The organism is Streptomyces sp. NPDC013157, assembly GCF_042899865.1.
GTDB lineage: Bacteria > Actinomycetota > Actinomycetes > Streptomycetales > Streptomycetaceae > Streptomyces.
The window spans coordinates 201,812-315,210 of the sequence record NZ_JBIBAK010000007.1; the positions used below are offsets into that span (position 1 = coordinate 201,812).

Below are 113,399 nucleotides of genomic sequence, written 5' to 3' on the forward strand. Positions count from 1 at the left end.
GGTATCCTTGACCGCGGGGGGTGGGCCCACCGGGTGCGTCCGGGGGGGGGGGGGGGGGGGGGGGGGGGGGGGGGGGCCCGCGGGGGGGGGGGCGCGCGCCCCCGGGGGGGGGGGGGCCACCGGCGTCTCGGCGGTCGCCGACGCCCTGCGCAAGAACCCGGTGTACGTCGACCCGGCCGCCGCCGCCCAGCTCTCCACGGCCGACGCCGACGCGCTGGCCCGGCAGATCAAGGACGCGGACAAGCCCCTGTTCGTCGCCGTCCTGCCCGCCGGCTACCCCACCAAGAACCTCTTCACGGACCTGCGCACCGCCACCGGCATCACCGGCCTCTACGCCGTCCGCCTCGGCGACCGCTTCGACGCCCGCGCCGACTCCTCGGTGCTGCCCCGGACGGCCGTCCAGAACCTGGTCACCAGCGTCCAGGGCGAGAGCGCGAAGACCCAGCTGACCGACTTCACCGACCGTGCCCTGACCAACATGGGCGGCAAGGCCCCCGCCGGCTGGGGCGGCGGCAGCACGGGCGGCTCGGGCGTCTCCGGTACGGCGCTGATCGCGATCGGAGCCGTGGTCGTGGCCGGCGGGGCGGGCGCGTACGCGCTGGTCCGCCGCAACCGCCGGCGCCACGAGAAGGAGCGGCGGGCCGCCCTGGACCGGCTCCGGGTGGTCGTGGACGAGGACATCACCGCGTTCGGCGAGGAACTGGACCGCCTCGACTTCCACCCGGCCGAGCCACGCGCCGACGACGCGATGCGCGCCGACTACGAGCGCGCGCTGAACGCCTACGACCAGGCGAAGTCCGCGATGGCCGACGCCCGCAGGCCCGAGGACGTCCGGGCGGTCACCCAGGCGCTGGAGGACGGCCGCTTCTCGCTCGCCCAGCTGGCCGCCCGCCGCGAGGGCCGCCCGCTCCCGGAGCGCCGCCCGCCCTGCTTCTTCGACCCCCGGCACGGCCCCTCGGTCACCGACGCCACCTGGACCCCGGCCGGCGGCGCGCCCCGCGAGGTCCCGGTCTGCGCGGCCGACGCCACCCGCCTGGCCGACGGCCGCGATCCCGCGGTCCGCGAGGTCGACACCGACTACGGCCGCCGCCCCTACTGGGACGCGGGCCCGGCCTACGGCCCCTGGGCGGGCGGCTACTTCGGCGGCGGCATCCTCCCCGGCCTCCTCATCGGCACCGCCCTGGGCGGCTGGATGTCCACCCCCGCCTACGCGGCCGACTACGGCACCGGATACGGCGACTTCGGCGGCTTCGACACCGTCGGCTACCAGGGCGGCGACGTCTCGGGCGCGGACTTCGACCCCGGGGACTTCGGCGACTTCGGGGGCGGCGGCGGGGACTTCGGCGGCGGGGGCGGCGACAGCGGGGACTTCGGCGGCGGTTTCTGACCTAGTCCGCCTGCCCCAGCCGCTCCATCACGGCGGCGGCGAGCATCAGCACCCCGCGCTCGGTCTCGCTCAGCGACCCGAGGGCCCCCGCCAGCCAGGCGTCCCGCTGCGCCATGTCGTCCTCCAGCGCCTGCCGCCCCGCCCCGGTCAGGCTCAGCACCGACTGCCGCCGGTCCGACGGGTCCGGCGCCCGCCCGACCAGCCCCTCCGCCTCCAGCTCCGCGAAGACCCGGGTCAGCGACTGCGGCCGCTGCCGCTCGGCCGCCGCGACCTCGCCGGGCGTGGACGGCCCGTGCCGGTACAGATGGCCGAGCACCGACAGCTGATTGGGACTGAGGCTCCCCTCCCCGCGCTCCTGCCGCAGCCGACGGTTGAACCGGAGGACGGCACGACGGATACGGGCGGCTTCGGTGAGGTGGTCCATGGCAGCAGATCGTACGCTAACGCTTACTATTAACTGCGGGATGTGCCCGGTATTCTCAGCTCGTGACCGTCAAACTCATACGCAACGCGTACGAAGCCGGGCTGACGATGACGGCCGTGCTGCTCTCCTGGGGAGCCGCGCTGGCACTGGAGGGAACGGCGGGGCTGCACACCGACGTGCTGGTCCTCGCGGTCGCCCTCACCCTGACCCTCGCCTCGACCCAGCGCACCGCCGACACCCGCCGACGGCTGATCTCACTGGTGCTGCTGCCCGCGACGGCCGCCGTCTCGATCTTCGTCGGCCGCCTGCTCGCCTCCCACTACGCGGCGGGCGCGGCCGTCTACACGGCCGGGATGGCGCTGGCCATCTGGATCCGCCGCTACGGCCCGGCCGCCACCAAGGCCGGCACACTGATCGCCCTCCCGCTGGTCGCCCTGCTCGTGGTCCCCGGCCCCGCGCTGCCACCAGAGGCACAGAGCGGACTGGTGACCTGGGGCTGGTCGGCGCTGATCGGGGCCATGGTGTGCGGCTCGGTCTGGCTGGTGCAGTCCCTGGGCGACCGCTTCGGCCCCTGGCGCCCGGACCCGACCCCCGACCCGCCCTCACGCCGTTCCCGCCTCAACCCGCGCCCCAGCACCCGCATGGCACTCCAGATGGCGGCCGGGATCGCCACCGCCTTCGTCCTCGGTCACCTGCTCTTCGACGACCACTGGCCCTGGGTCGTGCTGACGGCCTACGTCGCCGCGAGCGGCAACCGTGGCCGGACCGATGTACTGCGCAAGGGAATCGAGCGGCTGGCCGGCGCCTGCGCGGGCACGCTCCTGGCGGCGGGCGTGGCGGCCGTCGGCGCCACCGGCCACACCGCGGTGGTCCTCATGTTCGCGACCCTCGCCGTCGCTCTCTGGCTGCGCCCCCTCAGCTACGCCTACTGGGCGGCCGGTATGACCTGTGCCCTCTCCCTCCTCCTCGGCTACTTCGGCCAGGACGCCGCGTCCCTGCTGCCCACCCGCCTGGAGGGCATCGCGGTGGGCGCGGTCCTGTCGGTGGTGTCGGCGTGGTGGCTGCTGCCGGTACCGAAGCGCCGCGAGCCAAGCGCGGCGCGGCCGGCGTTGACCTAGTGGTGCCGGGCCGCTCATCGCTTTTGACCTTGCCATCTCCCGGCCCGAACTCCCCTTGCTGGACCGGGGCTTGGCCGAACAGGGCGGGGACTTTCGGGGGCATGCCGATCGATGTCGGCCAGGACAACGGAGTGCTCCTGTCCCTGGGCGAGGCCGATGGGGATCAGGTCATGGGGCTGGGGCATCTGGAGCGACTGCGTCACGTCACCGCGCTGCTGGCCGGACGCGGAGTCGACATGTCCGCCGTCCGGCTCGCCTGCTGCAGCGGAGCCGGGTTCACCGATGACCTCCGGGCCGCGGGCGATCGGGGAGAGGCGGTGCTGGTCGACCTGGCGCGGCTCTACGAAGGTGAGTGAGCCCGGTGACCGGCCTAGACTTGGGGGCCTGGGAGGGGGACCCCACTCCAGGAGGACGCCATGGTGCGGCAGACCAGGCTGGACGGGGAGTCCGAGGAGTATCTCGGTGCCCGTGAGGAGCTGCGGGTGGCCGAGGTCGAGCTGATGCGGCGCCGGGAGGAGGTCGCGGCGCTGCGGCGGGCGCTCCCGCCGGGGCCGGCCGTCGACGACTACGTCTTCCTCGAAGGGCCCGGCGACCTCGACGCGGGTGACACCCCGGTGCGCGAGGTCGCGTTGAAGGAGCTGTTCTCCGGGCCCGAACGGCCGCTGGTCGTCTACCACTTCATGTACGGCAAGCTGCAGACCGGCCCCTGCCCGATGTGCACGATGTGGATCGACGGCTACAACGGCATCGCCCACCACGTGGCCCGCAACGCCGACTTCGTCATCGCCGCGGCCGCCGACCCGGCCGTCCTCCGGAGCTACGCCCGTGACCGCGGCTGGCACCGGTTGCGGCTGCTCAGCTGTGGTGACAGCACGTTCAAGTACGACCTGGGGAGCGAGGACGAGGACGGCGCGCAGGACTCCACGGTCTCCGTCTTCACCCGCGACGGCGACGGCACGGTCCGGCTCACCTACTCCGCCCATCCGCGCATGGCCGACGACATCCGGGAGCGCGGCATCGACCTGCTGACGCCCGTCTGGCACCTGCTCGACCTGACTCCACAGGGGCGAGGGGACTGGTACCCGTCCGTCGACTATTAGGACGGTTCCCGACCTACTCCCTCCCTACGGTGTCGCCATGACCGCACGCGACGCCGCCGAGACGTCCCACGCCCTGACCTTCTCCTCCACCGCCGGCCTGGACGCCTGGCTCGCCGCCCACCCCGCCCCGCACCCCGGCCTCTGGGTGAAGGTCGCCAAGAAGGGCTCGGGCCTGGTCTCCGTCACCTGGACCGAGGTCAACGACGTCGCCCTCTGCCACGGCTGGATCACGGGGCAGCGCAAGGCACTCGACGCGACGTACTTCCTGCAGAAGATCACCCCGCGCAGGCCGGGCAGCCTCTGGTCCATGGTCAATGTGCGCCGGGTGGCGGAGCTGACCGCCGCCGACCGCATGCGTCCCGCGGGTCTCGCGGAGGTGGCCGCCGCCCGGGCGGACGGGCGGTGGGACGCGGCGTACGAGCCGCAGAGCGAAGCCCGTGTCCCCGAGGACCTGGCGGCGGCGCTGGAGCGGAACCCCGAAGCCGGGACGGCCTTCGACGCCCTGGGGCGGACGGACAGGTACCAGGTGATCTTCGGGCTGCTCACGGCCCGCACACCCCAGGGCCGGGCGGCCAGGCTGGCGGCCGCCCTGACCAGGCTGTCCTCCCGGCCACGGACATGACCGAGCGCCCGGCCTCCGCGCGGGGACGTGGAGGGCGGGCGCTCAGCGGGCGTGGTCGGGGCCGGCGGTCCGGCGCCGCGGGCTCACGCGTTCTTGATCGCCGAGATGTCGAAGTTCAGCTTGATCTTGTCGGAGACGAGGACGCCGCCGGTCTCCAGCGCCGCGTTCCAGGTGACGCCCCAGTCGGAGCGCTTGATCTCGGCCTTGCCCTCGAAGCCGACACGCTCGTTGCCGAACGGGTCCTTGGCGGCGCCGTTGAACTCCAGGTCGATGGTGACCGGCCGGGTGACGCCGAGGATCGTGAGGTCGCCGGTGATGCGGTAGTCCTCGCCGCCGAGGGCCTCCGCCTCGGTGGAGCGGAAGGTCATCGTCGGGAACTCGTCGATCTTGAAGAAGTCGGCCGACTTCAGGTGACCGTCGCGGTCGGGGCTGCCGGTGGTGATGCTGTCCATCTTGATGTCGAGGGAGGCCGTGGACTTGGACGGGTCCGTGCCGTCCAGGTGCAGCGTGCCCTCGAACTCCTGGAAGCTGCCCTTGACGTTGGTGACCATCGCGTGGCGGGCCACGAAGCCGAGGGTGCTGTGCGCCGGGTCGATCGTGTAATCGCCGGTCAGCGCGGCCGTGTCGGCGCTCGTGCCGGCGGCGGTGGTCTCGTCGTTCTTGCGGCCGAAGATGCCCATGAGGTGCTCCTTGAGGGGACGGGTCGCGACTTCGAAGCGGTTGTCTGAGGAAGGCGCGACCTTGATGTTTAACGTTCAACGAACTCAACGAAAGACACCGTAGACCCATTCCCTTCAACGTTCAACATCATCGACCCGTGTGTCGCGGTCATTACTCACCGTAACGTCGCGTGGCTCGTTGTCGCGACGGGACCCGCTGGGGGGCGCTAGGCTCTGTGTGGGTGAACCGCCGTCCGGAGGTCAGTGTTACTCCGCGGGTGGTATGGACCGCCGGTGAATGTGAGGCGCATCTCAGCTCCGCGTTTGTGGCACCCCTACAACGGCGAAGCCCCCTGAGCAGTCGGAACGGCTGCATGCGGTTCTGGTTCTGTTCAGTGGTTCCAGGAAAACGCGTCGGAGACTGTACGGAGTCGACGTCTCGCATTCCTTGGTGTCCTTCGTAAGGTCGCTACATGACCGTTTTGGAAGAGACGACGGGCGAGCCCACCGGTGAACCGACGGACGCGCGCGGGCGGGTCGCCGAGCTGCACGAGATCCGTGCGGCCGCGGTGGCGGGCCCCAGCGAGAAGGCGACCGAGGCGCAGCGCGCCAAGGGCAAGCTGACGGCCCGGGAGCGCATCGAGCTGCTCCTGGACCCGGGTTCCTTCCAGGAGGTCGAGCAGCTGCGCCGGCACCGCGCGGTCGGCTTCGGCCTGGAGGCCAAGAAGCCGTACACCGACGGTGTCATCACCGGCTGGGGCACGGTCGAGGGCCGTACGGTCTTCGTCTACGCCCATGACTTCCGGATCTTCGGCGGCGCGCTGGGCGAGGCCCACGCCACCAAGATCCACAAGATCATGGACATGGCCATCGCGGCCGGCGCCCCGCTGGTCTCGCTGAACGACGGCGCCGGCGCCCGTATCCAGGAGGGCGTCTCCGCCCTCGCCGGCTACGGCGGCATCTTCCAGCGCAACACCAAGGCCTCCGGCGTCATCCCGCAGATCAGCGTGATGCTCGGACCGTGCGCGGGCGGCGCGGCCTACTCGCCCGCCCTCACCGACTTCGTCTTCATGGTCCGCGAGACCTCGCAGATGTTCATCACCGGCCCGGACGTCGTCAAGGCGGTCACCGGCGAGGAGATCACCCAGAACGGGCTCGGCGGCGCCGACGTCCACGCGGAGACCTCCGGCGTCTGCCACTTCGCGTACGACGACGAGGAGACCTGCATCGCGGAGGTCCGCTACCTCCTCTCGCTCCTCCCGCAGAACAACCGTGAGAACCCGCCGCGCGTCGAGTCCACGGACCCCGTCGACCGCCGCAGCGACGCCCTCCTCGACCTCGTCCCGGCCGACGGCAACCGGCCGTACGACATGGCCAAGGTCATCGAGGAGATCGTCGACGACGGCGAGTACCTGGAGGTCCACGAGCGCTGGGCGCGGAACATCATCTGCGCGCTGGCCCGGATCGACGGCCAGGTGGTCGGCATCATCGCCAACCAACCGCAGGTCCTCGCGGGCGTCCTGGACATCGAGGCGAGTGAAAAAGCTGCGCGCTTTGTTCAGATGTGTGACGCTTTCAATGTTCCGATCGTCACATTCCTGGACGTACCGGGCTTCCTCCCCGGTGTGGACCAGGAGCACGGCGGGATCATCCGCCACGGCGCGAAGCTCCTCTACGCCTACTGCAACGCGACCGTGCCCCGGATCTCCCTGATCCTGCGCAAGGCGTACGGAGGTGCCTACATCGTCATGGACTCCCAGTCGATCGGTGCCGACCTGACGTACGCCTGGCCGACGAACGAGATCGCGGTCATGGGCGCCGAGGGTGCGGCCAACGTGATCTTCCGCCGGCAGATCGCCTCCGCCGAGGACCCCGAGGCCATGCGGCAGAAGATGGTCAAGGAGTACAAGGCCGAGCTCATGCACCCCTACTACGCGGCCGAGCGCGGCCTGGTCGACGACGTCATCGACCCGGCCGAGACCCGCGAGGTGCTCGCCAAGTCGCTGGCGATGCTGCACACCAAGCACGCCGACCTGCCGTCCCGTAAGCACGGCAACCCCCCGCAGTAATCCTGCGGAAACCTCTCTCACGGAGACTGACGCCCATGAACGTGCCTGACATCCGCGTCGAGAAGGGCAACGCCGACCCGGAGGAAGTCGCCGCCATAACGGCGGTCCTCCTGGCCCGCGCGGCCGCCCGGCCGACCGCCGACACCGAGCAGACCCACCGCGGCCGCGCCAAGGCGGGCTGGCGCCGCCTGGACCGCGAGAACGGCTTCCGCGCCCCGCACAGCTGGCACTGAAGCCCCAGCAGTCGGTACGACGACCGTCGGCCCCGCCGCCCGAAAGGGCGGCGGGGCCGACGGCGTGTGCGGCCGTCAGGTCCCTGGCGTCAGCAGTTGCCGCCGCCGTTGTCGCAGGCGGTCTGGGCGACCGCCTGCACCAGGGCCTGTTCCGCCTGCTCCAGCCACCACGGTGTCTCGTTCTGCAGGTCCACTGCCTGGCCGAACGCCTCGTCCATCCAGTTGGGCTCCAGCCCGTCGTCACTGGCGCTGCAGTCAGAGACCCGTTCGTTGTCGCTCTGGGCAGCGCTGCTGAGCGCCTGGGCGAAAGCGCTCGTCGAGTCGTAGAACGACTGCTCCATCCTGCTGAAGGCGTCGTCCACGCGCTGGTCGGTGGGGGCGGGCGCGGGGCTCACGCCCTGGTTCTGCAGCTCCGTCGCCCAGCGCTGGGCGTTGTTGCTGATCCAGTTCTTCATGAACTCCTTGAACGCCTCCTCGCTCGTGGTCGCCAGCCAGCACTGTTCCGCGGTGTAGCCGCCGATCTGCGCACCGCCGGAAGTCCCGGACCCTCCGGGGCAGTTGACCGACCCGGTGCCGCCGAGACCGACGGTGCCGGTGCCGGGGTTCACGACCGTGCCGGTGCCGGTGCCCGGCTGGCAGACGACGGCGTCGGCGACGGAGCTGATCTTCGTCTGGGCGGCGCGGTGGCCGGCGAGCTCGGGCAGGGCGCCGGAAGCCCTGAGGCCGAAGCCGGTGCCGGCGATCGCGGTGGCGGTGAGAAGGGCGGCGGTGACGCGCAGGGAGGGGCGCCTGGACAGGAAGGACGGGCGCCGGGACAGGAAGTCGAACACGGTTTCTCCTTGGGGTGTCAGTACCAGTGGTGGGTCTGCCAGAAGGCCCAGGCGGCGCAGGCGCTGCCGTAGCGGGCGGTGACGTAGGAGCGCATCCAGCGCAGCTGGGTGGTGGGATCCGTGCGCCAGTCACCGCCGTAGCGGGCCATCTTCGAACCGGGCACGGCCTGCGCGAGGCCGTAGGCGCCGGACGTGGGATTGGCGGCGGTGGTACGCCAGCCGGACTCGCGGGTGATGATCTCGGCGGCGCAGCCGTACTGGCCGCCGAAGACGGCGGCCGCGGCGCGGCGGGCGGAGCCGCCCGTGGGTGCCGTGGCGGCGGCCGGTCGCGCGGTGGTGCGGGCGGCCGGCGTGCCGGCCGGAGCGTGGACGCGGACGTACGCGTCGACGGTGGCCGCGGCCGGCAGGGGCGCGTACCGGACCCGGGTGCCGGTGTGCGCGGCCTCGATGACCCGGCCGTCGCCCGCGTACAGCTGGACGTGGCCGAAGGAGGAGGTGAAGACCAGGTCTCCGGGCCGGAGCCGGGCCCGGCTCGTGCGGGAGCCGGTGCGGGCCTGGGCTGCGGCCGTGCGCGGCAGCCGGACACCGGCCTCCGCCCAGGCGGCCTGGACCAGCCCCGAGCAGTCGTAACCGCCGGCCCCGGTGCCGCCCCAGCGGTACGGGACGCCGAGCCGGCCGCGGGCGAACGCCACTGCGAGGCTGCCTGCCGGGGCCGGGGCCGGGTTGGTGTGCGGCTTCGGGCGGTGGCTGCTGTCGGCTCCCGCCGCGGGGAGCGTCAGGCGGTCGCCGGCCCGGATCAGGGTGGAGGTGCCCAGATGGTTGGCCCGCTGCAGGGCGGCGACCGTGGTGCCGTACCGGTGGGCCACGCCCCAGAGGGTGTCTCCGGGGCGCAACAGGACGGTGCGGGCGGTGCGTCGGGTGGGGGAGTGCCGTTGCGCGGGAGGACGTGGTGCATGTCCGGCGGCGCCATGTCCGGCGGCGCCATGTCCGGCGGCGCCATGGGCGGCGGTCGGCGCGTGCGTGCCGTGTGCGCTCCGCGTGGCGGTGCCGTACGCGGTGGTGGAGGCGCCGGTCAGGGAGAGGACGAGGGCCAGCAGGACGGCGAGGACGGGGACGCGGGTCAGACGGGCGGTGGTCATGGCGAGGCTCCCGGAGGGCGGGGGGAAGGGGGGCGATGACTCCACTTGACGGCTCGCCGAATTGACGCACCAGCAGTTTTTGTTGACCGATTGGCGGCGAACGGGACCCGGCCCGGCAGCCCGTGTTCAAAGTCAACTGGTCAACAAACAAAGCTGGTTGAGCGGCGAGCTCATGCGTGGACTGGAGGCAGGAAACCGAGACGAAGAGAGGCCCTCATGCAGAGCTCGCATCTGCCGCCCGCCTTCCGCAGGGCCGTCACGTACGGCGCCGGAGCCCTGGCGGCGGTCCTGACCGGAGCGGCGCTCTACGCGCTGCCGGAACCCGCAGGCGCCCCGCAGGCGGCCCGGATCGCCGACACGGCCGCCTCAGCGATCCCGTCCGCCGACTCGCCGACACCGTCCGCCGGCCCCGCGAGCCCGTCCGCCGGTTCCGCCTCCGGCTCCGGCTCCGGCACGGTCTCGGCGGCCTGCGGCGCATCGTCGGCGCCGACGGCGGGGACACCCTCGGCCAGCCCTCTGACCAGCCCGGACATCGAACCGGCCACACCCTCCGACGCCGCCTCCACCACGCCCTCCGCCTCTGCCCCCGCCTCCGCAACCCCCTCAGTCCCCCCGTCCGTTACGCCCACGGCCGCCCCCTCCTTCCGCGGCGTCTACGCCTTCAGCGGCGGCAACACCTCCGACCTCGCCACCGACCCGGACGTGGCCGGGCGGTCGCTGGTCTACTACTGGGCCCAACTGGAGCCGCAGCAGGGCCAGTACTGCTGGAACCTCATCGACCAGGACATGAAGCCCTGGGTGGCCGCGGGCAAGAAGGTCGTCCTGCGGGTCTCCGCGGCCGGCTGGGCGAAGTGGGACACCGCCGCGGACTCCGCGCACGGCACGCCTGCCTGGGTCTACGCCCAGGGCGTGAAGTCGGTGACCGAGCAGGACGGCGCGGTCATGCCGGAGTACTGGAACCAGACCTTCGAGAGCGACCTGGACACGTTTCTGGCCGCCTTCGCCGCCCGCTACGACGGCAACGCCGCCGTCTCCGCCGTGGACATCTCCATCGGCGTCGGCGGGGAGAGCAAGGCGGACAGCGAGAAGAACCCGGACCTGCTCCCGCTGTGGCAGTCCATCGGCTACACCGACGAACTGTGGTGGGGGTACGCCCAGCACACCATCGCCACCTACACGAACGTCTTCCACCGCACCCCGCTGGCCCTGATGCCGGACAGGACGTTCATCGGGGGCACCGACGGATACGACGAGAGCAGGATCGTCGACTACGCGGTGGCCAAGGGCATCTGGCTCCAGGACAACGGCGTCGTCCCGGGCCGCACCCTGTCCGCGCCGTGGGGCCGGACCCCCGTCATCGCCGAGATGCGCGGCGCCACCGGCGACACCGGCGACGACCTGGCCGCCGACCTGCGGGCCGCCGTGGCCGAACACCCCGTCCTCATCCTCGTGTTCACCAGCGACATCACCGACGCCAACCGCGCCGTCCTGCATCAGGTCGCCGCGACCGCCGGTACCGGCGGCTGACCGCTCGTCATGGCCGGATCACGACGGCTACGACACCGGTCGAGCACTAATATGACCGGGCGGTGGTACCCGTGGGGCTGAGGGGCGGAGCGATGGGCAGACGGGAAGCTCCGGTTCCGGACGGTCCCCTGAAGGACTTCGCCGAGGGACTGCGGGAGCTGCGGGCGCAGGCGCCCGGCTCGCCCACCTACCGGGAACTGGCCGCCCGCGCCCGTTACTCGTCCTCCGCCCTGTCGGACGCCGCGTCCGGACGCAGGCTGCCCTCGTGGGAGGTCACCGCGGCGTTCGTGACCGCCTGCGGCGGTGACGTGCGGCGCTGGCAGGAGCGCTGGCGGGAACTGGATGTGCGGCTGCGCCGCCACGACCCGGCGCTCCTGACGGGCACCGCAGCGACAGACGCCGGGACGACGGACACCGCAGCGACGGACGCCGGGACGACGGACACCGGCACGGCGGACCCCGAGGGAGCCCGACCGGAGGACTCGGCACCACTCCCCGCGTCTGATCCGCCCATGGCCCCCCTCTCCCCCTCCGACCCCGTGAAGGCCGGTCCGTACCGGCTGCTGGGGCGGCTGGGGGCCGGTTCGATGGGGGTGGTGTATCTGGGGGTGTCCCGGGCCGGGCGGCCGGTCGCCGTGAAGGTGGTGCGGGCGGACCTCGCCGAGGACCCGCACTTTCGGGAGCGGTTCGCCGCGGAGGTGGCGGCGGCCCGCCGGGTGTCGGGACCGTACACCGCTGCCGTGCTGGAGGCCGACACCGCGGCCGAACGGCCCTGGCTGGCCACCGAGTACCTGCCCGGCCCGACCGTGGCGGAGGCCGTGGAGTCCGCGGGCCCCCTGCCCGCCGCGGTCGTGCTGGGCCTGGCCGCAGGCATCGCCGAGGCCCTGGCCGCCATCCACGACGCAGGCGTACTGCACCGCGACCTGACACCCGGCAACGTCGTCCTGGACGACGACGGCCCCAAGGTCGTCGACTTCGGGGTGGCCCGTGCCGCGGACGCCGCCCGGCTGACCCGGCCCGGGGTCCGCGTGGGCACGGTGCCGTTCATGGCGCCCGAGCAGGCCGACGGGCGGGAGGTCACCGCGGCCTCGGACGTCTTCGCCCTGGGCTGTGTGCTCGCCTACGCGGCCACCGGGGTCCCGCCGTTCGGCGACGGCACCAGCGGTGAGGTGCTGTACCGCATCGCGCACGCCGATCCCGACCCCGCCGCCCTCGACTGCGGGGACGACCGGCTGCGGCAGCTCGTCGGGCGCTGCCTGGACAAGGATCCCGGACGCCGCCCGACGCCCGAGGAGATCATCGCGCTGTGCGGGGCGGACCGTCCGGACGAGCTGGCCTGGCTGCCCACGGCCGCCGCCTCCCGGCTGGCCGCCCGGCGCAAGGAGGTCGACGGCACCCTCGCCAGGGCTGCCACCCGCCGTACCGTGGTCCGCGTCCGGCTCACCGCCGTACCGCTCGTCCTCGCCACGGGCATCGCCGTCGCCGTGGCCCTGACCGTCGGCCGCTCCGGGACCTCCAAGCTCACTCTCACCCCACCGGACACCGGCGCTCCCACGGCTTCGGTCTCGGCCCCGGTGACGGCCGCCGTGAGCCCGTCCGGCACCCCGTCTCCCGGTGTCCGGCACTCGGCCACTCCCGGCCGCTCGGCCTCCGGGGCCGCCCCCTCGGGCCAGGGCGCCGCCGCTACCCGGACACCGGCGCCCTCCCCGAGCGCCCCCGGCGGCGCCGGCCAGACCCCGAAGGTCACCTGGACCGGCTACGCGGGCACCGACTGCGCCTCCGCCGACGCGGCGAGGACCAGCTTCAACGCCAAGGACGGAGCGTGGAAGGAGACCACGGGCGGCGCCTATCTCGACGGCTGCGGCGCCGCCCGGTACATCAACCTCTACGACGACCACGACGACGGCTGGAACGCCAACGCCGACTGGGTCTTCACCCCCGGCACCAAGGTCGACGCGTGCAGCTTCCGCATCCACGTGGCGACGGGGACCTGGGCCACCGCGGCCCACTACAAGGTCTACGACGTGGACAGCACCGTCGAGGGGCAGGCCGACTACAGGTACGCCTTCACCGTCGACCAGCACACCTACGACGCGGGCGGCTGGTACACCACCCGCAGCTTCCCCTTCCACACCGGCACCATCGACCTGACCCTGACCAATACGGGCCCCACGAGAGGCCGCGGAGTGGTCGCCGACATGGTGACGGCGAGCTGCTCCTGAAAACACCGAGGGCCCCTTCCGAGAAGGGGCCCCGAAGCGCCCCGTAAGGGGCGCGGGGAACTGCGCGATCAACCACGGTCCACCCGCGGTCGGCATACGACCCGCCGCGGCAGCCCAGTGGCCGAACCTACCGAAGCCGAGCCATCAGAGCGTGCTCCACGAGAGTGATCAGCGCCGACTTCGCATCGGCACGGTGCCTCGCGTCCGTCGTGATGATCGGCGTGTCCGGCCCGATCTGCAGCGCCTCGCGGACCTCTTCCGGGTTGTACGGCTGGTTGCCGTCGAAGCCGTTGAGGGCGATGACGAACGGCAGGCCCGAGTTCTCGAAGTAGTCGACCGCGGGGAAGCAGTCGGCGAGGCGCCGGGTGTCGACCAGGACGATCGCGCCGATGGCGCCGCGCACCAGGTCGTCCCACATGAACCAGAAGCGGTCCTGACCCGGGGTGCCGAACAGGTACAGGATCAGGTCCTGGTCCAGGGTGATGCGGCCGAAGTCCATGGCGACCGTCGTGGTCGTCTTGTCCCCGGTGTGGGTGAGGTCGTCGATGCCGGCAGACGCGGACGTCATCACGGCCTCTGTGCGCAGCGGGTTGATCTCCGAGACGGCGCCGACGAACGTGGTCTTGCCCACGCCGAAGCCGCCCGCCACCACGATCTTCGCGGAGGTGGTGGAGCGGGAAGGACCGCCGCTAGAGCTTGCGAAGTCCACTGAGCACCCTTTCGAGCAGTGTCACGTCTGGCTGGCCACCGGCGTTCTCGTCGCCGCCGGGCTGATGGATGGCGACCAGGCCCGCCTCCGCCAAGTCGGCGACGAGGATCCTGGCCACGCCGAGAGGGATCGACAGCAGGGCCGAGACCTCGGCCACCGACTTGATCTCCCGGCAGAGGTTGCAGATCCGCTGATGCTCGGGCAGCTGGCCCTGCATCTGGTGCGGCTGCGCGGTGGTGTGCACCAGCGCCTCGATGGCGAGCTGGTACCGCGGGCGGGTCCGGCCGCCGGTCATGGCGTACGGACGCACCAGGGGGTTGCTGGACCCCGAGGCCGGCGCCGGCTCGGGGCGGCGCTGCGGCTGCACCGGCTGGATACGCGGCGCCGGCGGCTGGTCGTACGGCGAGGGACCGGGGCCCTGCGGGGCGTACGGCTGCCGGTGGCTCGGCGTGGAGGGGAAGTTGTACCGGTTCCCGGCACCGTCGCCCTGGCCCTGCGCAGGCCCGTACGACCAGTTGCCGTTATTAGAACCGCCTGGGGGTGTTGCCACTTTCTCTCCTCCTCCGACCGTGCCGGGCACCCAACCTTGTGGAGCCGCGTCCCGAAACCTTACGGCCCCGGGACGCGAAAACGCACCGTCTGACTATTAGTTGAGAAGGCTTCCCTGGAGTTCCGCACGCAGATCCGGGGTAAGAACCGTGCCCGCACGGTCCACCAAAAGGGCCATCTCGTACCCAATCAGGCCGATGTCGGCCTCCGGGTGGGCGAGGACCGCGAGCGAGGAACCATCGGAAACGGACATGATGAAGAGGAATCCCCGCTCCATCTCCACAACCGTCTGGTTCACGCTGCCGCCCTCGAAGATCCGGGACGCGCCTGCCGTCAGAGACGTCAGACCGGAGGCGACGGCCGCGAGCTGGTCGGCGCGGTCGCGGGGGAAGCCTTCGGACATTGCCAGAAGGAGTCCGTCGGCGGAGACCACCACCGTGTGGGACACCCCCGGGGTGTTGTCCACGAAGTTGGTGATCAACCAGTTCAGGTTCTGTGCCGCCTGGCTCATCGGGCTCACACTAACGCTCCTGGTTGTAGGTGCTGTCAGGACCGAAGCCCTGGCCGTTCGTTTCACTGCCCGCGTTGCGTCCGCGCTGGACGCCTCGACGCAGGTTGCTCAGCCTGCCCCGGACGTCCTCCGGGGCGCGGGAGACCTGTGGGCCTCCCTGGGGGGTGCTCGCGGCGGCTCCCTCGACCAGGTTGGCCTTGGGTACCCGCCTCGGCAGGCCGGAGGAGGTGACCCCGCCCGCCTTGGGCTTGCGCAGCGCCGAGGCCTGCTGCCAGCGCTCGTCGTTCTGCGAACGCCAGGAGTTGTCGCCGGCCGGCTCGGGAGCCGAGGCCGCCGGTGCCGGAGCCTGCTGCATGGGACCCACGCCGTTCGGGCCGCCCGTGCCGCCGCCGACGGAGCCCCGGCGGGGCAGTCCGGCGTCGGTCAGCTGGTGGCCGTTGGAGGGGGCCGTTCCCGGACGGTCGAAGCCTACGTGGTTCCGCTCGTCCACGTCACCGGCCTGCACCGATTCCGCTTCCGGAGCGTACTGGGCCGGGTAGCCGTTCGTGTAAGCGTCCTGCTGCGGCCAGTCGTCCTGGTAGGGCTGCTCGCCGAAGGCCGGGAAGGCCTCCGCGGCGGCGGCCTGCGCGGCCGCGGGCTCCTCCTGGGCCTGCTCCGGATATGCGGGTTCCGGGTAGCCGCCGTTGACGGAGAACGCGTCGGGGGAGAACGAGTCGTTCTGCGGCAGGCCGCCGTTCGGCGCGTAGTACTGCTCGTCGTACGTGCCCTGTGGCTGCTCCTGGTACGCCGGCTGCCCGTCGTAGCCCGTGGGCGGCTCCTGGAAGCCCGTACCGTTCGCGTCGTAGCCCTGCCGGCCGCTGTCGAACTCGTCGGTGTACGCCGGGATCTCGGCCGTCTCCTGGGGCGCCTGCGGGGCCTGTGCGGCCTGCGGGGGCTGCGCCTGGGCCTCCAGGGCCGCACGGCGCTCCTCGCGCATCAGCGAGCGGCCCACGGGGTCGAGGTCGCGGATGTCGTCGGGGACCTCGATGTAGCGGCTGTCGTCGAAGCCGAGCTCGGCCGCCGTACGCATCGGCTGGAGCTGCGGCTGGTTGAAGTTCTCGGCCTGGAACTGCTGCTCCGGGATGATCTGCGAGACCGTGAACTCGTCCCGCTCCAGAGGCTGTTCGCCGCCACCGCCGTGCGTGATCGCGTCCGGCAGCATGACCAGCGAGGTGGTGCCGGCCTGCTCGCCGGAGGGGCGCAGCTGGACCCGGATGCCGTGCCGGTCGGAGAGGCGGCCGACCACGAAGAGGCCCATGCGCTGGGATATCGCGGCGTCCACGGTCGGCGGGTTGGCCAGCTTGTGGTTGATGTCCGCGAAGTCCTCGGCGGTGAGGCCGATGCCCTTGTCGTGGATCTCGATCATGATGCGGCCGTCGGGGAGACGGGTCGCGGTGACACGGACCTTGGTCTGCGGAGAGGAGAACGTGGTGGCGTTCTCCAGGAGCTCGGCGAGCAGGTGCACGAGGTCGGTGACCGCGCGGCCGTGGATCTCGGCCTCCGGGACGCCGGAGAGCTCGATGCGCTCGTACTGCTCCACCTCGGACGAGGCGGCGCGCAGGACGTCGACCAGCGGGACCGGCTGGTCCCAGCGGCGGCCGGGCTCCTCGCCGGCGAGGACCAGGAGGTTCTCGCCGTTGCGGCGCATACGGGTCGCGAGGTGGTCCAGCTTGAAGAGGTTCTCCAGCTGGTCCGGGTCGGCCTCGTTGTTCTCCAGGTCGGTGATCAGGGTCAGCTGGCCCTCGATCAGCGACTGGTTGCGGCGCGAGAGGTTGGTGAAGATCGCGTTGATGTTGCCCCGCAGCAGGGCCTGCTCGGCGGCGAGCCGCACGGCCTCGCGGTGGACCTGGTCGAAGGCGCGGGCGACTTCGCCGATCTCGTCGGTCGAGGTGATCGGGATCGGTGCCACCCGGGTGTCGACCCGGCCCGGGTCGGTGCGGGAGAGCTGGTCGACCAGCATCGGCAGGCGCTGCTCGGCGATGCCGAAGGCGGCGTTGCGCAGCTGGCGCATCGAGCGGGACATCTGGCGGGCCACCATGCCGGCCAGGATGAACGCGGCGAGCAGCGCGACCATGACCGCGGCACCGGTGATGAAGGCGTCCGTCTTCGCGTTGTCGGCGATGTCGGAGGCCTCGCTCACCGCCTTGTCGGCCATGTCCGACTCGATCGTGCGGTAGGCGTTGTACTTGAGGGTGTTGACCGTCCACCAGTTGTCGGCGGTGATGCCCTGGGTGGCCAGCGCCTGCCGGGTGGAGGCGTCGGTGTTCTGCAGGGTCGCCAGCGCCGAGACCATCGTGTTGGAGCCGGACGGCGGGGCCACGTAGTTCGGGTCCTTGGCCTTGGCCTGCTGGACCAGCGCCGCGCCGTCGGTCTTGATCTTCTTCTCGAGGTCGGTCAGCTTCTGCGCGTCGGCCTCGGTACCACCGCCGACGTACTCCTCCACGGCGATGCCTTCGAGGTAGGCGTAGGAGGAGAGGGCGACCCGCTGGGTGGCCAGGTTGCCGGCGTCCGGGCCGGGCTTGACCAGCAGGTGCATGCCGATCGACCGCTCCAGCGACAGGGCCGCCTTGGTGAGCGAGATGGCGTAGACGGTACGGCCGTAGGAAGTGATGTTTCCGGTGCCCAGACCGAGCTCGTTGGCGAACTCCATCAGCGGGTGGGCTATCTGGGTGTAGCCCTCTTCGGTCTTCACGCCGCTGAGCTTGGTGGTGTACGCGGCCGCGCGCAGGTTCGTGAGCTGCGGCTCGGCCTCGCGGAACAGCTTCAGACGGCGTTCCAGGCCCGGCTTCTGCGGCATGTTCTGTACAGCCGCGTCGAAGGCGTCGGCGGCCTTGTCGGTCGCCGAGCGCGCCGCCGTGACGGTGGCCTTGTCCTTGTTCAGGAGCAGGGGCGCCGCGCTGGTGTCACGCTCGTTGTAGAGGGCGTCGCCGTAGGTCAGGGCCGCACGGACCAGGCGCGCGGTGTTCTCCGCGTCGCGGGCGTCCTGCCAGGTGTCGATGGAGCTCTTCACCTGGAAGCCGCCCATCACCAGGCCGACGGCCACGGGTATGAGCAGGATCGCGTTCAGCCTGGTCGGCACTCGCCAGTTCCGCGGGGAGAAACGGCCGCCGCTCTTCGCGGATGCGGCCGGTGGTTCCGCGGCTGGCACAGGGGTGGGCGCCGCAGCGCGCGGCGGCGGGGTGAAGTTGCCCCGTGCCGACGGCTCGGGACCGTTCTTGCTTCGCCTCACTCGACCAACAACCTCTCGGCGGCGGGCACCTGTCGTCGTGCCGCAGTCTCTCAGAGCCCGGTGTGTCTCAGACCACTACTCAGTACGTCTTTGACTAATGGGCAGTTCAGGCATTCCAGCACGGGGGCCGGTGCACTTCCAAACAGTCCATCGGGGCAGAGCGCACGGATGTAAGCCCCAGATAAAACGGTCATAAAGAGCGAGCCCCGCCAAAAGGCGGGGCCATTGTGAGCGCAGCGGCACCGCGCGACCGCGACGCGTGGCGATACCACTGGATTCCTCTGCCGAAACGTTATGAACAGCGGAGCCGACCGTGTCAAAGGCCACAGTCGGCTCCGGTTTCCTTACGGCAACTGCCGTACATGACGTCGGACTTGGGTACGGCGCCGCGGCTACCGCAGACGCGCCATGAGGGCGTGCTCCACCAGCGTGATCAGCGCGCTCTTCGCATCGGCGCGGTGCCGGGCGTCGGTCGTGATGATCGGCGCGTCCGGTCCGATCTGCAGTGCCTCACGCACCTCTTCGGGTGTGTAGGGCTGGTGTCCGTCGAAGCCGTTGAGGGCTATGACGAACGGCAGACCGCTGTTCTCGAAGTAGTCCACGGCCGGAAAGCAGTCGGCCAGACGCCGGGTGTCCACGAGCACCACCGCGCCGATCGCACCGCGCACCAGGTCGTCCCACATGAACCAGAAGCGGTCCTGACCGGGTGTGCCGAACAGGTACAGGATCAGGTCCTGGTCGAGCGTGATACGGCCGAAGTCCATGGCCACCGTGGTGGTGGTCTTGTCCCCGGTGTGCGTCAGGTCGTCGATGCCCGCCGAGGCGGACGTCATCACGGCCTCCGTACGCAGCGGGTTGATCTCGGAGACCGCTCCCACGAACGTGGTCTTGCCGACGCCGAAGCCGCCCGCCACCACGATCTTCGCGGAGGTGGTGGCCCGACCTCCGTCAGAGCTTGCGAAGTCCACTGAGCACCCTTTCGAGCAGCGTCACGTCAGGTGCGCCGCCGTTGTTCTCGTCGCCGCCCGGCTGGTGGATGGCGACCAGGCCGGCCTCGGCGAGGTCGGCCACCAGGATCCGGGCCACGCCGAGCGGCATGGCGAGCAGCGCCGAGACCTCGGCCACCGACTTCACCTCGCGGCACAGGTGGCAGATGCGCTGGTGCTCCGGGAGCAGCCCCATGAGCGCTGCCGGGTCGGCCGTCGTGCTGATCAGCGCCTCGATGGCGAGCTGGTAGCGCGGCCGGGTCCGGCCGCCGGTCATCGCGTAAGGACGTACCAGCGGCTGGTCGCCCTCGTCCCCGTACGGCTCCGCGTACGGATCATGAGAGGCGGTGGGCGGGGTCATCGTTCCTCCGGGCGGGACAGCAAGTCGGTCGGGCTAGCCGTCGGACGTGGCCGGTGGGGGGATTGTGGCGGCCGGACGGTGATTTGGTGAGGCGGGTTGGATCCGGGCGGTCAGTGGAGCAGACTGCCTTGCAGTTCGGCACGCAGGTCGGGCGTGAGCACGGCGCCCGCGCGGTCGACCAGGAGCGCCATCTCGTAGCCGACGAGACCGATGTCGCACTCCGGGTGGGCCAGCACCGCGAGGGACGAGCCGTCGGAGATGGACATCAGGAAGAGAAAGCCGCGTTCCATCTCGACGACCGTCTGCGCCACGTTGCCGCCCTCGAAGATCCGGGAGGCCCCGGCCGTCAGCGAGGTGAGCCCGGACGCGACGGCCGCCAGCTGGTCGGCCCGGTCGCGTGGGAAGCCTTCGGACATCGCCAGAAGGAGGCCGTCGGCGGACACGACGACGGTGTGGGACACACCTGGGGTGTTGTCCACGAAGTTGGTGATCAACCAGTTCAGGTTCTGTGCCGCCTGGCTCATCGGACTCAACTAACGCTCCTGCTGGTGAGTGGGGCTCGGGAAGGTGCCGGTCTGAGGGCCGGTGCCGGCCTGTCGACCCTGTGCGATACCCCGACGGAGATTGGTCAGCCGGCCGCGAACGTCATCAGGCGAACGCGAGACCTGCGGACCCGCTTGGTGCTGTTGCTGCTGTGCCGTGCCCGGGACGAGGTTCGCCCGGGGGACCCGGCGCGGCAGACCGGAGGTGGTGACACCGCCCGCCGCCGGCTGCCGTACACGCTCCGCCTGCCGGACGAGGTCGTCGTTCGGGGAGGTGCGCCAGGCTGCCTGGGCGGGACGCTGGGGGGCCGCGGCGGCGGGCGCCGGCGGCTGTGCGGGCACCGGCGGGACCGGCGGGACCGGTGCCGAGCCGTTGCCGTTGCTCTGGGGACGCTGCTGTTCCTGCTGGCCGCCGTGGAACCAGTTGGTCTCCAGCGTGTCGTACAGCGGGGTACGACCGTCACCGGGACCGGTGGCTGGCGGCAGCGCCTCCGGCTCCTGGCGGACCGGCGGCGCGGGCGGGCGCTGCGGCGCACCGTAGTCGAGGCCGCGGCCGTTGGTCCCCGGACGCTCGAACTGGCCCGTGCCGTACTGGCCGTTGCCGTTCTGGCCGTTGCCCGGGTAGCCGTTCTGCCGGCCGGGCAGGGAGTGCTGCCCGGTGGAGCCGCCGTCGTAGGACGGCGTGGCGAACTGACCGGTGGAGCCGTTGTCGAAGGCCTGCGGGGCTGCGAACTGCCCGGTGTTCTGGGAGCCGTTCTGCGGCGCGGCCGGCGTGCCGAAGACGTCGGAGCGCACGAACTGGCCGAAGTCCTGCTGACCGTTGACGTTCGGGCGCGGGAACGAGCCGGTGTCGTGCTGACCGTTGACGTTCGGGCGCGGGAACGAGCCGGTGTCCTGCGGGCCGGTGGTGCCCGGCCGCGGGAAGGACCCCGTGTTCTGAGAGCCGTTCGGCGCATTGAACTCCGGGCGCGGGAACTCGCCGGTCGACGGAGCCTGCGGGATCGCCGGCATCTGCGAGGTGGCGCCGAGGTCCTGCCGGTCGTCGATGCGGGGCATCGGCGCGGTGTGGGTGGGGTCCTGCTCGTCGTGGCCGCGCGGGGTGTCCAGCGAGGCACGGGAGAGCGGCGGCTGGGCGTTGTCGTCGCTCCAGCTGGGCCGGCCCGCGGGCGGGTTGGCCCCGGGCAGTTCGGCCCGCGGACCGCCGCGCGGCGGCAGCTGGGGCTGACGGCCCTGGTCGGAGGAGTTCGCGGAGCGCTGCGGCGGGACCGGGGCGCGGTTGCCGAAGGCGTCCTGACCGCCGAGGGAGTCCTGCGGGTTGCCGAACGCGTCCTGGCCGCCGAAGGCACCGGCACCCGTGTTCGGCCGGCCCTGCGAGCCGCGTCCGCCGCCCTGCGCACCGGGACGGCCGCCGTTCGGGCCCGAGCCGGGCAGCGCGGCCCGGGGACCCTGGCCGGCGCCGACCTGGCCGCGCGGACCCGCGCCGGCGCCGAGCAGTCCGCCACCGGAGGGAGCGCCGGAACCGAGGGCACCACCGCGTCCGCCGGCCGCGGCGGCACCGCCGCCGAGCGCCGGGGCGGGAGCACCCGCGCCGAGCGAACCACCGGCACCGCCCTGGCCGTTGCCGCGACGGGCGGCGGCCGCACCGGCCGCGGCCTGCGCGGCCGCCGGGCCGCCGGACGGAGCCGGGGCACCGGGCTTGCCGGGAGCGGGCTTCTTGCCGCCCTGGGCGACGTCGACCGGGAGCATGACCAGCGCGGTCGTACCACCGGAGTCGGACGGGCGCAGCTGGATGCGGATGCCGTGCCGCTGCGACAGACGACCGACCACGAAGAGGCCCATGCGGCGGGAGACGGAGACGTCCACGGTGGGCGGCGAGGCGAGCCGCTCGTTGATCGCCGCGAGGTCCTCGGGGGAGAGGCCGATACCGGTGTCGTGGATCTCGATCAGGACGCGGCCGTCGGGCAGCGCGTGACCGGTGACCTTGACCTTGGTCTGCGGCGAGGAGAACGAGGTGGCGTTCTCGAGCAGCTCGGCGAGCAGGTGCACGAGGTCGTTGACCACGCGGCCGGCCACTTCGGTGGTCGGCACGGCGGCCAGCTCGATGCGCTCGTACTGCTCCACCTCGGACGCGGCGGCGCGGAGCACGTCGACCAGCGGGACCGGGCGGGTCCAGCGGCGGCCGGGCTCTTCACCGGCGAGAACCAGAAGGTTTTCACCGTTACGGCGCATACGCGTCGCGAGGTGGTCGAGCTTGAAGAGGGAGGACAGCTGGTCCGGGTCGGCCTCGCGGGACTCCAGTTCGGAGATGAGCGAGAGCTGACGCTGGATGAGGCCCTGGGAGCGGCGCGAGAGGTTGGTGAACATCGCGTTGACGTTGCCCCGCAGGAGGGCCTGCTCGGCGGCGAGGCGGACCGCCTCGCGGTGCACGTCGTCGAAGGCCGCGGCCACCTGGCCGATCTCGTCCCGGGAGTGCACACCGACCGACTCCACGGACGTGTCGACGTCCTGCGGGTCGGACTCGGAGAGCTGCTTGACCAGCTCGGGCAGGCGGTCCTGGGCGACCTTGGTGGCGGTCTCCTGGAGGCGGCGCAGCGAGCGGATCATGGAGCGGGCCACGATGAAGGCGCCGACCAGCGACACACCGAGGACGAGCAGGATCAGCGCACCGGAGATGATCGCCGACTGCTCGGAGGAGGCACGCAGCTCGCGGGCCTTCTGCTCCATGTCCTCGAGCAGCGTGTGCTCGATCTTCTTCATCTGGTCGATCTTGGTCGAGCTGTCGTCGACCCAGTCGAGGTACGAGCGCTTGCTGAGCTCGTTCAGACCGTTCTGGGCGCCGAGCGCACGCTTGGCGTAGGTGTCGGCGGCCTCGATCGTCGGGTTGTTGCCGTCGATCGGGCTGAGCAGGTCGGCCGCGTTGCCGGCGTAGATCTTCCGGAAGATCGTCAGCTCGGAGGTCTCGCTCTCCTGGGCGGACTCGCCGTACAGGCGGTCGTTCTCGGAGAGGTCGCCGGAGCCCGAGCCGTTGTCGGGCAGGGCCGCGGCGATGACGGCGCGCTGCACGGACGCGTACTCCTTGGCGGTGGAGAACGCCGCCAGGGCGCGGGTGCGCTGGATCATCTCCGGGTTGCTGGAGGCCTGCGCCATGTCCTGGGAGAGGTCGATCAGCTGGGTGATCAGCCGGTGGTAGGCCTCGACCGTCTGGGTCGAGTTCTCCTTCTGCTGATAGGCGTCCTTGCGGATCTTCGCCAGGTCGTCCAGCTGGCCGGCCAGACCGACGAGGCTGTCGCGGACGCCCTGCAGCTGACCGTTCTTGCTCGCGGTGTCGATTTCCTCGGAGGCGTTGAGGAAGTTCTCGCGGGCGCGGTCGGTCTGGTCCTCGTACCCCTTGACCGCGACGCTCGTGAGCGACCCGCCGTGCGCGAGCGGACCGGCGGTCTTGTCGCGCTCGGTCTGCAGCGCGGTGGCCAGCTCGGTCGCCTGCGTGGTCATGTCCGTCAGCAGCTGCATGTTGTCGAGCTGCTGGATGTCGTCGAGCGAGTCGTTGATGCGCACCGCGCCCAGCGTCGTCGCCGCCACCACGGGGAGCGCGAGCAGCGACACCAGGCGCGTGGAGATACGCCAGTTGCGCAGGGCTATGCGCGAGCCCGGGTTGGACGGACCCTGCGCGGGCTTGACCGTCGGAGTCGGAGCTGCGGCCGGCTGGGGGCCCGAAGACGCCGACACGGCGGGGCGCCCGGAGCGCTCACCGCCGTCACCGCCACCGCCGGCCGGGGCCGGGCCCGGGTTCTGGGCGTGCTGGGGCGAGGAACCGCGGTCGGTCCCGCCGTGCGCCTCCGGCTCCGCCGAAGCGCTGCCATCCCTCTTGAAACGTCCCTGCACTAGCGTCGCAACCTCTGGACCAGGCGCCCCTCCGGGAACGGAAGGACACGGTGTCGGCGTTTAACGGAGAGCGCCCTGAATGCGCACCCTGTTGGTCGTGAGTGTGACCGGCGCTGGCTCCCCCTGTCTCGCCGCCACTCGGCGCTGCGTTGCGCCCCCTGCGCGCCGGCTCGATCCTGCGGCGGTCCGTGGAATTCCAGCACAGTGCCGGATCTCCAACAAGGGCCGTGGACCGAGCTGTGACCTCTGTGACAGCGTGTGAGTGACACGTTACGAGATGTGGAAGCCGATCGCGTACATAAAGGGCGTATCCCTGTCAGTCGCCGGTGCGCGGGCCGTGTCCCAGTCGCCATGATCAGGAGCGGAATGACAGGTTCAGTTCGTCAATGTCCGTTTCGTTGCGGTGAGTTGTCGGTCGCATATGACCGTTTTGCCCCCGAGGTCGTGAGCAAACTCACATGTAGATCCAGGCCTCTTCGTGGCTTCGGCCGGGAATTCGATGTTTAGCCTGGCGCTTTACAAGAGGGAAGTCTCTGCCAACCCACACACGACGGGGCCCCGTACAACCGTGAAGACGACGATGATGTTCCGCAACATAGCCAACCCCCGGCGCACCACCCTCGCCCACCTCAAGGACGCCGAGGAACTGCAGACCCCCGAGCTGCCCGAGCACTCCCTCGATCTCCCCTCCCAGACCGCCAACCCCCGGCGCACGATCCTCATGGAGATCCCGGCCGGGACCTCGGTCGCGGAGTAGTACGCGACCGGGCGGCCGATCACTCACCCACCCGGTGACCGGGTTATTCCGCGGCGGCCACCCCTCACCGCGTTAGCCTGGAGCGTCAGACTCCAGCCGGCTCAGTGAGGGGCGCCAGGATCCCGTGCGCATCGCCAGGTTCTCCATCGACGGGAACGTCGCCTTCGGCGCCGTCGAGGGCGACAAGCAGGACGAACTCGTCCTCGACATCATCAAGGGCATTCCGTTCGCGGACTTCGAGCTCTCCGGTACGAAGGTCCCGCTGAGCAAGGTCCGCCTGCTCCCGCCGGTGCTCCCCAACAAGGTCGTCGCCTACGGCCGCAACTACGCGGAGCACGCGAAGGAGCTGGGCAACGAGGTCCCGGACGCCCCCTTCGCCTTCTTCAAGCCGTCCACCTCGGTGATCGGCCCCGGCGACGACATCCAGTACCCGTCCTTCTCCCAGGACCTCCACCACGAGGCCGAACTGGCCGTGGTCATCGGCCGGATGTGCCGCGAGGTCCCGCGCGAGCGCGTGGCGGACGTCATCCTCGGCTACACCTGCGCCAACGACGTCACCGCCCGCGACGTGCAGAAGCGCGAGAAGCAGTGGGCCCGCGCCAAGGGCTTCGACACCTCCTGCCCGCTCGGCCCCTGGGTGGAGACGGACCTGGACCTGGCCACCGCGTCCGACCTGACGATCCAGCTCACGGTCAACGGCGAACAGCGCCAGCTCGGCCGTACGAGCGAGATGATCCACTCCATCGCGGACCTGGTCGTCAACATCACCGAGGCCATGACACTGCTCCCCGGCGACGTCATCCTCACCGGCACCCCGGCAGGGGTCGGCCCCCTCAGCGTCGGCGACGAGGTCGCCGTCACCATCGAAGGCATCGGCACTCTCACCAACAAGGTTGTCAAGCGTGGCTAGCGCACCCGTCCGCGTACGTTTCTGCCCCTCGCCCACCGGTAACCCCCATGTGGGCCTGGTCCGCACCGCCCTGTTCAACTGGGCGTTCGCCCGGCACCACCAGGGCACGCTCGTCTTCCGCATCGAGGACACCGACGCGGCCCGCGACTCCGAGGAGTCGTACCAGCAGCTGCTCGACGCGATGCGCTGGCTGGGCTTCGACTGGGACGAGGGCCCCGAGGTCGGCGGCCCGCACGCGCCGTACCGCCAGTCGCAGCGCATGGACATCTACAAGGACGTCGCCGCCAAGCTGCTCGACGCCGGCCACGCCTACCACTGCTACTGCTCCCAGGAGGAGCTGGACAGCCGGCGCGAGGCCGCCCGTGCCGCCGGCAAGCCGTCCGGCTACGACGGCCACTGCCGCGACCTCACCGCGGAGCAGGTGGCGGAGTACAAGGCCCAGGGCCGTACGCCCATCGTCCGCTTCCGGATGCCCGACGAGACGATCACCTTCACGGACCTGGTCCGCGGCGAGCTGACCTTCACCCCGGAGAACGTCCCCGACTACGGCATCGTCCGCGCCAACGGCGCCCCGCTGTACACCCTGGTCAACCCGGTCGACGATGCCCTGATGGAGATCACCCACGTCCTGCGCGGCGAGGACCTGCTCTCCTCCACCCCGCGCCAGATCGCCCTCTACAAGGCGCTGACCGAGCTCGGCATCGCCAAGCAGACCCCGGCCTTCGGCCACCTCCCCTACGTCATGGGCGAGGGCAACAAGAAGCTGTCGAAGCGCGACCCGCAGTCCTCCCTCAACCTCTACCGGGAGCGCGGCTTCCTGCCCGAGGGGCTGCTCAACTACCTCTCCCTGCTGGGCTGGTCGCTCTCCGCCGACCAGGACATCTTCACGATCCAGGAGATGGTCGCGGCCTTCGACATCTCCGACGTGAACCCCAACCCGGCCCGCTTCGACCTGAAGAAGTGCGAGGCGATCAACGCCGACCACATCCGGATGCTGGACGTGAAGGACTTCACGGAGCGTTGCGCCCCCTGGCTGCAGGCCCCCTTCGCGCCCTGGGCGCCGGAGGACTTCGACGAGGCGAAGTGGCAGGCGATCGCCCCGCACGCCCAGACCCGCCTCAAGGTCCTCTCGGAGATCACCGAGAACGTCGACTTCCTCTTCCTCCCCGAGCCGGTCGAGGACGAGGCGTCCTGGGCCAAGGCGATGAAGGAGGGCAGCGACGCCCTCCTCGCCACGGCCCGCGAGAAGCTGGAGTCCGCCGACTGGACCTCCCCCGACTCCCTGAAGGAGGCCGTCCTGGCCGCCGGCGAGGCCCACGGCCTCAAGCTCGGCAAGGCCCAGGCCCCGGTCCGCGTCGCCGTCACCGGCCGCACGGTCGGCCTGCCGCTCTTCGAGTCCCTGGAGATCCTGGGCCAGGAGAAGACGCTCGCCAGGATCGACGCGGCGCTGGCGAAGCTCAGCGCGTAACGCCGGGACATGTGTGAGGGGCGGCACCCGGAGATCGGGTGCCGCCCCTCACGCGCTCGTGTCAGACGGCGTCGGCCTCGTCGATCAGGTAGGCGAACTCGTCGAAGATCTCCAGGACGACGGCGACCATGATCGCGCCGGCGACCATGTACTCCAGCAGCACGCCGGGAGCCACGTACGCCTTGCGCAGGTGTTCGTCGGGCCCGAGCTGCGCGGTCGCCGCCTTGCGGAAGGGGTCGCGTGACAGTACCCGCACGGCCTTGTCCAACTGCGCTCGACGCTCGCCGGTCAGACCGTCGTATGCCGCACGGGCCTCGACGGTGAACTGGACTCGGTACTCGCTCATGACCCACGTGTGCGAGCCCGCGATACCGTCGGGCCTATGAGCGTCAAAGCCGTGGTCTGGGACGTCGACGACACCCTTTTCGACTACACGAGTGCCGACCGTGAGGGCATGCGGGCGCATCTGGCGGCGGAGGGGCTGCTCGCCGGATGGGGGAGCGCGGAGGCGGCCCTGGTGCGGTGGCGGGAGATCACCGACCAGCAGTGGGCGCGGTTCTCGGCGGGCGAGCTCTCCTTCGAGGACCAGCGCCGCGACCGGGTCCGGGTGTTCCTGGAGACGGAGCTGACCGACAGCGAGGCCGACGACTGGTTCCGCCGGTATCTGACGCACTACGAGGCCGTCTGGGCCCTCTTCCCGGACGTCCTGCCCGCCCTGGACGCCCTCGCGGCCGGCTACCGACACGCCGTGCTCTCCAACTCCAGCCTGCACGTCCAGGACCGCAAGCTGCGCACGCTCGGGGTCCACGACCGCTTCGAGGCCGTCCTGTGCGCCGCCGAACTGGGCGTCTCCAAGCCCGCGGCCGGCGCTTTCCTGGCGGCCTGTGAAGCCCTGGAACTCGCCCCGCACCAGGTCGCGTACGTCGGCGACCACCCGGAGATCGACGGGCGGGGCGCCGCTGACGCCGGGCTGCTGTCGGTGTGGATCGACCGTCACGGAGCGTCCACCGGGCCGGTCACCAGGGCCGACGCACCCGTCGGTCCGCACCGGATCGCCTCGCTCGCCGAACTGCCCGCGATCCTCCGCGCCGATACCCGTTTTGGAGCCCCGTCCACCTTCAGGTAATGTTCTTCCTGCGCCGCCGGGGAGCGGGCCGAAAGGCCGGAACCGGAGGCGCGAAACTAGAACAAGATCCCCTCAGGGGTTTGCGTTCCAGTGGCCTATGGTGTAATTGGCAGCACGACTGATTCTGGTTCAGTTAGTCTTGGTTCGAGTCCAGGTAGGCCAGCTCGCAGAGCTCATCTGCAAAGCCCCCGTTGTGTAGCGGCCTAGCACGCTGCCCTCTCAAGGCAGTAGCGCCGGTTCGAATCCGGTCGGGGGTACGGAGATCTTCCACGGATGATCGCTAGGGCCCCCGTTGTGTAGCGGCCTAGCACGCCGCCCTCTCAAGGCGGTAGCGCCGGTTCGAATCCGGTCGGGGGTACGAACTGGTCTAAACCATCATTGGTCTATGGTGTAATTGGCAGCACGACTGATTCTGGTTCAGTTAGTCTTGGTTCGAGTCCAGGTAGACCAGCTCGGACCTGCGGAAACGCAGTGTCCACGCCCCCGTTGTGTAGCGGCCTAGCACGCCGCCCTCTCAAGGCGGTAGCGCCGGTTCGAATCCGGTCGGGGGTACGTGAAGAAGGCCCTCCGCTTCGGCGGGGGGCCTTCTGTCTGTGTGTGCGGCGCCCTACTCGAAGCCGTAGCGCCGGGCCGACTCCTCCTCCTGGGCCAGCCGGTGCAGTGCCTGGAGCATCGGCTCCACCAGCACCGCGCTGGCCACCGCGGCCTCCGCCTTCTCCTCCTCCGACGGATGCGTCTCCAGGAAGTCCAGGTCGGCGACGGCCGCCTGGTACATCAACTTCGCGCGCGGTACGAGGAGTTCGGCGTCCCAGTCGTAGCCGAGCCTGCGGAACGCGGCCAGCGCGACCACCAGCTGCCGGTACGCCGGCGAGATCGTCGTCAGCTGCCTGGCGTTCGCCCAGCCCAGCGTGTCCAGGAGGGCGTCGGCCTCCCGGTGTGCGGCGCGCACGTACTCGTCGTTCTCGTCCGGCTCCGGCAGCTGCGGCAGCGCCCACAGCGCGGCGCCCACCCGGATCGTGCGGCCCAGCGAGTCGTCGTCGACATGCCCGAGCACCTCGCGGACCGTCGCCACGGGGATCCGCCCCACCTGGATCATGGCCCGCACCAGCCGCAGCCGCCGCAGGTGCTCCTCGTCGTACTCGGCGGTCGTGGCGTTGACCTGGCGGCCGGGCGGCAACAGCCCCTCGCGCAGGTAGTACTTGATCGTCGCGGCGGACACCCCGCTGCGCTCGCTCAACCGGGCAAGCCGCATGTCTTGCGCGCCTCCTTGGTAAGTGCCACTATCCAAGCACCGGCAGACGGATAGTGCCGCTATCCGACGGGGCCTCCGGGGGTGTCGTTCCTCATGTTCACCAAACCGATTCCGGGCCGTACGACCGCTGCCCGCGAGGGCGACGCGGTGGTCCTGCTCATCGGCATGCGCATCAACCACTTCTGGGCGGTCCACCAGTGGCTCCCGGTCATGCTGTCGATGTTCCGCATGCTGAAGGAGCTGGCGCGGGACCCCGGCCGGGGGCTGCTCGGCCGCATCCTGCTGACGGCGTCGCCGCGGACGTACTACGTCGTCCAGTACTGGGAGTCGAAGGAGAAGCTGTACGCGTACGCGAGCGAGGTGGGCCTGCTCCACCACAGGGTGTGGGGCGCCGTGAACCGCAAGGAGAAGGCGGGGAAGCTGCGCGGGCACGTGGGCCTCTGGCACGAGACCTACATCGCCCCCGAAGGCTCCTACGAGTCGATCTACTTCGACATGCCGCAGTTCGGCCTGGGGGCGGCGAGCGGGACGGTTCCCGTGGAGCGCCGGGGACGCTATGCGAAGGACCGGTTCGCTCATCGCTCCGGGAGCTGACTCACCTGGGGGCGCGGGGAACTGCGCGACCAGCCACGACGGCGTCGCAGACGGCTGACGGCCGGTGGGGGCGGGCGCTGCACCGTGGGGGCTCCGGTCCCTGGGCGGGTGCGGGCAGTGCGTGGCCGGCCGCGCAGTTCCTCCCCCAGCCTTCGGCCGGGGGTACCCCCCAGCGCCCCTGAGCGGGGACAGTCCCCTGCGGAAAAGGTCTCGCCCCCTGAGAACGGGCCTGCCGCGGCGTTGAGGCCGGCCTCTTTCTCCAGGGGGCGTCGGCTCTCAGCCGGAACGGCGCAGTGCCTCCGACAGGCGGGCGGCCGCGTCGATCACGGCCTGGGCGTGCATGCGGCCGGGGTGGCGGGTCAGGCGCTCGATGGGGCCGGAGACGGAGACGGCGGCCACCACGCGGTTGGAAGGGCCTCGCACCGGTGCCGACACCGACGCGACGCCCGGCTCCCGCTCGCCGATGGACTGGGCCCAGCCGCGGCGCCGGACGCCCGACAGGGCCGTCGCCGTGAAGCGGGCGCCCTGGAGGCCGCGGTGCAGCCGCTCCGGCTCCTCCCAGGCCATCAGGATCTGCGCCGAGGAACCGGCCTTCATCGTGAGCGTCGAGCCGACCGGGACCGTGTCCCGAAGGCCGGACAACCGTTCCGCGGCGGCCACGCAGATGCGCATGTCGCCCTGGCGGCGATAGAGCTGTGCACTCTCTCCGGTGATGTCGCGGAGGTGCGTCAGCACCGGGCCCGCCGTCGCGAGCAGGCGGTCCTCACCGGCCGCCGCGGCCAGTTCCGCGAGTCGCGGACCGAGAATGAAACGGCCCTGCATGTCGCGTGCCACCATGCGGTGGTGTTCCAGAGCCACGGCCAGCCGGTGGGCCGTGGGTCGTGCCAGTCCGGTGGCCCCGACCAGACCCGCGAGGGTGGCCGGACCGGACTCCAGGGCGCTCAGGACAAGGGCCGCCTTGTCCAGAACGCCGACGCCGCTACTGTTGTCCATGCAACGATACTCACGTCTCACTCTGTGAAACGCAAGTTCAATTTTCCGTGGAACGCGCCACCCTGGAATCACACAGTGGCCCGCGGACCAACGGGCCCGGCGGCGGACGCCCGGAACCACGACTTCAGGGGCCCGGAACACGGGCAGCCGCTTCCTCAAGATCTCTAGTTGGGCCGGTGCACGTCTGCCGGCCGGAGGGAAAGCGATGGGTAGGACACTCGCGGAGAAGGTCTGGGACGACCACGTCGTCCGGCGCGCCGAGGGCGAGCCCGACCTCCTCTTCATCGATCTGCACCTGCTGCACGAGGTGACCAGCCCGCAGGCCTTCGACGGGCTGCGCCAGAACGGCCGCCAGGTGCGCCGCCTCGACCTCACCATCGCGACCGAGGACCACAACACCCCGACCCTCGACATCGACAAGCCCATCGCGGACCCCGTCTCCCGCGCCCAGCTGGAGACGCTGCGCAAGAACTGCGCCGAGTTCGGGGTGCGCCTGCACCCGCTGGGCGACGTCGAGCAGGGTGTCGTGCACGTCGTCGGCCCCCAGCTGGGCCTGACGCAGCCGGGCACGACCGTCGTCTGCGGCGACTCGCACACCTCCACGCACGGCGCCTTCGGCGCGCTGGCGTTCGGCATCGGCACCTCCCAGGTGGAGCACGTGCTGGCCACCCAGACGCTGCCGCTGGCCCGCCCGAAGACCATGGCGATCACGGTCGACGGCGAGCTGCCCGAGGGTGTCACCGCCAAGGACCTGATCCTGGCGATCATCGCCAAGATCGGTACCGGCGGCGGCCAGGGCTACATCCTGGAGTACCGCGGCTCCGCCATCGAGAAGCTCTCGATGGAGGCCCGCATGACCATCTGCAACATGTCGATCGAGGCCGGCGCCCGCGCGGGCATGATCGCCCCCGACGAGACCACCTTCGCGTACCTGAAGGGCCGTGCCCACGCCCCCGAGGGCGAGGACTGGGACGCGGCGGTCGCGTACTGGAAGACCCTGAAGACCGACGCGGACGCGGAATTCGACGCCGAGGTGCACATCGACGCCGCCGCGCTCTCGCCGTTCGTCACCTGGGGTACCAACCCGGGGCAGGGCGCGCCGCTTTCGGCGGACGTCCCCGACCCGGCTTCGTACGAAGACGCTTCGGAGCGCCTCGCCGCCGAAAAGGCCCTGGAGTACATGGGGTTGGAGGCCGGCCAGCCGCTGCGCTCGATCAACGTGGACACCGTCTTCGTAGGCTCCTGCACCAACGGCCGGATCGAGGACCTGCGCGCCGCCGCCGAGATCCTCAAGGACCGCAAAGTCGCCGACGGCGTACGGATGCTGGTCGTCCCCGGCTCCGCGCGGGTCGGGCTGCAGGCCGTCTCCGAGGGCCTGGACGTGGTCTTCAAGGACGCCGGCGCCGAATGGCGGCACGCGGGCTGCTCGATGTGCCTCGGCATGAACCCCGACCAGCTGGCCCCCGGTGAGCGCTCCGCGTCCACCTCCAACCGCAACTTCGAGGGGCGGCAGGGCAAGGGCGGCCGTACCCACCTGGTGTCGCCGCAGGTCGCGGCCGCAACCGCCGTACTGGGCCACCTGGCCTCCCCGGCCGACCTGTCCGACGCTCGTACGCCCGCTGGAGTCTGATCAGCCATGGAAGCATTCACCACGCACACCGGCCGGGCCGTCCCGCTGCGCCGCTCCAACGTCGACACCGACCAGATCATCCCTGCTCACTGGCTCAAGAAGGTGACCCGGGACGGCTTCGAGGACGGACTGTTCGAGGCCTGGCGCAAGGACGAGAACTTCATCCTCAACCGCCCCGAGCGGCAGGGGGCCACGGTTCTGGTCGCCGGCCCCGACTTCGGCACCGGCTCCTCCCGTGAGCACGCCGTCTGGGCGCTGCAGAACTACGGCTTCAAGACCGTGATCTCCTCCCGCTTCGCCGACATCTTCCGGGGCAACTCGCTGAAGAACGGCCTGCTCACGGTGGTCCTGGACCAGAAGATCGTGGAGGCGCTGCAGGAGCTCTCCGAGAACGACCCGCAGGCCGAGATCACCGTCGACCTGGAGAACCGGGAGGTACGCGCCGAGGGCATCACCGCCTCCTTCGAGCTGGACGAGAACTCCCGCTGGCGGCTGCTGAACGGCCTGGACGACATCTCCATCACCCTCCGGAACGAGGCCGACATCGCCGCCTACGAGGCCAAGCGGCCGTCGTACAAGCCGCGGACGCTCCAGGTCTGACCCGGAGCCCACTTCGGCGGGCACCGCCACATCTGAATACGGCTGGTTTCAGCCACCGCAACACCCCGCCTGTACCCCCGATCGCCACGATTGGGGGTACAGCCATGTCTGCACCCGAACGGGCGCTCGCGTTGTCGCAGGTCTTGCCAACTTCCCACGTTAGGGCGGATGTTGTCGGGGTACGTGAGTGCTGTGTCTGCGGCTTCCGCAAGTGCCCGGAAGGCCATTTGAGGCGCCAGTTGCACCCTGCGCAGGCGACAACTCGCCCCAGATGGCACAATCTGTGCATGGAACACGACGGCCAACTCCAGCTCTATGCGGCGGTCGCGGGCCAACTCAAGGAAGCGCACACAAAAGTGCGCGCACTGCAAGTCCCGGAGGGCGTACGGATGGCGCTGACCCGGAAGCTGCTGGTCATTACGGCCGCGGCCAAACACGACGTCGCCGACGCGGCAAGGCGGCTCGAACGGTTCAACGCGGACCTCGACGCGGGTCGAATCCCCGAAGAGGACCGCTGACCAGACCGTACGAGTCGGCCGAGTCCGTTGCGGCACAAGGGTGATAAGCCCGTTTCGTGTTTGATTTGCGGTATATATCTGCCTAACGTGCGAAAAAGCTTGAACACATTCGTTCTGGCGATGTCTCCGAAGGGGAAGACGTGAACAAGGCGCAGCTCGTAGAAGCGATTGCCGACAAGATGGGCGGCCGCCAGCAGGCCGCCGAGGCTGTCGACCATGTCCTGGACGCCATCGTCCGCGCGGTCGTCGCAGGTGAGCGGGTCTCGGTCACCGGCTTCGGGTCCTTCGAGAAGGTGGACCGCCCCGCCCGCTACGCCCGCAACCCCCAGACGGGCGAGCGGGTTCGGGTCAAGAAGACCTCCGTGCCGCGCTTCCGCGCCGGTCAGGGCTTCAAGGACCTGGTGAGCGGCTCCAAGAAGCTCCCGCGCGGCGGCGAGGTCGCGGTCAAGAAGGCGCCCAAGGGCAGCCTGACCGGCGGCGCTTCGGCGACGGTCAAGAAGGCGGCGGCGAAGAAGACCACCGCCAAGAAGGCGACGGGGGTGGCGAAGAAGACCACGGCCGCCGCCAAGAAGACGACGACGGCGAAGAAGACCACGGGCGCCGCCGCGAAGAAGACGACGACGGCCGCCGCGAAGAAGACGACCGCGAAGAAGACCACCGCCACGGCGAAGAAGGCGGCCGCCAAGAAGGCGCCGGCCAAGAAGGTCACCGCGAAGAAGGCGCCGGCCAAGAAGTCGACGGCGCGGAAGGCTACCGCCAAGAAGACGACGGCCGCACGCTGAGGCGGGGCCCGCTTCAGGGCGGGGTTGGGACACTCACGCGAGGGGCCGGATTCCCTTGGGGAGTCCGGCCCGCGGTGTGTTCGAGACGCGGAGTTGCGTCGTGTTTCGGGTGCGCGCCGGTGGGGGCTGGTCGCGCAGTTCCTCCCCCAGCCTTCGGCCGGGGGTACCCCCAGCGCCCCTGAGTTACTCGCCTCAGAGTGTCTGCAAAGTCACCAGGGTGATCCGAAGGTCGTCTCCGCTTCCCTCGGTCTCGATCCGTACCCGCTGCCCCGGCCTGAGCAGCCGCAGGCCGCCCGCCTCGAAGGCCGGGCCGTCGAAGGGCACCGGGGTTCCGTCGTCGAGGAGTACCTGGCCGCTGCGGGTCTCGGGGTCGTACGTGTATGCGGTCGCCTGCATGAGCGCAGCCTACTGGTCCGGGATCAGCAGGCGGGCCGCCACCGCGGCCGTGCGGGGGCCGACGCCCAGGGCCAGGGCCGCGCGCAGGTCGGCGCCGGTGTCCACGTCCTGGCGTACCGAATCCACGCCCACCAGGCGCAGTTCCGCGGCGCCCGAGGCGGCGTGCCGGGCGCGGGAATCCAGGCCGAATGCGGGCGCCAATTCCTGACCGGGGGCCGCGGCCAGCAGGGTGGTGCCGATTGCCGCGGCGTCCGGGAGAAAAGCGCGCGGGAATTCCGCGGCCGCGTCGAGGACGCGGGCCAATTCCAGCGGGCGGACGGCCGGGAGATCGGCGTTCAGGGCGGCCACGGGGCTTTCCGGACGCGACGTCCGGACCGCCGCCGCCCCGTGCCGCAGCGCCGCGTTCAGGCCGCTGCCCGGCGTGTCCGCGACGATGCGCGCACCCAGCGCCGACAGCTCGCGCCCGGCCAGCGTGTCGTCCGTGACGACCGCCACATCCTTCACCGACTGGCAGGCCAGGGCCGCCGCCACCGTGTCCTGGGCGAAGGCGAGAGCCAGTGACGGACGCACGCCGTCCGACGCGGTGTCCGCGAGCCTGCTCTTGGCCCGGGCCAGAGGCTTGAGCGGGATGAGCAAGGTCCACTGCACAGTCGTACCGTCCCTCCCTTGTTGCCTCATTGTCACCCGGGCTCACGGGGTGCTCGCGACGCCGAGGCGTACGGTGTTCTCGACAGGCCGGCGGGCCGGGGCCACACTTCTTCCCGATCCCAGGCCGGGAAGAAGTCCTAGAGGAAGGTGTCCGCGTGCCCCGCCGGAGAATCGGCTTCTGGTACCGCTTCGCTGCGGTGCTCTGCAAACCTCCGCTGGTGGTTCTGATCAAGCGGGACTGGCGTGGAATGGAGAACATTCCGGCCGAGGGCGGTTTTATCACCGCGGTGAACCACAATTCCCACATCGACCCCTTCGCCTACGCCCACTATCAGTACAACACCGGCCGTGTTCCGCGATTCCTCGCGAAGAGCGGGCTTTTCAAGAAGGGATTCGTCGGCGCCGCCATGCGGGGCACCGGCCAGATCCCCGTCTACCGCGAGTCCACCGACGCGCTCAGCGCCTTCCGGGCCGCGATCGACGCCGTGGAGCGCGGCGAGTGCGTCGCCTTCTACCCTGAGGGAACGATCACCCGCGACCCCGGCCAGTGGCCCATGACCGGCAAGACCGGTGCCGCCAGGGTCGCCCTGCAGACCAAGTGCCCGGTGATCCCGGTCGCCCAGTGGGGCGCCAACGAACTCCTCCCGCCGTACGCGAAGAAGCCGCATCTGCTGCCGCGCAAGACGCACCACGTCCTCGCGGGCCCGCCGGTCGACCTCACGCGCTTCTACGGCAAGGAGATGACCCAGGACGTCCTCAAGGAGGCGACCGAGGTCATCATGGCGGCCATCACCCGCCAGCTGGAGGAGATCCGCGGCGAGAAGGCCCCCGAGAGCCCCTACGATCCACGCCAGGTGCGGATCGAGCAGCGGCGCCGGGCGCGTGCGCAGAGCGGTCTGGAAGAGGAGAGCGGCAAGTGAGCATGCCTGCCAAGGCGGCGGTCTTCAGCGCGGGTTCATGGGGTACGACCTTCGGGATGGTGCTCGCCGACGCGGGGTGCGAGGTCACCCTGTGGGCGCGGCGCGCGGAGGTGGCGGAGGCCATCAACTCCGGCCGTACCAACCCCGACTACCTGCCGGGTGTGGAACTCCCCGAGAACCTGCGGGCCACCACCGACCCCGCCGAGGCGGCCGCCGGCGCCGACTTCACGTTCCTGTCGGTGCCGTCCCAGACCCTGCGGGCCAACCTCGCCGAATGGGCGCCGCTGCTCGCGCCCCGGACGGTCCTCGTGTCCCTCATGAAGGGGATCGAACTCGGCACCGCCATGCGGATGAGCGAGGTCATCGAGGACGTCGCCAAGGTCGGCGCGGACCGCGTCGCCGTCGTCACCGGCCCCAACCTCGCCCGCGAGATCGCGGCCCGGATGCCGGCCGCCGCCGTCGTCGCCTGCACCGACGAGACGGTGGCCCAGCGCCTCCAGGCGGCCTGCCACACCCCGTACTTCCGGCCCTACACCGAGACCGACGTGATCGGGTGCGAGCTGGGTGGTGCCGTGAAGAACGTCATCGGCCTCGCCGTCGGCATCGCCGACGGCATGGGGCTCGGCGACAACGCCAAGGGCTCGCTCATCACCCGCGGCCTCGCCGAGACCACCCGCCTCGGCATCGCGCTGGGCGCCGACCCGCTGACCTTCTCCGGACTCGCGGGCCTCGGGGACCTGGTGGCCACCGGCTCCTCGCCCCTCTCCCGCAACCACACCTTCGGCACCAACCTCGGCAAGGGCATGACCCTGGAGGAGACCATCGCGGTCACCAAGCAGACCGCCGAGGGCGTCAAGTCCTGCGAGTCCGTGGCCGATCTGGCCCGCCGGCACGGCGTGGAGATGCCGATCACCGAGACGGTCGTCGACATCGTGCACGAGGGCAAGCCGCCGGTGGTCGCCCTCAAGGAGCTGATGTCGCGCAGCGCGAAGCCCGAGCGACGCTGAGCGACCCCACCCCGCGGACGCTGTCTCGGGGCCCTACCACCGGGTACTCTCAACGCGATATGAGCACCGAGAACCTCCCCCAGAGCCCTGAGCAGCCCGCTCGCAAGCCGCGCGTGGCCGTCGTCTTCGGCGGCCGCAGCTCCGAGCACGGGATCTCCACGGTCACCGCCGGAGCCGTGCTGAACGCCATCGACCGGACGAAGTACGACGTCCTGCCGATCGGCATCACCCGGGAAGGCCGCTGGGTGCTCACGGCCGACGAGCCCGAACGCATGGCGATCACCGAACGCCGTACCCCCGAGGTCGGCGACGTCGCCGACTCCACCGAGGGCGGCGTGATCCTCCCCGTCGACCCGGCCAACCGCGAGGTCGTCTACAGCGAGCCCGGCTCCGTGCCCAAGGCGCTCGGCGAGGTCGACGTCGTCTTCCCCGTGCTGCACGGTCCCTACGGCGAGGACGGCACCCTCCAGGGCCTCCTGGAGCTGTCCGGCGTCCCGTACGTCGGCTCGGGCGTGCTCGCCTCGGCCGTCGGCCAGGACAAGGAGTACATGAAGCGGGTGTTCACCTCCTTCGGGCTCGCCGTCGGCCCGTACCTGGTGGTCCGCCCCCGTGAGTGGCAGCAGGACGAGTCCGCCGCCCGCAAGCGGATCGTCGACTTCGCCGGCGAGCACGGCTGGCCGCTGTTCGTGAAGCCCGCGCGTGCGGGTTCGTCGATCGGCATCACCAAGGTCGACGACCTCTCGGGCCTGGACGAGGCGATCGCCGAGGCCCAGTCCCACGACCCGAAGATCCTGATCGAGGCGGCCGTCCACGGCCGTGAGATCGAGGTCGGCGTCCTGGAGTTCGAGGACGGCCCGCGCGCCTCGGTCCCGGCGGAGATCCCGCCGCCCTCGGACCACGCGTACTACGACTTCGAGGCCAAGTACATCGACTCCACCCCCGGCATCGTCCCGGCCCCCCTCACCCCCGAGGAGACCGCCGAGGTCCAGAAGCTCGCGGTGGACGCCTTCGAGGCCGCCTCCTGCGAGGGCCTGGTCCGCGCCGACTTCTTCCTCACGCAGGCCGGCCACTTCGTCATCAACGAGATCAACACGATGCCGGGCTTCACCCCGATCTCGATGTACCCGCAGATGTGGCAGGCGACGGGTGTCAGCTACCCCGAGCTGATCGACCGCCTGGTGCAGGCAGCCCTGAACCGTTCGACGGGCCTGCGCTGACGCGCCCCCCACGGGGCGCCGCCTAGTCGGCGATCCCTTCCGGCACCGCCTTCTTGACGGCCGGCGCCAGACTCACCAACGGCGCCATGCCATCCCCGGTCCGCCCCGCAGGAATCGTCACCTCGACATACGCCTTCCGCAACGTCGTAGTGAACCGAAACGATTTGTCGGCCCGCTGCTCCAGCAGCCACCCCACCCCGTTCACCTCAACCCCGTCGGCCTCCGGATCGGCCATCTTCGCAGGCCGCTCGAGACCGCACCGCAGTATGATCGCCGGGTCGCCACCCCACCCGGCTGTCAGCGGAGAGGCCGGTTCCGGATCGCGCCGGTCCAGCTTGTCGACCTTCGTCGGCAACACCCGGTCAAGGCGATCACAGAGCTTCGCAACCGCGGCGCCCGGAGTGGGAACCGCCACCGACGGGACGTCGTCTGCTGAGGAGCAGCCCGCGGCCGCGATCAACAACAGAGCGAGCGCGGGCAGACCGAATGGCCGGTGACGGAAGAAGTTCACCGGCCAAGGGTAGACGGGGGCTACAGATGGACGACCGGGCAGGTCAAGGTGCGCGTGATGCCGTCCACTTGCTGGACTCTCGCGACCACCAGCCGACCGAGTTCGTCGACGGTCTCCGCTTGCGCGCGCACGATGACGTCGTACGGTCCTGTCACGTCCTCGGCCTGGATGACTCCAGGGATCTTGCTGATGATCTCTGCGACGGTCGACGCTTTGCCGACCTCCGTCTGGATCAGGATGTACGCCTGTACCACGGAACCTCCAGGGCGGCCACGAGGATCATGTGGGGAAAAGGAACGCCACGGTATCGCGTCGCCGCTCACCGCGGGGAGACCTGCGCGGACAGGGGCTTGCGCGCCGGGGTGCAGGCGCGACAGAAGTTGACGGTCACCTCGACCGTATCCACGACGACGGTGACGCGCGAGCGGGCACGGCAAGGCAGAGAAGGGGCGAAAGGGCAATGAAGGGCACTGTTGGTGAGCTGGGGGAGTTCGGGCTCATCAGGGAGCTCACCTCCCGTCTCACCACCACTCCGGCGGTCCGGGTCGGCCCCGGCGACGACGCCGCGGTGGTCGCCGCGCCCGACCGCCGGGTGGTGGCGAGCACCGACATCCTGCTGGAGGGCCGGCACTTCCGCCGCGACTGGTCCACGGCCTACGACGTGGGCCGCAAGGCGGCCGCGCAGAACCTCGCGGACATCGCCGCCATGGGCGCCGTGCCGACCGCCCTGCTGCTCGGCCTGGTCGTGCCCGCCGAACTGCCGGTGACCTGGCCCAGCGAGTTGATGGACGGCATCCGCGACGAGTGCCAGGTCGCCGGTGCCTCGGTGGTCGGCGGCGACGTGGTCCGCGGCGACACGATCATGGTGTCGATCACCGCCCTCGGCGACCTGCGCAACCAGGAGCCGGTCACCCGGGCCGGCGCCCAGCCCGGCGACCTGATCGCCGTCACCGGTTGGCTGGGCTGGTCCGCGGCCGGTTACGCGGTGCTCTCCCGCGGCTTCCGCTCGCCCCGGGCGTTCGTGGAGGCGCACCGCCGTCCCGAGCCGCCGTACCACGCGGGCCCGGCCGCCGCCGCCCTCGGCGCGACCGCGATGTGCGACGTGAGCGACGGGCTGATCGCCGACCTGGGGCACATCGCCGAGGCCAGCAAGGTGCGGATCGACATCCGCTCCGGCGCGATCGACATCCCGACCCAGATGAACGACATCGGCCAGGCCGTCGGCGTCGACCCCATCCAGTGGGTGCTCACCGGCGGCGAGGACCACGCGATCGTGGCGACCTTCCCGCCGGACGTGAAGCTGCCCGCCCGCTGGAAGGTCATCGGCGAGGTCCTCAATCCGTCCGCGCTGCCCCAGGTGACCGTCGACGGCGCGCCCTGGACCAGCAAGGGCGGCTGGGACCACTTCGGGGACATCGAGTCATGAGCCCGGCGCGCGTGCTGACGGTCGCGGGCTCCGACTCCGGCGGCGGGGCCGGGATCCAGGCCGACCTCAAGACCATGCTCGCGCTGGGCGTGCACGGCATGAGCGTGCTCACCGCGGTCACCGCGCAGAACTCGACCGGCGTCCAGGGGGCTTGGGAGCTGCCGGTGGCGGCCGTCCGCGCCCAGTACCGGAGCGTGGTGGACGACATCGGGGTGGACGCGGTCAAGACCGGGATGCTCGCCTCGGCCGAACTCGTCGAGACGGTCGCCGAGTTGCTCGCCGGGACCGGCGCGCCCGTGGTCGTGGACCCGGTCGGCGTCTCCAAGCACGGCGACCCGCTCCTGGCCGCCTCCGCCCTGGACTCGGTCCGCACGAAACTCCTCCCGCTGGCCACCGTGGCCACCCCGAACCTCGACGAGGTGGCGCAACTCACCGGCGTGCACGTCGAGTCGGAGGCCGATCTGCGCCGGGCCGCGGCGGCCGTGCTGTCGTACGGCCCGACCTGGGTGCTGATCAAGGGCGGGCACCTGCCCGGCGAGGCCGTCGACCTGCTCACCGACGGCACCGACGAACTCCTGTTGCGCGCCCCCCGGTACGACAACCGGCACACCCACGGCACGGGCTGCACCCTCGCGTCCGCGATCGCGTCGCAGCTCGCGAAGGGGCAGTCCGTGCCGCAGGCGGTGACGGCCGCCAAGGAGTACGTCACCGGGGCGATCGCGGCCGGGTTCGCGCTCGGCGCCGGGATCGGGCCCGTGGACCACGGCTGGGCCCTCAGGCCCGGGACAGGGCCGGGTACTCCCGCAGCCTGATGTCGGTGGCCGCCTTCTCGGTCATCCTCTTGAAGAAGCGGGCCAGCGGACGGGAGGCGAGCACCCGGTACATCCGGTCCCGGCTGCGGATGCGCCGCTCGGTCGGCGGGGCGAAGAACGGGCCCGCGTTCCCGGAGATCTTCTGGCAGCCCTTGGCGAAGTCGCGGATCCGGGACTCGTACTCGGCGAAGGCCGTACGGAAGTCACCTCCCGCCAGGGCCAGTTCACCGGCGAGGACGTATGCGCCGACGATCGCGACGCCCGTCCCCATCCCGCCCATCGTCGCCCCGTACCCGGCGTCCCCGAGCAGCGCCACCCGCCCCTTGACGAGCCGGTCGACGTGGATCTGGGCGATCGCGTCGAAGTACACGTCGTCGGCCTCCTCCAGGGCCTTGAGGAGGGCCGGGCCCTCCCAGCCCATCCCGGCGAAGCGGTCCATGACGATTCGCTTGACCGCCGTGACGTCCCGGCGGTCGTACGACAGCTCCTCGGACCGGAAGACCAGCAGCGCGCCGGCGCGGTCCGGGTCGCCGTCGTAGTTGCCGATGACGAACGCGCGGCCGGGCTCGCTGTAGACGCGGCCGGTGCGGTCCAGGCCCAGGTGGTTGGGGACGTCGAAGCCGGCCACGTAGTGGTCGAAGAAGCGCAGGTAGCGGGACTCGTCGCCGAAGACCAGCCGACGGGTGTGGGAGTGCAGCCCGTCGGCGCCCACGACCAGGTCGAAGCGGCGGGGCGCGCTCCTCTCGAAGGTGACGTCGACGCCCTGCGGGTCCTCCGCGACGGAGGTGATCGAGTCGCCGAAGACGTACTCGACGTCGTCCCTGGTGCGTTCGTACATGATCTGTGCGAGGTCGCCGCGGAAGATCTCCACGTCGCCGCTCATGAGCTCGGCGGGCAGGTCCACGCGCGGGCTGCCGTCGGCGTCGACGACCGTCTGGCGGCCCATGTGGGTCTGGCGGGCGTGGATCTCGTCCCAGATGCCCATCGAGGTCAGGACCGTGCGGTGGACATGGCCGCGGAAGTCGACCGCGAAGCCGCCGCCGCGCAGTCCGGCCGCCTTCTCGACCACGGTGACGCGGGCGCCGAGCCGGGCGAGGTTGAGGGCGAGGGCGGGTCCGGCGACGCTGGGCGAGCGCGTGCGCGTCGGCGGCGGGCCGCGGACCGACCGCGACCGCCCAGAGCACGAGGATGTACGGCAGCCGCAACGGCCCCCGGTACGCGTCCAGGACGGCGTCCACGCGCGCGATGAGCTCCGGTTCGTCGCCCGCGCCGGAGAGCGCGTTGACCGCGCACAGCACGTACTCCTCCTCCAGCCCGGGCGGTGGCGCGTCCCCGGCCGCGGCCAGCAGTTCCCGGGCCGTCGCCACGCGTTCGCCGTGCACGCCGCGCAGCCGCCAGAACCAGGAGAGGGGACCCATCAGGCGCAGGGCTCCGCCGGTGTCGCGGCGCACGAGGTGGCGCAGGGCCGCGTCCAGGTTGGCCTGCTCGGCGGCCAGCCGGTCCAGCCAGGGCAGCTGCCCGCCGCCGCGCAACTGCGGCTCGGCCTCCTCGGCCAGCCGCAGGAAGTAGCCGGCGTGGGCGTCCGCCAGGTCCTGCAGACCGGGCAGGCTCTCGGCGGCGAAGGCCCGGATCGTCTCCAGCATCCGGTAGCGGCCCTCGGACACCTCCAGGAACGACTTCTCCACCAGCGAGGCCAGCACGTCCTCCGGATACGGCAGCCCGCACACCGCCTCGACCGCCGTCAGCGTCGCGCCACCGGAGAACACCGTCAGCCGCCGCGCCAGCTCCCGCTCCTCCTCGTCCAGCAGCCCCCAGCTCCACTCCACGACCGCGCGCAGGGTGCGGTGCCGGGGCTCCTTGGAACGGTCGCCGCGGGACAGGAGGCGGAAGCGGTCGTGGAGGCGGTCGGCGAGTTCGTCGGGGGTGAGGGTGCGCAGCCGGGCCGCGGCCAGCTCGATGGCCAGGGGCAGCCCGTCCAGGGCGGCGCAGACGCCGGCCACGCGTGCGTGCCCGGCGAATCCGGGGCGTACCGCGCGGGCCCGGTCCAGGAAGAGCCGCACCGCGGGCTCAGGCGGCAGCGGGGGCACCGGGACCAGGACCTCGCCGGTGATGCCGAGCGACTCCCGGCTGGTGGCGAGCACGCGCACCCCCGGGCAGGCCGCGAGGAGCAGCGCGGTGAGCCGTGCGGCCTCCTCGACCAGGTGCTCGCAGTTGTCCAGGACGATCAGCAGCTCGCGCTCCTCCAGGGCGGCCAGCAGCCGGTCCGTGGTGTCGGCGGCGGGGCTGCGCAGGCCCTCGCGGACGCCGAGGGCGGCCAGGACGGCGTACGGGATCCGGGAGCCGTCGGTGAGCGGCGCGAGTTCCACGAAGCAGGCGCCGGGGTGGTGCTGGGCCGCCTCGACGGCGAGCCGTGGAGACCGGCCGGCCGGCGTCCAGGAGCAGCAGGGTGAGCAGGGCGCGGGGGCGGGGGCCGCCGGGGTCCACGGGGGTGCCGTCGTCGGTGCGTACGTCCAGGGGGCCCAGGATGCCGAAGCGCATGGGATCAGCTTGTCAGGGCACGGTTGGCCGGGGTCCGGGATTTCCGGCACGGCTGCACGCGGGCACGGCAAAAAGCCGGCCCACCCGGAGGTGGACCGGCTCTGTGCAGCGAACCAGCGGTGGCCGCGCGCTCAGCGACAGTGCGTCAGCGCGAGACCTTGCCGGCCTTGATGCACGAGGTGCAGGCGTTCACGCGCTTCGGCGTCCCGCCGACCACGGTACGCACACGCTGGATGTTCGGGTTCCAGCGACGGGACGTACGGCGGTGCGAGTGCGAGATGTTGTTGCCGAAGCCCGGCCCCTTGCCGCAGACGTCGCAGTTGGCAGCCACGGGTCACTCCAAAGACTTCAGATGCACTTACGGTTGGATCCCGGCGTGCCGGGATCGAGATCCTGGGGATCTGAGATCTTGAGTGGCCTGCCAGGGGAATGGCCCGATCGGATCGGGCAACCGGAGCAGCATACAACGACTGCGTCGGTTAGACGAAACTAGCATGGCAGCTCAGGGGCCCGCCCCCGGCCCTCTTCCGGCGGACACCCTTCCGGGGTCTACGCTGCGTCCACGTTCGGCCGGCTCAAGGAGGCGCAGGTGGCGCAGGTGCCGCAGACATTCTTCGATGCTCTCGCGGTACGCACCTGGTGCGGACTGTCGCTCGGGGCACTCGGGCGGGCGCGCGAGGAGATCGACGCGATCAACGTCTACCCGGTGGCCGACGGCGACACCGGAACGAACCTGTACATGACGGTGGAGTCGGCGGCAGGAGCGGTCGAGGCCGTCTTCGCGGGCTACGAGCTGGGCGAGGAGGTGCCGACCCTGGCCGACGCCGTCCGCGCGATGGCGCACGGCGCCCTCATAGGCGCGCGCGGCAACTCCGGCACGATCCTGGCCCAGTTGCTGCGTGGCATGGCCCACGTCCTCACCGAGGGTGAGGCGACTCACATCGACGCGGACAGGCTGCGGCTCGCCCTGGGGCACGCCGCCGACGCCGCCCGCCGGGCCGTCGCCCACCCGGTGGAGGGCACGGTGCTGACGGTCGCGGCGGCCGCGGCGGACGCCGCCGACGCGGCCGAGGGCGACTGCGGGGCGGTCGCGCGGGCCGCCTACGAGGGCGCGTGCAAGGCGCTCGCGGCGACTCCGGGACAACTGGCCGTGCTGGAGCGGGCCGGGGTGGTGGACGCCGGCGGACGGGGTCTGGTCGCGGTGCTCGGGGCGCTGGTGGAGGCGTTCACGGGGGAGGCGCCGACGGCTTTCGACCTGCACGCGCACGGGGCGGGCCCGGTCGTCCACGCGCGCGTGGACGCCGTCTCCGGCGCCCGGGCCGAGAACTGCGCGGAACGCACCGGCGGGCCCGCGTTCGAGGTCATCTACCTCCTGGAGGCCGAGGACGCCGCCGTGGACCGGCTGCGGGCCCGGCTCGACGTCCTCGGCGACTCCCTGGTGATGGTCGGCGGCGACGGCCTGTGGAACGTCCATGTGCACGTCGACGACGCCGGAGCCGCCGTCGAGGCGGGTGTGGAGGCCGGACGTCCTTACCGGATCCGGATCACGCACTTCGGCGCCGGGGACGTGCACACCGGCAGGGCGCGGCCGCCGCGCGAGCGGGTGCAGCGGGCCGTGGTGGCCGTCGTGCCCGGGGAGGGGCTGGCCGGGCTGTACACCGAGGGCGGCGCGACCACGGTGCTCGCGCGCCCGGGGGAGCCGCCGGCCAGCGGGGAACTGGTGGACGCCGTGCGGCGCGCCAACGCGCGCGAGGTGGTGCTCCTGCCCAACGACGCCGACCTGCGGCACACGGCGGCCGCGGCGGCCGAGCAGGCCCGCGCGGAGGGCATCCGGGTCGCCCTCATCCCGACCCGCTCGGCGGTCCAGGGCATCTCCGCGCTCGCGGTGCACCAGCCGGACCGCCGCTTCGACGAGGACGTCGTCCAGATGACCTCCGCGGCCGGCGCCACCCGCTACGCCGAGGTCGTGGTCGCGGAACGGCAGTCCTGGACCATGGCCGGCATCTGCCAGGCCGGGGACGTACTGGGGCTGATAGACGGGGACGTGGCGGTGATCGGCTCGGACGTGACGGCCACCGCCGAGACCGTCCTGGACCGCATGCTCCAGGCCGGCGGCGAGCTGGTCACCCTCGTCCTCGGCGACGAGGCGCCCGAGGGCGTCGCCGACCGCCTGGAGGCACGCGTGCGCGAGGCGTACCTCGCCGTCGACACGGTGGTCTACCGGGGCGGCCGGCAGGGGGCTCCGCTTCTCATCGGCGTCGAGTGAGCCCCCCACCCGCTTTCACTCCTCCGTGGGCTCCAGCAGCTGCCGGGCCTCCGCCCGCCGGGCCCGGACCGTCTCGTCGGCCGGGTCGGCGCCCTCGTAGGCGTCCAGCACCGCACGTGCGCGTGCCGTCGCCGCGGCCGGCCGGCTGAGGTCGGCCTCCAGCCAGCCCGCGGCCAGTTCCGCGGCGGTACGGCTGTGCAGCCCGTCCTCGCCGAGCCCGGCGAACACCGAGATCGCGGCAGCCATTTCCGCGAGCGCCGCCTCGAACGCCTTCCGGATCGCCCGATCGTCGGCGTCCTCCGGCACGGAACGGGCCAGCAGGTCGCCGAACTGCCGGTGGGTGTGACCCAGTTCGCCGGCGAGCCGCTCCGCCGCGGCCGGGTCCTCGACGGCGTCCAGCGCCGCCTCGCACTCCCGCACCGCCTCCGCCATCAGCTTCCGCGCGCCCTCCGGCCCCGCCTCCGTGCGCAGCGCCAGCCAGGCGCGGGCCCGCAGCGAACGCACCAGGAAGTGCACGTTGCCCATCGCCCGCCACAACTCACCCGCGCGCGTGTAGGCCTGGTCCGCCTCCGCCGGCAGCCCCGCGTTGCCCAGCGACTCCGCGGCCAGGTGGGCGAGGGTGGCGTGGTCGTGCTGCTCGGGCCAGTGCCGGGCGATCTCGGCCGCCTGCAGCCGCCGTTCGGCCGCCGCGTGGTGCTCGCCCAGCTCGCTCAGGCAGTCCCCGAGCCACCACTGCGTCTGGACGACCGCACCGGCGCCGTGCGTCTCGGCGCTCAGGTCGGCCAGCGCCGACTCCAGCACCTCGGCGGCCTCCGCGAACCGCCCCTGCCGCAGCAGGAAGCCGCCCAGCTGGTGCCGGGCCCAGGCACCCAGCGTGCCGCTCTGCCCGGCCTCGTCGGCCCAGTGCGCCGCCTCCAGGGCATGCTCGGCGGCCTCCTCGGCCGCGCCCCGGCCGCCGACGACCTCGGCGAGCTGCAGATGCAGCTGGGCCCGCCCGACCGGCTCCACGTACGGCCCGCCGTGCTCCAGCGCCGCGCGCAGCGCCCGCTCCGCCTCGGCCAGGTCGCCCTGCTCATGGGCGAGCGCGGCCACCCGCACCTCGTACTCGACCGCGAACCACGGCAGCTCCGCGCCGACGAACTGCGCCGTCGCCTGCCGGAACAGCTCGCCCGCCCGCTCCCCGTCCCCGGCGTGCTCGGCCAGCTCGGCGAGCATCGCCCGCCCCTCGGCCGCCCGGGACACCAGCCGTACGTCGGACCCGCCGCGCCCGCCGACCAGCGCCAGCAGCTCCCGTACGGCCTGCTCGGCGTCCCCGGCGCCCGTGGACCGCTCGTGCACCTGACGCATCAGGATCCGGGCCCGGCTCATCAGCACGGACGCCGTCTGCCGCACCCCGGTCGCGTCGTCGGCGTAGAGGGCGAGGATCCGGTCGTACGGCTCGTCGATCGCGGCCAGCGCCTCGTCCAGCTCCCCCGACAGCGCGCGTACGTAGGCGGCACGCGCGCGTGCGGCGATCGCCTCGCCCTCGTCGCCGGCCTCCGCGTACAGCTCCGCCGCCCGCTCGAACAGCTCGACCCCCTCGGGGCCGCGGCCCATCGCCGTGTGGTCGGCGATCTCCGCGCGGACGTACGTGTCCACCTCGGTCTCCTCGGCGGCCCGCGCGACCGCCGCCCAGGCCTCCAGGGCGTGCGGCCGGAGCGCGTCCGACAGTCGGCGTGCCTCGGCCAGGAGCGCGGGCAGCGACGGCTGTTCCGCCTGTTCCGCCTGGTCCGGCGCGGGCGGCCGGACGACCGGTGCGTGCTGCCCGGCGGGCGCCGTCCGCGCTGCCCGCACGCCCAGCGGCAGCCGGTCCACCAGCGGCCGCTGCGCCATCCGCTCGCGCAGCTGGTCGCCGACGTAGGAGGTGCCGTTGCGGGCGTCGAACCGCGCGGCCAGCTCCAGGGCCCCCGCGCGCGCGTGCCCGGCGAGTTCCCCGGCGGTCCACGACCGCCCGGCGGGCCCCGGCACCCGCTGCCCGCCGAGCCCCAGCCCGGTCAGCCGGTCCATCAGCAGCGCCACCACCGCCAGGAAGTCCATCCGGCTGCGCGGCTGCCCGGTGTCCGTGAAGTAGGCGGGACGTTCCGCCAGCAGCTCAAGGCCGCGCGCCTCGTTGCCGGTCAGCGCGCAGAACTCGACATGGTCCGCGTAGGCGCCCCGCATGCTCTCCATGGGGCGCACCAGACGGAAACCGCGCAGGTGGTGCGCGCGGGCCTCGTCGACGCGGCCAAGGCGCAGCAGCGGGGCGAGGGAGGACGCCAGGACCGTGTGCGGCTCGTGGGCGCAGCTGTACTCGCCGTCCAGCACCGGCCCCCACAGCTCCAGGGCCGCCTCGTCCCGGCCGTTCTTCAGCTGCCAGCCGCCCTGCCCGTGCAGCTCGCACGCGTGGCAGTCGGCCATCCGGTCCCGGTCCGCCGCCAGCCAGGCCGCGTACGCCCGCTCCGCGCGCGGCAGGTCACCGACGTGCCCGGCGACACTGAACTCCGCGCTGCGCACCGCCCGCTCGGAGTGCCCGGCCAGCCGGTAGCGGTGCTCCATCTCGCCCAGCCACTTCTCGATCGAGGCGAGCGGGATGTGTGGCTGGTCGAGCATGCCGGCCGTCATCCACTTGAAGACCCAGTGCAGCGAATGCGTCTCGTACTCGTCGAAGTCCTCGGGCCGCTCGTCCCACATCCGCAGCAGCCGCGCGAACGGGACGAACATCTTGTCCTTCTCGGAGCTGTAGTTGTAGACCTTCAGCTGGTGCCCGAGCGCCTCGACCACGGCGAGCGGGATGTTCAGCTTCTCGGCCTCCGCCAGCAGCTGCTCCGCACGCGCGTTGCGGGCGGGCCCCTCCGGTTCCTCGGAGTTCTCCGCCATCGCCCGGCGCAGCGAGTCGAAGTCAGCAATCTCCATCAGCGATCGTCTTCCCCATGAGTGGCCCACTCCAGGAGGCCGATGAACGAGCGGTTGAGCAGCGCCGAGTCGGCCGGCCGCAGCGGACGCTGGGCCATCAGCAGCGCCTGACCGTAGAGCGATTCGGTCGCGGTGCCGATCAGCTCCGGGTCCTTGAGGGCACTGATCCGCCGGATCAGGGGGTTGAGGTGGTTGAGCACCAGCCGGGCCCGGGGCGCGCTGCCGCGCAGCGAGCCCAGGATGCCCGCCCACAGGTCGTCGGCCTGCTCCTCGGCCTCCGCGCGGGCCTGTTCGTGGCGGGCGGCGCGGTCGTCGAGGTGGAGGGCGGGGACCGAGAGGGGGTGGAAGGCCCTCAGTACAATGTCACATTGCAGTGGGTCCAGCTTCGCCCGCGCCACCCCCAGGAACCCCGCCACCGCCAGCTCCTCCGCCGGATCCACCGCGTCCAGATGCGCGGTCACGGTGTCCGCGTCCAGCTCCGCGACGACCGTCCCCGGCCGCACCGACGGCAGCGCCTCGACCAGCTCGCTGTCGTACGTGTAACCGCCGTTGATCACCCCGACGCCCTGCGCGGAGGCGATCGGCGCGACCTGCCGGTACTCCTCGACCGTCCGCGTGAAGTGCACCACCGGGTGCCGCTGCGCGAACTCCTCCAGGGACAGCTGCCCGTCGGTGGTCTCGAAGGGGAGCCACGGCAGCATCGTCCGCAGCATCTCCGGGTCGTGCCGCGCCAGCGACTTCACCCCGAGATGGTGCACGGACAGGAACGCGGAGAGCCGTTCCGGATCACCGGCCGCCAGCCCGGTCAGCCAGGACCGAATCCTTTCGCCGAGCGCCTCCCGTACGGCCGCCAGCGTCTCGTCCTCGTACAGCGACTCCCGCGAGGCGGTTGGCCGCAGACTGTCCGTGTCCAGGACGCAGCGCACGAAGAACGCCCAGTCCGGCAGCAGCTGTTCGGCCCGCTCGGTGAGCAGCATGCCCTTCAGGTGCACGCGGTGCGTGGCCCGCTGCGCCGGACTCACCGCCGACGGCAGCACGTACGCCACACCCCGGATCCCGGCCAGCGGCACGTCCAGCGCGATCGAGTCCAACGGCGTGAACCCGAACAGGTCGTGACAGTGCCGGGCCAGCGCCACCCGCCGGGTGCTGGGGGAGGGGTACGACCGGTCCCAGGGCGCCGGCAGGTCGGTGACCGCCTCGTCGCCCACCCGGACGTCGTACGGCAGCAGCGAACCGAAGTCCCGCGCCAGCGCGAGCACCCGCCGCTCGTCCAGCCACTCCGCCGCACCCGCCCGCGCCACCAGGTACACGGTGGTACCGGGCTCGGGCCGCGCCTCGGGCGCCAACGTCCGTACGGTGTACGACCCGTCGTCCCGGGCCGTCCACTCCACGGGCGGCGCGTCCGGCGTGCGGGCGCTGCGGCTGACCACCCGGATCCGCTCGGCGACCACGAAACAGGCCAGCAGCCCGATGCCGAACTGGCCCAGGAAGTCGGAGCGTGCCTCCTGCAGCCCGTCCCCCCGCTTGGAGCTGCGCCCGATCGTGGCGAGCAGGCTGTGCACGTCCGACTCGGTGAGCCCGACGCCGCTGTCCTCCACCCGAAGGGAACTGCCGTCCGCGTACAGCCGCACCCGCGCCGGGGCGTCGGGCTGCTCGGCCCGTCTCGCGGTGATCGCGTCCACGGCGTTCTGCAGCAGCTCGCGCAGGTAGACCTTGGGGCTGGAGTACAGGTGATGGGAGAGCAGGTCCACCAAACCACGCAGGTCGACCTGGAACGTATGAGGTGACTGTGATGCCTGGGATGACTGTGAGGTCTGGGAGTCCATCGTCGCTGCGCCGGAGGGGGGAAGACGTGGTCGGCGCGGGGTCGGGCGGTCCCTGGTGGGGCGGTGACCGCGGAAGGATGGCCGGAGCGCGCCATCCTATGACTCAAAACGGCCGCCTGACCAGGGGTTTCCCGAGACATATACGGCATTGTCAGTGGTGTGGTGTGCAATGGATCTCGTGCCCGCACTGGAAGAACCACTGAAACAACCGCTGAAGTCAGTGCTCGGCCCAGCCACCGCAAAGGTGATGGCCGAGCATCTCGGCCTGCACACCGTCGGCGACCTCCTGCACCACTACCCGCGCAGATACGAGGAGCGCGGCCAGCTCACCCACCTCGCCGACCTGCCCATGGACGAGCACGTCACGGTGGTCGCCATGGTCGCCGACGCCCGCCTGCACACCTTCGCCTCCGCCAAGGCGCCCCGCGGCAAGGGCCAGCGCCTGGAGGTCACGATCACCGACGGCAGCGGCCGGCTCCAACTGGTCTTCTTCGGCAACGGCGTGCACAAACCCCACAAGGAACTCCTGCCGGGCACCCGCGCGATGTTCGCCGGCAAGGTCTCGGTCTTCAACCGCCGCCTCCAACTGGCACACCCTGCCTACGAGTTGCTACGAGGTGACGACCCGGACGAATCCGTGGAGACCTGGGCGGGAGCCCTGATCCCGCTCTACCCGGCCACCGGCAAACTGGAGTCCTGGAAGATCGGCAAGGCGGTCCAGACGGTCCTCCCCAGCGCCCAGGAGGCCCTGGACCCCCTCCCCCCGCCCCTCCGCGACGGCCGCGGTCTGGTCTCCCTCCCCGAAGCCCTCCTCAAGATCCACCGCCCGCACACCAAGGCGGACATCGCGGCGGCCCGCGACCGCCTCAAGTGGGACGAGGCCTTCGTCCTCCAGGTCGCCCTGGCCCGCCGCCGCCACACCGACGGCCTGCTCCCGGCGGTGGCCCGCAGACCGTCCCCCGACGGCCTCCTCACGGCCTTCGACGACCGCCTCCCCTTCACCCTCACGGACGGCCAGCAGAAGGTCTCGAAGGAGATCTTCGACGACCTGGCGACGGAACACCCGATGCACCGCCTCCTCCAGGGGGAGGTCGGCAGCGGCAAGACGTTGGTCGCCCTCCGCGCCATGCTCGCCGTCGTCGACGCGGGCGGTCAGGCCGCCATGCTCGCCCCCACCGAGGTCCTGGCCCAGCAGCACCACCGCTCGATCACCGAGATGATGGGCGAACTGGCCGAGGGCGGCATGCTCGGCGGCGCGGACCATGGCACCAAGGTCGTCCTCCTCACCGGCTCGATGGGCACGGCGGCCCGCCGCCACGCCATGCTGGACCTGGCCACGGGCGAGGCAGGCATCGTGATCGGCACCCACGCCCTCATCGAGGACAAGGTCCAGTTCCACGACCTGGGCCTGGTCGTGGTGGACGAACAGCACCGCTTCGGCGTCGAGCAGCGGGACGCCCTCCGCGGCAAGGGCAAGCAGCCACCCCACCTCCTCGTCATGACCGCCACCCCCATCCCACGCACGGTCGCGATGACGGTCTTCGGCGACCTGGAGACCTCGGTCCTGGACCAGCTCCCGGCCGGCCGCTCCCCGATCGCCACCCACGTCGTCCCCGCAGCCGACAAGCCCCACTTCCTGGCCCGCGCCTGGGAACGGGTCAGAGAGGAAGTCGGCAACGGCCACCAGGCCTACGTCGTCTGCCCCCGCATCGGCGACGAGGAGGAGGACCCGAAGAAGGCGAAGAAGACGGCCGAGGACGAGGCGGAGAAACGCCCCCCGCTCGCGGTCCTGGACGTGGCCGACCACCTCGCCAAGGGCCCGTTGAACGGGCTCCGCGTCGAGGTCCTGCACGGCCGTATGCACCCGGACGACAAGGACGCGGTGATGCGCCGCTTCGCCGCCGGCGACACGGACGTCCTGGTGGCCACCACGGTCATCGAGGTCGGCGTCAACGTCCCCAACGCCACCGCCATGGTGATCATGGACGCCGACCGCTTCGGCGTCTCCCAGCTCCACCAGCTGCGCGGCCGGGTCGGCCGAGGCTCCGCCCCCGGCCTCTGCCTCCTGGTCACGGAGATGCCGGAGGCGAGCGCGGCCCGCCAGCGCCTGACGGCGGTCGCCTCGACCCTGGACGGCTTCGAGCTCTCCCGCATCGACCTCGAACAGCGCAGAGAGGGCGACGTCCTGGGCCAGGCCCAGTCGGGCGCCCGCTCCAGTCTCCGCGTCCTCGCGGTGATCGAGGACGAGGAGATCATCGCGGAGGCGAGGGAGGAGGCGACGGCCCTGGTGGCCCGCGACCCCGAACTGACCGACCTCCCGGGCCTGCGAACGGCCCTGGACGCCCTCTTGGACGAGGAGAGGGAGCAGTACTTGGAAAAGGGCTGAGCTGCAGCGCCCCGAAAGGGGCGCTGGGGGTACCCCCGGCCGAAGGCTGCGGGAGGAACTGCGCGAGCAACCACGACGCACCTGCTGCCAAACTGAATCCGTAACCACCCCGGACCGAGGATTCAAAATGACCCGCGTGATCGCCGGCGCAGCCGGCGGGCGCCGCCTGGCAGTCCCGCCAGGAAACGGCACCCGCCCCACCTCCGACCGCGCACGCGAAGGCCTCTTCTCCACCTGGCAGTCCCTCCTCGGCGGCCCCCTGGACGGCGAACGCGTCCTCGACCTCTACGCAGGCTCGGGCGCCGTGGGCCTGGAAGCGCTCTCCCGCGGCGCCGGCCACACCCTCCTCGTGGAGGCCGATCCCAGAGCCGCCCGCGTCGTACGTGAAAACGTAAAGAATCTGGGGCTCCCCGGCGCCGAGGTAAGAGCGGGCAAGGCAGAGCAGATCATCCGGTCCCCGGCGCCCACACCGCCGTACGACATCGCCTTCCTCGACCCTCCGTACGCCGTCACGGACGACGATCTTCGGGAGATTCTCCTCACACTCCACTCCGGGGGCTGGCTCGCGCCCGAGGCGCTCGTCACCGTGGAGCGCAGCACCAGAGGTGGCGTTTTCAACTGGCCGACCGGCTTCGAAGGCCTCCGGTCCCGTCGTTACGGCGAGGGAACGTTTTGGTACGGTCGCGCCGCCTCTACGTGCGAAGACGCACGATGACCGGACCGGAGAGCGAGGGATCACAAGTGCGCCGCGCCGTCTGTCCCGGGTCGTTCGACCCCGTCACCAACGGACACCTCGACATCATTGCCCGCGCGTCCCGTCTGTACGACGAGGTCTACGTCGCGGTGATGATCAACAAGTCCAAGAAGGGCCTGTTCGAGATCGACGAGCGGATCGACCTGATCCGCACGGTCACCGCCGACTACGGCAACGTCCGGGTCGAGGCGTTCCACGGCCTCCTCGTCGACTTCTGCAAGCAGCGCGACATCCCGGCCATCGTCAAGGGCCTCCGGGCGGTCAGCGACTTCGACTACGAACTGCAGATGGCCCAGATGAACAACGGCCTCTCGGGCGTCGAGACGCTGTTCGTGCCGACCAACCCGACCTACAGTTTCCTCTCCTCCTCGCTGGTCAAGGAGGTGGCCCAGTGGGGCGGCGACATCGCCCACCTGGTTCCGCCGGCCGTTCTGGAGGCCCTCAACAAGCGTCTCGGCAAGGACTGATGGGGCTACAGTCGTCTCGTCCGTCTCCAACCCAGCTGTAGAGAGTGGCGAGCACAGGTGGACGTGCAGAAGAAGCTCGACGAGATCGTGAGCACGGTCTCCGGCGCCCGGTCCATGCCCATGTCGGCGTCGTGCGTGGTCAACCGTGCCGAACTGCTCGCGATGCTCGAAGAGCTGCGCCAGGCGCTGCCCGGCTCGCTCGCGCAGGCCGAGGAGCTGATCGGCGGCCGGGACCAGATGGTCGAGCAGGCCCGCATGGAGGCCGAGCGGATCATCGAGACCGCGCACGCCGAGCGCGGCTCGCTGATCTCCGACACCGAGGTGGCCAGGCGCTCGCAGGCCGAGGCCGACCGGATCCTCGCCGAGGCCCGGCAGGAGGCCGAGGAGGTCCGCGCCGACGCCGACGACTACGTCGACTCCAAGCTCGCCAACTTCGAGGTCGTCCTCACCAAGACCCTCGGCTCGGTCGGCCGCGGCCGCGAGAAGCTGCTCGGCACCGGTCCCGGCCTGGACGAGCAGGGGTACGAGGACGAGGACGCCCCCGAGCGCAGCCACGACCCCGAGACCCTGCGCCGGGACGCCGACGCCTACGTGGACGTCAAGCTCGGCGCCTTCGAGGCGGTCCTCGCCAAGACCCTGGAGGCGGTCGGCAAGGGCCGCGCCAAACTGCACGGCCGGATCGCCTCGGACGCCCTCGGTGCCCTGGCCGACGACAACACGACGTTCCAGCACTCCAGCGACGCCGACTACCTGGCCGACCTCGCGGCCCTCGCCGACCAGGACGACCGGGCGGCCCAGGCCGCCCAGGCCGCCCAGCCGTCCCCGGCCGAGCAGCCCGCCGCCGCGCAGCCCCAGCAGCAGCCGCAGTACGACCAGCAGCCCATGCAGCAGCCCGTGGCGCAGGATCCGTACGGCTACCCCCAGCAGCAGCCCGTATACGCCCAGCAGGACGCGTACGGCTACCAGCAGGACCCCTACGGCTACCAGCAGGCCGATCCGTACGCCGCCGCCTACCAGGGCTACGACACCGGCCAGCAGCCCGTCTACGATCCCCAGCAGGCGGCCCAGCACCAGCAGCATCAGCAGCACCAGTCGTACGCCCTCGACGAGACCAGCCTCTTCGACACCAGCATGATCACGCCGGAGCAGCTGCGGGCCTACGAGCAGGGCCGGGGCCTGTAGAAAACCGGCCGAAGGCGGGCGGAAGACCGCCGGATTGGGCCGACAGCGAAAGGTCCAGTATCCTGGCTCTTCGGTCGCGTCTACGTCCGCGATCCACGCTGCCCGGAGGGATCTCCGGACGGCGTCCCTCTGAAATCGAAGATCGAAAGCAGGAATGGCTCCTCACGCGCGCCTCGACCACCGCAACCCGTTCGTGTTCGACACGCACGAGCTGGGGCGGCGTCCCGGTGCGCTGCAGCGCCTGACCCGCACGATCGACGCTCCCGAGGACTTCGGGATCAAGGGGGTCATCGGAGTGCCGCAGGGCGCCCCGGTGGAGCTCGAACTCCGGCTCGAGTCGGTCATGGAAGGTGTGCTCGTCACAGGCACCGCCCGTGCGCAGGCCGAGGGGGAGTGCGTAAGGTGTCTGGAGCCGGTCGGGCAGGAGCTCGAAGCGGACTTCCAGGAACTGTTCTCGTACCCTGACGCCGACGACCGGGGCCGCGTGATCGCGGAACCGGGCGACGACGCCGAGGACGACGAGGACAGGTTCTTCATCGAGGACGGCCTGTTCGACCTCGAACCCGTGCTGCGCGATGCGGTGGTGCTCGCACTGCCCATGCAGCCGGTGTGCCAGGACGACTGCCTGGGCCTGTGCTCCGAGTGCGGAGCCCGGCTCACGGACGACCCGGACCACCACCACGACGCCGTCGACATCCGTTGGGCGGCTTTGCAGGGACTCGCCGGTTCCATGAAGGACGGCGAGAAGGACGAGATGAGCGGCGCTGACGCGGAAGCGGGCGTCGACGAGAAGCAGGAGAAGTAGCCGTGGCTGTTCCGAAGCGGAAGATGTCGCGCAGCAACACGCGCCACCGCCGGTCGCAGTGGAAGGCTGCGGTCCCCACCCTGGTTGCGTGCGAGCGCTGCCACGAGCCCAAGCAGCAGCACATCGCGTGCCCGTCTTGCGGCACCTACAACAAGCGCCAGGTCCTCGAAGTCTGAGCGGCCAGGTGAGAGGCACTGTGTCCAGTCCCAAGAAGGGCGATGAGCCCACGGCGGACCCAACCGCCAAGAAGAAGGCGGACAGCACGGCCTCGTCCCACACGCTTCTGGAAGGGCGGCTCGGCTACAAGCTCGAGTCCGCCCTTCTGGTGCGTGCGCTGACCCACCGTTCCTACGCGTACGAGAACGGCGGCCTGCCGACGAACGAGCGGCTGGAGTTCCTCGGTGACTCCGTCCTCGGTCTCGTCGTCACGGACACGCTGTACAACACCCACCCCGACCTGCCCGAGGGCCAGCTGGCCAAGCTCCGGGCCGCGGTGGTGAACTCGCGTGCGCTCGCGGAGGTGGGCCGCGGTCTCGACCTGGGCTCCTTCATCCGGCTCGGCCGCGGTGAAGAGGGCACGGGCGGCCGGGACAAGGCGTCCATCCTCGCCGACACCCTGGAAGCGGTGATCGGCGCGGTCTATCTCGACCAGGGCCTCGACTCGGCGTCCGAGCTGGTGCACCGGCTCTTCGACCCGCTGATCGAGAAGTCCTCGAACCTCGGAGCCGGCCTGGACTGGAAGACCAGTCTCCAGGAGCTCACCGCGACGGAGGGCCTCGGCGTGCCCGAGTACCTGGTCACGGAGACCGGCCCCGACCACGAGAAGACCTTCACTGCTGCCGCCCGCGTCGGAGGCGTCTCGTACGGCACCGGCACCGGCCGCAGCAAGAAGGAGGCGGAGCAGCAGGCCGCCGAGTCCGCCTGGCGCGCCATCCGCGCCGCGGCGGACGAACGCGCCAAGGCCAAGGCAGCCGAGCAGGCCGCCCGGGCCGAAGCCGAGGAGGACGACGGCCCGCCGTCGTCCGCCGCCTCCGCCTGACGAACAGCGCAGCCCGAGCGCCCGCCCCCTTTCCACGGAGGCGGGCGCTCGGACCGTCCACGGTCCTGCACGGGAGCCCCGATGCCTGAACTGCCCGAGGTGGAGGTCGTCCGGCGCGGCCTGGAGCGGTGGGTCGCCCACCGGGTCGTAGCCGAGGCCGAGGTCCTGCACCCGCGTGCCGTACGTCGGCACCTCGCCGGCGCCGACGACTTCACGCACCGGCTCAAGGGCCACCGCATCGGCACCCCGAGCCGGCGCGGCAAGTACCTGTGGCTGCCACTGGAGGACACCAACCAGTCGGTCCTCGCGCACCTCGGCATGAGCGGCCAGCTGCTGGTCCAGCCGCACGAGGCGCCGCAGGAGAAACACCTGCGCATCCGCGTCCGGTTCGCCGACGGCCTGGGCACGGAGCTCCGCTTCGTCGACCAACGTACGTTCGGCGGACTGTCGTTGCACGACAACACCCTCGACGGACTGCCGGACGTCATCGCGCACATCGCCCGCGACCCCCTCGACCCGCTGTTCGACGACGAGGCCTTCCACCAGGCACTGCGCCGGAAGCGGTCCACCATCAAGAGGGCGCTGCTCGACCAGTCGTTGATCAGCGGAGTCGGCAACATCTACGCGGACGAGGCCCTTTGGCGCGCCCGCGTCCACTACGAGCGCCCGACGGCCGGCTTCACCCGCCCGCGTACCGCCGAACTCCTCGGTCATGTACGGGACGTGATGAACGCGGCCCTGGCCGTCGGCGGCACCAGCTTCGACAGCCTGTACGTCAACGTCAACGGCGAGTCCGGTTACTTCGACCGCTCGCTGGACGCCTACGGCCGGGAGGGGCTGCCCTGCCGGCGGTGCGGTACGCCGATACGCAGGCGGCCCTGGATGAACCGGTCCAGCTACTTCTGCCCGCAGTGTCAGCGGGCGCCGCGCGTCTCGTCGTAACGCTCGCGGGCGGCCAGCACCTCGTCCATCCGGCCCTCCACGAAGTGGACGACGGCGAGGAGGCGTTCGGCGACGGCGCGGCCGAGCGGGGTGAGTTCGTAGTCGACGCGCGGCGGGTTGGTCGGCTGGGCCTCGCGGTGCACCAGGCCGTCGCGCTCCAGGGCCTGGAGCGTCTGGGAGAGCATCTTCTCGCTGACGCCGTCCACGCGCCGGCGCAGCTCGTTGAACCGGAACGATCCCTCGTGCAGCGCGCTCAGGGTGAGCCCGCCCCACCGGCCCATGACGTGCTCAAGGGTGGTGCGCGAGGGACAGGCCCGGGCGAAGACGTCGTACGGAGGCTGCGGCTCCACGACACCGTCCTGGGTGATGGTCATGCATCAAGCCTACGGGAGCGCAGCGCTAACCGACAGGGTGCGCTATCTGGTGGTTAGTGCAGGTGCCTGGCTAGTAGCCGAAGTCCTGCGTCCACCACGGGCCGCCCTCGCCGAAGTGCACGCCGACCCCGAGGGTCTTGAAGTCGCAGTTCAGGATGTTGGCGCGGTGGCCCTCGCTGTTCATCCAGGCGTCCATGACGGCCTGGGCGGTGGCCTGGCCGCGGGCTATGTTCTCGCCGCCGAGGTTGGATATGCCGGCCGCCGCGGCCCGGTCCCACGGCGTCTTGCCGTCCGGGTCGGTGTGGTCGAAGAAGTTCCGCGCCGCCATGTCGTCGCTGAACGCCTCGGCCAGCTTGGTCAGCGAGGAGCTCGCGGACAGTGCGCTGCAGCCGACCTTGGCCCGCTCCTCGTTCACCAGTTTCAGCACCTCGGCCTCGACGACCGCCTCCTCGGAGGAGGTGATCGGCGCGGCGGTCTTCACCGGGGCCTTGGTGGCCGTCCTGCTCGGGGCGGCCGTCACCTTCTTGGACGGCGTGGTGGCGGGCGTCGGCTTCTCGGTCGCCGTCTTCGTCGGAGTGGCCGACGAGGAGGCGGAGGCGGAAGCCGAGGCGGAGGCGGACTTCGAGGCGGATGCCGACGGGGTCGGGGTGGTGGAGCGCTGGGTGTCACGGCTGGTCGAGGAGCCGGTGCCGCGGCTCTCGGCGCTGCCGGAGGTGCCGCCCTGCTCGGTGGCCGTGTTACTGGGTGCGCCGTCGGCCTGCACCCGCTCGCCGCCGGTCGTGCCCCTGCCGCCGCCGAGCCTGTAGTTCTCCAGGCCCGGCACCACACCGGCGGCCACTGCGACGGTGCCGATGGCGACGGCGGCGGAGACCCCGAGCAGACCCGTGGCCACGGGGCGCCCGCCCTTCTTCCGCCGCCGGTGCCCGCCGCCCGAGGGGGAGCCGCCGGCCGGGGTGAACTCCTCGGCCGGGAACTCGGCGGTGTTCATGAAGCGGGCGTAGTCGTCCTCGGTCGCGAACAGATAGGCCGAGCTGCGCGCGTTCGTGTCGGCGTACTCGTCCCGGCGCAGGTAGGCGGCCGTGCCCGTGCCGAAGCGGAGGCCCGCGTACGAGTCCTGCGGGTCGTGGCCGCCCGGGTACGAGCCGCCGTCATCCGTGACCCCCGTGGCGCGGCCCGTGGCGGCGCGGCCGGCGGCGTGGCGTCGGTGGCGTCCCATGTCCTTGCCCTCTTCCCTCGTCCTCGCGGTCGGGGTCGACCAGGGGCCGGTGTGGCCAATGACTCCCTCTGGTCGACCAGACTCACCCGATCGAGTGAGTTTCATATGAGATTCATTGGGTGGGGACGGTACCGCATGCCGCTGAGTGAGGGAGTGCCCCGAGTGACATTGGCCGGTTAGGTTGCACCCATGAGCGAGGATGTGCGACTGGTCGCCTGGGTCCGTGGACGCGTGCAGGGTGTGGGCTTCCGCTGGTTCACGCGGGCCAAGGCGCTGGAGATCGGGGGCCTGAGTGGTTTTGCTCTCAATTTGGGCGACGGTCGCGTCCAGGTGGTCGCGGAGGGCTCCCGGGCGGGCTGCGAAGGGCTGCTCGACTGGCTCCAGGGCGATGACACGCCCGGGCGTGTAGAGGGTGTCACCGAGATCTGGGACACACCCCGGGGCGGTTACGAGGGCTTCGCCATCCGCTGAGCCCGTTTCGTGAAGCGGCGCAGGCGGAAGCGGAGTGATCTGCCACCGGCATGTGCCCCGAGCGGAAACGGCCAGGTGGTTGCCAAGAACCACGGGTCGTGGCAGGCTCCGCACTTACAGATGATCGCCACGCCCCGAGGGCCCCGCGGGAGTCGCAGCGCCGCCCGCCCAGGGCCGCCCGACCACGGGTTCGCCCGCCAATACGGGGCGTGATCGTGTTGACCGTCAAACTTTTTGGTGAGACGCTGAAAGCCCCGCGCACCTTAGCTGTTTGGCATGGCGCAACAGTCGAGCAACACTCGGATGTGTCAAGCACCGCGGGTGCGATCCCTCACGACCCACACCGCTTCGGTCGGTCACTCAGTGTGGAGGACCATCCATCATGGCAAAGGCGCTTCTCGGTTACGTCGGCGGCTCCGACCCGCGACTCCTCGCCGAGATGCGACGGCTCCAGCAGCGTGTCCAGGACCTCGAATCCGAGCTCGTACGGATCCAGGCCGAGAACGACGCGCTGACGGCTGCCGCTTCTCCCGACAGGATCATGGAGAGCATCGACGCAAACCAGGCGGAGCCTGCGTTCACCTGATCGCTGCATCGCTCCACAACAGCACATGCGGCGGTTGGGCAGCCCTTTCAACCGCTTAAGTTGTCAAGATTTGCAAGGGACGCCCCGGCGTCCCTTCTTTCTTGCCCCCGACCTGCCCCGAGCCCGGCCCTTCCGGCCCTTCCAGCCCCGCGCATCCTTTCACCTTCTTTAACGTCTGGTGTGCCCTGCATGTTCATGCGCGAAACCGCGAGGTTGCGAGGGGTCGTGGAGTGCGGTAGCGGCGCCGGGTAGAGTCCCACGGCGTGCACCTCAAGGCCCTGACCCTCCGCGGGTTCAAGTCGTTCGCCTCGGCGACCACGCTCCGGTTCGAGCCGGGGATCACGTGTGTCGTCGGTCCGAACGGCTCGGGCAAGTCCAATGTCGTGGACGCGCTCACCTGGGTCATGGGCGAGCACAGCGCCAAGTCGCTGCGCGGCGGCAAGATGGAGGACGTCATCTTCGCCGGCACCACCGGGCGCCCCCCGCTGGGCCGTGCCGAGGTGTCCCTGACCATCGACAACTCCGACGGTGCGCTGCCCATCGAGTACGCCGAGGTAACCATCACGCGGATCATGTTCCGCAACGGCGGCAGCGAGTACCAGATCAACGGCGACACCTGCCGCCTCCTGGACATCCAGGAACTCCTCTCCGACTCCGGCATCGGCCGCGAGATGCACGTCATCGTCGGCCAGGGCCAGCTCGACTCCGTCCTGCACGCGGATCCCATGGGCCGCCGCGCCTTCATCGAAGAGGCGGCCGGCGTCCTCAAGCACCGCAAGCGCAAGGAGAAGGCGCTGCGCAAGCTGGACGCGATGCAGGCCAACCTCGCGCGCGTGCAGGATCTGACCGACGAACTCCGCCGCCAGCTCAAGCCCCTCGGCCGCCAGGCCGCGGTCGCCCGCCGGGCCGCCGTCATCCAGGCGGACCTCCGCGACGCCCGGCTGCGCCTGCTCGCCGACGACCTCGTACGACTCCGCAACGCACTCCAGACCGAGATCGCCGACGAGGCCGCCCTCAAGGAACGCAAGGAAGCGGCCGAGCAGGAGCTGAAGAAGGCCCTCCAGCGCGAGGCCCTCCTGGAGGACGAGGTACGGCGGCTCACCCCGCGCCTGCAGCGCGCCCAGCAGACCTGGTACGAGCTCTCCCAGCTCGCCGAGCGGGTCCGCGGCACCACCTCGCTGGCCGACGCCCGGGTGAAGAGCGCCACCTCCGCGCCTCCCGAGGAACGGCGCGGCCGCGACCCCGAGGACATGGAGCGTGAGGCCCACCGCATCCGTGAGCAGGAGGCCGAGCTGGAGGCCTCCCTGGAGGCGGCCCAGCACGCCCTGGACGACACCGTCGCCCACCGCGCCGAGCTGGAGCGCGAACTCGCCCTGGAAGAGCGGCGCCTGAAGGACGTGGCCCGCTCCATCGCCGACCGCCGCGAGAGCCTGGCCCGGCTGAACGGCCAGGTGGGCGCGGCCCGTTCCCGCGCCGCGTCCGCCCAGGCCGAGATCGACCGGCTGGCCGCCGCCCGCGACGAGGCCCAGGAACGGGCGGTCTCGGCGCAGGAGGAGTACGAGGCGCTCAAGGCGGAGGTCGACGGCCTCGACGCGGGCGACGAGGAACTCGCCGGACAGCACGACCAGGCCAAGCACCGGCTCGCCGAGGCGGAGGCGGCCCTGACCGCGGCCCGCGAGGCCGTCACGGCGGCGGAACGCAAGCGCGCCGCGACCCAGGCCCGCCACGAGGCGCTGGCACTGGGCCTGCGCCGCAAGGACGGCACGGGCATACTGCTCGGCGCCCGGGACCGCCTCACCGGCATCCTGGGCCCGGCGGCAGAACTCCTCACGGTGACCCCGGGCCACGAGGTCGCCCTGGCAGCCGCATTCGGCACCGCGGCGGACGCGATCGCGATGACCACCCCGGCTTCGGCGGCCGACGCGATCCGCCTCCTACGCAAGCAGGACGGCGGCAGAGCGGCACTGCTGCTGGCGGGGGCCCCGGAGCCCCCCCACTCTCCACCGCCGCACTCTGAAACGGCCCACCTTGAAGCGCCCCAGTCTGTGGCGCCCCAAAGGGGCGCGGGGAACGGCGCGACCAGCCACGACGCACCCGCAGCCGAAGACGCCCAAGCCGGGGCAGCGCCCCATAGGGGCGCGGGGAACGGCGCGACCAGCCACGACGCACCCGCAGCCGACCGACGACCCACCACGGCCCCCCCGTCAGGGAACTTCGCAGCAGACCTCGTCCGCGGCCCCGCCGACCTCATGCCCGCCGTACGACGCCTCCTCGCCGGCATCGTCGTCGTAGACACCCTCGAAGCCGCCGAGGACCTCGTCTACCGCCACCCCCACCTCACTGCCGTCACCGCCGAAGGCGACCTCCTCGGCGCCCACTTCGCCCACGGCGGTTCCGCCGGCGCCCCCAGCCTGCTGGAAGTCCAGGCCTCCGTGGACGAGGCCGCCGCCGAGCTGGAGGAGCTCGCCGTCCGCTGCGAGGAGCTGTCGGAAGCGCAGGAGTCGGCCCAAGCACTCCGCAAGGAGTCCGCGGCCCTCGTCGAGGAGCTGGGCGAGCGGCGCCGCGCCGCCGACCGCGAGAAGTCGGCCGTCGCCCAGCAGCTCGGCCGCCTCGCCGGACAGGCGCGCGGCGCGGCGGGCGAGGCGGAACGTTCGACGGCGGCCGCCGCCCGCGCCCAGGACTCCCTCGACAAGGCACTCGAAGAGGTCGAGATCCTCGCCGAGCGGCTCGCCGTGGCCGAGGAGATGCCCGTCGAGGAGGAGCCCGACACCTCGGCACGGGACCGCCTCGCCGCCGACGGCGCCAACGCCCGCCAGACCGAGATGGAGGCCCGGCTCCAGGTCCGTACCCACGAGGAGCGAGTCAAGGGGCTCGCCGGCCGCGCCGACTCCCTCGACCGCGCCGCCCGCGCGGAACGCGAGGCACGCGCGCGTGCGGAACAGCGCCGGGCCCGGCTGCGCCACGAGGCGGCGGTCGCCGAGGCCGTCGCCGCCGGTGCGCGGCAGCTGCTCGCGCACGTCGAGGTCTCGGTCGGCCGGGCGGAGCAGGAACGTGCCGCGGCCGAGGCCGCGAAGGCCCGCCGCGAGCAGGAGCTGACCGCCGCCCGCACCACCGGCCGCGACCTCAAGGCGGAGCTCGACAAACTCACGGATTCAGTTCACCGGGGCGAGGTACTCGGCGCCGAGAAGCGGCTGCGGATAGAGCAGCTGGAGACCAAGGCGCTGGAGGAGCTCGGTGTCGAACCGGCGGGGCTCGTCGAGGAGTACGGTCCGCACCAGCTCGTGCCGCCCTCGCCCCCCGCCGAGGGCGAGGTGCTGCCGGACGACCCCGAGCACCCGCGCAACCGGCCGAAGTCCTTCCACCGGGCCGAGCAGGAGCGCCGGCTCAAGGCGGCCGAGCGGGCCTACCAGCAGCTCGGCAAGGTCAACCCGCTGGCTCTGGAGGAGTTCGCGGCCCTCGAGGAACGGCACAAGTTCCTCAGCGAGCAGCTGGAGGACCTGAAGAAGACCCGCGCCGACCTGCTCCAGGTCGTGAAGGAGGTCGACGAGCGAGTCGAGCAGGTCTTCACGGAGGCGTACCGGGACACGGCGAGGGAGTTCGAGGGCGTCTTCAGCCGGCTCTTCCCGGGCGGCGAGGGACGGCTGATCCTCACCGACCCCGACAACATGCTCACCACGGGCGTGGACGTCGAGGCCCGCCCGCCGGGCAAGAAGGTCAAGCGGCTCTCCCTGCTGTCGGGCGGCGAACGCTCGCTGACCGCCGTCGCGATGCTGGTGTCGATCTTCAAGGCGCGCCCCAGCCCGTTCTACGTCATGGACGAGGTCGAGGCGGCCCTGGACGACACCAACCTGCAGCGGCTGATCCGCATCATGCAGGAGCTCCAGGAGTCGTCCCAGCTCATCGTGATCACGCACCAGAAGCGGACGATGGAGGTCGCCGACGCGCTGTACGGCGTCTCCATGCAGGGCGACGGTGTGTCGAAGGTCATCAGCCAGCGGCTGCGCTGACGCTGGGTCCTGGTAGACCGTTCGGGTGCGGCGCCGTTGTGGCTGGTCGCGCAGTTCCCCGCGCCTCTTTGGGGCGCGTCATCTTCCCCTCTTCTTCAAGAAGTGAACGCATCTTCATTGCGTGGTATCTGCAACTTCACATGCCACCGCCTATTGACTTCGAAACTTGAAGGCATAGTCTCTGCAACGTTGCTTTTACCTTCAGGTGTGAGCGGTGTGGAGATGCGCGCCACTCAGACCTGAGAGGGCTCACCCCCCCACCCCCGGCGGCGTTGCCGGTGGCCCGAGGAGTTTCTTGTGACCAGCACTGCGCAGGCACCCCGTTCAGGAGCCGGGACGGCTCACCCCGATCACCTCGGGCATGTCATCTTCATCGCGGCGGCGGCCGCGATGGGTGGTTTCCTCTTCGGCTACGACAGTTCCGTCATCAACGGCGCCGTCGAAGCCATCCGGACCCGTTACGACATCGGGTCCGCGGCCCTCGCCCAGGTCATCGCCATCGCCCTGATCGGCTGCGCCATCGGCGCCGCGACCGCGGGCCGCATAGCCGACCGGATCGGCCGTATCCGCTGCATGCAGATCGCGGCTGTGCTGTTCACCATCAGCGCCGTGGGCTCGGCGCTGCCCTTCGCGCTCTGGGACCTCGCCTTCTGGCGGATCATCGGCGGCTTCGCCATCGGCATGGCCTCCGTCATCGGCCCCGCCTACATCGCCGAGGTCGCCCCGCCCGCCTACCGCGGCCGCCTCGGCTCCTTCCAGCAGGCCGCGATCGTCGTCGGCATCGCCATCTCGCAGCTGGTCAACTGGGGTCTGCTGAACGCCGCCGGCGGCGACCAGCGCGGCAAGCTGATGGGCCTGGAGGCCTGGCAGGTCATGCTCGGCGTCATGGTGATCCCGGCCGTCCTGTACGGCCTGCTCTCCTTCGCGATCCCCGAGTCCCCGCGCTTCCTGCTCTCCGTCGGCAAGCGTGAGCGCGCCCGCGCGATCCTCGAAGAGGTCGAGGGCAAGAGCGTCGACCTGGACGCCCGGGTCGCCGAGATCGAGCACGCGATGAAGAGCGAGCACAAGTCCACGTTCAAGGACCTGCTCGGCGGCTCCTTCTTCTTCAAGCCGATCGTCTGGGTCGGCATCGGCCTGTCGGTCTTCCAGCAGTTCGTCGGCATCAACGTCGCGTTCTACTACTCCTCGACCCTCTGGCAGTCGGTGGGCGTCGACCCGACGGACTCGTTCTTCTACTCCTTCACGACGTCGATCATCAACATCATCGGCACCGTGATCGCGATGATCTTCGTCGACCGCGTCGGCCGCAAGCCGCTGGCACTCATCGGCTCGGTCGGCATGGTCGTCGGTCTGGCGCTGGAGGCCTGGGCGTTCTCGTACCACCTCGTCGACGGGAAGCTGCCGTCCGCGCAGGGCTGGACCGCGCTGATCGCGGCCCATATCTTCGTCCTCTTCTTCGCCCTGTCCTGGGGTGTGGTCGTCTGGGTCTTCCTCGGTGAGATGTTCCCGAACAGGATCCGCGCCGCCGCCCTGGGCGTGGCCGCCTCCGCGCAGTGGATCGCCAACTGGGCCATCACCGCGAGCTTCCCGTCGCTGGCCGACTGGAACCTCTCCAGCACCTACGTGATCTACACGGTCTTCGCGGCCCTCTCCATCCCGTTCGTCCTCAAGTACGTCAAGGAGACGAAGGGCAAGTCGCTGGAGGAGATGGGCTGAGCCCGCCCCCCGACTCGGGGAGAAGGGCCAAGTCCCCGCTGCCCCTCTCCTCGTATCCCCGCCGCCCCGCCCGGTCACTGCCCGGGCGGGGCGGCGGTTCGCTTGCGGCCGCACCGCTTCCGCCGTCCCTCGGTCCGCCCCCACCGCCGTAGAACCCGGCTTCTCGATCGGCTGCAGAACTCCTGGTCCTGAAATCCGCCGCACCAGTTCTTTCCGCCGCGACGGCGATCAGCCGCGACGGCGCGGTCCGGCGGTGCCGCAGCCTCCCGCAGCCACCCGCGGACACGCCTCGCCCCCGCTACGCCGGCAGCGCCGGAAGCACGGACTCCGCGAACAACCGCAGGCTCCGCCATCCCTCATCCACCGGCATCCCGCCCGCCAGCGGGTGCAGGACCAGGTTGTCCAGTCCCGCCGCCACACACTCGTCCGGGGTGAGGATGCGGTAGACGCCCTCCTCGCGCAGTTCGGCGACCGTGGTCGCCGCGGACCGTACCGCGGAGTGGATGTCGCCGGACTGCCAGGACGCGTACGTCCGGGCCTCGTGCAGGAAGTGTCCGCCGTAGTCCGCCCACGCCCGGTCCGGGTCCTCGGCGATGTGCAGCAGCGGCGTCTCGGCCGTGGGCATCATCGTCCAGCCCTCCGTGCCGTACTCGGTGAGCCGCTCCTTGTAGTACGCCTCCAGCTCCGGCAGATGCGCGCTGGGGAAGAACGGCAGGCCGAGGCGGGCGGCCCGGCGGGCGGCGGCCTTGGAGGAGCCGCCGACCAGGAGCAGGGGGTGGGGGTCGGTGAGCGGGCGGGGGGTGACCCGTACCGTACGGCCCCGGTACTCGAACTCCTCCCCGGTCCACGCCCTCAGCAGTGTCTCCAGCAGCTCGTCCTGCAGCCGGCCCCGCCGCTTCCAGTCCACGTCGAACAGGGCGTACTCCTCGGGCCGGTAGCCGATCCCGGCAACCGTCACCAGCCGGCCCCCGCTGAGCAGGTCGAGGACCGCGATGTCCTCCGCCAGCCGCAGCGGGTCGTGCAGCGGGCCGATCACCGCCGACACGGTCACCGCGATGGTCCGGGTCGCCCCGAACACCGCGCCCGCGAAGGCGAACGGCGACGGCAGCCAGTTGTTGTCGACGCCGTGGTGCTCCTCGGTCTGCACGGTGGTGACCCCGTGCTCGTCGGCGTACGCGGCCATGTCGAGGGCCGCTCGGTACCGGGCGCCCAGCGCGGCCGGGGAGGCGCCGGGCTCGACGAGGTTGAAGCGGACGACCGAGACGGGCATGGGAGTTCCCCTTCACCTTGGCTGGCCGGGCGGGTGTGCGGGGACATTAGCTGACGATGCGTCAGACGGCCAGGGGCGCGGGCTTCCCGGCCGTCGCCGGCACCACCGCAGGCTTCGGCAGCACCGCGTACAGCAGGCCCGAGACGGCGATCGTCGCGATCCAGCCGAGGCCGTAGCGGCCGACGGGGTTGTTCGTGGCGAGCGGGCCGGTGAACCAGTCGCACGTGGTGAAGACCAGGCCGGCCGCCAGGCCGAGCGCCCAGGCCGCGACGGCGGCGGGGGAGAAGCCCGCCCGGTACCAGTAGGCGCTGGTGCGCGTGGTGTCGAGGAGGGCCGTGGCGTCGTACGCGCGCCGCCGGAACATGTCGGTCCCGAAGACGCCCACCCACGCCGAGAACGCCACCGCCAGCAGCGACAGGAAGGCGATGAAGGAGGCCATGAACGAGGTCGCCGCCAGCATCAGCACCGCCCCGAGGACCAGCGAGATGACCGCGTTGACGGAGACCGCCCAGTGCCGGGGGATCCGGAAGCCGAGCGTCTGCGCGGTGAAGCCCGCCGAGTACATCGACATCGCGTTGATCAGCAGCATCCCGACCAGCGCGACGAGGAGATAGGGGACCGCCAGCCAGAGGGGCAGGATGTCGCCGAGGAAGGAGACCGGGTCGGCCGCCCTGGCGAGCCCCGGGGTGGCGGACGCCGTCACCGCGCCCATCAGGACCAGGGGGAGTACGACGATCCCGGCACCGCCGACCGTGCTGCCGACGATCGCCGCCGAGGACGCCGTACCCGGCAGGTACCGCGTGAAGTCCGGCGCGGCCGGTGCCCAGCTCATCCCGCCCGCCGCGATCAGCCCGGCCCCGGTGACCATCGCGGCCGCGGAGCCGGCGGGCTGCCCGAACACCCTGGCCCAGTCCGCCGCCGCGACCAGGCGGCCGACGACCAGCAGCGAGAAGGCGCCGAACAGCCAGGTCGCCCACCGGTTGCAGGACCGCACCGCCCTGATGCCCATGCCCGAGATCGCGAACGTGGTGATCACGAAGAGCAGGAGGGTGGCGATGATCAGGGCGGTGTTGCTCCCGATCCCGAACAGGATGTCGAGGACGGTCAGCAACGCGTAGGCGCCGGTCACCGCGTTGATCGTCTCCCAGCCCCAGCGCGCCACCCAGATCAGCGCGCCGGGGAGCAGGTTGCCGCGCTGGCCGAAGACCGCCCGGGAGAGGGCCATGCCCGGTGCGCCGCCGCGCTTGCCCGCGATGCCGATCAGCCCGACCAGGCCGTACGACACGATCGGCGCCGCGATGCCGACCACCAGGGACTGCCAGAAGTTCAGCCCGAACGACACCGCGAGGCCGGCGCCCACGGTCACCAGCAGGACGGTGATGTTCGCGGCGATCCAGGTGGGGAGCAGCCCGCGGGGTGTGCCGGTGCGCTCGGAGTCCGGGACCGGTTCGATGCCCCGGGTTTCGAGGCCGTGGTGCTCCAGCGACTCTTCGAGATGTTCGAGCGCGCCATCGTGGTCGGCGGTGGTGCCCATAGGCAGTCATCGTACGTTAGCCCGACTAATGCCCCCAAAGAGGACATCCGGATTCGGAGGATCATCCAGAAACTCCCGCGCGAGGGAGCAAAGTCGGCCGCGGGCGAGGGATGGATACTGGTCGGGTTATGGAAACCGTCATCCTTGCTGTAGTCATCGCCGTAGTCGTGCTCGGCGCGCTCGGCGGGCTCGTGATCGGCAGCCGGCGCAAGAAGCCGCTGCCCCCGCCGCCCCCCGCCGCGCCCGACATCACCGCACCCCCGGCCGAGCCGCACGTCGGCGACGAGGCCGAGACGCCGCGCGACGAACCGCGCCGGACGATAGAGGAGGTCGACCTTCCCGACGGTTCGGCTCCGGTCGCCGTCGAGGAGCCTCCCGCGGTCGAAGCGCCCGAGATCGAGATCCCCGAGCCCACCGCCGGCCGGCTGGTCCGGCTGCGCGCCCGGCTCTCCCGGTCGCAGACCGCCCTCGGCAAGGGGCTGCTCACGCTGCTCTCGCGCGAGCACCTCGACGACGAGACCTGGGAGGAGATCGAGGACACCCTGCTCACCGCCGACGTCGGCGTGCAGCCCACCACCGAGCTGGTCGACCGGCTGCGCGAGCGCGTCCGGGTGCTCGGCACCCGCACCCCCGACGAGCTGCGCGGCCTGCTCCGCGAGGAGCTGCTCACGCTGGTCGGCACCGACGTCGACCGCGAGGTGAAGACCGAGCCCGCGGACCGCAAGCCGGGCATCGTGATGGTCGTCGGCGTCAACGGCACCGGCAAGACCACCACCACCGGCAAGCTCGCGCGCGTCCTCGTCGCCGACGGCCGTACGGTCGTGCTCGGCGCCGCCGACACCTTCCGGGCCGCCGCCGCCGACCAGCTCCAGACCTGGGGCGAGCGGGTGGGCGCCCACACCGTGCGCGGCCCGGAGGCCGGTGACCCCGCCTCCGTCGCCTTCGACGCGGTGAAGGAGGGCAAGGAGATGGGCGTCGACGTGGTGCTCATCGACACCGCCGGGCGGCTGCACACCAAGACCGGCCTCATGGACGAGCTCGGCAAGGTCAAGCGCGTCGTCGAGAAGCACGCCCCGCTGGACGAGGTGCTGCTCGTCCTCGACGCCACCACCGGGCAGAACGGTCTCGTCCAGGCCCGGGTCTTCGCCGAGGTCGTCGACATCACCGGCATCGTCCTCACCAAGCTGGACGGCACCGCCAAGGGCGGCATCGTGATCGCGGTCCAGCGCGAACTGGGCGTCCCCGTCAAGCTCATCGGCCTGGGCGAGGGCGCGGACGACCTGGCACCGTTCGAGCCGGAAGCGTTCGTGGATGCCCTTATCGGTGACTGACGGTAGTAAATTTACTACCCGCCGGCGTGAGAAGCGCCCGATCCCCAGGACGCAGTCGGGGACGGGCGCTTCGGCGTATCAGCCGCACGGGACCCCTGCGGCTACGCCCGCGACCGGTGCGCCACGTAGGCCAGCGTCCCCAGCAGCAGCCTCGCCGCCGGGGGCCTCGTCGCCGAGTCCAGGGCCGGCGGGCGCAGCCAGCGCACCGGGCCCAGGCCGCCCCGGTCGGACGGCGGAGCGGTGATGTAGGTACCCGTGCCGAGGCCGCGCAGGTCCAGGGAGGTCGGGTCGTCCCAGCCCATGCGGTAGAGCAGTTCCGGGAGTTCGGCAGCGGCGCCGGGGGCGACGAGGAAGTGGGCGCGGCCGTCCGGGGTGACGGTGACCGGGCCGAGCGGGAGGCCCATCCGCTCCAGGCGGACCAGGGCACGGCGCCCGGCGGGTCCGGCGACCTCGATCACGTCGAACGCGCGGCCGACCGGCAGCATCACCGCCGCGCCCGGGAACTCGCCCCAGGCCTTGGTGACCTCGTCGAGGGTGGCGCCCGCGGACACCTGGGGCGCGAAGTCCAGCGGATGCGCTCCCGGTGCGGGGCAGCCGGAGTGCCCGCAGGAGCACGCGCCGGCCGCGGCCCGGGCGCCGGGCACCACGTCCCAGCCCCACAGTCCGGTGAACTCGGCGACGGCGGTGCAGTCCGATGAACGACCGCGCCGGCGCGTACCGGAGCGGATCTCGCGAATGCCGCCGATCGTGAAGCCCATGCCCCCTCCAACGGGTCCGGCGCGCCGGTGGTTACGACACGGAACGAGACGGAAACGGAACGTGACGCTACGGCTCCGCCTTCCCTCCGGCCCGCAAGGTCACGGCAGCGCTCTGAAGCTCCCCGGGTGGTGCACCTGGGGATGTGCGCCCCTGAGTGCACCGCTCCGCCTACTCCCGGCCGTCCTATGTCAAGTGAATCGCGCCAAGGGCATCGTGAGTTCATTCGAAGGGGTGGCGAATGGTGGCGTTTCCGGGATCGCCGTGGCTGGAGCAGTGATCGTAGGATTACTTTGAGTGCACGAGGCCTGGGGGCACTTGCACTCGTGGGTATGCCGGAGGCAACTCGGCATCCCGTTCGAAGGGTGAGAACTACCGGACGGGCGGCCGTATTTACCGGCATTCTGATAGGGCTTGGCGCATCCGGCATCAAGTGGTCTCAGGGATGGGGGCGTTCCAGTGGGCGGCAACGGCGGAAGCGGGGCGACCGCGACCAGTACCGACAAGCGCCCCAACGAGCTGCTCAACTCGTGGTTCGTGCGCAGCGGCTGGTCGAAGGGCGAGCTGGCGCGGCAAGTGAACCGCAGAGCACGCCAGTTGGGCGCCAACCACATCTCCACGGACACGTCCAGGGTGCGTCGCTGGCTCGACGGGGAGAACCCGCGCGAGCCGATCCCCCGGATCCTCTCCGAGCTGTTCTCCGAGCGGTTCGGCTGTGTCGTCTCGGTCGAGGACCTCGGGCTGCGGGCCGCCCGCCAGTCACCCTCCGCGACCGGCGTCGACCTCCCCTGGACGGGCCCGCAGACGGTGGCCCTGCTCAGCGAGTTCTCGCGCAGCGACCTGATGCTGGCGCGGCGCGGCTTCCTCGGAACCTCGCTGGCGCTGTCGGCGGGCCCGTCCCTCATCGAGCCCATGCAGCGCTGGCTGGTCCCCTCTCCGGGCGGCCCGCAGCAGGGCCCCGAGCCGTCCGCCGACCCCCGCCGCCCCGGCCGCATCTCCAAGCCCGAGCTGGCCCTCCTGGAGTCCACCACGGAGATGTTCCGCCAGTGGGACGCCCAGTGCGGCGGCGGTCTGCGCCGCAAGGCGGTCGTCGGCCAGCTGCACGAGGTCACCGACCTGCTCCAGGAACCCCAGCCCGAGGCCACCGCCCGCAAGCTCTTCAAGGTCGCCGCCGAACTCGCCGAGCTCGCCGGCTGGATGTCGTACGACGTCGGCCTCCAGCCCACCGCCCAGAAGTACTTCGTGCTCGCCCTGCACGCGGCCAAGGAGGCCGGCGACAAGCCGCTCGGCTCGTACATCCTCTCCAGCATGAGCCGCCAGATGATCCACCTCGGCCGGCCCGACGACGCCCTGGAGCTGATCCACCTCGCCCAGTACGGGAGCCGGGACTGCGCGAGCCCGCGCACCCAGTCGATGCTGTATGCGATGGAGGCCCGCGCCTACGCCAACATGGGCCAGCCCGGCAAGTGCAAGCGGGCCGTCCGGATGGCCGAGGACACCTTCGCCGAGGCCGACGAGTGGGACGAGCCCGACCCCGACTGGATCCGCTTCTTCTCCGAGGCCGAGCTCTACGGCGAGAACAGCCACTCCTTCCGCGACCTCGCCTATGTCGCCGGACGCAGCCCCACCTACGCCTCGCTGGCCGAGCCGCTGATGCAGAAGGCCGTGGAGCTGTTCGCGAAGGACTCCGAGCACCAGCGGTCGTACGCGCTCAACCTCATCGGGATGGCCACCGTGCACCTGCTGCGCGGCGAGCCCGAGCAGAGCACGGTTCTGGCCTCCGAGGCGATGGGCATCGCCAAGAAGGTGCGCTCCGAGCGGGTGAACACTCGTATTCGAAAGACGGTCGACTCGGCCGTCCGTGACCACGGCGACCTCGCGGCCGTCGTCGACCTCACCGAACAGCTCGCCGTCGACCTCCCGGAGACCGCCGAGGCGGTCTGAACCCCGGCACTTCCCAGACCCCGGCCGCGGCCGGCCCTCCCGAACTGTCCGACTCGGCTCCCCCACGCCAGGTCATCGGAAGGCCGGCCGCGGCCGGCTTCTTTATCCTCCGAGAGAAGGTTGCGCCACGATAACGATCGCGCAGCCGGACATCTCGCAATTCATCTACCCGTAACACGCCAGGCGCCTTCGTCACTCCGGCGAAACAACGAGGGGCAACGACCGAAACCGCGCTGCGCCAATCTCATGGCGCATAACCGGCCCACCCCCCGCTTCACCGGACCGCTCACGCTCCGACCCGCACGGGGCCGTACAACCGACGAGGAGACGCCGATGGCATCAGCCGCCATCACGCTTGCCGCGGAGGCACCCAAGCTGTCCTCCGCGAACACGGGCTTCATGCTCATCTGCTCCGCCCTGGTGCTGCTCATGACGCCGGGTCTCGCCTTCTTCTACGGAGGCATGGTCCGCGTCAAGAGCACCCTGAACATGCTGATGATGAGCTTCGTCAGCATCGGGATCGTCACCATCCTGTGGGTGCTCTACGGCTTCTCCCTGGCCTTCGGCTCCAGCAACGGCTTCATCGGCTACGACTCCCACTGGCTGGGCATGAGCAACGTCGGGCTGACGGAGCTCTGGCCCGGCTACACGATCCCGGTCTTCGTGTTCATGGTCTTCCAGATGATGTTCGCGGTCATCACCCCGGCCCTGATAAGCGGTGCCATCGCCGACCGCGTCAAGTTCTCGGCCTGGGCGCTCTTCGTCGCCCTGTGGCTGACGGTCGTCTACGTCCCGGTCGCCCACTGGGTCTGGGGCGCCGACGGCTGGGCCTACAAGCTCGGCGTGATCGACTTCGCCGGTGGTACCGCGGTCCACATCAACGCCGGTGCCGGCGCCCTCGGCGTCATCCTGGTCATCGGCAAGCGCGTCGGCTTCAAGAAGGACCCGATGCGCCCGCACAGCCTCCCGCTGGTCATGCTCGGCGCCGGTCTGCTGTGGTTCGGCTGGTTCGGCTTCAACGCCGGCTCCTGGCTCGGCAACGACGACGGCGTCGGCGCGCTGATGTTCGTCAACACGCAGGTCGCCACCGCCGCCGCCATGCTCGCCTGGCTCGCCTACGAGAAGATCCGGCACGGCGCGTTCACCACCCTGGGCGCCGCCTCCGGCGCGGTCGCCGGTCTGGTCGCCATCACCCCGTCCGGTGGTGCGGTCTCCCCGCTCGGCGCGATCGCCGTCGGCGCCATCGCCGGTGTCGCCTGCGCCGCCGCCGTCGGCCTGAAGTTCAAGTTCGGCTACGACGACTCCCTGGACGTCGTCGGCGTCCACATGGTCGGCGGCATCATCGGCTCCCTGCTCATCGGCTTCTTCGCCACCGGCAAGGGCCAGTCCACCGCGACCGGCGTCTTCTACGGCGACCACTCCTTCACCCAGCTGTGGAAGCAGTTCGCCGGTGTCGGCGCGGTCCTCGGCTACTCCCTGGTCGCCTCCGCGGTCCTCGCCTTCCTCCTCGACAAGACCCTCGGCATGCGGGTCAGCGAGGACGAGGAGGTGTCCGGCATCGACCAGGCCGAGCACGCCGAGACTGCATACGACTTCAGCGGCACGGGCGGCGGTGTCATCGGCGCGGTCTCCGCCGCGGCGCTGGCCGGCACGAGCAAGAAGGTGGACGCATGAAGCTCATCACCGCCGTCGTGAAGCCCCACCGGCTCGACGAGATCAAGGAGGCCCTGCAGGCCTTCGGCGTCCACGGCCTCACGGTCACGGAGGCCAGCGGCTACGGTCGGCAGCGCGGCCACACCGAGGTCTACCGTGGTGCCGAGTACACGGTCGACCTGGTGCCCAAGATCCGCATCGAGGTGCTGGCCGAGGACGAGGACGCCGAGCAGTTGATCGACGTCATCGTCAAGGCCGCCCGCACCGGCAAGATCGGTGACGGCAAGGTCTGGTCGCTCCCGGTCGAGACCGCCGTACGGGTCCGCACCGGCGAGCGCGGACCGGACGCACTGTAGAACAGAACCATCTGAATACAGGCAGGAGTCGCTGGGTGACGGGTACGGAAGTTCGGAACGACGCAGAGAACGCGGGACCCAGCGGCTACGCGGCGGCCCGGCTGCGCCTCCTCACCGAGGGGGCGCGGTCCGGGCCGCCGCGCCGTACCGCCCTCGCCGAGCTGACCGACGAATGGCTGACCGGGCTGTTCGCGGCGGCCACCGAGGGCATCCGGGGCGGTGTCTCCCTGGTCGCCGTCGGCGGTTACGGCCGCAGCGAGCTCTCCCCACGCAGCGACCTGGACCTCCTGCTGCTGCACGACGGCGCCGACTCCGGCGCGGTGGCCGCCGTCGCCGACCGGCTCTGGTACCCCGTCTGGGACCTGGGCCTGGCCCTGGACCACTCCGTGCGCACCCCCGCCGAGGCCCGCAAGACCGCCGGTGAGGACCTCAAGGTCCAGCTCGGCCTCCTCGACGCCCGCCACATCGCCGGCGACCTGGGCCTGACCACCGGACTGCGCACCGCGATCCTCGCCGACTGGCGCAACCAGGCGCCCAAACGCCTCCCCGAACTCCAGGAACTCTGCGCCGAGCGCGGCGAACGCCAGGGCGAGCTGCAGTACCTCCTGGAACCCGATCTGAAGGAGGCCCGCGGCGGCCTCCGCGACGCCACCACGCTGCGCGCCGTCGCCGCCTCCTGGCTGGCCGACGCCCCACGCGAGGGCCTCGCCGACGCCCGCCGACGGCTCCTCGACGTCCGTGACGCCCTGCACCTCGCCACCGGGCGCGCCACCGACCGCCTCGCCCTCCAGGAGCAGGACCAGGTCGCCGCCGAACTGGACCTCCTGGACGCCGACACCCTGCTGCGCCAGGTCTACGAGTCCGCGCGCGTCATCTCGTACGCCAGTGACGTCACCTGGCGCGAGGTGGGGCGCGTGCTGCGCTCGCGTGCCGTCCGCCCGCGCCTGCGCGCCATGCTGGGCGGCGGCAAGCCGGTCACCGAGCGCTCCCCGCTCGCCGAAGGCGTGGTGGAGCAGGACGGCGAGGTGGTGCTCGCCCGCGCCGCACGCCCCGAACGCGACCCCGTGCTCCCGCTGCGCGCCGCGGCCGCCGCCGCCCAGGCCGGCCTCCCGCTCTCCCTGCACGCCGTACGGCACCTGGCCGCCACCGCACGCCCCCTGCCCACGCCCTGGCCCGCCGAGGCCCGCGAGCAGCTGGTCACCCTGCTCGGCTCCGGCCGACCCACCGTCGAGGTCTGGGAGGCGCTGGAGGCCGAGCGCCTGATCACCCGCCTCCTGCCCGACTGGGAGCGGGTCCGCTGCCGGCCGCAGCGCAACGCCGTGCACATCTGGACCGTCGACCGGCACCTCATCGAGACCGCCGTCCGCGCCTCCGAGTTCACCCGCCGCGTCCACCGGCCCGACCTCCTGCTGGTCGCCGCCCTGCTGCACGACATCGGCAAGGGCTGGCCCGGCGACCACTCCGTGGCCGGCGAGATCATCGTCAAGGACGTGGCGGCCAGGATCGGCTTCGACCGCGCCGACGTGGCGGTCCTGTCGACGCTGGTACGACACCACCTGCTGCTGATCGAGACCGCCACCCGGCGCGACCTGGACGACCCGGCCACGGTCCGCCTGGTCGCCGACGCCGTCGGCACCCAGGGCACCCTGGAGCTGCTGCACGCCCTCACCGAGGCCGACGCGCTGGCCACCGGCCCGGCGGCCTGGTCCTCCTGGCGCGGCTCCCTCGTCGCCGACCTGGTGAAGCGGGTCTCGGCGGTCCTCGCCGGGGACACGGTCGACGAGCCCGAGCCGGGCGCGCCCACGGCCGAGCAGGAGCGGCTGGCCATCGAGGCCTACCGCACCGGCGCCCCGGTCCTGGCCCTGCGCGCCCAGACCGAGCCGCCGGCCGCCGACGAGGAGCCCACGGGCGACCCCGAACCGCTGGGCGTCGAGCTGCTCATCGCCGTACCGGACCAGCCGGGCGTGCTCCCGGCCGTCGCCGGCGTACTGGCCGTGCACCGCCTGACGGTCCGCACCGCCGAGCTGCGCTCTCTCCGGCTCCCGGACGACGTCGACGACGGCACGGTCCTGCTGCTCGACTGGCGGGTCGCGGCCGAGTACGGCTCCCTGCCGCAGGCCGCCCGCCTGCGGGCCGATCTAGTACGGGCGCTGGACGGCACCCTGGACATCGCGGGCCGCCTCGCGGAGCGGGACGCCGCCTACCCGAGGCGCCGGGGCTGGGTGGCCCCGCCGCCGCGCGTGTCGGTGGCCTCCGCGGCTTCCCGGCACGCCACGGTGTTCGAGGTACGGGCGCAGGACGCACCGGGCCTGCTGTTCCGGATCGGACGGGCGCTGGAGGACGCCGAGGTGCGGGTGCGCAGCGCGCACGTGAGCACGCTCGGCTCCAACGCCGTCGACGCCTTCTACGTGACCGGCACCGACCACGCGCCGCTGCCCGCGGAGGAGGCGGCGTCCGTGGCGCGCAAGCTGGAGGAGACACTGAGGGGCTGATCGCACGGTCGTGCAAGGCGGGGACCACTTCCTTGCGCGGCCGGATACCCTGGAAGACGCTCACCGCCCCCGACTCCGAGGACCGACGCCGCCGTGTTCGACACTCTCTCCGATCGCCTTTCAGCGACCTTCAAGAATCTGCGCGGCAAAGGGCGTCTGAGCGAAGCGGACATCGACGCCACGGCCCGGGAGATCCGCATCGCGCTCCTCGAGGCCGACGTGGCCCTCCCGGTCGTCCGCACGTTCATCAAGAACGTCAAGGAGCGCTCGCTCGGCGCCGAGGTCTCCAAGGCGCTCAACCCGGCCCAGCAGGTCCTGAAGATCGTCAACGACGAGCTGGTCACGATCCTCGGCGGCGAGACACGCCGGCTGCGGTTCGCCAAGCAGCCGCCCACCGTGATCATGCTGGCCGGTCTCCAGGGTGCCGGTAAGACCACCCTCGCGGGCAAGCTCGGCCGCTGGCTCAAGGAGCAGGGCCACTCCCCGCTGCTCGTCGCCGCCGACCTCCAGCGCCCCAACGCCGTCAACCAGCTGAGCGTGGTCGCCGAGCGCGCCGGTGTCGCCGTCTACGCGCCCGAGCCGGGCAACGGCGTCGGCGACCCGGTCAAGGTCGCCAAGGACTCCATCGACTTCGCGAAGTCCAAGGTCCACGACATCGTGATCGTGGACACCGCCGGCCGGCTCGGCATCGACCAGGAGCTGATGCAGCAGGCGGCCGACATCCGGGACGCCGTCACGCCCGACGAGATCCTCTTCGTCGTCGACGCCATGATCGGCCAGGACGCCGTCACCACCGCCGAGGCCTTCCGCGACGGCGTCGGCTTCGACGGCGTCGTGCTCTCCAAGCTCGACGGTGACGCCCGCGGCGGTGCCGCGCTCTCCATCCGCCAGGTCACCGGCAAGCCGATCATGTTCGCGTCGAACGGCGAGAAGCTCGACGACTTCGACGCCTTCCACCCGGACCGGATGGCCTCCCGCATCCTCGACATGGGTGACCTGCTCACCCTGATCGAGCAGGCGGAGAAGACGTTCAGCCAGGAAGAGGCCCAGAAGATGGCCTCCAAGCTGGCGTCCAAGAAGGGCCAGGACTTCACCCTGGACGACTTCCTGGCCCAGATGGAACAGGTCAGGAAGATGGGCTCCATCTCGAAGCTCCTCGGGATGCTGCCGGGCATGGGCCAGATCAAGGACCAGATCAACAACCTCGACGAGCGTGACGTCGACCGCACCGCCGCGATCATCAAGTCGATGACCCCGGCCGAGCGCCAGGAACCGACGATCATCAACGGCTCGCGCCGCGCCCGTATCGCCAAGGGTTCCGGTGTCGAGGTCAGCGCCGTGAAGAACCTGGTCGAGCGGTTCTTCGAGGCCCGCAAGATGATGTCCCGCATGGCCCAGGGCGGCGGCATGCCGGGCATGCCGGGGATCCCGGGCATGGGCGGCGGCCCCGGCCGGCAGAAGAAGCAGCCGAAGCAGGCCAAGGGCAAGCAGCGCTCCGGCAACCCGATGAAGCGCAAGCAGCAGGAGCTGGAGGAGGCCCAGCGCCGCGAGGCCGCCGCACAGGGCGGCGCCTTCGGGCTCCCGCAGCAGGGCGCCCAGGACTTCGAGCTGCCGGACGAGTTCAAGAAGTTCATGGGCTGAGTTCACCTGTGCGGGTGCCAGGGGTTGGTCCGTGCCGTACGGTCCGCATATGACCAACCCCGCGCCGCCGCGCAAGTCACCCGACCAGCCCTGGCGTACCGAGGGCGCTCCCGAGGAGCCGCCCAAGCCGCCGAACGGCGGGCGGCGGATGCACGGCGGCTGGTGGCGGCTGATCGTCACCGCACTGGTCGTGTACCTGCTGGCCAACCTGGTGCTGTCGTACTTCGACCAGGCGAACGAGCCGACGATCTCGTACACCGAGTTCAGCAAGCAGGTGAACGACGGCAACGTCGAGAAGATCTACGCCAAGGGCGACTCGATCCAGGGCCAGCTCAAGAAGGAGCAGAAGAACCCCGAGGGCAGCGGTGACTACACCAAGTTCAACACCGAGCGCCCCTCCTTCGCCGGCGACGACCTCTGGACCAGCCTGACCAAGCACGACGTGACGGTCACCGCCGAACCGGTCGTCCAGCACCGCAGCTTTCTCGCCAATCTGCTGATCTCACTGGCGCCGATCATCATCCTCGTCGCGGTGTGGGTCTTCATCGCCCGCCGGATGAGCGCGGGCCTCGGCGGTGCGGGCGGCATGCTGGGTCGCAAGGCGCCGCCCAAGCCGGTCGAACTGGAGCCCGGACAGCAGCGGACCACCTTCGAGGACGTGGCCGGCATCGACGAGGTCGAGGGCGAGCTCAACGACGTCGTCGACTTCCTCAAGAACCCCGACGCCTACCGCAGGATGGGCGCCAAGATGCCGAGGGGCGTGCTCCTCGCCGGCCCGCCCGGCACCGGCAAGACGCTGCTCGCGCGGGCCGTTGCGGGAGAGGCGGGGGTGCCGTTCTTCTCGGCCTCCGCCTCCGAGTTCATCGAGATGATCGTCGGCGTCGGCGCCTCCCGCGTACGCGAACTGTTCGCCGAGGCCCGCAAGGTCGCCCCGTCCATCATCTTCATCGACGAGATCGACACCATCGGCCGGGCGCGCGGCGGCGGCGCCTCCATGGGCGGTCACGACGAGCGCGAGCAGACCCTCAACCAGATCCTCACCGAGATGGACGGCTTCTCCGGCTCGGAGGGCGTCATCGTCATCGCGGCCACCAACCGCGCCGACATCCTCGACCCGGCGCTCACTCGCCCCGGCCGCTTCGACCGGGTCGTCCAGGTGTCGCCCCCGGACCGCACCGGCCGCGAGGCCATCCTCCGGATCCACACCCGCCAGATCCCGCTCGCCGAGGGCGTCGACCTCGCCCAGGTGGCCCGTACGACCCCGGGCATGACCGGCGCCGAACTGGCCAACCTCGCCAACGAGGCCGCCCTGCTCGCCGTCAAGCGCAAACAGGACCTGGTCACCCAGTCCGACCTCTCGGAGGCCCTGGAGAAGGTCCAGCTGGGCGCCGAGCGACCCCTGGTCATGCCCGAGGAGGAGCGCAGGCGCACCGCCTACCACGAGAGCGGGCACGCCCTGCTCGGCATGCTCCAGCCCGGCGCCGACCCGGTCCGCAAGATCACCATCGTGCCGCGCGGCCGCGCCCTCGGCGTCACGCTCTCCACACCGGACGCCGACAAGTACGCGTACACCGAGGAGTACCTGCGCGGCCGTATCATCGGCGCCCTCGGGGGCATGGCGGCCGAGCAGGTCGTCTACGGCGTGATCACCACCGGCTCGGAGAGCGACCTGGAGCAGGTCACCGGCATCGCGCGCGGGATGGTCTCCCGCTGGGGCATGAGCGAGGAGGTCGGCCGCCTCTCCGCCCTTCCCAGCGACGCCCAGCAGGCCTACGGCCTCGCCGCCGCCCCCCAGACCCTCGACGTGATCGACACCGAGATGCGCCGCATCGTCGACGAGTGCTACGACGAGGCCCGCCGCAAACTCGTCGATCACCGGGGCCAGCTGGACGCCCTGGCCCAGGCCCTCCTGGAGAACGAGACCCTGGAGGAGGCGGACGCGTACCGCATCGCGGGGATCACGAGACTGACCAAGGACCTGGACGAGGCCTGACCGCTTTGAATCCGCCTCTGTATCTGAACGCCCCGTGCCTGGGCGCCCGGTAAGGGGCGCGGGGAACTGCGCGACCGGCCCCCACGGCGCCGCACCCGAAGACGGCGGACCCGCGAAGCGTCAACGCACGCGCGCGATCAAGTACCGGAACACATTCGGCATCCACACCGTGCCGTCCGCCCGCTGGTGCGGATGAAGCGCCTCGGCCAGCTCCTTGCCGACCTGCTCCTCGTCGGTCGCCACAATCCCCGCATCGAACAGCCCGGTCGACAGCAGCCCCCGCACCGCGCTGTCCGCGTCGGCGTACCCGAACGGGCAGGAGACCCGCCCGGACCCGTCGATCCGCAGACCTGCCCGCTGGGCGACCTCCTCCAGATCGTCACGACAAGCCGCGCGCCAACTGCCCGTAGTGCGCAAAGGATCGGCCAATTTCGCGGCCACCCGCAGCACCGACGAGGTCGCGCAGCGCTCCGGCGGACCCCAGCCGGTCAGCACCACGGCCGCCCCGTGCTCCGCCAGGGGAGTCGCCTCGGCCAGCAGGTCACCGAGCCGCTCGGCGTCGCCGGCCAGGCAGCCGATCGGATCGAAGGCGGTGATCAGGTTGTATGCCGGTGCCTGCGCGTCCGCCGCGGCCCGGGGAGTGCCCCCGACGATCCGGGCGGCACGGCCACGCGCGCCTGCACCGGGGGCCGGGTCGGGCAGCAGACGCTCACGGGCGAGGGCGAGCCGTTCGGGGGAGGAGTCGACTCCGGTGACCGCGGCTCCTCTGGCCGCCGCCATCAGCAGGGCGAGACCGGAACCGCAGTGCAGGCCGAGCAGCCGGGTGGCCGGGCCCACTTCGAGTCGCTCGTGGACGGTCTCGTAGAGCGGCACCAGCATCCGCTCCTGGATCTCGGACCAGTCACGCGCGCGTGCGCCCAGGTTCACACGGGGTGGTGAGTCCACGTGAGACAGGTGGTGCCGCACGAGCGTAGGTGTCATAGGTAAGCGCCCCATTCCGCCGAGAGTTACGCACTGACCGATTCCGTGGCCCCCGTGCCGTGCGCCCGCACTTCCCACCTATGCCACATAACTCCGGGCTCGCGATGGCGTCCAGAGGTCGCGGGTCCCCGCTTGTACGTGCGCTGTGACTGTGGCGAGATTTCACATCCCGGCAACTTGGGGCTCTACCATCGGACCCACGACACGGCGGTTCTGGCCATGGTCCGCGGACACGGCGGCCGTGCGGTGTTCCGGTCGCCGGAGCCGGGACGGTGCCGGATGACGACGGGCCGCGAGTAACGCCGGGGCCGCCGCGCACGCTGACCGGGATGGGGCCCCGGCCACGAGGGCGACCGAAACGCCTCTTGCGCATCCGCAGACCTTCGTCGTCCAGGCGTCCGGACCAGGGATACGTGGCGGGTCGTACGTCAGACTACGCACCGGCTTGGTACGAGCTGTGAGGCTTCTCCGCAGATCAGCGCACCCGTGCTCGTCTCCACGCATCAGCGGCAACTGACGGGTACGTGCAAATTATTTGGGATGCCCCGGAATAGGAACACAGGGGCCCTCCCGCTCGTTCTCATTACGTGAGCACGACACAGACACCACCTGTTCTCGCCGCAGAGCTGGCAGAGGCGTGGGCCGACATTCAGCGGTACCACCCCGAGCTGCCCGACCTTGCCGCGCCAGAGTCCCTGATCGGGGAGTCGTCGTCCGCGTGCGGTCACGAGCTCTCCTTCGAACGGCTGCTCCATGAGGCAGTCCACGGCATCGCCGCCTCCCGGGGGGTCCGCGACACCTCCCGGGCCGGCCGCTACCACAACCGCCGATTCCTCGCGATCGCCGAGGAGCTGGGCCTGGACCACCCCGACGAGCCGCATCCCAGCAGCGGCTTCTCGCTGGTCACGCTCAACCCCGAGGCGAAGCGACGCTACCGCCCGACCATCGAGAGACTGCAGCGCGCTCTCAAGGCGCACACGGTGGCCACGTCCGCGGACACCTCCCGTACCTTCCGCGGCCCGGCCGCCCGTCACGGCTCCTCCGGTGGCGGCGTCCGCGTCAAGGCGGTGTGCGACTGCGGCCGCAACGTCCGGGTGGTGCCGTCGGTCCTGGCCCAGGCCCCGATCGTCTGCGGCGGCTGCGGCAAACCGTTCCGCATTCCGGAGGTCGTCGGCGCGGCATGAGGGACGGCTGCTCGTGGCAGCCGTAGCCATGCTCCGCCACCGGCCCACGGACCGCAGGCACCCCGTCTCCCCGCGGGCAGTTGCCGCTGGGCGGCACGGGTGGGCGCGGACGGCAACTTCACAGCGCCGGTCATCGCACCCGACGTGACCTCACCTCCACGCCGGGTGCGACTCGGGCATGCCCAGGAGCCGCCCACCAGACCGTCGGCCAAAGCGACCCGCAGGGTATGGCACAATGGCTAGCTGTACTCGACAGCCGCACAGGACCCCTCTCTCCTCCGGCTGACGCGTCCATCGGGCACTCGGGTACCGCAACCCCACGCGGCAGTCTCGCCGTGCCCAACCACGTCAAATCCAGGAGAACCCACTCCCGTGGCAGTCAAGATCAAGCTGAAGCGTCTGGGCAAGATCCGTTCGCCTCACTACCGCATCGTCGTCGCCGACTCCCGCACCCGCCGTGACGGCCGTGCGATCGAGGAGATCGGCAAGTACCACCCGACCTACAACCCGTCGGTCATCGAGGTGGACGCCGACCGCGTCGCGTACTGGCTCGGCGTCGGCGCCCAGCCGACCGAGCCCGTCCTCGCCATCCTGAAGAAGACCGGCGACTGGCAGAAGTTCAAGGGCGAGCCCGCCCCGGCGCCGCTGCTCGTGGCCGCTCCGAAGGCCACGCGTCCGTCGTTCGAGGCGCTCGGCGGTGACGACGAGGGCAAGGGTGAGGCGATCACCCAGAAGAAGAAGGCTGAGAAGAAGGACGAGGCCGCGGCTGAGTCCGAGTCGACCGAGGCCTGAGCAGCATGCTCGAAGAGGCGCTTGAGCACCTCGTGAAGGGCATCGTCGACAACCCTGACGACGTGCAGGTCGCCTCGCGCAACCTGCGCCGCGGGCGCGTGCTGGAGGTCCGGGTGCACCCCGACGACCTCGGCAAGGTGATCGGCCGCAACGGCCGCACCGCGCGTGCCCTGCGCACCGTCGTGGGCGCCATCGGCGGTCGCGGAGTCCGCGTCGACCTGGTCGACGTCGACCACGTCCGCTGACGCTTATCGCAACCGGCTCGGGCCGGGGAGGGCCACTGGCCGTCCCCGGCCCGCAGTCGTATGAGCAGGCATGAGCAGGCATGAGCAGGTCGAGCAGGAGATGACAGGAGAACAGGCACAGTGCAGCTCGTAGTCGCACGGATCGGCCGCGCCCACGGCATCAAGGGCGAGGTCACCGTCGAGGTACGTACCGACGAACCGGAGCTCCGGCTCGGGCCGGGCGCCGTACTCGCCACCGATCCCGCAGGCGTGGGACCGCTCACCATCGAGACGGGCCGCGTCCACAGCGGCCGCCTGCTCCTGCGCTTCGAGGGCGTCAGGGACCGCACCGGCGCCGAGGCCCTGCGCAACACCCTCCTGATCGCCGAGATCGACCCGGAGGAACTGCCCGAGGGCGAGGACGAGTACTACGACCACCAGCTCGTCGACCTGGACGTGGTCACCGAGGACGGCACCGAGGTCGGCCGGATCACCGAGATCTCGCACCTGCCCTCCCAGGACCTGTTCATCGTGGAGCGGCCCGACGGCAGCGAGGTGATGATCCCGTTCGTGGAGGAGATCGTCACCGAGATCGACCTGGAGGAGCAGCGGGCCGTCATCGCGCCGCCGCCCGGCCTGATCGACGACCGGGCGGAGATCGACTCGTCCAGGGACGACGAAGCATGAGGCTCGACGTCGTCACGATCTTTCCCGAGTACCTCGAACCCCTGAACGTCTCGCTGGTCGGCAAGGCACGCGCGCGCGGGCAGCTCGGCGTCCAGGTGCACGACCTGCGCTCCTGGACGTACGACCGGCACAACACGGTCGACGACACGCCCTACGGCGGCGGACCCGGCATGGTCATGAAGACCGAGCCCTGGGGCGACGCCCTCGACACCGTCCTCGCCGACGGCTACGAGACCGGCTCGCACGACCCCGCGCTGATCGTCCCCACCCCGAGCGGCCGACCCTTCACCCAGGAACTCGCCGTCGAACTCTCCGAGCGCCCCTGGCTGATCTTCACACCGGCCCGCTACGAGGGCATCGACCGGCGGGTCATGGACGAGTACGTCACCCGGATGCCGGTCTACGAGGTGTCCATCGGCGACTACGTCCTCGCCGGCGGCGAGGCGGCCGTCCTCGTCATCACGGAGGCCGTGGCGCGGCTGCTGCCCGGCGTCCTCGGCAACGCCGAGTCGCACCGGGACGACTCCTTCGCGCCGGGCGCCATGGCGAACCTCCTGGAGGGCCCCGTCTACACCAAGCCGCCCGTCTGGCGCGGCCGGGACATCCCCGACGTGCTGCTCAGCGGCCACCACGGCAAGATCGCCCGCTGGCGCCGGGACGAGGCCCTGAAGCGGACCACCGCCCACCGGCCCGACCTGATCGAGCGCTGCGACCCCAAGGCGTTCGACAAGAAGGACCGGGAGATGCTCTCCATCCTGGGCTGGGCCCCGGACCCGGAGGGCGCACCCCACGGCCGATTTTGGCGCAGGCCACCGGGCGTGGAAGAATAACCAGCTGTTGTGCGTCCGTCCGGCGTGCGCCCCTGCCACAGGGGGACACGACGCCCGCCCCGATCCGCACGGCAGACCCCATGGAACACCTAGTTTCCGTTGATGACCTGTGGCATCAGCGAGGAAAGCAGACGAAATGTCTCACCTGCTCGACACCGTCGACTCCGCGTCGCTGCGCAGCGACGTCCCGGCCTTCCGCCCGGGTGACACCGTCAACGTCCACGTCCGCGTCATCGAGGGCAACCGCTCCCGTGTGCAGCAGTTCAAGGGCGTTGTGATCCGCCGCCAGGGCAGCGGTGTCCGCGAGACCTTCACGGTCCGCAAGGTCTCCTTCTCCGTCGGCGTCGAGCGCACCTTCCCGGTGCACACCCCGATCGTCGAGAAGATCGAGCTCGTCACCCGCGGTGACGTGCGTCGCGCCAAGCTGTACTACCTGCGTGAGCTGCGCGGTAAGGCCGCGAAGATCAAGGAGAAGCGCGAGAGCTGATCTCGCGTGCCGGCCCCCGGAAGCCGTAGGCGGACGAGCCGGTAAGAAGGAGTCTCATCGTCGCCGGATAGCATCTGGCCCCGATGGACACCGAAGCACAGCACACGGAGCGCGACCGCTCCTCCCGCCCCGAACCAGAGGCCGCGGAGGACCGGTCGCGTTTCGCGTTGGTGGCGCGGGCCACCGAGCGGGTCACCGACTGGCTGCCGGGCGGCTGGATCACCCTCACCCTCTTCGCCTGCCTGGCGTTTTTGCTCGTCCTCAACACTTTCGTGGCGCAACCATTCCAGATTCCCAGCGGATCCATGGAACAGGGATTGAGGATCGGGGACCGCGTTCTCGTAAATAAGTTGGCGTACCGTTTCGGTGCCGGGCCGCGCCGGGGAGATGTCGTGGTGTTCGACGGCTCCGGGTACTTCGGGGACGCCGACTACATCAAACGCGTCGTCGGTGTGGGAGGAGACCACGTGGTCTGCTGCGACAAGAAGGGGAGGATCGAAGTGAACGGCCGGCCGGTCGACGAGACCTCGTTCCTCTATCCCGGGGACACCCCCTCCACCGTGCCCTTCAACGTCGACGTCCCCGACGGCACGCTCTTCGTCCTCGGCGACCACCGCAGCGACTCCAGCGACTCCCGCGACCACCTCGGCTCGCCCGGCGGCGGCATGATCCCCGTCAGCAGGGTCGTCGGCCGGGCCGACTGGATCGTCTGGCCGTACGCCCACTGGACCCGTCTCACCCCTCCCGTCGCCTACGCGCGCGTGCCGGCCGCCGGAGCGTCCCATGGGTAACCGGGGCCGACCGCGCGGCGTGCCGGTCGACGCCGCCGCCAACCTGCTGCCCACCGGGGCCCGGCGCACCTCCGGCCCGTCCGGCGGCGGCCGGTCCCGCGCGGAGCGGCGCAAGCTGCAGCGCAAGGTCAAGCGCAAGCGGCGGCGCGGTGCGGTACGGGAGATACCGCTGCTGGTCGGCGTGGCCGTCCTGATAGCGCTCGTGCTGAAGACGTTCCTCGTCCAGGCCTTCGTGATCCCGTCGGGCTCCATGGAACAGACGATCCGGATCGGCGACCGCGTCCTGGTGGACAAGTTCACTCCCTGGTTCGGGTGGCAGCCGCACCGCGGCGACGTCGTCGTCTTCCACGACCCGGGCGGCTGGCTGAAGGACGAGCAGACCACCAAGGCGAACGACCCCGTCGGGGTCAAGCAGGTCAAGGAAGGGCTCACCTTCATCGGTCTGTTGCCCTCCGCCAACGAGAAGGACCTCATCAAGCGGGTCATCGGCGTCGGCGGTGACCGCGTCAAGTGCTGTGACACACAGGGCAGGGTGACCGTCAACGGCGTACCGCTGACCGAGGGCGACTACCTGTATCCCGGGAACGCCCCCTCCACTCAGCAGTTCGACATCACCGTCCCGAAGGGGCGGCTGTGGGTGATGGGCGACCATCGCGGCAACTCCGCCGACTCGCGCGCGCACCAGGACACCGACTACGGCGGCACGGTGGCCGTGACCTCGGTGGTGGGCCGCGCCATGATGATCGGATGGCCCATCGGCCACTGGACCAAGCTCGACGAACCTAAAACCTTCGCAAGCGTTTCTGACTCCGGGTCGGGGTCGACCGCGGCTCCCCGGCTGTCGCATAGGGTTGCCTCCGACGATCCGAACGGATACATCCAACTCCCGACCCCTGCGGAACTCCCGCTCGTTATGGGAGTGGTGGGCTTGCGCCGGGGATGGCGCAGGCGGCGGCACGGAGTAAGGAGTTGGCGTGGGGGATGTGGCGGTAGGCGCACGGTCGGGACACGACGGCGAGGAGCACAGCGGGCGCCCCGTGGAGAATGTCCCCTCCCCAGAAGGCGCCTCGACCTCCGGGAACGGCACCGGGCCCGGCGGGGACGGCACCCCGGCAGACGGTCCGTACTCCGGCGGCGACGGCTCGGGCATGGACGGGGACCCGGGTGAATCGGCGGCGCCCGCACCCAAGAAACCACGCTCCTTCTGGAAGGAGCTGCCGATCCTGGTCGTCATCGCGCTGGTACTGGCGCTGCTGATCAAGACGTTCCTGGTGCAGGCGTTCTCGATCCCGTCGGACTCGATGCAGAACACCCTCCAGCAGGGTGACCGGGTCCTGGTCGACAAGCTCACCCCGTGGTTCGGCTCCAAGCCGGAGCGCGGCGAGGTCGTCGTCTTCCACGACCCGGACGACTGGCTGGCGGGCGAGCCCACCGCCCAGCCGAACGCGATCCAGACCTTCCTCAGCTGGATCGGCCTGATGCCGTCCGCCGAGGAGCGGGACCTGATCAAGCGGGTCATCGGCGTCGGCGGCGACACCGTCTCCTGCAAGGGCAGCGGCCCGCTCATGGTCAACGGCCATGCGCTGAACGAGCCTTATGTGTACCCGGGCAACACGCCGTGCAGCGTCGACGACCAGGGCGGCCAGTTCACGGTGCACGTGCCCAAGGGCTACATCTGGGTGATGGGCGACCACCGCCAGAACTCCCGCGACTCGCGCTACAACCAGTCCGACAAGCACCACGGCATGGTCCCGGTGAAGGACGTCGTCGGCCGTGCCATCGTCAAGGCCTGGCCGATCAACCGCTGGGGCACGCTGCCGATCCCGGACACCTTCGACCAGAGCGGCATCAACACGCAGTCGTCCGCCGCGGCCTCCCTCACGGTGGCGCCGCAGGGCGTGGCGGTCGCGGCCGTTCTGCCGGTCGCGGTGTGGCGCCGCCGTCGGGGTGAGCGGATCGAGCAGAAGTTCGACAAGCGCGTGGCGGCGGGCAAGCGCTGACCGCGTGGCGCGCGCCGGGACCGGATCCCGTGTGCGTCTGCTGACCGTCCCATGTGAAGCCCTTGGGGAGCTTGTGACCAGGGGCGCCGAAGAAGGGCTGCCCCTGCCCGGTACCGCCGGGTAGGGTGCGGCCTCATGGGCGACAGCACGATACGTACGGCTCCGCGCGGCGGCGCAGGCACCAGCACGGGCGCGGCACAGACCGGCGGCAGGCTCGGACAGCGGTTGTCCGGGATCGCCGTCGCGCTGGGCATCGTGATGTTCCTCGGCGGATTCGGCTGGGGCGCGGTGGCCTACCGGCCCTACACCGTGCCCACCAGTTCCATGACGCCGACGATCGACGCCGGGGACCGGGTCCTCGGCCAGCGCATCGACGGCAGCGAGGTGCGCCGGGGTGACGTCGTCGTCTTCAAGGACAAGAGCTGGGTCACCAACGCGGACGTCGTCAAGCGTGTGGTCGCGGTCGGCGGGGACACCGTCGCCTGCTGCACCGACGGCAAGCTGACGGTCAACGGCAAGCAGATCGACGAGCCTTATCTGCCGGCCGGCACCGCGGCTGAGCTCCAAGGCTTCCCGACCGTGACCGTCCCCAAGGGCAGGCTCTTCCTCCTCGGCGACGAGCGCCAGGGCTCCCTGGACTCCACCGCCCACCTCACGGACGCGGCGCAGGGCACGGTCGCGCGTACCGCCGTCAGCGCCCGGGTGGACGCCGTGATCTGGCCGATGAAGGGCCTGCTCAAGCGCCCGACCGGCTTCGAGGCCCTGGGCTCCCTCTCCCGGCCGGGCCCGTTGCGCGTCATCGAGTTCATGATCGTGGCCGGTGCCGTGCTGGTCCTCGCGGGCGGCGCGTACGGCCCGGTCGCGAACCTGCTGGGCCGCTCCCGCAGCCGTACCCGTACGGAGTCCGCCGGTGCCCGCTGAGGCGCTGCCGGGGCCGCTGGAGGGCGGCCTGCGCAAGGTGGCCCGGGTGGTCCTGCTCGACCCCGAGGACCGCATCCTGCTCCTGCACGGCCACGAGCCCGACGACCCGGCCGACGACTGGTGGTTCACGCCCGGCGGCGGCCTGGAGGGCGACGAGACCCGTGAGCAGGCCGCATTGCGGGAACTCGCCGAGGAGACCGGCATCACGGACGTCGACCTCGGTCCGGTGCTGTGGCGCCGGACGTGCTCCTTCCCGTTCGCCGGCCGCCGGTGGGACCAGGACGAGTGGTACTACCTGGCCCGTACGACGCAGACGGCCACCGAGGCCACGGCCCTGACCGAGCTGGAGCGGCGCAGTGTGGCCGGAGCACGTTGGTGGACGTGCCAGGAACTGACCCGGGCACATGAGACGGTGTATCCGACCAGACTCGCCGAGTTGTTCCGTAGGCTGCTCGACGAAGGTCCCCCCGCCGGGCCCGTCACCCTTGACACGGAAATCGTCTAGGGGCGCGCAGGACTGGCGCACAATGGGGGGATCGCACGGCTGAAGGGGAACATGCCATGAGCGCCGAGGACCTCGAAAAGTACGAGACCGAGATGGAGCTGAAGCTCTACCGGGAGTACCGCGATGTCGTCGGTCTGTTCAAATACGTGATCGAGACCGAGCGGCGCTTCTACCTCACCAACGACTACGAGATGCAGGTGCACTCGGTCCAGGGTGAGGTGTTCTTCGAGGTGTCCATGGCGGACGCCTGGGTCTGGGACATGTACCGGCCGGCCCGTTTCGTGAAACAAGTCCGCGTCCTCACGTTCAAGGACGTGAACATCGAGGAGCTGAACAAGACCGACCTGGAGCTGCCGGGCGGCTGAGGCGGCTCGTACGGGTGACGGAGTTGTCCACAACCGCTGAGTAACTCACCAAGATCAACTTCTTGGCGGGGGATGCGTGACCGTTGGCGCCGGAGGTGGTGCCGACATGAACACGCATCAGGCACGCACGCATCAGGCACGCCCGAATCGGGCACGCAGCGCACTCGGCAGGTACGGCGAGACGCTGGCCGCACGGCGGCTGGCCGAGGCCGGTCTGACGGTCCTGGAGCGCAACTGGCGCTGCGGCAGGACGGGCGAGATCGACATCGTGGCGCGGGACGGCGACGTCCTGGTCGTCTGCGAGGTCAAGACCCGGCGGGCGGGCGTCTTCGAGCATCCCATGGCCGCGGTCTCCCCGGAGAAGGCGCAGCGCCTGCGCGGCCTCGCCGAACACTGGATCCACGCACACGGAGGGGCACCGCCGGGCGGCGTCCGCATCGACGTGGTCGGCGTGCTCCTGCCGCAGCGCGGGGCGCCCGTGGTCGAGCACGCCCGGGGGGTGGCGTGAGATGGGGTTCGCGCGGACCTGCTCGGTGGCGCTGGTGGGTGTCGAGGGCGTGGTGGTGGAGGTCCAGGCCGACCTGGAGCCCGGGGTGGCGGCCTTCACCCTGGTGGGGCTGCCGGACAAGAGCCTGACGGAGAGCCGGGACCGGGTCCGGGCCGCGGTGGTGAACTCGGGCGCCTCCTGGCCCTCGAAGAAGCTCACGGTCGGGCTGAGCCCGGCATCCGTGCCGAAGAGCGGCAGCGGCTTCGACCTCGCGGTGGCCGCGGCGGTGCTCGGGGCGGCCGAGCGGATCGATCCCCGAGTGCTCGCCGAGATCGTGATGATCGGGGAGCTGGGCCTGGACGGCCGGGTCCGGCCGGTCCGGGGCATCCTGCCCGCCGTGCTGGCCGCCGCCGACGCCGGGTACGAACAGGTGGTCGTGCCGGAGAACGCGGTGCCGGAGGCCTCACTGGTGCCGGGGGTGTCCGTGCTGGGCGTCCGCAGCCTGCGCCAGCTGATCGCGGTCCTCACCGACGAACCGGTGCCCGACGAGGAGCCCGTCCCCGGCGAGATCCGCCCGGACCCCTTCCTCGCCGGGCTCGCCCTGCCCGGCATGGGACTCGGCACCGGCATGGCCACCGGCGACCACGCCCCCGACCTCGCGGACGTCGCCGGCCAGCACGTGGCCCGGGCCGCTCTGGAGGTGGCCGCGGCCGGACGCCATCACGTCTTCTTCAAGGGCCCGCCCGGCGCCGGCAAGACCATGCTGGCCGAACGGCTGCCGGGGCTGCTGCCCGAGCTGGGCCGGCAGCAGTCACTCGAGGTCACCGCCGTCCACTCGGTCGCCGGGCTGCTGCCACCCGGCCACCCCCTGGTCGACAGGCCGCCCTACTGCGCCCCGCACCACTCGGCCACCATGGCCTCCCTGGTCGGCGGCGGAACCGGCCTGCCACGCCCCGGAGCGGTCTCCCTGGCCCACCACGGCGTCCTCTTTCTGGATAGGACGTGCAAAACAAGTGGCCCTGTGGCCTGCGGACATGAGACGGCCCCCGCTACCTCGCGGCTGTTGGTGGGGTGTGCTCGGTGGATGGCGGGCAGGGAAATGCCCGAGTTGGGACAAGAGATCGGCGGGAGGCGGTAGGGTCCATCGGTGTGAATCTAACGATCGAGGAGATAGCTCTCCTTGAGTACGTGTACGACCAGGTCCGCCGTGACATTCACCGCAATGTCGAAGTGCCTGCGCTTAGTGCGACAGGTGGCACCGAAGGCATGAGCGAAGTCGCTCGTCGACTCGTCGATTTCGGCGTGTGCCGATTCGCGTCGATGGCCGATGACCTCAACATCACCCAGTTCGGTCTGGACGTCGTGGATGACCTTCGCAGGCAGAGGGGCGACCGGCCCGCCCGAGCAGCCGAGCTGCGTCTAGGGCTGATCCAGTGGCTTTACGGTCACTACCTGGACAGAACCGCACCCCAGATCGCTGAAGAGTTTCTTACCTCTGACCGCTCGTACTTTGCGGGTCAGCCGTTCTCCACTGCGGAGATCGTTCAAGCTCTCGGCTACCTGAACGAGAAGGGCCTCGTTGAGGGCCGCAGTATCGACCAAAGCGTTCACCTGATTCAGCCCCGCCTAACGGCCAAGGGCGTGGACTGCGCAGAGAGCGGGAAACCGGTGTCCGAGTTCCTCAACCCGTCGCAGGCTCCCAACGGCCCGACCTTCCACGTGAAGATCGATGGGTCGCAGAACGTCGCAGTCGGAACGCAGAGTAACTTCACGCAGAACAACACCTCGGGCATTGACCCCGCGGTACTTGCTCAGCTCGTTCACTTCGCGACGGTAGCTCGGCAGAGCCTGCCTAGCTCGGGCCTGGACGAACAGCAGCAGGTCGTGGTGGAGCAACTGTCACAGGAGCTGGAGCAGGAAGCCGCTAGCGACGGGCCGGATCGAGGGCGCTTGCGGAGGCTCGGTGATCGCCTGGTCGAGGCGCTTGCGCCGGCTGCGGGAACCGCACTCGGTGGCATGGTGACAGCCCTGGGGCAGCAGGCGATCGCCGCGATTTCCGGGTGACGCGTAGTCCACGGTGGACCTCCGCTATAGACACGTCACGCAACCCGCCCGACGCAGAACTCAGCCACGGGGCGCCGCGCCGCCCCGCGAAGGATCGAGAGCGGTGCGGCCGATCAGGGGGAAAGGGCACGTGCGCCTGTCTGCCACTCGTTCTCGCGGTGAGTGGCCCATGTGCCCGCGGCGGCCGTGAGCGCGGCTCTATGAGGCATGGGGCGCGTTCGCTCCCAGTCCTCCCACGCGGTGTAGACCGTGCGCGCGAATGTGGTGAGAGCCGCTGGAGCGGCGGCCCGGTATGCCGGAACTTGCCGGGCGATCGTCTCGGCCTGCTGCGGCGTATGCCCGGCGGAGATGAGCCGGGGGACGGTAAGCGCGGTGTCTGCCCATGCAGGGGCGGGGCAGGACAGGGCCCAGTCCAGTAGGACCAGTTCACCCGATTCGGTCATCAGCATGTTGTGCGGGGACATGTCCGTGTGGGCGAGTGATCGGCCTTGCAGGCCGCTCGGGACTTCCTTGGGTAGGAACTCGGCCCACCGGGTGTGAAGCGGTTTCTTGCGAAGGCTCGCGGGCCATGGCGATTCAGAAACCACAGTGAGCGTGCTTACGAGGGCGGCAAGATCGTCGGACTCCGGTGTCAGGTCCGGGTATCGGCCCCCGACGTAGCTGTAGCCGTACAACTGCCACCCGCCGGCGTCGACCTCCCACAGCACGTGAGGTGCGCGGGGTGCGATCTGTGTGACCTGGGCCTCATGGCGGTACACCCACGCCTGCGGGTCGTCCTCGCGGGTGCCCTTGACGAACGCGCGACTCGTTCGGGTGGTGAGGGTGCAGGCGAGCCGGGACATGACACCGTGCGGCGCGGTCTCAGCGGTGTCGATCGGGCCTGTGTGGTGTTCGACGGCGGCCCGGGTTTCTGTTGGGAGGTCATGCCATTCGATGCGATCCACCCGCGGTCTCCTGCGTTGGTCAAGCGAAGGGGCCGGCCCCCGGCCTGGCCACAGCGTGGCACAGACCAGAGACCGGCGGGGGCGCCGTTACGGGTGGTTCGGGCTGTCCGAGCAGTTCGCGTGGCACTGCGAGCACTCGGCGAGGTCCAGTTCGGGCCAGAACTCCATGTCGATCTCGTACCCGGCGAGCGTGATCGCGTCGACCGTCCGGGCCCGGAGGGTCTTGCCGCCCCCGTGCTCCTCCGGGTCGAGGTATCCGGGCTGGTGGTCCAGGAACCGGCCGAATGTCTTCTCGCAGAACTCCCGGTACGCCTTGGTGTGGAGCAGGAAGGCGTGCCAGAAGTCATCGACGAGCGGCGAGGGGCTGAGCGGCCTCGCGCTGTAGTCGCATGCGGCGAGGAACGCGAGCATCTGCCCGACGCCGCGGTCGGCCTTCTCCTCCGTCAGTTGCGGGAACTTGGCGCGCATGTTGTCGACCAGGGTTTCGCGCAGTTCCGTGCTGATCAACGTTCGTGCGTCGGTTGCAGGGCGTTCCTGTGCGGTGGTCACGTGCTTGCCTCCATGACTTGTGGTGGGTGCTTGCACTTGCGGGACTCTCGGCCGGTTACGCTCGGCCTCAGCGGGTCGGCCCGGGGTCCAATCCACCTCGGGGCGGCCCGTCTGCCGGTTCAGCTGAGGCGCCGGCGGAGGAACGTCGTTCCCCACATGAGCTGGCCGCGTTCGAGACTGTCGGTGAGGTGCTGCATGGTCTCGGCCCTGTCGGCGCCCAGCGCGAGGGGAGCCAACGTGAGATACAGACGGCAACCGGCACCCACGGAGACCAGGGCTAACCAGTCCTGTGACGGTTGCGGAACCGTCATCACGTATTGATCGTGTCCGTAGTCGAGCGCGACGCGCCCACGGCTGAGCATGAGCTGTCTGCCGATGGGTGGCGCAGGCTGATCACCAGGGCCGAGGTGTAGCGCGGTTGCGAGGCGTCGCATGCCCTCCGTGACGGTTTCGAGGGTCTCGTGTTGGCGGCGTGGTCCGGGATGCGTGATGAGTAACTGAGCGGTTGCCTTCGTGCCGTTCCGATGGATGCCGGTTGCGGCGGTCACGGTGGCGACGAATCCGGGGCCTGGGGGTATGTCGAGGGGCGGCGCGGTCATGATGCCTTCACCTCGGCCCATACGGTCTTGCCGGACAGTGCGTCGGTGACTCCCCAATCGATGCACAGGGCATCAAGGATGATCAGGCCGCGGCCTCCTTCGCTCTCTTGTAACTTGGGGCGTTGCTGGGGGCGGCGCTTCACAGGGTCTTGTACCTCCACTCGGGTTCGGGTGTCGTTGACGTCGAGTTCGACCCGCATTGAGTCGCCGGGAGCCGTGCCGTAGCGGATGGCGTTGGTGACCAGCTCGCACGTCACCAGTTCAACCGCGTCGATGTACTCGGCCGACGCGTCCGGTAATTCGTACTCGAAGTGATCGCGCACGAACTTTCGGGCGACGCCGGCTGACACGGCCTCACCAGCCAAGATCAGCACCGGCGGGGGGCCGTCAGCGGGTGCACAGCAGGCGGGCGCGGTGGCCCGTCGTTGTTCGATCATGTGTCTCCCCTTACGGGTTGACCGTCCCGGCCCAGGGCGCGGACCGGATGGTTCGTCCGACTAGGCAACACGCGCGGCGCGGCTCGGGGTACCGTCGAGGGGGGTGTCGAAGGGTGTCGCTTTCGGTACCCACAGTCGTGAAGGGTGCGGGGATGACGTCACCGAATGAGGCTCTTGCGTACTGGCTTGAGCGTTCCGGGATCAGCCGGAAGGATCTCGCGCGGCGCGTGCAATCGAAGGCGCGGGAGTGGGGCCAGCCCAACATTGCTACGAACGCAACACGGGTTCGGGGCTGGTTGGAAGGCGGAACGCCCCGCGCGCCTATCCCGGATCTGTTGGCCGCGGTGTTCTCCGACCACTTCGGCTTCCGCGTGACGACGTACGACTTGGGGCTCGGGGAGGGGAGTTCGGTCGACGCCGGCCTCGCCTACGACCCCAGTTTCGCGGTTACGGTGGAAGTCGTCGCCGACCTGGGGAGAGCTGACGTGGATCGTCGGAAGTTCCTTGCAGCCGCGCCGTTCGCAGCGGTGGCCGGGGTCGGTCCCTCGCGGGACTGGCTACTCAACACCCTTGATCAGGAACCGGAGCCGGGGCCGCGCGTGCGGCTGGAAGACGTGACGGCCGTCCGGAACATGTTCAGCACGTTTCAGCAAATGGACATCTTCCAAGGAGGAGGGTCCGGGCGTCTGGTGCTGGCCGAGTACATGAACCAGCACGTCTATCCGCTGCTTCGCCGGTCGCATGACGAGCAGGTGCGGTACGCGCTGTGCGAGGCGGCTGCGGAACAGACCTATCTCCTAGGTTGGATGGCCTACGACAACGGCGAACATGCGATTGCGCAGCGCTACTTGATCCAGTCGCTACGCCTCGCCGAAGAATCGCGGAATGCTGCGCTGGGCGCGCATGTCCTTGCAGGGATGGCCGATCAGGCAACGCTCTTGGGTGACCCGCGCGAGGGTCGGCGCCTGGCACAGGCGGGGCGACAGGGGTTGTCGAGGGCGACCTCGCCGGCATGCCTCGCCGACCTGTGGTGCCTGGAAGCTCGGGCACTGGCCATTCTCGGCGACAAGACGGCGGCCGCTCACGCGGTCGTGCAGTCGGAACGGGCGGCCGAACGCATCGACCTCGCCGAAGAAGCGGAGTGGGCAGCGTTCATCGACCCCGCGTACCTCCACGGGGAGCATGCCAATACCTTCCGCGACCTGGGCGATGCGGAGTCGGCGGAGGAACACGCCCGCCGGTCCATCGACCACGCGCGCATGCAGAAGAGGGCTCGCCGAGGCGCCATGTCGCAAGCGGCGCTTGCCGTGTCCCACCTGCAACGGCGGGACGTTGACGCTGCGTACGCGGCGGGCATGCGTACGCTGCGACTCACTGGCCAGGTGAAGAGTTCGAGGGCGGTCGAGGCCGTGCAGGATCTCACGCGCCGCATGCGGCCCTTCGGCGGTAACCGTCTGGTAGCTGACTTCACGGAGCGGGCGCGGGAGCTGGTCACCGCGGCGTAGGACCTGCGAACGCAGAGAACGCCCCCGTACGGCCGTTCGTGGCCGTACGGGGGCATTCCGCTATTTGGCGGCGGCGAACTGCCAGACGGACAGGGCGAGGCCGAGGATGGCGACCAGAGCGGCGACGGACGGGAGGGGCCATCGGGCGCGTTCGAGGGCGTCGAGGCGCTGGTCGTGGTCGGCGAGCTGCCGGTCGGTCTGGTCGCCGCGCTGGACGAGCAAGGCGAGGGAACCATCGACTCGGGCGAACCCCTCAGCCATGGTGCCGCGTAGCTTCTCCAGCTCGACGGCGACTGACTCGGGCGGGGGCGTGGGCAGGGTCACGCGGTACCGCCCTGGTCGTCGTCGACCAGGCCGAGGCCAACACGGTCGAGCAGCTGCTCGACGGCGGGTAGGGCCATGACACGCGCGGCGCCGGCGGCGACGGCCAGGGCACCCGCGACCCACGGCAGGGACTCGGGGATTCCCGCGGCGTTCACGATGGCGGGGAGGGCGACGGCGAACATGACGACGCCCTGAATGACGGTGCGGACGGTGCGCTTGTTGGCGGGGCTCATGAGGGGGTCCTCGTTTCGGAGAGTGCAGGTACGGGGCCCGCCCCGGCGGCGCGGTGCCGGGCCGGGAGGGGCGCCTACTTGCCGTAGGCGAGGCGGAAGAGGTACGCCCAACCCTTCGGGCCGATGGCCGGGTCGGACTTCTTGCCCGCGGCGCGGTACTGAGGGTGCGCGTTGTGGAACTTGATCACGCCGGCCTGCGTCTGCGGGCCGTAGTGCGGCGACTCGGGCACGGCCTTGGGCATGTAGCCGGCGGCCTTGAGCGCGCGCTGAAGCGTCACGGCGGACGGCTTGGCCTTGTTCGGGGCGAGGCCGGCCGGGAACGCCGGCGGGGTGTACGGCTTGGCCTCGTCCTCGTTGGCCTCGCCCTTGGCCCATGCCTTGAGCGCGCTGGGGGACAGGTAGCAGATGGACCGGTCGAGCGGGGTGGACGTGAACTGCCAGAACGTGACCGTTCGCCCACTCGGCGCGGGCCGCGCGTGCTTCTCGGCCTCGGCGTACGTGTCGACGCTCGCGCCCGGGTACGCCGGGTACCACAGGGGGACGCCGGCCGGGACGCGGCCGGCGGCGATGTCCGACGCGCTCGTGTAGATCCCGACGCGCTGCCCCGGGAATGCCTTCTGCACGGCGGCCACCCATGCCGCGGCGTATGCCTTGATCTGCGCGGCGGTCTTCCCGCTGTAGTTGCGGCCGTCCTCGTAGCGTTCGAGGTCGAGCCAGTGCAGGAACCCGCGGCCGGCGTACGGCTTGACGGCGGCGATGTAGTTCGCGGCCTCGGCGGCGGCGGACTGGTTCGGCCACGCGAAGTGATACGCCCCGGCGATCAGGCCGGCGGCCTTGATGCCCTTGATGTGGGTCGTGAATCGGGTGTCGTGGCTCTTCTGCCCCTCGCTCGCCTTGGCGAACGCGAAGGTGAGGCCGTCGGCCTTGAGCGCGGTCCAGTTCTGTGCAGCCTGGTACGCGGACACGTCGATACCGCGCGAGGTGCTGGTCAAGGGGGATGCCTCCAGACATGAGAAAACGCCCGGCGCGGTGCGCGGGGCGTACGGGTGGGGTGGTTGGGTCAGGGCCCGGTGATGAAGGTTTCGGAGATGCGGATGTTGCGGCCGGCGGGGGTGGCCGTGGCGTAGCCCACGCTGCGGATGGTCACCAGGCCGGTGGTGCCGATGGTGGCCTCGCCGGCTTGGGAGCCGTCGCCCCAACTGGTCGAGACGACGCCGAGCGGCCGGTAGCCCTCGGGGAGGGTGCACGCGAGGGTGTCGCCGATGTTCTCGCTTGCCGAGGGGGCGGCAATGTCGGTGGCGACGGTGATCGCTAGCTCGACCTGTGTGATTCCCCCGCACTTGCGGCCGACGAAGCTGGACAGGGTGAACCCGGTTGCGGCGACGACGCCGGTTGTGGTGATGACCGGGTCGGGTCCCTCCATGAGGCGGCCGGCGGTGATGGTCATGCCGGGCTGCCATGCGGTCACGCTCTCTCCTCCTTACAGGGCGACGGTGGCGGGGTAGGCGAGGCGCACGTCTGTACCGGCCGACTGCGGTTTGACGATGCCGTTGACGGAGCGCGTGACGGTCATTGCCTGCGGGCTGGACGCGTACGACGTCACGGGGATGAGGCGGATGCCGTCGGCGTAGATGAGCAGGCCGGCGGCGGGGGTGCCGGCGCAGGTGAGCAGGATGCCGGCGCGGGCGGCGGTGGCCGGCGCGGTGAACACGCTGTTGTACAGCTCCCACACCCCAACCCCAGGAACGCGCGCGTTCGACGTGGTGCTGAGGAACGTGCCGGCGGAGTTGTACCAGTTGACTGAGATCGAGACGCCGGCGGCGAACGCTTGGGCTGCGTACACCCAGCCGGCCGCGCGGTACTGGGCGCCGGCGGTCACCGTGACGCTCTTCGCCTCGAACCGGGGTGTTGCGGCGCCGTTGGTGGTGAGCAGGCATGAGCGGGTGCCGGTCTTGGCCTGCGCGGTCGAGGTGCTGATGGTGCCGCCGCCGAACGCGGTCCACCCGGTGATGCCGGCTTCGAAGTCGGGGTTGTCGTTGAGGACTTGCCCCACGGCGGTAACCGTCATGATCTCGCCGCCGACCCGGATATCCCACGGGGCTTCCGCCGGGTCTGGCGTCCACAGCAGGCCGGCGTTCACGGCCACGCTGAGCACCGTGTCGGTCGTACCGACCGCGGCGGCGAGCGTGCTGCCGTCGGTGTCCGCCTTGCCGAGCACCACATCGCCGGCGGCGGCGACCGACCAGGGGCCGGCCGGCGCGCAGGTGTAGGTGATCGTCCACGCGCGCGGCAGGATGGTTTCCGTCCACCCGTCGACCAGGAGATCGACCGTGCCCCCGCCGGTGAACCGCTTGGGCAGGTTGACGATGCGGATCTTGTCGCCCTCGTGCAGGTCGAGGACGCCCGGAATCAGTTCAGGGAACTTGTGCAGGTACAGCGTCACGGACGGGTACCGGCTGTCGTCCCAGGTCGAGACGTGCAGGAGCCAGTTCGCCATGGGCTCGGTCTGCTCATCTGTCGCCAGATTCAGCGTGACCGAGTCGTCGACCAGGCCGATACCGTCGGGCGGGTCGAGCACCGACAGGGCGCCCTCGTCGAGTACCGCGGTGCCGCTGGAGCCGCCGTCTCGCTGCACGGTCCATTCGTTGCGGATCGTGTCGTCCTCGACGGGTTCGAACGGCGGGGCGATGTGGCCGGCCGCGTAGTCGAGGACGAGTTTCGGCGTCTGGTTGTACAGACTCGCCCGCGTCCGATAGAGAAGCTGCCGGCGGTCGGCGGTTTCGCCGAAGATCCCGCCGTCGGTGTTGGCGCATTCGCGCAGCAGGTCGAGCAGGGAGAGCGCGCGCTGTGGGCCCATGGGCACCGTGTCGGCGAGGTTGCCAGTGATGGCGAGGGAGACGCCCTCTTCCTGGCACAGGCGACGCATGCGCGCCCCGGCACTCTCGCCGGCCCATGCGGTGATGGCGTTCTCATAGCCGAGGTTGTCGGCCGTGGGCCATGCGGTGATGTGGCCGAGGACCATGCCGGCGAGGTCGGCCGCGTAGCCGTCGGCCGGCGAGGCAACGGCCGTGGGGCGGCCGATCGTTCCGGTAAGCGAGTCGTTGGCGGCGACTCCGTTGCCGTCGAAGGTGACCCACCCCATGTGCCACGCGATGGAACTGCCGCTCTGTACGACGTTGAACTCGGCTTTGATCCACTTGCCCGCGATGGTGGAGAGGGTTCCCCAGACGTACGACTTGGTGGTGAGGGTGGTGCCGTCGTCGTCCCTGGCGATGACCGTGAACCCGGTGTTGTTGGCCTGGAGAAGCCACTGTGCGACCGTGCCCGTGGACAGCACGCGCATATAGGTGCGCATGGTGGTGTTGACGGTGTCGATGCGGAACAGCCACTGAACGCCCCACTCCGTCGGCGTGCTGACTGGGGCCGGTATCCGGCCGATCATCGTGCACGGCTCACTCGTGGTGGGGTTGAGCACGGGCAGGGCGCCGGAGGCGGGAACGCTGGTGTCCTGCGCCCAACGCACGCCCCGCAACTTCAAGGGGGTGATGCGGGCGAGCGGCGAGACGGCCTGACTCGCCGAGACGCCATCTTCCAACGGCCAATAGGCGAGCGGCTTGTAGGAGGGGATACGGCGCCGTAGCGCGGACTGAAGCGACTTCTTGCCCTGCCCGAACCGGCGCAGGATGCCGCCGGCCTTGACCGACACCCACCCATCCCGCCCGGACGTCTCCCACTTCGCCGGCCACTCCGGCACTTCGCCCTCGAACCGCGTGATGCGGTCGGTGATCTGCGCCCCCGCGGCCACCGTCCACACTCGGCCGGCCGAGTCCGTGAACGACGTCGCGCCGACTGCCTGCGCGGTGAAGTCGGGGGCCGCGACGACCGTGCCGCCGATGCCGCTGCGGATCTCGGCCTTGTACACGGTGCCGGCCACGGGCCGGCCCGGTGTCGAGCCGCCGGCCTGCTGCGGTGCGATCGAGAGCGGCGCGGTGCCCGCGAAGATGCTGATGGATGCCGGGCCGATGACGTCGGTACTGAACTGCACCCATGGGCCGGCGAGGGAGGTTGCCCAGTACAGGCGCAGGGTGAATCCGCCGGCGCCGTTGTCGGCGTCGATGGTGGCGCGGACCGCGGCGCGGCGCGGCAGGTCGCCGGGCAGGTTCGCGTATCCGCCGCCGTCGATGGTGGTCCCGGCGCTGGTGGTGTTGAAAATCAACCGCCCGTTCTGAAGCCGCAGGTTGTACGAGCGGTTGCCTTCCGTGCCCCACTTGCCGATGAGGAACTGAGCGCCGGCGGCGTACCAGTCTGCTTCGCCCTCCCATCGGACGTCGATGTCTGCGGTGATGTCGAGGGCTGCGGCGTCGGGGGTGGTGGCCGAGTCTGCGGCGTCCGCGAGTTCGAGATGGACCGGGCCCCCGGGCAGGGTGAACCGGAACGGGGTGTTGCGGTTGAACTGGCCGTAGAACGTGCCCTCGGCGTTGCGTGGGGTGTATGTGCCGTCGACGTTGCGGAACGTCGCCGAGCAGGCCGAGGGGTCCGCGGCGTTCGACTTGTACGGGCGCCCCCGCGTGTGGGTGATCGGGTCACGGGTGTACAGGTCGCCGGTGACGTTCACCCACGTCTGCCCCATGCGCAACTCGCCCTTGAGGCTGAGCGGGGTGTCGGGGAATGCCACGGTTACGCGCTCCTTCCTGTGACAGCGAACTGGACGTTTCCGCCGCGGACGTTGACCGCGTCGCGGAATACCGACAGCAGGAAGTCACCGACGCGGGAGCCGTCTGAGGTGAAGGTGACGACCGGGCGCGCGCCCGAGCTGCTGCTCGCGCTCGCGGTCTGCGCGGCCACGTTCGCGGCCGTGGCCTGTCCTGCGGTCGGTACGGACACGAGGTTGGACATGGCCCGGTCGACCGCGCCGGAGCCGGATTCGATGCCGTCGACGACGCCGGCGGGAATCCACCGACCGACCTCGCGCGCCATGACCTTGGAGGGCGACGCGATGCCCAGGGCTTTGGCGACCGGTCCGGGGATGACGTCCTTGGCCCAACCGATGATCTTGTTTCGGAGCCAGCTGCCCATGGACACGATGCCGTTCCACAGGCCGCGGACGACGTCCGTTCCCTTGCCGGTGAGAAGGGTCTTCAGGGACCCGATCCCGTTCGAGATCTTCGCGGGCAGGCCCCGAACCCAGTCGACCATTTCCATGGCCTTGGTCACGGTGGCCGTTTTGATCGCCGACCAGTGCTTGACGATCAGGCCGAGTAGCGTCCAGTTAAGAAACGCCTTGTAGAGCAGTCCGGGAATGCTCTTGACCCAATCAACGATGGCTGTCCACCACTGAACCGCGGTCTTCTGAATCGACGACCAATGGCTGATCAGTAGGCCGATCAGTGTGAAGTCCATGAACGCGCTGACCATCGCGTCCTTGGCCCAGATCAGTTTGCCGACGATCCAATCCCAGATGTTGAGCGTCCACTGTTTGATCTGGTCCCAATAGGTGATGACCAGCACGACCAGGGCGGCAATGGCCATGCCGATCCAGCCGACCGGGCCGAGACCCGCAATCCATGCCGCGGCCATCTGTGCGCCGGCGATTGTCGCCGCCGCGCCGATAGCGGCGAACGCGGCGCCGATTACTACGGCGGCGACGGTGAACTCGGTTTTGTGCTTGCCGACGAAACCGAAGAAGTCTGTCAAGATCGGGACGACGTTGTTGCCGAGGAATTCGACGAGGTTTTGTTGCATCGAATTCTTGAAGGCTGTGAGCTGTGCGCCGGCGTTGTCGCGCAGGGTGTTGCCGAGGTTGTCGGCCGCGCCGCCTACGTCGCCGAGACCCTTTGCCGCGGTGCTCGGGTCCATCGCGAACAACGCTTTACCGAGGTCTTCGGCCTGCGTTCCGAACAGGGCGGTTGCCGCGGCGCTCTGCTGTACCGGGTCCTTGATCGCGCGGAGTCGGTCAAGGGTGGTGTCCAGTGCCGCGGTGGCGGACTTGCCGCCCTTGCCGAACTTCGCGGCCATGTCCTGAGCGTTCAGGCCGAGTGCCTGAAAACCGGCGGCCGTAGTCGCGGAGCCGTCGACCGCGCGGATAGAGAATTCCTTGATGGCGTCCGCGGCGATATCGCTGTCACGGGCACCCGCTTGGATCGCCTGATTCATCAGGCCAACGGCCGTCGCGCCATCCAATCCCGCTTTACGGAATTGCGTGCCGTATTCGTTGAAGGTGTCGACTAGGTCATCGGCCTTATTTGCCGACGACTGGAATCCGGCCGTGAGGATATCGAATGCTTCGTTGGCGCTCGATGCGAGGCCGGTACGCAGCATCTGAGAAACGGCGTTGGTGACACCGCCCAAATCTTGATCGAAGGTGTTCGCGAGGTCGGCGACCTTCGTCGATATCGATTCGATCTGCGCGTTTGTCGCGTCCGGCGGGAGCAGGCCGGCGCCCATGGTCGCCTTGATTACGTCCGCGGCGCCTTGGAAATCCTCGGTGACGGCATTGGAATACAGCTCGCCGGCTATCTCGCCGTACTTCTTCGCCTCGGCCGGCGTCGCCCCTAACTGTGCGCCCAGCTTGGCCGTGATCTGTCCTTGGTCCATGGCCTCGGTCAGACCGGCCATGAGGGCGGCGCCGAGTGCTCCGCCCACGACGCCCATGGCGAGCCCCTTGAGCTTGCCCGTCAGGGTGTCGCCGGCTTCCTCGGCGCCGTCGCCCGCGGCCTCGTCGAGGCCGTCGCCGAGCGCGCTGCCGGCGTCCTCGCCGCCGGCGCGGGCGCGGTCGGTGATCCGGGCGAGGGCGGTGCGCAGACGGTTTCGGAAGCTGTCGAGGCCCTGCTCGGCCTCGCTGTCGTCGACGGTGATCGTGGCAGCCAGCTCGCCGACGGTGAGCGCCATACGCGGGCCTCCTCATCAAGGGGGGCCGCGGTGGGCGGCGGTGTTCAGTTGTGGGTGTGCTTCGGCTTCGCCTTGGGCGGTGCCGGGGGCGGGTTGAACAGGCGGTTGATGCGGCTGTCGGCGGACAGTAGGCCGAAGATCCGCACGCGGAGCCATCGCCAGGAGCGGTTATCGAGCAGGCCGGGCGCTCCGACGTCGAGGCCGTATATCTCGTGTAGGTCGGCCTCGATCAGGGGCCACTCGTCGAGGAGTTGGGCCCAGGTCACTTGCGGCGCGCGCCGCTGCCCCTTGCGCCGCGGCGGTTGTCCGGGCGCGGTCTCGTACCACTCGTAGAGCCCCGAGACCGGGTCGAACTCGCCGCGGCCGATGGGGCCTTGCGGCGCTGCTCCCGGTTCGGGGCCAGACGAGAAGGGTCGCCGCCCGAGTTCCAATAGGCCTCGGCGCGGTCCTTGTCCTGCATGATCCACACCATGGCTGTGACGGCGGCGTGCTTGAGCGTGGGCCACTCGACGCCATCGGCGACCATCTCGGCGTGCGCGCTGCCCAGGACGTCGCGGTACATGTCGCGCTCGGCGGCATCGGCCAACATCTCGCGGTCGACCTCGCCACCGTCCGCGGCTGCGGCGGCGGCCTGCATGATGCTCTGCACCCGCAGACCGGTCGCCGCGGACGGGGCGGGCACCGTGTAGACCTTGCCCTTGATCGGCAGAGACAGTGAGTCGTCGAGCAGGTTGCCAAGTTCCTTGAAGGCCATTACGAACCACTCCCCGCGAGCGGGTTGGTGATCGCGGTCTTCGCGCCCTTGCCGGTGAGCGTGACACCCACCGAGTCGAGGTCATCGGTGGCGCCCCCGTCGGGGTCCCACGTCACCAGGGCGCGGCCCTCGTAGGCGTCGGCGCGGCCCTCGCGGTCGTACCAACGCACGTGCACGGTCGCGCCACTGCCGAAGCTCTCGGCCGCAAGCCTCAACTTCTCCTGAGCGGCGTTGAACGCCTTCGTGGTCGGGTGGTAGCGGTGCAACAGCGTCAGCTCGATCGACCACGCAAGCTGAGTGACCGTGCTGTCGGCCCAACCGCTGTCTTCGTACGTGGTGGAATCCTGCTGCGTCGGGTCGACCGCCGGATCGAACTCCTGAATGCCGGGCACGATCACCCATGACGGGGTGCTCGTCGAACTCGTATCGAGTTCGAGGCGGTACCGGCGCGCGAGCGCGGTCTCGGTCTCGGCCGGCTGTACGGGGGTGGACACGGGACGGTCCTCCTACTCAAGTCGTGGGTGCGGCCGGTGGGCGCGCACGGCGTAGTTGCTGCTCCGTTCGAACCGGCCGAGACTGTCGGCGCCCAGCGGGGCGGCGGACTGGCGGGTGATCAGCACGACTCGGGCCGTGCCGAACAGGAACGGGCCGGAGTTGTGCAGCACGTCGAACACGGCGTCATCGAGGGCGGCGACCTCGCGCGGGTCGGGGCCGGCGCGGGTGCGCACCTGCACGTAGACGGTGGTGTCGGTGAGGTTCTGCGCGTTGGCCGAGTCGTAGACGGTCAGGACAACGGCGCGGTCTGGGCTATCCGGCATGACGGTGTCAGTGATGGCGGTTTCAGTCGCCTTGTACACGCCATCGGGCCGGTAGGTGGCGACGCCGGCGGCGTCGAGCGTCTTCGCCAACCCGTCCACAAGGTCAACAAGGAAGGTCACCGCAGGGACCGCCGGACCTGCGCGGCGATGATCTCTGTGATTGCGCTGTTCTCCTCGTGCAACGGCCCTTCCAGATACTTCGCGGTCCGGCCGTGGTCGTGGCGGTAGGTCAGTTCCTCGTGTTGCCGGACGGCGTACGGGGTGTCGTAGGAGACGGCGGCCGTGACGGACTGCTCGTCGACGGAGACGACGCCGGAACGCTCCAACGTGCCTTCCTCGATCGGTACTCGGCCGCGGGAGACCTGCAACAGGTGCTCGGCGCCGAGTTGGACGCCCCGCAACGCGCCCTCGCGCATGCGGCCGAGGGCGGCGGCGCCGTTCCATGTGATACGTCCGCGTTGGGTCATTCGCACATCACCTCCGTTGATTCAGGGGCGCCGAGGCCCGGGGCGGTGTGCTCGGTCAGGCTGATGACGGTGGTGGTGCGCCCGTCCGGGAGAGTGATGCGGGACCCCGGCGGCGCGGTGAGGCCCGGGGCGGCGTAGACCTGCGCCGTGCTGACGACCTCGGCGCCGGTCGCGTCGCGCACGCGCTTGACGGTGCCGGTGACCAGGGCGCGCACTTCCTCGCCGGCCGCGTACCGGGCGCCGTAGGCGCTGGTGCCGAGATACGCCTCGACGGTGATCCGGTGCCTTAGTAGCCACCGTGGCAGTGCGGGCACTCGCCGATCACCCCCGGGAGCAGGCCGGCGCGGTTGAGGGCGCGGTGCGCGCGGTCGGCGAGGTCGACGGCGCCCGGGTAGGTGGGCCCGCCGCGGGGCCCGGACAGGGACACGGGGCCGAGGCTTACGGAAGTCCAGCGGCCGGCGGCCCCGGTGCCGGTGTCGCCGGTCTCCTGCCAATACTCGATCTGCGCACAGACGGCGTCCGACAGGGCCTGTGTCACCTCGGGGTGGGTGGGCATGCCGGCGGCGTCGGTGCAGTAGACGGCGGTGAGTAGGGCCTCGTCGATGTCCTCGGATGCGCGGGCGAGGAGACGGCTGGCGTCCGTGGGGGCCGGCTGCCCGGTCCATGCCGCCAGTTGCTCGGGGGTGGCGTAGACGCGGACCACAGCTCACCCCCCGTACTGCTCGGTGAGCTGCTCCTTTGTGAGCTGCTCGGCGGTGGCCTCGTCGGCGCCCTGCGTGAGGGCGTAGGCGACCCATTCGGCCTTGGACGCGGAACGGGCCGGAGGCTTGGTGTCCTGCGGCCCGTCCTCGTCGCCCTCGACGTCGTACCCGTGACGTCTCGCGTAGGCGATGACGGCGGGGTTGCTGGTCTCGGCGCGGCCGTCCTCGAAGATGACGCCACCGACGCCGGGCCCGTTGTAGCCCTGAACGGGCGCGGTGATGGTCGCCATGGTCAGGCCACCTTGATGTTGCGGAACACGGCGGCGGCCTTGGTCGCCTTGAGCGCAACGGCGACCGGGCCCATTTCGACCTCGCCACGCTTGACGGCGCCGGCGGTGGTGAAGTCGGGCAGGTAGCTGGACACGATCTGTCCGCCGGCGGTGGCCACGGCATGGAAGCCGTCGAGGCCGGCCCGGTAGGCGTAGAGGTCCGTGAGGTTGGTCGCGGCGGTGCCGCCCACGGTCCGGTTCTCCACGGGGATGATCGGGTTGTTGGTGCCGGCCTTGGCGCCCGGGTCGGCGAACACGATGTTGCCGTACTGCTCGCGCTCGATCGGCCGGCCGTCGGCGCCGAGCAGGCCGTCGACGGGGTTGCGGGTGTACATGCCGGCGCGGCGGGCGGCGGCGCGCACGCGGGCAAGCGCCTTGGCGTTGCCGAGAACGATGGTCGGCGCACCGTCGAGCAGAGACAGGAACTCGTCGAGGGCGTCGAGCGCCTGGTGCACCGTGGCCGGGTTCGTGTCGAAGTTCGACCAGTCGGTGACCTGGGCGGCGCGGTACTCGGTGTCGGTGCCGGTGAGCGCCTTGTCGAGGCCGTCGAAGCCGTTCGCGTCGACCGCGACGTCACCGTTGACCACGGCGTCCTGAAACTGCGTCGAGGTCGCCTTGATCTTCTGCGCCATGTTCAGCGCGACGGACCCCGACGCGGCCGGGCCAATCTGCGCAATCACGCGGTCGACCGAGAACGATCCACCGAGGACGGCGAGGTCAACGCTGTACTTCTGGGTGGTGACGTTGCTGTCGGTGTACTCGCTGTTGAGCGCGCGGAAGCTCGCGGTCGGCTGGGTGATCAGACGTCGGTACCCGTACGTGAGGGTCGCGCCCCCGCCGGCCGGATTGACGGCCTGGTCGAACTGGAGGGAATCGAGGACGGCGGACGACTTGCGGAACTCGTCGATGACCTGCACGTCGAGGTCATCCTGTGCGTTGTTCTTGGCCTCGGCCAGAGAAACGGCGGGCATGGGCGGTGCTCCTGTCTACGGGCCCGGTTGGGCCGGGGGTGGGGTGATCAGCCGGCGGCGAGACGCGCGGCAATAGCCTGGTCGAGCGTGGTCGGCTTGGTGTCGCTGGCCGGGCCGGCGTCGAACGCTGCGCCGCCGCGGGCCGGGCCGGCGACGGCGGCGAGGTGCGGGTTTGCCTGCACGGCGGCGGTGACGGCGGCCGTGACGGCGCTCGGGTCGGCGGGGTTGACCTGCGCCATGGCGTCCATGAACGACCGGGAGTCGAGCAGACGGGAAACGTCGGCGCCGGCGGCCGGGGCGGCGGCGATCACGGCGGACTGCGTGGCGAGTTGCCGGGCGGCGTCCTGTCCACCGGTCACGGCCTGCTGCGCCCACTTCGGCAGACGGTTGACGTCGCCCTCGGCGGCCGGGCCTTGCGGCGTGGGCGCGTCCGGCGCGGCGGGCGCCTGCGGGGCCGCGGCGGGCTGCTGGGCGCCCTTGATCATGTCCTGGGCCCACTGGGGCAGGCTCGTGATGTCCTGCGTCTCTGGGACGGTCGGCGCGGCCGGCGCCGGCGCGGCGGGGGTCTGAGGCGCGGCCGGAACGACGGGCGCGGCCGGGGCCGGATTCTGCGGTGCGGCCGGCGTCGCGGGGGCGGTGGGCGCGGCCGGGGCGGTCGGTGCTGCCGGCGCGGCGGGGGCGTTCGAGGGGGTCGACTCGGGCATCGGGGGGTCCCTTCCTGGGGTCGCGGGCATGCAAAAGGGGCCCGCGGTGGCGGGCCCCCTGGGGATGGTGTGGTCGGTGAGCGCTACGTGTCGGCGTCCTCGTCCTGGTCGGCGACCGGACGGGAGCGGGCATAGCCCTTGATCCATGCCGTACGGAGCAGGGAGGTTGCGGGGTACGGGCACGTGGTCGGCTCGTCGCCGTTGCGTGCGGCCTCGGCGCCGGCCAGAACGGCGCGCACGATGTCCTCGCGGGTCCCCACGGCTCACCTCTTGTTCTGGTGGTCGGACTCGTTCTTGCGGGCGTCGGCGGCCCACCGTTGGGCCTTGCCGGTGGCTTGCTCGATGAACTCGGCTTGCGTGAGCCGGCCGTGTTCGGCCCACCACTCTTTCAGCTCGTCCGACGCGCGCGCATAGGCGATGCGGGCCGGCCCGCTGAACAGGGTGATGGGGTTGTGTCCGGCGGCCTGCGCCTTCTTGTTGAGGAGATAGCCGTTCGTGGCGTCCTCGGCGGCGAGCATCTGCTGATACACGTACTCGTCGTACATGGCGCGGGCCTCCGCCCGGGTGACGATGCGCGCGGTTTCCTCGGTCACGCCTCGGGCGGCGTCGGCGGCGATGGCGGTTGCCAACTCCTCGGCCCACGCTGCGTCATCGGCGAGGGCGCCCCACCCCTCGGGGTCGGGGGCGTTGCCCATGGCCTCGGCGAGGGCGTCGCGGTCGGCGAGCAGGTCGGCGACGGCGTCGCCGGTCGCGGCCGGCGCGGGCAGGGGCACGGCGTCGCGGCGGTCCATCTCGGCGGCGATCCGTAGTAGCTCGTCGTTGTTGGCGTACTGCATGCACCACGCCAACGCGTCGTCCCCCACGGCCGAGAGATCGGCGGCAAGGGTGCCGTTGGGGAAGTACGCGGCGAGCAGGTCGCGGCGGTGCGCCTCGGCGGCGAGGCTGGTCACGTCGTCGGTGCCGTGCGCGATGGCCTCGCGCACGCGTGCGGCCAACTGGTCGTCCGACAGGTGCACAAGGTCGGTGCGGACGTCGGGCAGACGGGCGGCGAGGTCGCGGCGGTCCAGCTCGCCGGCGATGCGGAGCGCTTCGGACGTGTCGACGTGTCCGAGCAGGCGGCCTAACTCGGTGTCCGACAACCCGGTGAGGTCGTCGGCGAGGCGTCCGCCGGGGGCGGCGCGGTTGAGCAGGTCGGCGAGGTCGCGGCGGTCGGCCTCGGTGGCGATGCGGTCGCGGGCGCGCTGGTCGAGCAGGCCCGACCGTTGCGCGGCGGCGAGCTGGTCATCGTCCATGGCGCGCACGCTGCGCTCGTCGCCGGACCACACGCGGGCGGCGTCGACCTGCTCGGGCGTCGCCTCGATGCGCCGCTCGGGGATGTTCGAGGCGCCCGGTTGCTCGCGGTGCCTGAGCCGGCGTAGGTCGGGGTGGGCGTCGAGGTGGTCGCGCATGGCGCCCTGCCACTGCCTCACCTTGGCGTTCGCCTGGCGCTTGGCCTCGGGGTCGACCGCGGCGGCGGCGCGGTTCTTGTACCGGCGGATGTTCCGCTCGATCGCGCGCTGTCGCTGTCCGGCCTCGTACCCGCCCGGGTCGCTGTGCGGCTCCTCGACGCGGGTGATGCCGGGGGTATAGGCGCTCGTCGAGTGGCGACAGTTCGGGTGCTGCAACCCTGCTTGCCGGGCCTCGTCGAGGGATCCGGCGACGTCCACAGGGACCATGCGGCCGTCCTCGATGGCGTGCTCTACCTCGACCGTGCGGGCGCCCGCGGGCCCGGACAGGGACAACACCTTGCCTTCCCACCTGCGGCAGAGCGGGCACTCGCGCGGGGCGTCGGACACGATGACGAGATCGATTCCGGCGTCGGTGAGGGTGCGCGCGTGGGCCTCGGTCGCGGCCCGTCCGACGGACGTCCGTACGGCCATCTCGGCGTAAGAGGTGAGCTGCCAACGGCGGCCGGCGCGGTCGACGAACGATGTGATCCCGCGGTCGGCCCATGCGCGCATGGCGTCCTGTGTGGCCTGCCGGCGCGTGCCGGTACCGAGCAGGGGCGTTGCGGTCACCTCGGCGACCACGGCGCGGTAGCCGTCCTCGACGGTCCGCAGAATCGACGCGTGCCGGTCGGTCAACAGGGTGACGGTCTGCTCGGCGAGGCGGTCGACGGCCTGCGCGTTCGGGGTGACGTCGTCGACCAGCCGGCGCGCGTCGTCGGACAGGGCGCCCAACTCCGCGACGGCAGCCCGGTGACCGGTGTTGTACGCCTCGGCCACGGCATCGAACACGTCGAGGGTGACGGCCTTGCCCACCTCGTCGACAACGGCCTGTGAGGCGGTGCGTAGGGCCTGCACGGCGGCGAGCTTGCGCTCGGCCCAACCGGGGGCGTCGAGGCCGGCGGCGAGCTGTCGGGCGATGATGCCCAACAGGCGTTCCTCGGCCTGCGCGTACAGATCGCGGGTGCCGGCGGCGAGGTCTTCGACCATGCCCGGGTGAATCGGCACTGATCACCTCCACGGCAAGACGTGCTGCACTGGAACTGGCAGGCTTGTGGAGGAGAAGGGGGCAGAGTTGAGTGCAGAGGACGCAAAGCGTCGTGTGAGTGATGGTGACCGTGGGGGAGGCGAGTGGGTAAGCATCGTTGGGGATGCGGTTCCCATCGTGACGGCCTTGGCAGTCGCACCATTCC

The 113,399-nt window shown here is 70.8% G+C and carries 107 protein-coding genes, 5 tRNA genes and 4 pseudogenes; 64 read left to right on the forward strand and 52 right to left on the reverse strand.

The features are described 5' to 3' along the window. Positions 1–118 precede the first annotated feature (118 nt). Positions 119–1,387 (forward strand): annotated as a pseudogene (locus ACFY6U_RS22295) (hypothetical protein); the annotation flags it as partial. A 1-nt stretch (position 1,388) separates the two neighbouring features. On the opposite strand, the gene ACFY6U_RS22300 reads toward ACFY6U_RS22295, so the two are convergent. Beyond that, positions 1,389–1,811 carry a MarR family transcriptional regulator gene (locus ACFY6U_RS22300; protein ID WP_351497710.1) on the reverse strand — a complete coding sequence of 141 codons (423 nt, stop codon included), beginning with the start codon at positions 1,809–1,811 and terminating at the stop codon, positions 1,389–1,391. A gap of 62 nt (positions 1,812–1,873) precedes the next feature. Here ACFY6U_RS22300 and ACFY6U_RS22305 point away from each other — a divergent pair, with 62 nt between their 5' ends. From ACFY6U_RS22305 to ACFY6U_RS22320, 4 genes are all read left to right on the forward strand, one after another. Then, positions 1,874–2,929, forward strand: coding sequence for an FUSC family protein (locus ACFY6U_RS22305; protein ID WP_390040726.1), 1,056 nt, complete (start codon positions 1,874–1,876; stop codon positions 2,927–2,929). A gap of 101 nt (positions 2,930–3,030) precedes the next feature. Further along, positions 3,031–3,285, forward strand: coding sequence for a hypothetical protein (locus tag ACFY6U_RS22310; protein WP_390040728.1), 255 nt, complete (start codon positions 3,031–3,033; stop codon positions 3,283–3,285). A 60-nt stretch (positions 3,286–3,345) separates the two neighbouring features. Next, positions 3,346–4,029, forward strand: coding sequence for a DUF899 family protein (locus ACFY6U_RS22315; RefSeq protein ID WP_390040730.1), 684 nt, complete (start codon positions 3,346–3,348; stop codon positions 4,027–4,029). A 37-nt stretch (positions 4,030–4,066) separates the two neighbouring features. After that, positions 4,067–4,651: a YdeI family protein gene (locus ACFY6U_RS22320; protein ID WP_390040732.1), complete on the forward strand. Its 585-nt coding sequence runs from the start codon at positions 4,067–4,069 to the stop codon at positions 4,649–4,651. Positions 4,652–4,734: 83 nt separating this feature from the next. Here ACFY6U_RS22320 and ACFY6U_RS22325 read toward each other — a convergent pair whose 3' ends face one another. Continuing rightward, on the reverse strand, positions 4,735–5,331 hold the full coding sequence (locus ACFY6U_RS22325; protein WP_351497720.1) for a YceI family protein: 597 nt from the start codon (positions 5,329–5,331) through the stop codon (positions 4,735–4,737). A 452-nt stretch (positions 5,332–5,783) separates the two neighbouring features. Between ACFY6U_RS22325 and ACFY6U_RS22330 the strand changes: the two genes are divergently transcribed. Then, complete coding sequence (locus ACFY6U_RS22330; RefSeq protein ID WP_390040734.1) at positions 5,784–7,379, forward strand: acyl-CoA carboxylase subunit beta; 1,596 nt, start codon at positions 5,784–5,786, stop codon at positions 7,377–7,379. A 35-nt stretch (positions 7,380–7,414) separates the two neighbouring features. Then, positions 7,415–7,612 carry an acyl-CoA carboxylase subunit epsilon gene (locus tag ACFY6U_RS22335; protein ID WP_123973913.1) on the forward strand — a complete coding sequence of 66 codons (198 nt, stop codon included), beginning with the start codon at positions 7,415–7,417 and terminating at the stop codon, positions 7,610–7,612. Between the two features lie 89 nt (positions 7,613–7,701). On the opposite strand, the gene ACFY6U_RS22340 is transcribed toward ACFY6U_RS22335, so the two are convergent. Continuing rightward, entirely contained in the window at positions 7,702–8,442 is a 741-nt protein-coding gene (locus ACFY6U_RS22340; RefSeq protein WP_390040736.1) for a hypothetical protein, read from the reverse strand. A gap of 17 nt (positions 8,443–8,459) precedes the next feature. Then, positions 8,460–9,581 carry an NlpC/P60 family protein gene (locus ACFY6U_RS22345; protein WP_390040738.1) on the reverse strand — a complete coding sequence of 374 codons (1,122 nt, stop codon included), beginning with the start codon at positions 9,579–9,581 and terminating at the stop codon, positions 8,460–8,462. 216 nt (positions 9,582–9,797) lie between these two features. Here ACFY6U_RS22345 and ACFY6U_RS22350 point away from each other — a divergent pair, with 216 nt between their 5' ends. Together ACFY6U_RS22350 and ACFY6U_RS22355 are read left to right on the forward strand one after the other, a co-directional pair. Continuing rightward, positions 9,798–11,108, forward strand: coding sequence for a beta-galactosidase (locus ACFY6U_RS22350; RefSeq protein WP_390040740.1), 1,311 nt, complete (start codon positions 9,798–9,800; stop codon positions 11,106–11,108). A 92-nt stretch (positions 11,109–11,200) separates the two neighbouring features. Next, positions 11,201–13,330, forward strand: a complete 2,130-nt coding sequence (locus ACFY6U_RS22355) for a protein kinase (protein ID WP_390040742.1) — start codon at positions 11,201–11,203, stop codon at positions 13,328–13,330. Between the two features lie 127 nt (positions 13,331–13,457). Here ACFY6U_RS22355 and ACFY6U_RS22360 read toward each other — a convergent pair whose 3' ends face one another. The 8 genes from ACFY6U_RS22360 to ACFY6U_RS22395 all read right to left on the reverse strand — a co-directional run bounded on the left by ACFY6U_RS22360 (position 13,458) and on the right by ACFY6U_RS22395 (position 24,138). Then, positions 13,458–14,039, reverse strand: coding sequence for an ATP/GTP-binding protein (locus ACFY6U_RS22360; protein WP_046729246.1), 582 nt, complete (start codon positions 14,037–14,039; stop codon positions 13,458–13,460). Beyond that, positions 14,020–14,589 carry a DUF742 domain-containing protein gene (locus ACFY6U_RS22365; RefSeq protein ID WP_390040744.1) on the reverse strand — a complete coding sequence of 190 codons (570 nt, stop codon included), beginning with the start codon at positions 14,587–14,589 and terminating at the stop codon, positions 14,020–14,022. The genes ACFY6U_RS22360 and ACFY6U_RS22365 overlap by 20 nt, the downstream gene beginning before the upstream one ends. Before the next feature lie 96 nt (positions 14,590–14,685). Further along, complete coding sequence (locus tag ACFY6U_RS22370; protein ID WP_005479603.1) at positions 14,686–15,099, reverse strand: roadblock/LC7 domain-containing protein; 414 nt, start codon at positions 15,097–15,099, stop codon at positions 14,686–14,688. Between the two features lie 10 nt (positions 15,100–15,109). Continuing rightward, complete coding sequence (locus tag ACFY6U_RS22375; RefSeq protein WP_390040746.1) at positions 15,110–18,367, reverse strand: nitrate- and nitrite sensing domain-containing protein; 3,258 nt, start codon at positions 18,365–18,367, stop codon at positions 15,110–15,112. A gap of 392 nt (positions 18,368–18,759) precedes the next feature. After that, positions 18,760–19,335, reverse strand: coding sequence for an ATP/GTP-binding protein (locus ACFY6U_RS22380; RefSeq protein ID WP_046729249.1), 576 nt, complete (start codon positions 19,333–19,335; stop codon positions 18,760–18,762). Next, positions 19,316–19,714, reverse strand: coding sequence for a DUF742 domain-containing protein (locus ACFY6U_RS22385; RefSeq protein WP_019058642.1), 399 nt, complete (start codon positions 19,712–19,714; stop codon positions 19,316–19,318). The genes ACFY6U_RS22380 and ACFY6U_RS22385 overlap by 20 nt, the downstream gene beginning before the upstream one ends. A 110-nt stretch (positions 19,715–19,824) precedes the next feature. Next, entirely contained in the window at positions 19,825–20,238 is a 414-nt protein-coding gene (locus tag ACFY6U_RS22390) for a roadblock/LC7 domain-containing protein (RefSeq protein WP_030382516.1), read from the reverse strand. A 9-nt stretch (positions 20,239–20,247) separates the two neighbouring features. Next, complete coding sequence (locus tag ACFY6U_RS22395; RefSeq protein ID WP_390040748.1) at positions 20,248–24,138, reverse strand: nitrate- and nitrite sensing domain-containing protein; 3,891 nt, start codon at positions 24,136–24,138, stop codon at positions 20,248–20,250. A 568-nt stretch (positions 24,139–24,706) separates the two neighbouring features. Here ACFY6U_RS22395 and ACFY6U_RS22400 point away from each other — a divergent pair. The 3 genes from ACFY6U_RS22400 to gltX all read left to right on the forward strand — a co-directional run bounded on the left by ACFY6U_RS22400 (position 24,707) and on the right by gltX (position 27,273). After that, positions 24,707–24,895, forward strand: a complete 189-nt coding sequence (locus ACFY6U_RS22400) for a hypothetical protein (protein WP_093498891.1) — start codon at positions 24,707–24,709, stop codon at positions 24,893–24,895. 124 nt (positions 24,896–25,019) lie between these two features. Next, on the forward strand, positions 25,020–25,805 hold the full coding sequence (locus ACFY6U_RS22405) for a fumarylacetoacetate hydrolase family protein (protein ID WP_390040750.1): 786 nt from the start codon (positions 25,020–25,022) through the stop codon (positions 25,803–25,805). After that, positions 25,789–27,273, forward strand: coding sequence for a glutamate--tRNA ligase (gene gltX, locus ACFY6U_RS22410; protein ID WP_390040752.1), 1,485 nt, complete (start codon positions 25,789–25,791; stop codon positions 27,271–27,273). The genes ACFY6U_RS22405 and gltX overlap by 17 nt, the downstream gene beginning before the upstream one ends. A gap of 61 nt (positions 27,274–27,334) precedes the next feature. Here the strand turns inward: gltX and ACFY6U_RS22415 are convergent, their stop codons facing one another. Then, complete coding sequence (locus ACFY6U_RS22415) at positions 27,335–27,619, reverse strand: hypothetical protein (protein WP_390040754.1); 285 nt, start codon at positions 27,617–27,619, stop codon at positions 27,335–27,337. Between the two features lie 36 nt (positions 27,620–27,655). Here ACFY6U_RS22415 and ACFY6U_RS22420 point away from each other — a divergent pair, with 36 nt between their 5' ends. From ACFY6U_RS22420 to ACFY6U_RS22445, 6 genes are all read left to right on the forward strand, one after another. Then, on the forward strand, positions 27,656–28,399 hold the full coding sequence (locus ACFY6U_RS22420; RefSeq protein ID WP_390040756.1) for an HAD family hydrolase: 744 nt from the start codon (positions 27,656–27,658) through the stop codon (positions 28,397–28,399). Between the two features lie 91 nt (positions 28,400–28,490). Next, positions 28,491–28,562: transfer RNA gene (locus ACFY6U_RS22425), tRNA-Gln, on the forward strand. Positions 28,563–28,583: 21 nt separating this feature from the next. After that, a tRNA-Glu gene (locus ACFY6U_RS22430) sits at positions 28,584–28,656 on the forward strand. Positions 28,657–28,684: 28 nt separating this feature from the next. Continuing rightward, a tRNA-Glu gene (locus tag ACFY6U_RS22435) sits at positions 28,685–28,757 on the forward strand. Positions 28,758–28,778: 21 nt separating this feature from the next. Next, positions 28,779–28,850, forward strand: a tRNA-Gln gene (locus ACFY6U_RS22440). 28 nt (positions 28,851–28,878) lie between these two features. Further along, positions 28,879–28,951, forward strand: a tRNA-Glu gene (locus ACFY6U_RS22445). Between the two features lie 55 nt (positions 28,952–29,006). Here the strand turns inward: ACFY6U_RS22445 and ACFY6U_RS22450 are convergent. Further along, positions 29,007–29,651 carry a MerR family transcriptional regulator gene (locus ACFY6U_RS22450; protein WP_390040758.1) on the reverse strand — a complete coding sequence of 215 codons (645 nt, stop codon included), beginning with the start codon at positions 29,649–29,651 and terminating at the stop codon, positions 29,007–29,009. Positions 29,652–29,744: 93 nt separating this feature from the next. On the opposite strand from ACFY6U_RS22450, the gene ACFY6U_RS22455 reads away from it, so the two are divergent. After that, a complete protein-coding gene (locus ACFY6U_RS22455) occupies positions 29,745–30,245 on the forward strand; it encodes a DUF4188 domain-containing protein (protein ID WP_390040760.1) in 501 nt (166 codons plus the stop codon). Positions 30,246–30,521: 276 nt separating this feature from the next. Here the strand turns inward: ACFY6U_RS22455 and ndgR are convergent, their stop codons facing one another. Continuing rightward, on the reverse strand, positions 30,522–31,238 hold the full coding sequence (gene ndgR, locus ACFY6U_RS22460; protein WP_123973900.1) for an IclR family transcriptional regulator NdgR: 717 nt from the start codon (positions 31,236–31,238) through the stop codon (positions 30,522–30,524). A 205-nt stretch (positions 31,239–31,443) separates the two neighbouring features. On the opposite strand from ndgR, the gene leuC reads away from it, so the two are divergent. From leuC to ACFY6U_RS22480, 4 genes are all read left to right on the forward strand, one after another. After that, positions 31,444–32,868, forward strand: coding sequence for a 3-isopropylmalate dehydratase large subunit (leuC, locus tag ACFY6U_RS22465; protein WP_390040762.1), 1,425 nt, complete (start codon positions 31,444–31,446; stop codon positions 32,866–32,868). A gap of 6 nt (positions 32,869–32,874) precedes the next feature. Next, on the forward strand, positions 32,875–33,468 hold the full coding sequence (gene leuD / locus ACFY6U_RS22470) for a 3-isopropylmalate dehydratase small subunit (RefSeq protein ID WP_388924878.1): 594 nt from the start codon (positions 32,875–32,877) through the stop codon (positions 33,466–33,468). A gap of 287 nt (positions 33,469–33,755) precedes the next feature. Then, a complete protein-coding gene (locus tag ACFY6U_RS22475; protein WP_181802287.1) occupies positions 33,756–33,986 on the forward strand; it encodes a hypothetical protein in 231 nt (76 codons plus the stop codon). Between the two features lie 140 nt (positions 33,987–34,126). Then, positions 34,127–34,768 carry an HU family DNA-binding protein gene (locus ACFY6U_RS22480; protein ID WP_390040764.1) on the forward strand — a complete coding sequence of 214 codons (642 nt, stop codon included), beginning with the start codon at positions 34,127–34,129 and terminating at the stop codon, positions 34,766–34,768. A 192-nt stretch (positions 34,769–34,960) separates the two neighbouring features. Here ACFY6U_RS22480 and ACFY6U_RS22485 read toward each other — a convergent pair whose 3' ends face one another. Continuing rightward, a complete protein-coding gene (locus tag ACFY6U_RS22485; protein ID WP_390040766.1) occupies positions 34,961–35,164 on the reverse strand; it encodes a hypothetical protein in 204 nt (67 codons plus the stop codon). A 9-nt stretch (positions 35,165–35,173) separates the two neighbouring features. Then, complete coding sequence (gene cofC, locus ACFY6U_RS22490) at positions 35,174–35,812, reverse strand: 2-phospho-L-lactate guanylyltransferase (RefSeq protein ID WP_390040768.1); 639 nt, start codon at positions 35,810–35,812, stop codon at positions 35,174–35,176. Between the two features lie 155 nt (positions 35,813–35,967). On the opposite strand from cofC, the gene ACFY6U_RS22495 reads away from it, so the two are divergent. Genes ACFY6U_RS22495 through ACFY6U_RS22505 form a run of 3 tightly spaced genes read left to right on the forward strand, consistent with a single transcriptional unit; the run spans position 35,968 to position 38,956 of the window. After that, positions 35,968–36,732: a lysophospholipid acyltransferase family protein gene (locus ACFY6U_RS22495; RefSeq protein ID WP_390040770.1), complete on the forward strand. Its 765-nt coding sequence runs from the start codon at positions 35,968–35,970 to the stop codon at positions 36,730–36,732. Further along, positions 36,729–37,739, forward strand: coding sequence for an NAD(P)H-dependent glycerol-3-phosphate dehydrogenase (locus tag ACFY6U_RS22500; protein ID WP_390040772.1), 1,011 nt, complete (start codon positions 36,729–36,731; stop codon positions 37,737–37,739). Before ACFY6U_RS22495 ends, ACFY6U_RS22500 begins: the two co-directional genes overlap by 4 nt. A 59-nt stretch (positions 37,740–37,798) precedes the next feature. Continuing rightward, positions 37,799–38,956 (forward strand): D-alanine--D-alanine ligase family protein, encoded by a 1,158-nt coding sequence (locus tag ACFY6U_RS22505; protein ID WP_390040774.1) that lies wholly within the window; start codon positions 37,799–37,801, stop codon positions 38,954–38,956. A gap of 22 nt (positions 38,957–38,978) precedes the next feature. Here ACFY6U_RS22505 and ACFY6U_RS22510 read toward each other — a convergent pair whose 3' ends face one another. After that, entirely contained in the window at positions 38,979–39,467 is a 489-nt protein-coding gene (locus tag ACFY6U_RS22510; RefSeq protein WP_390040776.1) for a DUF3515 domain-containing protein, read from the reverse strand. A gap of 20 nt (positions 39,468–39,487) precedes the next feature. Continuing rightward, complete coding sequence (locus ACFY6U_RS22515; RefSeq protein ID WP_093498875.1) at positions 39,488–39,721, reverse strand: Lrp/AsnC family transcriptional regulator; 234 nt, start codon at positions 39,719–39,721, stop codon at positions 39,488–39,490. Positions 39,722–39,927: 206 nt separating this feature from the next. Here ACFY6U_RS22515 and ACFY6U_RS22520 point away from each other — a divergent pair, with 206 nt between their 5' ends. Then, positions 39,928–40,893 (forward strand): thiamine-phosphate kinase, encoded by a 966-nt coding sequence (locus ACFY6U_RS22520; RefSeq protein WP_093498874.1) that lies wholly within the window; start codon positions 39,928–39,930, stop codon positions 40,891–40,893. Beyond that, positions 40,890–41,705, forward strand: coding sequence for a bifunctional hydroxymethylpyrimidine kinase/phosphomethylpyrimidine kinase (gene thiD, locus ACFY6U_RS22525; protein WP_390040778.1), 816 nt, complete (start codon positions 40,890–40,892; stop codon positions 41,703–41,705). The genes ACFY6U_RS22520 and thiD overlap by 4 nt, the downstream gene beginning before the upstream one ends. Here thiD and ACFY6U_RS22530 read toward each other — a convergent pair. The 3 genes and pseudogenes from ACFY6U_RS22530 to rpmB form a co-directional block, all read right to left on the reverse strand. Further along, entirely contained in the window at positions 41,668–42,774 is a 1,107-nt protein-coding gene (locus ACFY6U_RS22530; protein WP_390040780.1) for an FAD-dependent oxidoreductase, read from the reverse strand. The genes thiD and ACFY6U_RS22530 overlap by 38 nt on opposite strands. Before the next feature lie 55 nt (positions 42,775–42,829). Next, a pseudogene (locus ACFY6U_RS22535) lies at positions 42,830–44,131 on the reverse strand (ATP-binding protein); the annotation flags it as partial. Positions 44,132–44,388: 257 nt separating this feature from the next. Beyond that, positions 44,389–44,574 carry a 50S ribosomal protein L28 gene (gene rpmB / locus ACFY6U_RS22540; RefSeq protein ID WP_003993230.1) on the reverse strand — a complete coding sequence of 62 codons (186 nt, stop codon included), beginning with the start codon at positions 44,572–44,574 and terminating at the stop codon, positions 44,389–44,391. Positions 44,575–44,832: 258 nt separating this feature from the next. Between rpmB and ACFY6U_RS22545 the strand changes: the two genes are divergently transcribed. Continuing rightward, positions 44,833–46,509 (forward strand): DAK2 domain-containing protein, encoded by a 1,677-nt coding sequence (locus tag ACFY6U_RS22545; protein WP_390040782.1) that lies wholly within the window; start codon positions 44,833–44,835, stop codon positions 46,507–46,509. Between the two features lie 15 nt (positions 46,510–46,524). Here the strand turns inward: ACFY6U_RS22545 and ACFY6U_RS22550 are convergent, their stop codons facing one another. Together ACFY6U_RS22550 and ACFY6U_RS22555 are read right to left on the reverse strand one after the other, a co-directional pair. Then, the gene (locus ACFY6U_RS22550; protein WP_390041118.1) at positions 46,525–49,443 is read right to left on the reverse strand and encodes a tetratricopeptide repeat protein; all 2,919 of its coding nucleotides are present in this window, start codon (positions 49,441–49,443) and stop codon (positions 46,525–46,527) included. Next, entirely contained in the window at positions 49,440–51,266 is a 1,827-nt protein-coding gene (locus ACFY6U_RS22555) for an HSP90 family protein (protein ID WP_390040784.1), read from the reverse strand. Before ACFY6U_RS22555 ends, ACFY6U_RS22550 begins: the two co-directional genes overlap by 4 nt. Before the next feature lie 169 nt (positions 51,267–51,435). Here ACFY6U_RS22555 and recG point away from each other — a divergent pair, with 169 nt between their 5' ends. The 8 genes from recG to mutM all read left to right on the forward strand — a co-directional run bounded on the left by recG (position 51,436) and on the right by mutM (position 58,841). Next, positions 51,436–53,652: an ATP-dependent DNA helicase RecG gene (gene recG, locus ACFY6U_RS22560; RefSeq protein ID WP_390040786.1), complete on the forward strand. Its 2,217-nt coding sequence runs from the start codon at positions 51,436–51,438 to the stop codon at positions 53,650–53,652. A gap of 127 nt (positions 53,653–53,779) precedes the next feature. Then, positions 53,780–54,367, forward strand: coding sequence for a 16S rRNA (guanine(966)-N(2))-methyltransferase RsmD (gene rsmD, locus ACFY6U_RS22565; RefSeq protein ID WP_390040788.1), 588 nt, complete (start codon positions 53,780–53,782; stop codon positions 54,365–54,367). Between the two features lie 26 nt (positions 54,368–54,393). After that, complete coding sequence (gene coaD, locus ACFY6U_RS22570) at positions 54,394–54,873, forward strand: pantetheine-phosphate adenylyltransferase (RefSeq protein WP_351485223.1); 480 nt, start codon at positions 54,394–54,396, stop codon at positions 54,871–54,873. Positions 54,874–54,930: 57 nt separating this feature from the next. After that, positions 54,931–56,055, forward strand: coding sequence for an ATP synthase F0 subunit B (locus ACFY6U_RS22575; RefSeq protein WP_390040790.1), 1,125 nt, complete (start codon positions 54,931–54,933; stop codon positions 56,053–56,055). A gap of 154 nt (positions 56,056–56,209) precedes the next feature. Beyond that, entirely contained in the window at positions 56,210–56,860 is a 651-nt protein-coding gene (locus ACFY6U_RS22580; RefSeq protein ID WP_093498866.1) for a DUF177 domain-containing protein, read from the forward strand. Between the two features lie 2 nt (positions 56,861–56,862). Further along, complete coding sequence (rpmF, locus tag ACFY6U_RS22585; RefSeq protein ID WP_003951102.1) at positions 56,863–57,036, forward strand: 50S ribosomal protein L32; 174 nt, start codon at positions 56,863–56,865, stop codon at positions 57,034–57,036. Positions 57,037–57,044: 8 nt separating this feature from the next. Continuing rightward, positions 57,045–57,899, forward strand: a complete 855-nt coding sequence (gene rnc / locus ACFY6U_RS22590) for a ribonuclease III (RefSeq protein ID WP_390040793.1) — start codon at positions 57,045–57,047, stop codon at positions 57,897–57,899. An 81-nt stretch (positions 57,900–57,980) separates the two neighbouring features. Continuing rightward, complete coding sequence (gene mutM / locus ACFY6U_RS22595) at positions 57,981–58,841, forward strand: bifunctional DNA-formamidopyrimidine glycosylase/DNA-(apurinic or apyrimidinic site) lyase (protein WP_390040795.1); 861 nt, start codon at positions 57,981–57,983, stop codon at positions 58,839–58,841. Here the strand turns inward: mutM and ACFY6U_RS22600 are convergent. Then, positions 58,814–59,215, reverse strand: coding sequence for a winged helix-turn-helix transcriptional regulator (locus ACFY6U_RS22600; RefSeq protein ID WP_390040796.1), 402 nt, complete (start codon positions 59,213–59,215; stop codon positions 58,814–58,816). The genes mutM and ACFY6U_RS22600 overlap by 28 nt on opposite strands. 70 nt (positions 59,216–59,285) lie before the next feature. Beyond that, on the reverse strand, positions 59,286–60,431 hold the full coding sequence (locus ACFY6U_RS22605; RefSeq protein WP_390040798.1) for a CAP domain-containing protein: 1,146 nt from the start codon (positions 60,429–60,431) through the stop codon (positions 59,286–59,288). A 189-nt stretch (positions 60,432–60,620) separates the two neighbouring features. Here ACFY6U_RS22605 and ACFY6U_RS22610 point away from each other — a divergent pair, with 189 nt between their 5' ends. From ACFY6U_RS22610 to ACFY6U_RS22625, 4 genes are all read left to right on the forward strand, one after another. Continuing rightward, complete coding sequence (locus ACFY6U_RS22610; RefSeq protein WP_351485020.1) at positions 60,621–60,902, forward strand: acylphosphatase; 282 nt, start codon at positions 60,621–60,623, stop codon at positions 60,900–60,902. A gap of 382 nt (positions 60,903–61,284) precedes the next feature. Next, positions 61,285–61,488, forward strand: a complete 204-nt coding sequence (locus ACFY6U_RS22615) for a hypothetical protein (protein ID WP_390040801.1) — start codon at positions 61,285–61,287, stop codon at positions 61,486–61,488. Between the two features lie 263 nt (positions 61,489–61,751). Then, positions 61,752–65,495: an AAA family ATPase gene (locus ACFY6U_RS22620; protein ID WP_390040803.1), complete on the forward strand. Its 3,744-nt coding sequence runs from the start codon at positions 61,752–61,754 to the stop codon at positions 65,493–65,495. A 297-nt stretch (positions 65,496–65,792) separates the two neighbouring features. Further along, complete coding sequence (locus ACFY6U_RS22625) at positions 65,793–67,211, forward strand: sugar porter family MFS transporter (protein ID WP_390040805.1); 1,419 nt, start codon at positions 65,793–65,795, stop codon at positions 67,209–67,211. Positions 67,212–67,509: 298 nt separating this feature from the next. On the opposite strand, the gene ACFY6U_RS22630 is transcribed toward ACFY6U_RS22625, so the two are convergent. Both ACFY6U_RS22630 and ACFY6U_RS22635 read right to left on the reverse strand, forming a co-directional pair. Continuing rightward, positions 67,510–68,481 carry an LLM class flavin-dependent oxidoreductase gene (locus ACFY6U_RS22630; protein ID WP_390040807.1) on the reverse strand — a complete coding sequence of 324 codons (972 nt, stop codon included), beginning with the start codon at positions 68,479–68,481 and terminating at the stop codon, positions 67,510–67,512. Between the two features lie 61 nt (positions 68,482–68,542). Further along, positions 68,543–70,015, reverse strand: coding sequence for a cytosine permease (locus tag ACFY6U_RS22635; RefSeq protein WP_390040809.1), 1,473 nt, complete (start codon positions 70,013–70,015; stop codon positions 68,543–68,545). 128 nt (positions 70,016–70,143) lie between these two features. Between ACFY6U_RS22635 and ftsY the strand changes: the two genes are divergently transcribed. Continuing rightward, positions 70,144–71,346 carry a signal recognition particle-docking protein FtsY gene (gene ftsY, locus ACFY6U_RS22640; RefSeq protein ID WP_351485026.1) on the forward strand — a complete coding sequence of 401 codons (1,203 nt, stop codon included), beginning with the start codon at positions 70,144–70,146 and terminating at the stop codon, positions 71,344–71,346. A gap of 101 nt (positions 71,347–71,447) precedes the next feature. Here the strand turns inward: ftsY and ACFY6U_RS22645 are convergent, their stop codons facing one another. Continuing rightward, positions 71,448–72,104 (reverse strand): bifunctional DNA primase/polymerase, encoded by a 657-nt coding sequence (locus ACFY6U_RS22645; protein WP_390040811.1) that lies wholly within the window; start codon positions 72,102–72,104, stop codon positions 71,448–71,450. Positions 72,105–72,561: 457 nt separating this feature from the next. Here ACFY6U_RS22645 and ACFY6U_RS22650 point away from each other — a divergent pair, with 457 nt between their 5' ends. From ACFY6U_RS22650 to ftsH, 6 genes are all read left to right on the forward strand, one after another. Beyond that, positions 72,562–74,046, forward strand: a complete 1,485-nt coding sequence (locus tag ACFY6U_RS22650) for a hypothetical protein (protein WP_390040813.1) — start codon at positions 72,562–72,564, stop codon at positions 74,044–74,046. 333 nt (positions 74,047–74,379) lie between these two features. After that, positions 74,380–75,720, forward strand: coding sequence for an ammonium transporter (locus ACFY6U_RS22655; RefSeq protein WP_390040815.1), 1,341 nt, complete (start codon positions 74,380–74,382; stop codon positions 75,718–75,720). Further along, on the forward strand, positions 75,717–76,055 hold the full coding sequence (locus tag ACFY6U_RS22660; RefSeq protein ID WP_093498850.1) for a P-II family nitrogen regulator: 339 nt from the start codon (positions 75,717–75,719) through the stop codon (positions 76,053–76,055). Before ACFY6U_RS22655 ends, ACFY6U_RS22660 begins: the two co-directional genes overlap by 4 nt. Positions 76,056–76,090: 35 nt before the next feature. Continuing rightward, positions 76,091–78,547: a [protein-PII] uridylyltransferase gene (locus ACFY6U_RS22665; RefSeq protein ID WP_390040817.1), complete on the forward strand. Its 2,457-nt coding sequence runs from the start codon at positions 76,091–76,093 to the stop codon at positions 78,545–78,547. A 93-nt stretch (positions 78,548–78,640) separates the two neighbouring features. After that, positions 78,641–80,188 (forward strand): signal recognition particle protein, encoded by a 1,548-nt coding sequence (gene ffh, locus ACFY6U_RS22670; RefSeq protein ID WP_390040819.1) that lies wholly within the window; start codon positions 78,641–78,643, stop codon positions 80,186–80,188. 49 nt (positions 80,189–80,237) lie between these two features. Continuing rightward, complete coding sequence (gene ftsH, locus ACFY6U_RS22675) at positions 80,238–82,181, forward strand: ATP-dependent zinc metalloprotease FtsH (protein WP_390040821.1); 1,944 nt, start codon at positions 80,238–80,240, stop codon at positions 82,179–82,181. 120 nt (positions 82,182–82,301) lie between these two features. Here ftsH and ACFY6U_RS22680 read toward each other — a convergent pair whose 3' ends face one another. Continuing rightward, on the reverse strand, positions 82,302–83,162 hold the full coding sequence (locus ACFY6U_RS22680) for a class I SAM-dependent methyltransferase (RefSeq protein WP_390040823.1): 861 nt from the start codon (positions 83,160–83,162) through the stop codon (positions 82,302–82,304). Positions 83,163–83,749: 587 nt separating this feature from the next. Here ACFY6U_RS22680 and ACFY6U_RS22685 point away from each other — a divergent pair. From ACFY6U_RS22685 to ACFY6U_RS22755, 15 genes and pseudogenes are all read left to right on the forward strand, one after another. Further along, a complete protein-coding gene (locus tag ACFY6U_RS22685; protein WP_093498845.1) occupies positions 83,750–84,346 on the forward strand; it encodes a hypothetical protein in 597 nt (198 codons plus the stop codon). Between the two features lie 372 nt (positions 84,347–84,718). Continuing rightward, on the forward strand, positions 84,719–85,138 hold the full coding sequence (rpsP, locus tag ACFY6U_RS22690; RefSeq protein ID WP_093498844.1) for a 30S ribosomal protein S16: 420 nt from the start codon (positions 84,719–84,721) through the stop codon (positions 85,136–85,138). Between the two features lie 5 nt (positions 85,139–85,143). Then, positions 85,144–85,383: an RNA-binding protein gene (locus tag ACFY6U_RS22695; RefSeq protein WP_003973401.1), complete on the forward strand. Its 240-nt coding sequence runs from the start codon at positions 85,144–85,146 to the stop codon at positions 85,381–85,383. Between the two features lie 120 nt (positions 85,384–85,503). Then, complete coding sequence (rimM, locus tag ACFY6U_RS22700) at positions 85,504–86,049, forward strand: ribosome maturation factor RimM (RefSeq protein WP_351485040.1); 546 nt, start codon at positions 85,504–85,506, stop codon at positions 86,047–86,049. Continuing rightward, on the forward strand, positions 86,046–86,879 hold the full coding sequence (trmD, locus tag ACFY6U_RS22705; protein ID WP_390040825.1) for a tRNA (guanosine(37)-N1)-methyltransferase TrmD: 834 nt from the start codon (positions 86,046–86,048) through the stop codon (positions 86,877–86,879). The genes rimM and trmD overlap by 4 nt, the downstream gene beginning before the upstream one ends. A 136-nt stretch (positions 86,880–87,015) precedes the next feature. Beyond that, positions 87,016–87,366 (forward strand): 50S ribosomal protein L19, encoded by a 351-nt coding sequence (gene rplS, locus ACFY6U_RS22710; RefSeq protein ID WP_351485043.1) that lies wholly within the window; start codon positions 87,016–87,018, stop codon positions 87,364–87,366. A gap of 83 nt (positions 87,367–87,449) precedes the next feature. Continuing rightward, entirely contained in the window at positions 87,450–88,157 is a 708-nt protein-coding gene (gene lepB / locus ACFY6U_RS22715) for a signal peptidase I (RefSeq protein WP_390040828.1), read from the forward strand. Next, positions 88,150–89,238, forward strand: a pseudogene (gene lepB / locus ACFY6U_RS22720) (signal peptidase I); the annotation flags it as partial. The gene lepB (ACFY6U_RS22715) and the pseudogene lepB (ACFY6U_RS22720), both read left to right, overlap by 8 nt. Then, complete coding sequence (gene lepB, locus ACFY6U_RS22725; RefSeq protein ID WP_390040830.1) at positions 89,132–90,157, forward strand: signal peptidase I; 1,026 nt, start codon at positions 89,132–89,134, stop codon at positions 90,155–90,157. The pseudogene lepB (ACFY6U_RS22720) and the gene lepB (ACFY6U_RS22725), both read left to right, overlap by 107 nt. 135 nt (positions 90,158–90,292) lie before the next feature. Then, positions 90,293–91,078, forward strand: coding sequence for a signal peptidase I (lepB, locus tag ACFY6U_RS22730; RefSeq protein ID WP_390040832.1), 786 nt, complete (start codon positions 90,293–90,295; stop codon positions 91,076–91,078). Further along, positions 91,068–91,583, forward strand: coding sequence for an NUDIX hydrolase (locus tag ACFY6U_RS22735; RefSeq protein WP_390040834.1), 516 nt, complete (start codon positions 91,068–91,070; stop codon positions 91,581–91,583). The genes lepB (ACFY6U_RS22730) and ACFY6U_RS22735 overlap by 11 nt, the downstream gene beginning before the upstream one ends. 56 nt (positions 91,584–91,639) lie before the next feature. Then, complete coding sequence (locus ACFY6U_RS22740) at positions 91,640–91,948, forward strand: DUF2469 domain-containing protein (RefSeq protein ID WP_008745401.1); 309 nt, start codon at positions 91,640–91,642, stop codon at positions 91,946–91,948. A gap of 106 nt (positions 91,949–92,054) precedes the next feature. Next, positions 92,055–92,456: a YraN family protein gene (locus tag ACFY6U_RS22745; RefSeq protein ID WP_390040836.1), complete on the forward strand. Its 402-nt coding sequence runs from the start codon at positions 92,055–92,057 to the stop codon at positions 92,454–92,456. A 1-nt stretch (position 92,457) separates the two neighbouring features. After that, positions 92,458–93,450, forward strand: a pseudogene (locus ACFY6U_RS22750) (ATP-binding protein); the annotation flags it as partial. 173 nt (positions 93,451–93,623) lie between these two features. Then, positions 93,624–94,499 (forward strand): hypothetical protein, encoded by an 876-nt coding sequence (locus ACFY6U_RS22755; RefSeq protein ID WP_390040838.1) that lies wholly within the window; start codon positions 93,624–93,626, stop codon positions 94,497–94,499. A gap of 113 nt (positions 94,500–94,612) precedes the next feature. Here ACFY6U_RS22755 and ACFY6U_RS22760 read toward each other — a convergent pair whose 3' ends face one another. From ACFY6U_RS22760 to ACFY6U_RS22775, 4 genes are all read right to left on the reverse strand, one after another. Further along, entirely contained in the window at positions 94,613–95,443 is an 831-nt protein-coding gene (locus ACFY6U_RS22760) for a phosphotransferase family protein (protein ID WP_390040840.1), read from the reverse strand. Between the two features lie 87 nt (positions 95,444–95,530). Beyond that, positions 95,531–95,992, reverse strand: a complete 462-nt coding sequence (locus tag ACFY6U_RS22765) for a glycine-rich domain-containing protein (RefSeq protein WP_390040842.1) — start codon at positions 95,990–95,992, stop codon at positions 95,531–95,533. Positions 95,993–96,111: 119 nt separating this feature from the next. Then, on the reverse strand, positions 96,112–96,591 hold the full coding sequence (locus ACFY6U_RS22770) for a hypothetical protein (protein ID WP_390040843.1): 480 nt from the start codon (positions 96,589–96,591) through the stop codon (positions 96,112–96,114). Next, positions 96,588–97,028, reverse strand: coding sequence for an ATP-binding protein (locus ACFY6U_RS22775; protein ID WP_390040845.1), 441 nt, complete (start codon positions 97,026–97,028; stop codon positions 96,588–96,590). Before ACFY6U_RS22775 ends, ACFY6U_RS22770 begins: the two co-directional genes overlap by 4 nt. 152 nt (positions 97,029–97,180) lie before the next feature. Between ACFY6U_RS22775 and ACFY6U_RS22780 the strand changes: the two genes are divergently transcribed. After that, complete coding sequence (locus ACFY6U_RS22780) at positions 97,181–98,533, forward strand: transcriptional regulator (protein WP_390040847.1); 1,353 nt, start codon at positions 97,181–97,183, stop codon at positions 98,531–98,533. Between the two features lie 60 nt (positions 98,534–98,593). Here ACFY6U_RS22780 and ACFY6U_RS22785 read toward each other — a convergent pair whose 3' ends face one another. From ACFY6U_RS22785 to ACFY6U_RS22870, 18 genes are all read right to left on the reverse strand, one after another. Continuing rightward, positions 98,594–98,857, reverse strand: a complete 264-nt coding sequence (locus tag ACFY6U_RS22785; RefSeq protein WP_390040849.1) for a hypothetical protein — start codon at positions 98,855–98,857, stop codon at positions 98,594–98,596. Next, on the reverse strand, positions 98,854–99,090 hold the full coding sequence (locus ACFY6U_RS22790) for a hypothetical protein (RefSeq protein ID WP_390040851.1): 237 nt from the start codon (positions 99,088–99,090) through the stop codon (positions 98,854–98,856). Before ACFY6U_RS22790 ends, ACFY6U_RS22785 begins: the two co-directional genes overlap by 4 nt. A 74-nt stretch (positions 99,091–99,164) precedes the next feature. Beyond that, positions 99,165–100,082, reverse strand: a complete 918-nt coding sequence (locus tag ACFY6U_RS22795) for a GH25 family lysozyme (protein WP_390040853.1) — start codon at positions 100,080–100,082, stop codon at positions 99,165–99,167. Between the two features lie 68 nt (positions 100,083–100,150). Then, a complete protein-coding gene (locus ACFY6U_RS22800) occupies positions 100,151–100,558 on the reverse strand; it encodes a hypothetical protein (RefSeq protein ID WP_390040855.1) in 408 nt (135 codons plus the stop codon). Between the two features lie 12 nt (positions 100,559–100,570). Further along, positions 100,571–103,765, reverse strand: coding sequence for a carbohydrate binding domain-containing protein (locus tag ACFY6U_RS22805; RefSeq protein ID WP_390040857.1), 3,195 nt, complete (start codon positions 103,763–103,765; stop codon positions 100,571–100,573). 2 nt (positions 103,766–103,767) lie between these two features. Continuing rightward, complete coding sequence (locus ACFY6U_RS22810; protein ID WP_390040859.1) at positions 103,768–105,978, reverse strand: phage tail tape measure protein; 2,211 nt, start codon at positions 105,976–105,978, stop codon at positions 103,768–103,770. Between the two features lie 44 nt (positions 105,979–106,022). Next, positions 106,023–106,244 carry a hypothetical protein gene (locus ACFY6U_RS22815; RefSeq protein ID WP_390040861.1) on the reverse strand — a complete coding sequence of 74 codons (222 nt, stop codon included), beginning with the start codon at positions 106,242–106,244 and terminating at the stop codon, positions 106,023–106,025. Next, a complete protein-coding gene (locus ACFY6U_RS22820) occupies positions 106,241–106,732 on the reverse strand; it encodes a hypothetical protein (protein WP_390040863.1) in 492 nt (163 codons plus the stop codon). Before ACFY6U_RS22820 ends, ACFY6U_RS22815 begins: the two co-directional genes overlap by 4 nt. Further along, positions 106,732–107,226 carry a phage tail tube protein gene (locus ACFY6U_RS22825; protein WP_390040865.1) on the reverse strand — a complete coding sequence of 165 codons (495 nt, stop codon included), beginning with the start codon at positions 107,224–107,226 and terminating at the stop codon, positions 106,732–106,734. Before ACFY6U_RS22825 ends, ACFY6U_RS22820 begins: the two co-directional genes overlap by 1 nt. A 12-nt stretch (positions 107,227–107,238) precedes the next feature. Then, the gene (locus ACFY6U_RS22830; RefSeq protein WP_390041120.1) at positions 107,239–107,649 is read right to left on the reverse strand and encodes a minor capsid protein; all 411 of its coding nucleotides are present in this window, start codon (positions 107,647–107,649) and stop codon (positions 107,239–107,241) included. 17 nt (positions 107,650–107,666) lie between these two features. After that, a complete protein-coding gene (locus ACFY6U_RS22835) occupies positions 107,667–108,017 on the reverse strand; it encodes a hypothetical protein (protein ID WP_390040867.1) in 351 nt (116 codons plus the stop codon). Then, positions 108,014–108,331 carry a hypothetical protein gene (locus ACFY6U_RS22840; RefSeq protein WP_388923362.1) on the reverse strand — a complete coding sequence of 106 codons (318 nt, stop codon included), beginning with the start codon at positions 108,329–108,331 and terminating at the stop codon, positions 108,014–108,016. Before ACFY6U_RS22840 ends, ACFY6U_RS22835 begins: the two co-directional genes overlap by 4 nt. Then, positions 108,304–108,720, reverse strand: a complete 417-nt coding sequence (locus ACFY6U_RS22845) for a hypothetical protein (protein WP_390040870.1) — start codon at positions 108,718–108,720, stop codon at positions 108,304–108,306. Before ACFY6U_RS22845 ends, ACFY6U_RS22840 begins: the two co-directional genes overlap by 28 nt. Positions 108,721–108,723: 3 nt before the next feature. Then, positions 108,724–109,008: a hypothetical protein gene (locus tag ACFY6U_RS22850; RefSeq protein ID WP_390040872.1), complete on the reverse strand. Its 285-nt coding sequence runs from the start codon at positions 109,006–109,008 to the stop codon at positions 108,724–108,726. A 2-nt stretch (positions 109,009–109,010) separates the two neighbouring features. After that, on the reverse strand, positions 109,011–110,018 hold the full coding sequence (locus ACFY6U_RS22855) for a major capsid protein (RefSeq protein WP_388923370.1): 1,008 nt from the start codon (positions 110,016–110,018) through the stop codon (positions 109,011–109,013). A 47-nt stretch (positions 110,019–110,065) separates the two neighbouring features. Beyond that, the gene (locus tag ACFY6U_RS22860; RefSeq protein ID WP_390040874.1) at positions 110,066–110,722 is read right to left on the reverse strand and encodes a hypothetical protein; all 657 of its coding nucleotides are present in this window, start codon (positions 110,720–110,722) and stop codon (positions 110,066–110,068) included. Positions 110,723–110,805: 83 nt separating this feature from the next. Then, positions 110,806–110,982, reverse strand: a complete 177-nt coding sequence (locus ACFY6U_RS22865; RefSeq protein WP_388923376.1) for an Rmf/CrpP fold protein — start codon at positions 110,980–110,982, stop codon at positions 110,806–110,808. Between the two features lie 3 nt (positions 110,983–110,985). Beyond that, complete coding sequence (locus tag ACFY6U_RS22870) at positions 110,986–113,214, reverse strand: phage minor capsid protein (protein WP_390040877.1); 2,229 nt, start codon at positions 113,212–113,214, stop codon at positions 110,986–110,988. Between the last annotated feature and the right edge of the window lie 185 nt (positions 113,215–113,399).

What these genes read in the sequence shown, in the direction of transcription:
- ACFY6U_RS22610 (WP_351485020.1), top strand. Translation starts at nt 60,621, where the DNA reads ATGAGCGAGGATGTGCGACTGGTCGCCTGGGTCCGTGGACGCGTGCAG.
- ACFY6U_RS22555 (WP_390040784.1), bottom strand. Translation starts at nt 51,266, where the DNA reads ATGGACTCCCAGACCTCACAGTCATCCCAGGCATCACAGTCACCTCAT.
- ACFY6U_RS22300 (WP_351497710.1), bottom strand. Translation starts at nt 1,811, where the DNA reads ATGGACCACCTCACCGAAGCCGCCCGTATCCGTCGTGCCGTCCTCCGG.
- ACFY6U_RS22855 (WP_388923370.1), bottom strand. Translation starts at nt 110,018, where the DNA reads ATGCCCGCCGTTTCTCTGGCCGAGGCCAAGAACAACGCACAGGATGAC.
- ACFY6U_RS22745 (WP_390040836.1), top strand. Translation starts at nt 92,055, where the DNA reads ATGAACACGCATCAGGCACGCACGCATCAGGCACGCCCGAATCGGGCA.
- ACFY6U_RS22320 (WP_390040732.1), top strand. Translation starts at nt 4,067, where the DNA reads ATGACCGCACGCGACGCCGCCGAGACGTCCCACGCCCTGACCTTCTCC.
- ACFY6U_RS22770 (WP_390040843.1), bottom strand. Translation starts at nt 96,591, where the DNA reads ATGACCGCGCCGCCCCTCGACATACCCCCAGGCCCCGGATTCGTCGCC.
- ACFY6U_RS22605 (WP_390040798.1), bottom strand. Translation starts at nt 60,431, where the DNA reads ATGGGACGCCACCGACGCCACGCCGCCGGCCGCGCCGCCACGGGCCGC.
- ACFY6U_RS22600 (WP_390040796.1), bottom strand. Translation starts at nt 59,215, where the DNA reads ATGACCATCACCCAGGACGGTGTCGTGGAGCCGCAGCCTCCGTACGAC.
- ACFY6U_RS22475 (WP_181802287.1), top strand. Translation starts at nt 33,756, where the DNA reads ATGGAACACGACGGCCAACTCCAGCTCTATGCGGCGGTCGCGGGCCAA.
- ACFY6U_RS22680 (WP_390040823.1), bottom strand. Translation starts at nt 83,162, where the DNA reads ATGACACCTACGCTCGTGCGGCACCACCTGTCTCACGTGGACTCACCA.
- ACFY6U_RS22860 (WP_390040874.1), bottom strand. Translation starts at nt 110,722, where the DNA reads ATGCCCGAGTCGACCCCCTCGAACGCCCCCGCCGCGCCGGCAGCACCG.
- ACFY6U_RS22810 (WP_390040859.1), bottom strand. Translation starts at nt 105,978, where the DNA reads ATGGCGCTCACCGTCGGCGAGCTGGCTGCCACGATCACCGTCGACGAC.
- ACFY6U_RS22835 (WP_390040867.1), bottom strand. Translation starts at nt 108,017, where the DNA reads ATGACCCAACGCGGACGTATCACATGGAACGGCGCCGCCGCCCTCGGC.
- recG (WP_390040786.1), top strand. Translation starts at nt 51,436, where the DNA reads ATGGATCTCGTGCCCGCACTGGAAGAACCACTGAAACAACCGCTGAAG.
- ACFY6U_RS22415 (WP_390040754.1), bottom strand. Translation starts at nt 27,619, where the DNA reads ATGAGCGAGTACCGAGTCCAGTTCACCGTCGAGGCCCGTGCGGCATAC.
- ACFY6U_RS22355 (WP_390040742.1), top strand. Translation starts at nt 11,201, where the DNA reads ATGGGCAGACGGGAAGCTCCGGTTCCGGACGGTCCCCTGAAGGACTTC.
- ACFY6U_RS22775 (WP_390040845.1), bottom strand. Translation starts at nt 97,028, where the DNA reads ATGATCGAACAACGACGGGCCACCGCGCCCGCCTGCTGTGCACCCGCT.
- ACFY6U_RS22520 (WP_093498874.1), top strand. Translation starts at nt 39,928, where the DNA reads ATGAAGGGCACTGTTGGTGAGCTGGGGGAGTTCGGGCTCATCAGGGAG.
- thiD (WP_390040778.1), top strand. Translation starts at nt 40,890, where the DNA reads ATGAGCCCGGCGCGCGTGCTGACGGTCGCGGGCTCCGACTCCGGCGGC.
- ndgR (WP_123973900.1), bottom strand. Translation starts at nt 31,238, where the DNA reads ATGGACAACAGTAGCGGCGTCGGCGTTCTGGACAAGGCGGCCCTTGTC.
- ACFY6U_RS22580 (WP_093498866.1), top strand. Translation starts at nt 56,210, where the DNA reads ATGGCTCCTCACGCGCGCCTCGACCACCGCAACCCGTTCGTGTTCGAC.
- ACFY6U_RS22850 (WP_390040872.1), bottom strand. Translation starts at nt 109,008, where the DNA reads ATGGCGACCATCACCGCGCCCGTTCAGGGCTACAACGGGCCCGGCGTC.
- ACFY6U_RS22790 (WP_390040851.1), bottom strand. Translation starts at nt 99,090, where the DNA reads ATGAGCCCCGCCAACAAGCGCACCGTCCGCACCGTCATTCAGGGCGTC.
- ACFY6U_RS22345 (WP_390040738.1), bottom strand. Translation starts at nt 9,581, where the DNA reads ATGACCACCGCCCGTCTGACCCGCGTCCCCGTCCTCGCCGTCCTGCTG.
- ACFY6U_RS22630 (WP_390040807.1), bottom strand. Translation starts at nt 68,481, where the DNA reads ATGCCCGTCTCGGTCGTCCGCTTCAACCTCGTCGAGCCCGGCGCCTCC.
- mutM (WP_390040795.1), top strand. Translation starts at nt 57,981, where the DNA reads ATGCCTGAACTGCCCGAGGTGGAGGTCGTCCGGCGCGGCCTGGAGCGG.
- ACFY6U_RS22450 (WP_390040758.1), bottom strand. Translation starts at nt 29,651, where the DNA reads ATGCGGCTTGCCCGGTTGAGCGAGCGCAGCGGGGTGTCCGCCGCGACG.
- rsmD (WP_390040788.1), top strand. Translation starts at nt 53,780, where the DNA reads ATGACCCGCGTGATCGCCGGCGCAGCCGGCGGGCGCCGCCTGGCAGTC.
- ACFY6U_RS22655 (WP_390040815.1), top strand. Translation starts at nt 74,380, where the DNA reads ATGGCATCAGCCGCCATCACGCTTGCCGCGGAGGCACCCAAGCTGTCC.
- ACFY6U_RS22325 (WP_351497720.1), bottom strand. Translation starts at nt 5,331, where the DNA reads ATGGGCATCTTCGGCCGCAAGAACGACGAGACCACCGCCGCCGGCACG.
- ACFY6U_RS22455 (WP_390040760.1), top strand. Translation starts at nt 29,745, where the DNA reads ATGTTCACCAAACCGATTCCGGGCCGTACGACCGCTGCCCGCGAGGGC.
- lepB (WP_390040832.1), top strand. Translation starts at nt 90,293, where the DNA reads ATGGGCGACAGCACGATACGTACGGCTCCGCGCGGCGGCGCAGGCACC.
- ACFY6U_RS22385 (WP_019058642.1), bottom strand. Translation starts at nt 19,714, where the DNA reads ATGACCCCGCCCACCGCCTCTCATGATCCGTACGCGGAGCCGTACGGG.
- trmD (WP_390040825.1), top strand. Translation starts at nt 86,046, where the DNA reads ATGAGGCTCGACGTCGTCACGATCTTTCCCGAGTACCTCGAACCCCTG.
- lepB (WP_390040828.1), top strand. Translation starts at nt 87,450, where the DNA reads ATGGACACCGAAGCACAGCACACGGAGCGCGACCGCTCCTCCCGCCCC.
- ACFY6U_RS22780 (WP_390040847.1), top strand. Translation starts at nt 97,181, where the DNA reads ATGACGTCACCGAATGAGGCTCTTGCGTACTGGCTTGAGCGTTCCGGG.
- leuC (WP_390040762.1), top strand. Translation starts at nt 31,444, where the DNA reads ATGGGTAGGACACTCGCGGAGAAGGTCTGGGACGACCACGTCGTCCGG.
- ACFY6U_RS22315 (WP_390040730.1), top strand. Translation starts at nt 3,346, where the DNA reads ATGGTGCGGCAGACCAGGCTGGACGGGGAGTCCGAGGAGTATCTCGGT.
- ACFY6U_RS22645 (WP_390040811.1), bottom strand. Translation starts at nt 72,104, where the DNA reads ATGGGCTTCACGATCGGCGGCATTCGCGAGATCCGCTCCGGTACGCGC.
- ACFY6U_RS22820 (WP_390040863.1), bottom strand. Translation starts at nt 106,732, where the DNA reads ATGGCCTTCAAGGAACTTGGCAACCTGCTCGACGACTCACTGTCTCTG.
- ACFY6U_RS22390 (WP_030382516.1), bottom strand. Translation starts at nt 20,238, where the DNA reads ATGAGCCAGGCGGCACAGAACCTGAACTGGTTGATCACCAACTTCGTG.
- ftsY (WP_351485026.1), top strand. Translation starts at nt 70,144, where the DNA reads ATGGAAACCGTCATCCTTGCTGTAGTCATCGCCGTAGTCGTGCTCGGC.
- ACFY6U_RS22420 (WP_390040756.1), top strand. Translation starts at nt 27,656, where the DNA reads ATGAGCGTCAAAGCCGTGGTCTGGGACGTCGACGACACCCTTTTCGAC.
- leuD (WP_388924878.1), top strand. Translation starts at nt 32,875, where the DNA reads ATGGAAGCATTCACCACGCACACCGGCCGGGCCGTCCCGCTGCGCCGC.
- ACFY6U_RS22330 (WP_390040734.1), top strand. Translation starts at nt 5,784, where the DNA reads ATGACCGTTTTGGAAGAGACGACGGGCGAGCCCACCGGTGAACCGACG.
- ACFY6U_RS22370 (WP_005479603.1), bottom strand. Translation starts at nt 15,099, where the DNA reads ATGAGCCAGGCGGCACAGAACCTGAACTGGTTGATCACCAACTTCGTG.
- ACFY6U_RS22505 (WP_390040774.1), top strand. Translation starts at nt 37,799, where the DNA reads ATGAGCACCGAGAACCTCCCCCAGAGCCCTGAGCAGCCCGCTCGCAAG.
- ftsH (WP_390040821.1), top strand. Translation starts at nt 80,238, where the DNA reads ATGACCAACCCCGCGCCGCCGCGCAAGTCACCCGACCAGCCCTGGCGT.
- ACFY6U_RS22350 (WP_390040740.1), top strand. Translation starts at nt 9,798, where the DNA reads ATGCAGAGCTCGCATCTGCCGCCCGCCTTCCGCAGGGCCGTCACGTAC.
- ACFY6U_RS22310 (WP_390040728.1), top strand. Translation starts at nt 3,031, where the DNA reads ATGCCGATCGATGTCGGCCAGGACAACGGAGTGCTCCTGTCCCTGGGC.
- rplS (WP_351485043.1), top strand. Translation starts at nt 87,016, where the DNA reads ATGTCTCACCTGCTCGACACCGTCGACTCCGCGTCGCTGCGCAGCGAC.
- ACFY6U_RS22485 (WP_390040766.1), bottom strand. Translation starts at nt 35,164, where the DNA reads ATGCAGGCGACCGCATACACGTACGACCCCGAGACCCGCAGCGGCCAG.
- ACFY6U_RS22615 (WP_390040801.1), top strand. Translation starts at nt 61,285, where the DNA reads ATGGCAAAGGCGCTTCTCGGTTACGTCGGCGGCTCCGACCCGCGACTC.
- ACFY6U_RS22740 (WP_008745401.1), top strand. Translation starts at nt 91,640, where the DNA reads ATGAGCGCCGAGGACCTCGAAAAGTACGAGACCGAGATGGAGCTGAAG.
- ACFY6U_RS22635 (WP_390040809.1), bottom strand. Translation starts at nt 70,015, where the DNA reads ATGGGCACCACCGCCGACCACGATGGCGCGCTCGAACATCTCGAAGAG.
- ACFY6U_RS22695 (WP_003973401.1), top strand. Translation starts at nt 85,144, where the DNA reads ATGCTCGAAGAGGCGCTTGAGCACCTCGTGAAGGGCATCGTCGACAAC.
- ACFY6U_RS22335 (WP_123973913.1), top strand. Translation starts at nt 7,415, where the DNA reads ATGAACGTGCCTGACATCCGCGTCGAGAAGGGCAACGCCGACCCGGAG.
- ACFY6U_RS22660 (WP_093498850.1), top strand. Translation starts at nt 75,717, where the DNA reads ATGAAGCTCATCACCGCCGTCGTGAAGCCCCACCGGCTCGACGAGATC.